Raw genomic sequence first — 84,051 nt, forward strand, 5'->3', positions numbered from 1 at the left:
TACGGCGTCCGGACTGCAGGCAGAAATAACTGGCCGGTTCTTTCTGCACGAGAGGAATAATACAAGGCCGGATAAGCGTAGCGCCATCCGGCAATTCAAAATCAGTTAGGGGTATATCCCATCACCACACCGTTCAGCCCGGACAGCTGCTTCAGTTCGCCAAGCGACCCTTTCATCTTGTCTTTTGATGCATCCGGCCCCACCAGAATACGGGTGATTTTTCCCTGCACTGGCGTAGATGGCACGGTAAAGACCCGATACCCGCCGCCGCGCAGTTTACCTACGATCTCATTGACCTTATCGGCGTTTTTCAGCGCTCCCAGTTGCACAACGTAGGCTTTGCCCGTTGGCGCTGGCTTCTCTTCCGCGACCGGCTTCTGTTGAGCAGGCGGAGGCGCTTGCGTCGCAGCCGCCAATTGCTGACTGGTGTTGTCACGCTGAGTTTTGGTTTGCGGCTGAACCTGCGGTTTTGGCGCGACAACTTTCGGCTTCGGCGGCTGTACCGGCTGGCCGTTATCATCAATATCATTTCCGCCGTTATTGGCCGCATAACGGGATGCATCAAGCGTTGGCGCCGCCGCATCACCCGCCCTCACCTCTTCTGCTGCGCCTTCAGGAGGCTGAGCAGGCAAAGCCTGGGTCACGGCTGGCAGCATATCGGGTTCATCGCGGTCGCCGGGTTTAGGGACCAGCGGGATCGCCGCAAACTCGTCCTGATAATGCTTTTTCTGACCGTCCAGCAGCCCCGGAAGCACAATCACCCCCAGCGCCACCAGCGCAATGGTTCCGACTAAACGATTTTGAAACTTACTCGCCACCGGTCTTCCTCGCGTCCATCTCTTCCATTACATGAGCCACCGTGTGGAATGAACCACACACCAGTACCGTATCTTCCGGGCGGGCCTCTGCCATCGCGGCATGCCACGCCTGCGCTACAGTGGCATAGACTGCACCCTCGCGCAAATGTTCCACCAATTGTTCCGCTGTTGCGCCGCGCGGGCCTTCCAGCGGGGCGCAGTACCAATTGTCTACGACCTCAGAGAGGCACGCCAGGGTACCGGCAATATCTTTATCATGTAGCATACCAATCACCGCGAGCGTGCGCCCACGAGCAGGCTGCATTTTCAGACGTTCCGCCAGATAGGCCGCTGCATGAGGGTTATGTGCCACGTCGAGGATCAGGCGCGGTGAGTCGCTCACAATCTGGAAGCGCCCCGGCAAAATGGCATTCTTAGTGCCCTCACGAATCGCCGTTTCACTGACGGCCAGGCCACTCGCACGCAACGCCGCCAGCGCTGTCGCGGCATTTGGTTGTGGAACTTGCGGTAACGGCAGGCCGTTCAGCTCACCGTCGGCATCTTTAAATGCCCAATCGGTATCATGAACGGTATAGTGCCAATTTACGTCGCGACGAAGCAACTGAGCGCCTTTCTCAGTCGCGACATCAGCAATACTTTGCGGCATATCGGGCTCACCCACTACGGCAGGTTTTCCACCACGGAACACGCCCGCTTTTTCGCGACCAATGCTTTCGCGATCTGGCCCCAGCCAGTCAGTATGATCAAGCGCAATACTGGTCACGACAGCCACATCGGCATCAACAATGTTCGTTGCATCCAGCCGCCCGCCTAGCCCCACTTCGAGGATAACCACATCCAGTTGCGCCTGTTTAAACAGCCACAGTGCAGAGAGCGTGCCGAATTCAAAATAGGTCAGGGAAATCTCACCGCGTGCCTTTTCAATTTCAGCGAAAGACGCGGTATGGGCAGATTCTGCAAGCTCGTTCCCCTCAACGCGCACACGTTCGGTGTAACGCACCAGATGCGGAGAACTGTAGACGCCGACCTTGTAACCCGCGGCGGTCAGTACAGATTCCAGCGTGCGGCAGGTGGTGCCCTTGCCGTTGGTTCCCGCCACCGTAAACACAAACGGCGCTGGTTTCAGCACACCCATGCGCGCGGCGACTTCGCTAACGCGCGCCAGACCCAGGTCGATGGTTTTGGTGTGCAGATGTTCCAGATAAGAAAGCCACGTGGCTAAAGGCGACGTGGCGATTGGCGTAGTTTCTTTTTCCATGATGCCCGCGACTGTTAACGGTTAACACAAGCAAAAAGGGCAGCGCCGTTTGGCCCTGCCCTTTTCATTTATCAGGCCTCAGGTTCCTGATCCGGTACCGGCGGTACCGCCACGGCTTCGCGCGGCTCTTCCGGGTTCGGTGCCGGGAGATTCATCAGCTTCGCCAGAATGCTGGCAAGCTTGAAACGCATCTCAGGACGGCGAACGATCATGTCGATTGCGCCTTTTTCAATCAGGAACTCACTGCGCTGGAAGCCCGGCGGCAGTTTTTCACGTACGGTCTGTTCGATAACGCGAGGACCGGCAAAACCGATCAGCGCTTTTGGCTCAGCAATGTTGAGATCGCCCAGCATTGCAAAGCTTGCCGATACGCCGCCCATGGTTGGGTCGGTCAGTACGGAGATGTACGGCAGACCACGTTCCTGCATTTTCGCAAGCGCTGCGGAGGTTTTTGCCATCTGCATCAGCGACATCAGCGCTTCCTGCATACGGGCACCACCGGAAGCGGAGAAACAAACCATTGGGCAGTTGTTTTCCAGCGCGTATTCAACGGCACGGACAAAACGCGCACCGACGACAGAGCCCATTGAGCCGCCCATAAAGGAGAACTCAAAAGCTGCTGCGACAATTGGCATGTCAAACAGCGTGCCTTTCATCACCACCAGCGCGTCTTTCTCGCCAGTTTCTTTCTGCGCAGACGCCAGGCGGTCTTTGTATTTTTTGGAGTCACGGAACTTAAGCAGATCTTTCGGCTCAAGCTCGCTACCCAGTTCCACCAGTGAGCCTTCATCCATCAGGCTATGCAGGCGATTACGCGCCGACATACGCATATGATGGTCACACTTAGGGCAAACCTCCAGGTTGCGTTCCAGCTCGGCACGGTACAAGACCTGGCCGCAGCTGTCACACTTGGTCCATACCCCTTCAGGAATGCTCGCCTTACGGGTGGGGGCTATGTTGCTTTTAATTCGTTCAATCCAGCTCATTGATAACCTTTCTGCCTGAACCTGGTCGATACCAGTTTTTGCTGTAAGCGGCGAATAATGCCATTTTTAGGGCTTACAGACCATGAAATGTTGCACATTAAAACATAAGAGACCTGAACATGGGATAAAAAAGTGGTCGAACCGGTGACACTTCTCCCCTGTTCAGGCCCTGTGGTTATTTAGCCTGTTTTGCCGCCGCACGCTTATGGCGGATGATTTCAATCACCCCAGGCAGAATCGACACCACAATAATGGCGACAATCAGCAGCTTCAGATTTTCTTGCACAATCGGCAAGTCACCGAACAGATAGCCCGCGTAAGTAAACAGCAACACCCACAGCAGCGCACCAATCACGTTGTAAGCCGCAAAATGACGATAGGACATGTGTCCCATTCCCGCGACAAACGGAGCAAAGGTTCGAACGATTGGCACAAAACGCGCCAGGATAATGGTCTTGCCGCCGTGCTTCTCGTAAAACTGGTGGGTTTTATCAAGATAGCTGCGACGGAAAATTTTGGAGTTCGGGTTGCTGAATAGCTTCTCACCGAACAGCCGACCGATAGTGTAGTTCACCGCATCGCCCACGATCGCGGCGATAATCATCAACACCACCATCATGTGAACGTTCAAATCGTTGGAAGGCAACGCCGCGAGCGCACCCGCAACAAACAGCAGGGAATCACCAGGCAGGAACGGTGTCACCACCAGCCCGGTTTCACAGAACAAGATCAAGAACAGAATAGCGTAAACCCAAACGCCGTACTGAGCGACCAGCTCGGCGAGGTGCACATCAATATGCAAAATAAAATCAATCAAAAAGCGAATGAGATCCATAGTGGCTTAACCTTATGTGACTGCAATCAGTCCGCTAAAAACAGCGGGCCCATAGGCGGCTTGGGAAGGTCGAACCGTTCCGGGTAATCCACCGACACGAGATACAACCCTTCCGCTTTTGCCGTTGCTGCCGCCAGCGTTCTGTCCTTCGCGGCCAACAGCTCTGCAATCCAGCTCTCTGGCTGGTTTCCGGCGCCCACTTCCATCAGGCTGCCCACAATATTCCGCACCATATGATGAACAAAAGCGTTAGCTTTGATATCCACCACCACATATGCACCGTAACGTTCAACGTTAATGTGCATCACGTTTCGCCATGGCGTGCGCGACTGACACTGCACGGCCCGAAACGAGGTAAAGTCATTCTCACCAAGCAAACTTTGCGCAGCGCGTTGCATACGCTCCGCATCCAGCGGCTGGTGATAATGCGTCACGCCCTGACTTAACACCGCCGGACGCAGACGATGATTGTAGATGACGTAGCGGTAACGGCGCGCGGTGGCACTGAAGCGTGCGTGAAAATCGTCGGGCACATGTTTCACCCAACGCACCGCGATGTCTCCAGGCAAATTCGCATTTACCCCGAGCGTCCACGCCACATCTTTACGGTCGGCCGTCGTTTCAAAATGCACGACCTGACCGGTGCCATGAACGCCTGCATCGGTACGCCCTGCGCAAAGCACGTTGATAGGCTCATTTGCCACTTTGGAGAGCGCTTTCTCAAGCTTCTCCTGCACGCTGCGCACTTCGTTTTGACGCTGCCAGCCGTAGTATTTGCTGCCGTCGTACTCGATACCGAGCGCGATTTTAAAGCGTGGCAGCGATTCCACTTCAGACATCAGTACATATACTCCTGAACCAGTTTTTCCGCGATTTTCACGGCCATCAGCGCGCCGCCAAAGCGAACGTTATCGGCGACAGACCAGAACTGAATCTGCTCTGGCATACCGTAATCGTTTCGGACACAGCCCACAGACAGATGCGCACTGCCGGAAGCATCGCCCACCTGAGTCGGGAACTCCTGCTCTTCAGACAGCGCGATGTCTTCAGCACGAGTGAACGCATCGCGAGCTTCTTCTGCCGCCAGCGGACGCATCGCTTCAAAGCTCACCATCTGCGCATGACCGTAGAACACCGGTGCGCGCACACAGTTTGCCGAAATCATCAGCCCTTCGTCCTGCAGGATTTTTCGAGTTTGTTCCACAATGCGACGCTCTTCTGGCACGCTGCCTTCGCGATCGGGCAGCATCGGCAATACGTTGAACGCCAGCTGTTGGCCGAAGAAATCGTCTTCATCAATAGGAATGCCGTTCAGCAATTTGGCGCTTTGGCCTGCCAGGGCATCCACCGCTTTCTTACCCTGCGCAGAAGCCGACATCAGGTTAGTGACGCTGATACGTGACAGGCCACCCACATCAATCAAGGGTTTCAGCGCCACCAGCATCTGGCTGGTCAGGCTGTCCGGTACGGCAACAATATTGCGGTTGCGGTATTCATCCAGCACAAACGGGTTCACTTCCGGCACCACCAACGGCACGTCAGGCTCAAGCGCGAAAAGCCCGCTCAAATCGATAACCAGACAGCCTGCGTTGGTGGCTTCATCAATATAGGTTGCCGACGCTTCAGCGCCTGCGGCAAAGAACGCTAACTGCACCTGGGTCCAGTCAAATTCAGCGACATCCTGCACGCGCACGGTTTTCCCTTCGAAACGCAGAGACTCGCCCGCGCTTTCACTACGCGCCAGACCATAAAGGTCACCCACCGGGAACTGACGCTCCGCCAGCGTTTCAAACAGGGCATGGCCTACAGCGCCCGTTGCGCCCAGTACGGCAATATTCCAGCCTTCAGACATGGTGGTTTACTCCAGAAATAATTAGCCGCCCTGTCGGAGTATCCAACAGGGCGTATTAAGAAGACATTAATGAGCGGCGTGATGCACAGCGTTAAAGCCCAGTTTTTTGAGGAGCGTCGCCGTCTGCGCATCGTCGCACAGGACGTTCAGCGAGGACCATTCACGGCGCTCAAGGTAGTTTTTACGCAGCTTGTCGAATTCACCAGGAACCCCGGCGACTTTCCGCAGCGGTGCATCATCGCGGCGCACATCATACACCAAATGGACCAGCCTTTTTAGCGTTGGCTGATCCAGCGCCCCATGCAGCGTAATGCGGCCAAATTCAGGCGCAGGCAGCAGCGTATCTAAGGATACCTGATGGGGCTTGCCGATGAACTTACTGTAAGCTTCAAACACCTGCGTGGTACCGCGAGCTTTGCCTTCCAGCGTATAACCGGCGATATGAGCAGTGCCGATATCCACCCGATTCAGCAGTTCAGTATTCAGTTCTGGCTCCGGCTCCCAGACGTCCAGCACCACGCTGAGTTTTTGCCCGGCTTTCAGGCATTTCAGCAGCGCGGCATTATCGACCACCGGACCACGGCAGGCATTAATCAGAATTGAGCCAGGTTTAAGGCGGGAGATCAGCGCTTCGTCGGCAAGATGCAACGACTGATAAGGGCCGTCTTTGAACAGCGGCGTATGGAAAGTCAGAATATCCGCTTCCTGCACCAGTTCATCCAGAGTGCGAAAATCCCCTTCGTCACCGCGATCGGCACGCGGTGGATCGCAAAGCAGCGTGCGGATGCCCAACGCTTCCAGACGTTTTTGCAGACGCCCGCCGACGTTACCCACGCCGACAATCCCCACGGTGCGATCTGCCAGCGCGAAACCATCACGCTCCGCCAGCATCAGCAGCGAAGAGAAAACATATTCAACCACCGCAATCGCATTGCAGCCCGGTGCAGCGGAAAAACCAATGCCCGCCTCAGCCAGCCACTTATCATCCACATGATCGGTCCCCGCCGTGGCGGTGCCGACAAATTTAATCCCCTTTCCGGCCAGCAGCGCTTCATTCACTTTCGTGACCGAACGCACCATCAGCGCGTCAGCGTCATCGAGTTCATGCTGTGGAATGGGACGGCCGGGAACCGCCTTAACTTCACCCAAACGGCTAAAAAGCTCGCGGGCGTAGGGCATATTTTCATCAACAAGGATTTTCACGGTACAGTACCTGTCTGAAGCGAGAGTTAACCGGGGAAGTGTGCCATAATCTTGCCGCCAGGAACACTGAGCCTTGAGAACACCGACGGACATTCAGGATTTATCATGACGCAACCCATTTCAGGTCTGCCCGCCCGCCCTCCGGGGGAAGGAACAGCAACAAACACTATCGGCGAACAGCCGCTCTCCACCCAGCAGCGCACCGTGCTTGAAAGGCTGATTACGCGTCTTGTCGCGTTGACCTCACAGCAAAGCGCAGGCGTGTGGGCGGCGATGAAGCACGATTTAGGCCTGAAAAATGATGCGCAGCTTCTGTCGAAGCACTTCCCTGCCGCAGAGCAAAACCTGAACCAGCGTCTGGAAAGCGCACAGCAAACGCGCACCGTACGCCAGGTGGTTGCCCAGTTAACCGAATTGCTGAGCCAGGGGAACAATCGCCAGGCGGTGAGCGATTACATTCGCCAGCAGTACGGTCAAACCGCGCTGAGCCAGCTCACGCCGGACCAACTGAAGAACGTCCTGCAACTTCTGCAAAGCAATCAGCTTGAAATTCCTCAGCCACAGCAGCGACCAGGCACCACGCGGCCTCTGCAACCGGCAGAGCACAACACGCTTAATCAGATGGTCAACAAAGTGGCTGCCGCGACGGGCGAATCCAGCAAGATAATCTGGCAGTCGATGCTGGAGCTGTCTGGCGTCAAAACTGGCGAGCTGATTCCGGCTAAACACTTCAACCAGTTGATGACATGGCTGCAGGCTCGCCAGACGTTAAGCGATCAAAAAGCGCCGACGCTGAATAGCCTTCAGGCCGCGCTGAAACAACCGATGGAACCGCAGGAGTTTTCCGCGCTGCGTGACTATGCCCAGCAAAACTGGCAGGCTACGCCGCAAACTATTCTCACACCAGCGCAGGTGCAGGATTTGCTGAATCAGGTGTTCCTCAAGCGCGTAGAGCGTTCGCAAGATACGCTCGATATCAGCCATATTCAGCCAATTTACAGCCCGTTCACGCCATTCATTGAGAACTTAAAAGCGATGTCAGCCCGTCCAGGCCTGATGCTCGTCATGCTGTTAGTCGTGATTTTCCTGCTGTGGATAGTTATCTGACACCCATAAAAAAACGCCAGCGCCGATGAGTCACCGTGCGCTGGCGTTCTACTGACAGGCTATTAAGCGTTCAGCAGCTGTTTCGCCGTCTGTTTAACGCTATCCAGCAGAACCTTAATATCTTCAAGGCAGACAGTCGGGTTCAGCAACGTCATCTTCAGGCAAGTCACGCCGTCCGCTTCCGTTACCCCAACATTCGCGCTGCCAGAGGCCAGCAGGACATCCCCGATACGCTGGTTTAACAGCGCCACAAACGCAGTATCTTTCTGCTCTGGACGGAAGCGGAACAATACACTTGCCAGTTGAGGCGTCATTACCAGCTCAAGTTCCGGCTGAGCCTGCACATATTCCGCAACCTGCTGTGCCAGCGTCACACCGTTATCGATGATCCCGGCGTACTGCTTTTTGCCCAGCGCTTCAAGACCCATCCACAGCTTCAGGGCATCAAAACGACGCGTAGTTTGCAGTGACTTCGACACCAGATTCGGCACCCCGTGCTCTTCGTCAAAATCAGAGTTCAGGTAAGCCGCCTGATAGCGCATCAGCTCATAATGACGCGCGTCTTTTAACAGGAAAGCGCCGCAGCTGATGGTCTGGAAGAATTGCTTATGGAAATCGAGCGTGACGGAATCAGCGCTTTCCAGGCCATCCAGATAATGACGATACTTCTCTGAAAGCAGGAGTGCCCCGCCCCAGGCCGCATCAACATGCACCCAGATATTTTCTTTCGCTGCCAGAGCAGTAATTTCTGGCAGCGGATCAATGGCACCGGCGTCGGTCGTCCCCGCGGTGGCCACAATCGCCATCACCTGCTCGCCATTGTCCTTCGCCTGCGCCAGTTTGGCTTTAAGGTCATTGATGTCCATCCGCGAGAATGCGTCGGTCTCGACCTGAACCACAGACTGATAGCCCAGCCCCATTAAAGCCATGTTCTTTTGCACCGAGAAGTGCGCTTCTTTAGAACAGAACACTTTAATTTTACTGAGATCGCCGGTCAGGCCATGCTGCTGTACCGAGTGACCCTTGCCAGCAAAAAAGGCATCGCGTGCCAGCATCAGGCCCATCAGGTTGCTTTGCGTGCCGCCGCTGGTGAACACACCCGCATCGCCCGCGCTGTAGCCAACCTGCTCACGCAGCCACTCAATGAGCTTGATCTCAATCAGAGTCGCCGACGGGCTTTGGTCCCAGGAGTCCATGCTCTGGTTGGTGGCGTTGATCAGGACTTCCGCAGCCTGGCTGATCACCAGGCTTGGGCAGTGCAGATGCGCCACGCACTGCGCGTGGTGCACCGACAGGCTGTCTTTAAGGAAATATTCTACTGCCCGCGCAATGGTGGCCTCGTTACCGAGGCCTTCCTGCGTAAAGGAGAGCTGAATGCGCTCGCGCAGTTGGTCAACGGTTTTGCCCTGATACATCTCAGGCTGCTTCAACCATTCCACGACAGCGCGCGTACTCTGCTCAATCGCCTGCTGGTAGGCCGCAATACTTTGCGCCGACCCGGACAGAATTGGATTTACGTCTGACATTTTGCTCTCGACTCCGATTAAACCGGCTTCACGCCAGCGTCCAGCAGGGCGTTCTCGAATTTATCGAGGAAGATTTCCAGCTCGCCCTGGGTGATCAGCAGTGAAGGCAGCAGACGCAGAACACAACCGTTGCGACCACCACGCTCCAGGATCAGACCAGATTCGAAGCATTTTTTCTGCAGCAATGCGGAAAGTTCGCCGTCTGCCGGGAAGCAGCCCATGTGATCCTGCGCTTCGTTTGGTTTGACGATTTCGATGCCAATCATCAGGCCCAGACCACGAACGTGACCGATAACAGGGTAACGTTTCTGCAGTTCTTTCAGTTTGCCTTTCAGCCACTCGCCTTTGGCGGCGACTTGACTGGCAATCCCTTCATCTTTCAGGATTTTCAGCGTGGTCAGGCCCGTTGCCATCGCCAGTTGGTTGCCACGGAACGTGCCGGTGTGGTGCCCTGGAGACCAGGCATCAAACTGCTTTTTAATGCCCAGCACTGCCAACGGCAGACCGCCGCCGACCGCTTTTGACATCACAATGATGTCGGGCTCAATGCCTGCGTGTTCGAAGGCGAAGAATTTGCCAGTACGGGCAAAACCAGCCTGAACTTCGTCGATAATCAGCAGAATGCCGTGTTCCTGAGTCACTTTGCGAATACGCTGCAGCCACTCAGCCGGAGCCGGATTCACGCCGCCTTCACCCTGCACCGCTTCGAGGATCACTGCGGCAGGTTTACGTACACCGCTCTCAACGTCGTTGATCAGGTTGTCGAAATAGTAAGTCAGCGCTTTCACACCCGCTTCACCGCCAATGCCCAGCGGGCAGCGGTATTCATGCGGATAAGGCAGGAATTGCACTTCCGGCATCATGTTGCTGACGGCTTCTTTCGGCGACAGGTTTCCGGTAACAGAAAGCGCGCCGTGAGTCATACCGTGATAGCCGCCGGAGAAGCTGATAACACCGGAGCGACCGGTGACTTTTTTCGCGAGCTTCAGTGCAGCTTCGACCGCATCCGCACCGGATGGTCCGGTGAACTGCAGGCAATATTCGCGGCCCTGGCCCGGCAAAAGGGAGAGCAGATAAGCGGAAAACTCATCTTTTAACGGGGTTGTAAGATCAAGGGTATGTAACGGTAAGCCACTTGTGATGACACGTTGAATGCTTTGCAGCACATCGGGATGGTTATGACCAAGCGCCAGAGTGCCGGCACCGGCAAGACAGTCAAGATATTGATTATTTTCCACATCGGTTATCCAGACGCCCTGCGCTTTGGCAATCGCCAATGGCAGTTTACGCGGATAGCTCCTGACGTTAGATTCAAACTCAGCTTGTCTTTTTAAATAGACATCATTGCTTTGCGGGAAGGAAGTAGCACTTAAAGTATCAATACGGACTTTATCCGTCATCATATCACTCCTACAACCGCGGCTGATTAATCGCCGGATTGAATAATGGTTTAAGGTTTACCTAAAAAAGGCGCGGCTAATATAAGGCGTTTTGTTTTCTGGCTCAATCTTTATTTTTTCGCATTTGAAAGCAAAAATTAACCTTTAAAATCAATAGCAAACACAAGCTATATTAAGGAAGGATTCTTCTCGTTTGATTTTTTTAGGTTATTTAACGCAGCGAGAACGTCCGACCACTTCTACAAAACCACACCAAGTTTACGGATCAATGAATATTTTACGAATATTTACTCTGCCCCGCTTCGTTTTGGCGCATCAGGGGGCTGTTTTCTAACAATTAATACGAATAACGAATAAATTTATCGCATCGAAACAAGAATTAACTTACTATCTCGCGGCTTTAATACGGCCCGTGTGGCTGTAATAAAAATTAATGCGCATACACCGGTAACGAGTAACGGCGAAACACGTTATCGACAACAGGAAAATTTTCCTGGGTTGTCACCAGAGAACTCCGCGGGCGGAGCTCTCGTAAGGCAAAACACATTGCCTTATGCCAGGAATGAAATTTTCTGCCATCGGTGATGGCGCCCTGATATGAGATTGTTATGACACGCATTTATCCACCTTTTGTCGTGGCCAAATTCGGCGGCACAAGCGTCGCTGATGCCGACGCGATGAACCGCAGTGCCGCGATTGTTCTCGCAGACAAGCAAGTCCGAGTGGTTGTTTTATCGGCCTCTTCCGGTGTGACCAACCTGCTGGTCGCCCTTTCTGAAGGCCTGGACGACCCACAACGCCAGGACAAAATCGAGACGCTTAGAGCCCTTCAGCACAAGATTCTTTCTTCCCTGAAACAGCCTGCCACTGTTCGTCAGAAAATTGACGCGCTGCTCGACAGGATCTCCACGCTGGCGCAAATCGCAGCCACCACGCCTTCTGCTGAGCTCAGTGATGAACTCGTCAGTCATGGCGAGTTGTTGTCCAGCCTGCTGTTTACGGAGATATTGCGTGAACGCGGTGCCAACGCTCAGTGGCTTGACGCCCGTGAGGTTATCCGTACGGATGCGCATTTTGGCTGTGCCGAACCCGACGTCAACGTTATCGCGCAACAGGCAAAAACTCAGGTTTTACCGCACATCGAGCACGCGGTTGTCGTCACTCAAGGGTTTATTGGCAGTGATGCCGAAGGCCGCACAACGACGCTCGGGCGCGGCGGCAGTGATTACACCGCCTCCTTGCTTGGGGAAGCTTTACAGGCCAGCCGAGTGGATATCTGGACCGATGTGGCCGGGATCTACACCACCGACCCGAGGATCGTTCCGCAGGCTCAGCGCATTGATACGATCTCGTTCTCCGAAGCCAGCGATATGGCGGCCTATGGCGCTAAAGTACTGCACCCCGCCACACTCCTGCCTGCCATGCGCAAGAATATTCCTGTCTTTGTTGGCTCCAGCAAAAATCCGTCTGCGGGTGGAACGCTGGTGTGTTGCGAAACAGAAGAGGTTCAGCGCTACCGGGCCATTGCCGTGCGTCGTAAGCAGACACTTGTCAAATGCCGCCGCCCGGATAGCCTGCCTGTTTCCGACTTCAACGCGAAAATGTTCAGCCTTTTAGCGCAGAGCCAAATTGCGACCGACCTGGTGACGACAGCCGAAACCGGCATGGCATTAGTGCTGGACGCTACCCACGCCACATCCGGTGATGACAACGAACTTATCGCCACGCTGCACGCGGCACTCTCTGCGCATTGCACTCTGGAAGTTGAAACCGGGCTGGCATTGATGACTCTGGTTGGCCATCAGCTTTCGCAGTCGGCGGGCGTCTGTCAGGACGTGTTCTCTGAATTGGATGAGTGTGCGGTTCGCATGATTTGTCAGGGCGCTTCTGAGAGTAACCTGAGCTTCCTGCTTCCAGGTGATGCGGCAGATAACGCGGTCAAAGCTTTACATCGCCAGCTTTTCGAGCGAGTAGCCTGATTCTTCGCAGACTGTAGACGTAAAAAAAGGAGCCGAATGGCTCCTTTTTCATTATCCGGCGTAGTGATTACGCTTTCAGTTTACGCATCACCAGCGTGGCGTTGGTGCCGCCGAAACCGAAGCTGTTAGACATCACGGTGTTTAGCGCCTGCTCGGTTGGCTTGGTCACGATGTTCAGGCCAACAGCCTGTTCGTCCATCTCTTCGATGTTGATGCTTGGTGCAACAAAACCGTGCTCCAGCATCAGCAGGGAGTAAATCGCTTCCTGCACGCCAGCGGCACCCAGAGAGTGACCTGTCATCGCTTTGGTTGCGGAGATAGCTGGAGTGTTGTCGCCAAAGACTTCACGGATAGCGCCCAGTTCTTTCACGTCGCCGACTGGCGTAGAAGTACCGTGGGAGTTCAGATAGTCGATTGGGGCATCCAGGCCTTCCATCGCCATCTTCATGCAGCGCACTGCGCCTTCACCGGATGGAGCAACCATGTCTGCGCCATCAGAGGTTGCGCCGTAGCCAACCACTTCAGCGTAGATGTGTGCGCCACGAGCCAGAGCGTGTTCCAGTTCTTCAACCACAACCATACCGCCGCCGCCTGCGATAACGAAGCCGTCACGGCTCGCATCATAAGTACGGGAAGCTTTTTCTGGGGTTTCGTTGTACTTGGTAGACAGCGCGCCCATCGCGTCGAATTCACAGGCCATTTCCCAGCACAGCTCTTCGCCGCCGCCAGCAAACACGATGTCCTGTTTGCCCAGCTGAATTTGCTCAACTGCGCTGCCGATGCAGTGTGCAGACGTCGCGCAAGCAGAGCTGATGGAGTAGTTTACGCCGTGAATTTTGAACGGGGTGGCGAGGCAAGCAGAAACCGCAGAGGCCATCGCTTTAGTGACCACATAAGGGCCGACTGCTTTCAAGCCGCGCGGGCTACGCATTGCGTCTGCACCGAACACCTGAGATTTTGAAGAACCGCCAGATCCGGCAATCAGGCCCACACGTGGGTTGTTCTGATAGACCTCTTCTTTCAGCCCGGCGTCTTCAACAGCCTGCTGCATAGAGAGGTAAGCGTAGATAGAGGCATCGTTCATGAAACGGACCACTTTACGGTCAATCAGACCGGTGGTGTCCAGTTTGACGTTACCCCACACGTGGCTACGCATTCCAGAATCTTTGAATTCTTGAGAGAAAGTGATCCCCGAGCGTCCTTCACGCAGAGATGCCAGGACTTCCTGCTGGTTGCTACCGATGCTGGAAACGATGCCCAGGCCAGTAATCACTGCACGTTTCATTCAATACCTCTGTAAGTCGCACTATTTTAAGTTTCGAGTCGCAAGATAGCGTACACTTGTACGCCGAACAAGTCCGATCAGCCAATTTATGTATAAATTTGCGCCTTCAGGCACACATCGCTAAGATCGCCGCACGCCTTGCATTGCGAGTAACTTACGTGAAACAAAACGCCATACAACCTGCCAACCTTGAATTTAACGCTGAGGGTACACCTGTTTCCCGAGATTTTGATGATGTCTATTTTTCCAACGATAACGGTCTGGAAGAGACCAGATACGTGTTTCTCGGAGGAAACCGGATACCCGAACGTTTTGCTGCTCACGACCGGGCCCATTTCGTGGTTGCCGAAAGCGGATTCGGTACAGGATTGAATTTCCTCACGCTCTGGCAGGCGTTTTCAGAATTTCGCCGCACATCCCCGCAGGCTACGCTGCAAAGATTACATTTCATCAGTTTTGAAAAATTCCCGCTGCGTGCCGATGACCTGAAACTCGCTCATCAGCACTGGCCTGAACTGGACAGTTTTGCAACGCAGCTTCAGGCGCAGTGGCCACTGCCGTTCTCTGGCTGCCACCGCCTGCTTTTGGAGGGCGGAAATGTCACGCTCGACCTGTGGTTTGGCGATATTAACGAGCTGGTAGATACGCTGGACGACTCGCTTAATCAGCAGGTCGATGCCTGGTTCCTGGATGGCTTTGCTCCCTCGAAAAACCCGGATATGTGGACGCCGACGTTGTTCAATGCCATGGCGAGGCTGGCACGTCCGGAGAGCACGGTGGCAACGTTTACCTCCGCAGGCTTTGTGCGTCGGGGTCTGAATGAGGCCGGTTTTAGCATGAAGAAAACCAAAGGCTTCGGGCGTAAACGAGAAATGCTGACCGGGCAGCGGAATATTTCTCAACCAGCCCAAAGCAAAACGCCGTGGTTTGCCCGCACGGGCAGCACAGCGAAAGAGACCGCCATCGTCGGCGGCGGCATTGCCAGCGCCCTGCTCTCTCTTGCACTTTTGCGACGTGGCTGGAAGGTGACGCTCTATTGTGAAGACGAGATGCCTGCGCAAGGGGCTTCCGGCAATCGTCAGGGCGCGCTTTATCCCTTGCTTAGCGCTCACGACGCCGCGCTGGAACAATTCTTCCCCGCCGCTTTTACCTTTGCTCGTCGGTATTACGATTCGCTGCCTCTCGACTTTGATCATGAGTGGTGTGGCGTCACTCAACTGGGCTGGGATGAGAAAAGCGCTAAGAAAATAACCAACATGCTGGCGCTGGGCCTGCCCGAAGAAATTGCTGTTGCGATTTCAGCAGAGCAAGCGAATGACATGACAGGCGTGGAAACAGGCTGTGGCGGCATTCATTATCCACTCGGCGGCTGGTTGTGCCCGGCTCAGTTAACGGCGAATGCGCTGGAACTTGCGCGTCAGCAAGGTCTGAACGTGCACTGGAATCACCGTTGTGCACAGCTTGTGGCTGACGACAAGGGCTGGAACCTGCATTTTGCTAACGGCGAAAACGTTCATCATGCCAGTGTGGTGCTGGCAAACGGACACAAGATCCATCAGTTTAGCCAGACCGAAGAGCTGCCCGTCTATGCTGTTGGCGGTCAAGTGAGCCATATTCCCACCACACCTGCTTTAGCAAAACTTCGCAATGTGCTTTGTTATGACGGCTATCTGACCCCGCAGGATCCTCACCATCAACAACACTGCATCGGCGCCAGCTACCATCGTGGCAAGGCAGAGATGCACTACAGTGATGAAGATCAACAGCAAAATCGCCAGCGTCTGCTCGATTGTTTCCCTGAAGCGGAATGGGCAAAAGAGGTGAATGTCAGCGCCGGTGACGCTCGCTGCGGCGTGAGATGTGCCACACGCGATCATCTGCCAATGCTTGGCAATGTGCCAGATTATTCGCGAACGCTGGACACTTACGTCAGCCTGGCTGAGAACAGTGAAAATGCGCCGCCTGCGCCTGTGCATGAAAATCTGTTCATGCTGGCTGCACTGGGTTCCCGTGGTTTGTGTACTGCGCCATTGACAGCCGAAGTGCTGGCGGCACAAATGAGCCATGAGCCGTTACCGCTCAATAGCATCACGCTTGCGGCACTCAATCCAAATCGCTTGTGGGTCAGGAAACTGCTGAAAGGCAAAGCCGTGCTCAAAGCAGGCTGATGCGCTGCCGTGCCTGCTTGCGGTACTGCAACGGCGTCTGGCGCATCATGCGTTTAAAACAGGTGATAAAGTAGGTTGTTTCCTGAAAACCTACTTTCACCGCGATCTCCTCCACGCTCATTTCGCTGGTGCGCAGCAAATCACAGCTGCGCTTTAACCTTCGCGTCAGCAAATATTCGTGAATACTGCCGCCCGTCTGCTGACGAAAAATGCGTGAGGTGTAGCTGCGGGACAAGCCGATGTCTCGCGCTAAGTCCTCCAGCGAAAACTTCTCTCCGTAGTGTTTTTCCAGCCACTGCATAATTTGCGCTGAAGCCGTTTGCTGCTGCGGCGTGCTGATCGTCGGTTGGGCCGGAAGCAAAGACAAAATTTGCATCACCAGAAACGCGACTTCATCCGCCGGATAATGTTCCCGTGACTCCAGCGCAGCAAACTGCGCCAGTACGGTTTCCATATACGCGGCATGTTCCCCTAAATCATAAGCCTGAGCGGGCGCGCTGGTCGCCGCCAGATGAGCAAACTGCGCCTGAAAACGAGGAAACTGTTGCAGGTTACTTTCGACGGCGGATTGCTCGATATGCATCGTCGAACGGTGGTAATGATTGTGCTCGTTCTCGTCGACATGCACTTTGTGCAACCGAAAGGGCGGGAAGATAAACAGACGACCGGGGCGCGCGGTGTAATGCTGATTATCGACCACCACGATGCCATAACCCTTAGAAATATAAAGAAACTCTACGCACTGATGCCAGTGATAGTAAAGCGCGCTCGACCCTCTCATCCGGTTGAATGAGATAGCCTGATGTTCAAGCGTTATCCGTTCCAGTAATTGCGCATCGCCCATCCGCTCACCATGACAACAGAATTAAATTTTTAGCCTACGGTTTGCAATTTATTGCCCTGTTTGGCGGGAAAATCCAGTGAAGTTGAAATGGCGGTTCATTTTTGTGAAGCGGCTCACTCAGCGCAGGAAAGAAAAGCGGCTAGGCTTGGTTTCGCCGCAGGTATGCTGGCGATAACAAATCCAATAACAATCACTTTTCCTTGATCTCGTGTCTGACGGGAGGGCCTCGTGCAACCTGAAAACATTACCTTTGATAATCCCTTAAAAGAACGTCGTGACCTGACAAAATGGGTGAACGAAATACTCAATGCCGTGACGCCATTCTTCAAAAATAATGCCAGCGGGATCGATCTCGCTAACTTCACCACCCATTACGGCCAACGCATTGCCAACATGGAAGCGTTCTCCCGTTTACTGTGGGGCGTGACACCACTGCTGGCAGGCGGTCAGGAACCGGAACAACTTTCACTTTATATTCAGGCCATTAAATACGGTGTCAATCCACAACATCCAGATTATTGGGGTGAAATCGGCCATAGTGATCAGCGTGTTGTCGAAATGGCGGCTTACGGGCTGCTGTTAGCGCTCGCCCACCAGCCGCTGCTGGCGCATTTTAATGAGCAGGAAAAGCAGCAACTCTGGCACTGGCTGAAGCAAAGTGAAACCGCCACCATTCCGGACAACAACTGGCACTTTTTCCCGATTCTGGTGCAGGTCGGTTTTCATCACGCAGGAATGCCGGTCAACCGCGAGGCTATCGAGCGTCATTTTGATGCCATGGAGCGCTACTGGCTGGGTGACGGCTGGTACAGCGACGGCCCAGAACGCCCGCGCGATTACTACATTTCCATGGGCTTTCACTTCTACGGCCTGATTTATTCCCGTCTGATGAAGGACGTTGACCCACAACGCTGCGCAGTGTTGCGTGAAAGGGCCGCCGTTTTCGCTCAGGATTTTATTCACTTCTTCGAGGAAAACGGCGCAGCCATACCTTTCGGCCGAAGCCTGACCTATCGGTTTGCCCAGGCCGCCTTCTGGAGCGCTGCTGCTTTTGCCGGGCTGGAAGTGTATTCACCTGGCATCATGAAAGGCATCGTTTTGCGCCACCTGCGTTGGTGGATGCAGCAACAGCCGTTTGACCGGGATGGCGTGCTTAGCGTCGGCTACAGCTATCCGAACCTGATTATGGCTGAAGATTACAACGCGCCGGGTTCACCGTACTGGGCACTGAAAACTGTGCTGGTACTGGCGCTCGGTGAAAACAGCGCCTTCTGGCAGGCAGAGGAAGAAGCTCTGCCAGCACGCCACTCACCTCACGCGATTCCTCGTGCAGACCAGGTGTTGGTCCATCAGCCACGTCATCTGTGGATGCTGACCTCCGGGCAGTGGGAGCGAAATAACTTCGTCAACACCGAAGCTAAATACTGCAAGTTTGCCTACTCCACACGCTATGCCTTTAACGTTGAACGCGGGCGTTTCGGCCTGCCGCATGCCTCTCCCGATTCAATGCTACTGCTCAGCGAAAAGGACAATTACTGGCGCGGTCGTCGTGACTGCATGCAGGTCACCACCCAGCAAAATTACCTCTACAGCCGTTGGCAGCCCTGGAATGATGTCACCGTCGACACCTGGTTGGTGGCGCAAGGAAACTGGCAAATTCGTGTTCATCATCTGAAAACAGCACGTGAGCTGGACACGGCGGAAGGCGGTTTTAGCCTTTGCTCTCGCCCTCAGCCAGAACAGCACACAGCCACCGGGATCAGCCAACTTTCCGGTGAGTCAGATCTCAGCGCAATCCACTGTCTGAGTCTGCGTCCGCGCCAGGGCGAGGTCGTTCTCACGCCACCAAACAGCAATCTTCTGTTTGCCGACAGGGCTGCCGTGCCGGTTTTACGCGGTGAGCTTTCAGTGGGCCAGCACTTACTGGTGTGCGCTGTCTGGGCCGGTGATCCGCAGGATTACGACGTAAACAGCCTACCGCAGATAAGCCATCACGACAAAGTGATCCAGCTGAAATCAGCGGCAATGGAAACGCATTTTACCCTGCCGGAACTGCCGTAAAGCGGAGGAAAAATCATGTCGACAAGTACCCCACGCAGTGCGCAATTCAAGATGAGCAGCTTCATCTTTCTCTACTTCTTTACCTGGTCTTCAAGCTTTGGGTTGTATGCTCTGTGGCTGAGTCAGAAAGTTGGGCTCGACAGCATCACCATCGGTAGCGTGTTCGCCATTAACGGCGTGTTTGCGGTGATCATGAAGCCGGTTTATGGCTACATCATGGACAAGATCGGGATGAGCAAATGGCTGCTCTATTTTGTCTGTGCCGTTTCCGCGCTGATGGCACCGTTCTTCGTCACCGTCTATCAGCCGTTGCTGTTGAGCCATACAACCGTCGGTATTTTTGTAGGGGCGTTCTATCTCAGCCTTGGCTGGTACGCAGGCGTTGCTGCCGCTGAATCCTACACTGACCGTTTTAGCCGCCTTTATGGGCTGGAGTTCGGGCGCATCCGCATGTGGGGATCGCTGGGCTGGGCGATGGCGGCCTCGGTCTCTGGTGTGCTGTTTAACTTCACGCCGTTAGCCAACTTCGTGGTCAGCAGCACGACCTCCGTTTTGATGCTACTGGTGCTTATCAGTCTGAAAATTGGCGATGCACAGTTGCGCAGCAACAACGTCATCTCTGAGAACAAAATCGTGTTCAGCGATGTGATTTTGCTGCTGAAGAACCGCAAATTCTGGATGTTCAGCCTGTATGTGGCGGGTGTGGCATGGATGATGTTTGTCGCCGAACAGCAGTTTCCGCGCTACTTCGTCTCCTTCTTCGACACCAAAGAGCAAGGAAACGCCTGGTACGGCTATCTGAGCACCGTCCAGTCCGGCACTGAGTTCGTGATGATGATGTTTATCCCGATGCTGGTGAACCATTACGGCGCCAAAAAAGGCCTGCTGCTGTGCGGTTGTGTGGTCGGCGCACGCCTGATTGCCTCAGGGTTGACCACCGATCCGCTGATGATCTCCATTATCAAGCCGCTGTACGGCATGGAGATTGCCCTGCTGTTGATTTCGGTCTTCAAGTACATCGCCGAGCACTTCAACAAAAAGGTTAACGCCACCATGTATCTGCTGGGCTATCAGGCAATGATCTATGTCGGCTCGGTGGTTGTCGCGCCGCCAGCCGGTTATCTGTACGCCAAAATCGGCTTCGAGCACACCTATCTGATGATGGGTTGTTGCGCCCTGTTCTTCACCCTGGTTTCCAGTTTCACCCTTTCGCGCTGCCGTTCCGCTCGCCACCCCGAGCCTGAAGAGCTGCACGTTCTGGACACTGTGTCCGTTGCCCCCGCTAAAAGTCATTAAGGAGATACCATGACCGCTTCCGTTGTTACCGAACCGCTGCGCCCTGTTGAGCTCTATGCGATTGACCGCCAGGCGTTGCGCCAAAGTCTGGATGCCGCGCTGGGTCGCGTCACAAGAAAACTGGACAAAAATATCACCGCCTTCGGCGACAGTTTCCCGGGCGAAGCCTGTGAAGGCGGCATCTGGCCACGTACGAAAAATGTTGAGTGGACCACCAGCTTCTGGACAGGCCAGCTCTGGCTGGCGTGGGAGATGACCGGAAAAGCGCATTATCGTGAGGCCGCCGAACGTACCCTGCCGTCTTTCTACGAGCGTATTGAGAAACGAATCGAAACCGCCACGCATGACCTCGGTTTTCTCTATTCATTGTCTTGCGTCAGCGCCTGGCGGTTGACCGGCAATGAAACCGCGCGCCAGTCGGCATTACAGGCTGCGAACGCGCTAATGGAGCGTTTCAACCCGACGGCAAAAATCATCCAGGCATGGGGCGACCTGAACGACCCAGAGCAGCAAGGCCGGATGATCATCGACTGCAATATGAACCTGCCGCTGCTGTACTGGGCCAGCGAACAAACTGGCGATGCACGTTACGCACAAGCCGCAACTGCGCATGCGGAGCAGGCTGCGCGCTACATTGTGCGCCCCGACGCTTCCACTTATCACACCTACTATATGGATGTGAAAACGGGTGAACCACGCTTCGGCAACACCCATCAGGGTTACAGCGACAGTTCCTGCTGGTCACGCGGTCAGGCGTGGGGGATTTATGGCTTCCTGCTGAGCTATCTTCATACCGGCGATAAAAGCATGGTCGAGTTATCACGCAGCCTGACGCACTACTTTATCAATCGCCTTCCGGAAGATTCCGTGTGCCATTGGGACCTGGCATTGCTGGGCACAGACGCCGTGCGCGACAGTTCAGCAGCAGCGATCACCGTGTGCGGGTTGCTGGAACTGGTCAAAGCACTGCCAACGCTTGATCCCCATCGGGCGCATTACGAAGAGATGGCGCTGCGGATCATGCAATCGCTGACGGACAATTATCTCGCCCACGACGATGAGCCTTGTGAAGGTTTGTTGAAGCATTCCGTGTATCACATGGCGAGCGGCAAAGGCGTGGATCAGTGCTGTAGCTGGGGGGATTATTTCTATCTTGAGGCGTTGATGCGTTTGCGCCAGATTTGGCCACTTTACTGGTAAACCATGATGCCGGGTGGCGGCTAACGCCTTACCCGGCCTACGAAATTTGTAGGCCCGGTAAGCGCAGCGCCACCGGGCAATTCAGCTGTCAGACTTTCGCCTTCTGGAACAACGTGTCCCACATTCCCAGCACCAGAGCCTGGTCGCGAGGATTGAGTTCACCCGCCTGAATCGCCTTTTCCAGGCTGTGAGACACTTCTCCGTAAACCGCTTCTGGGGAGTGATCGTCGCCCGCTTCCAGCTCGGCGACGGCCAGCGTCAAGTGACCGCGCAGATAACCGCTGGCAAACAGCTCGTCATCACTGGCGTGTTCCACCATCTCATCAATTAACGCCAGAATGCGCGATTCAAATTCTGCGATCATCTTCTTTCCTCAATTTAGATATCTTCCGGCCAGGGGAAGTGTTCCGCCTTTAACGTCGGCGTTAGATAAAACTCTTGTAATGCCTTGATGAAACGCGCCGGGCGAGCAGGAATGCCTTGTTCCAGATACTCCATCACCTGCGCGTGGACGCGGCGCTGAAAGACGATGCGATCTGGCTCGAAGTCACCTTCAAGGTTGTCGCAGCTCACGTTGAACGGGAAACCCGCCGCCACGCAAAACAGCCAGTCAAACGCCTGCGGTTTCACTTCCACATCTTCGAACTTGCTTTGTGTCATCGCATCGCGACCGTCCGGGCAATACCAGTAACCAAAATCAACCTGCTTACGGCGTTCCGCCCCGGCAATGCACCAGTGCGAAATTTCGTGCAGCCCGCTGGCATAGAAGCCATGCGCAAAGACGATGCGGTTGAACGGCGCCTCGTCATCAGCAGGAAGATAAACGGGTTCGTCGTCGCCTTTAATCAGACGGGTATTAAAATCATCGGCAAAGCAGCCGTCGAAGATGTCGATCAGCTGCTGATAATGGTGTTGTTGTTGCATCAGTGAAGTCCCAACCACTGGAGGATTTCAGCCCCATGGCTGTCATAGAGAAGTTTAGCGCTCATCACCGCCGAAACGATAACAATCATCGGTCGGATCAGCTTTTGTCCTTTGCTGAGCACCAGCCGCGATCCCATTCGCGCCCCTAAAAATTGCCCGGCCATCATCACGAAACCCGTCGCCCAAAGGACTTCGCCACCGATGATAAACAGCAGCAATCCGCCCACGTTAGAGGTGGCATTCAGCACTTTGGCATGAGCGGTGGATTTAGCCAGGTTAAACCCGGCGAGGGTGACGAAGGCCAGCGCATAAAACGAGCCTGCCCCAGGGCCAAAAAAACCGTCATAAAAGCCGACACAGCCGCCTGCAATCAAGGCAAACGGCAAGCCATGAAGGCGACGCTGACGATCCTCTTCCCCGAGCCTTGGCATCAACAGGAAATACAGCCCAATCCCTATCACCAGCAGCGGTAGAATCTGACGTAATACGTCGGACTTCACGTGCTGCACCAGCAGCGCACCGGTCATCGACCCGATAAAGGTCATCAGGATATTGAGCTTTTGCTCCTTTAAATTCACCACGCCGCGGCGAACAAAATAGAGCGAGGAAGAGAGCGACCCACCGCAAGCCTGCAGCTTGTTAGTGGCCAGCGCATTAGCCGGAGACATTCCCACCGCCAACAGCGCCGGTATGGTCAGCAGACCACCGCCTCCCGCCAGCGAATCGATAAACCCGGCCAGCAGAGCAACAAAGAAAAGTGCCACCAGCAACAGCGGTGACACCATAAAAATTTCAGTGAAATGTTCCATCACAGCACATGTTCATCCAGTAACGCCTGGCAGGAAGGCGGCAACGGTGGCGGCATCTTCTTCTCAGGTTTGGTTGATCCTGGTTTCGGTGGCTCAAACCAGCTTTGCAGTTCCGCCCCGCAACCGTCACCCGCAGGTGGCGCAGCCTGATCCTGACATTCCAGGCTTCCCGCCGGGCAACGCAGACGCACATGCATATGCGCACGATGCTGGAACCAGGGACGCACTTTGCGCAGCCAGTCGCGATCGGTGCCCGCATCCAGACAAAGCTGCTGCTTGATGGCCGGGTTGACGAAAATACGCGTCACGTCGTTATCTTCCGCCGCCAGCTTAATCAGGCTGCTGATTTGCGGCGTCCACAGTGACGAGCGAACGTGCTTGCCGTCGGCCGCGACCAAATCCAGCGCTTGTGGCTTCAGCAGTTGAGCCGACGTCCAGCGTGTTTGCGGAAGTTGCAGGAAAATGTCCACGTCCAGACCACTCTGGTGGCTGGCGTGGCCGCCGTTAAAACGCCCGCCCGCCGGCATCCCCATATCGCCAATCAGCAGCGTGCCCATTCCCAGGTTATGCACCTGAGTGCTGAGACGCTGAATGAACAAAATCAGATCGGGATGACCGAAGTAGCGACGCTGGTCGGTGCGCATCACCTGATAATTATCAGACTGCAGCGGCAACCCTTGCGCCCCAACGATACACCCGTTGGCAAACGCACCGATTGACTGTGCAGAGCCGGGGATCGGCTGTGTGATTTTCTGCCATGGCGTGGCGGCGAAACCCGCGCTACTGGCGAGCAGTGCCAGCAGCGCAATAACAGTTTTTTTCATTTTCCCGCGTCTTCCTTGCGTGATTACCAGCGAGGAAGGGAGGTGGTGACATCCGCATTCTGCGCACGCTGGCGCAGCAGATGATCCATCAGCACGATCGCCAGCATGGCTTCCGCGATCGGCACTGCGCGGATACCCACGCACGGATCGTGACGCCCTTTAGTGATCATCTCCACTTCTTCGCCGAAACGATTGATCGTACGGCCCGGCACGGTGATGCTGGACGTCGGTTTCAGCGCCATGTGGGCCACAATTTGCTGACCACTGCTGATCCCGCCCAGAATGCCGCCTGCATGGTTGCTCTGGAAACCTGCTTTGGTGATTTCATCGCGGTTTTCGCTGCCGCGCAGACTGACAACCTCAAAACCGTCGCCAATTTCCACGCCTTTCACCGCATTGATGCTCATCAGCGCATGTGCGATATCCGCATCCAGACGATCGAAAACCGGTTCGCCCAATCCTGGCGGCACGCCATCAGCCACCACGGTGATTTTCGCGCCAATCGAATCGCCTTCTTTTTTCAGGCCGCGCATCAGTTCATCGAGCGCTTCGATTTTGTCCGGATCCGGGCAGAAGAACGGGTTCTGCTCAACCTGGCTCCAGTCTTTGATTTCCAGCGGAATGTCGCCCATTTGGGTCATGCAGCCGCGGATAACAATACCGAATTTCTCGGCCAGATATTTTTTGGCAATCGCCCCTGCCGCCACACGCATGGCGGTTTCGCGAGCGGAAGAACGCCCGCCGCCGCGATAGTCACGCAGGCCATATTTTTGCTCGTAGGTGTAATCAGCGTGGCCCGGACGGAACACGTCCTTGATGGCGCTGTAATCCTGCGAGCGCTGATCGGTGTTTTCAATCAGCAGCCCAATACTGGTCCCGGTGGTCACACCTTCGAAAACACCGGAAAGGATTTTCACCTGATCGGGTTCACGGCGTTGGGTGGTATAGCGTGACGTGCCTGGGCGACGACGGTCGAGATCGTGCTGCAGGTCGGCTTCCGTCAACGGAATGCCCGGCGGCACGCCGTCAACGATGCAGCCAAGCGCGACACCGTGAGATTCGCCAAAGGTGGTTACGCGAAAGAGTTGTCCAATTGTGTTTCCTGCCATCACGGCTCCGATCGAGTTTTAATTAATCTTTATAGAGGCTGAAGTGTTCGCGGGCAGCGAGAAGCTGCGCTTTGGTGAGCATAAAGACGCCGTCACCGCCATTATCAAACTCAAGCCAGGTGAACGGAACGTCAGGATACTGCTCTATCAGATGTACCATGCTGTTACCGACTTCACAAATCAGAATGCCGTCGTCAGTCAGGTAGTCCGGTGCGTTGCCAAGAATGCGACGCGTCAGTTTCAGGCCATCGGAACCCGATGCCAGACCCAGTTCGGGTTCATGACGATATTCGTTTGGCAGGTCTGCCATATCTTCAGCGTCAACGTACGGCGGGTTGGTCACGATCAGGTCGTACTGTACTTTCGGCAGGTCGCGGAACAGGTCGGAACGGATTGGCGTGACGTGGTTAATCAGACCATGGTCTTCGATATTGTGCTCGGCAACCGCCAGCGCATCTGGGGAGATATCCACCCCATCGACTTCCGCTTCCGGGAAGGCGTAAGCGCACGCAATGGCGATACAGCCGCTGCCGGTACACATATCAAGAATGTGCTCTGGCTGATGGGAAATCAGGCCCGCAAAACGGTTGTTGATAAGCTCGCCAATCGGCGAACGCGGCACGAGTACGCGCTCATCAACATAGAATTCGTGGCCACAGAACCAGGCTTTGTTGGTCAGGTAAGAAACCGGAATGCGCTCGTTAACGCGGCGAATCACACGCTCAACGATACGGTGTTTCTCACTTGAAGTCAGACGTGCGGTGCGCATGTCTTCAGGGATATCCAGCGGCAAATAAAGAGACGGCAGCACCAGCTGTACGGCTTCATCCCACGGGTTGTCGGTACCGTGACCGTACCAGATGCCCGCTGCGCTGAAACGGCTGACCGCCCAACGCAACATGTCCTGAATGGTGTGCAGTTCACTGACTGCTTCATCGACAAAAATTTTATCCACTTTCCCCTCCAGGGCACGCTCGCTGAATTTCGGCGGCTAGTTTGCCATGAAGACGGCGATAAATCAGCACTCTTGCAGCTCAGGGGCGGGGAAAAAATGCGTTTTCCCTGCCCGCAAGCCAATGGAGTCGGGTAAACTGTCGAAAAGCGAAAACGGAAAGAGAAAATGAAGAAGAAAACCTCACTCAGCGAGGAGGATCAGGCGCTGTTTCGCCAGCTGATGACCGGCACGCGGAAAATCAAGCAGGACACCATTGTTCACCGCCCGGCACGCAAGAAAATCAGCGAAGTGCCGGTCAAACGGTTGATTCAGGAGCAGGCCGATAACAGCCACTATTTTTCAGACGAATTTCAGCCGTTATTGAACACCGAAGGCGCGATGAAATACGTGCGTCAGGACGTGAGTCATTTTGAGGCGAAAAAACTGCGTCGTGGTGATTACTCGCCCGAGCTGTTTCTGGATTTGCATGGGTTAACGCAGATGCAAGCTAAGCAGGAATTAGGCGCGCTGATTGCCGCCTGCCGCCGTGAACACGTCTTTTGCGCTTGTGTGATGCACGGGCACGGTAAACATATTCTGAAGCAGCAGACGCCCCTGTGGCTGGCACAGCATCCGCATGTGATGGCGTTTCATCAGGCACCCAAAGAGTACGGCGGAGATGCCGCATTGCTGGTGTTGATTGAGGTAGAAGAGTGGCAGCCGCCAGAATTGCCTTGAGTCGAACCGGGATAAGAGCCTGAACAGGCTTATAAAGCGGCGGGAAGCACACGGCTCACCCGCCTTTTGCTCAGATGGCTTTCGCCATCTTCAGATTGCACGGACTCATTTGCCAGTTGAAATGGCCTTGTCCGTCTGCCTCAAGGGTGACATTGGCAATCGCGGATGTGGAGAACATCGGCGGCGCTTCCCCCGGGCACAGCTCGGAGACCAGGTAACCGACCAGCGGCAGGTGAGAAACAACCAGCGCAGAGGCCACGCCTTCATTAGCCAGCGCCTGCAGATAGGCGCTCACCAGGCCCACATCGCCGCATGGCGTGAGCTCCGGCAGGACATCAATCTCTTTTGGCAGGTTCATGCATTCCCCCACCACATCCAGCGTCTGTTCTGCTCGTAAGAACGGGCTGACCAGTACGCGCTCAATATCCACTTTTTGACCTTTCAGCCAGGTTGCCATTTGACGGGATTCATCACACCCACAGGTAGTGAGAGGACGAACCGAGTCGCTGGCTGCATCCAGGGCAGCGTCGCCGTGACGCATAATAAAAACTTGCATATTGCACCGCTTTTGTTAACCAGAAGCATCGAAGTAAATCAAACGCGCTTACACGCTCTTTACTCGATGGCCGGGCATTGTGCCTGATCCATCCAATGAATGAAACGCTGTTTTTTACCTCAATGGCGTAAGTATAGTCAATCTTTGTTTACAAAATAGCCATTCAGCAGCGTTATAGATTGTCCGGATTACCCTTTCTTTGACCTCAACTCAACGTCTCAGTTTCATTTATCGGCCAAAAGGTCAGTCCCTGTTCTGCCATCCTTGTTAAAGCTTCGCACGGGGTGAACCGCGGCCCATATTGGGCAGTGAGGCGTTGCAGAATCGCCACCACTTCTCCCGCGCCGAGGGTATCCATATAGCGGAACGGGCCGCCCAAAAACGGCGGAAAACCAATGCCAAACACCGCGCCAATATCACCATCACGCGCGCTGCGCACAACCTGTTCGTCAAAACAACGCGCTGCTTCATTCAGCATCATCATCACACAGCGTTCAGCAATCTGCTGTTCAGAGAGCGCATTTTTCTGCCCGACCTGAATAAGCTTATAAATGGCAGGGTCAGGCTGTTTTTTGCTTTTACGCCCTTTCGCGGCGTAAAGATAGAAACCCCGACCATTTTTTCTGCCTTTGCGATCGTCGTTCAAAATTGCGCTAATGATATTTGCAGGCGCGCTAAAACGTTCTCCGTAGGCACTTTCCAGTACCGGAATAATTTTAGTCCCGGTATCAATCCCCACCTCATCCAAAAGTTGGATTGGCCCCACCGGGAAACCGAATTTCACCAGCGCATCATCAATATGATCAATGCTTTCGCCTTCCGTCAGCAGGCGCATCGCCTCGTTAATGTACGGCGCGAGAATGCGGTTAACGTAGAAACCAGCCTTATCAGCAACCACCACCGGTGTTTTACCAAGCTGTTTCGCCAGCTTCACAGTGGTGGCAATGGTCGTTTCCGATGTGCCTTCATGGGGAATGATTTCCACCAACGGCATTTTCTCGACCGGACTGAAAAAGTGCAGCCCAATCACCTGCTCCGGACGTTGCGCCGTTGCGGCAATGTCGCCAATCGGCAACGAGGAAGTGTTGGAGGCAAAGATGGTATGCGGCGCAAAATTCGCCTCCACATCAGCCACCATTTGCTGCTTCAGCGCCAAATCTTCGAAGACCGCTTCAATCACCACGTCGCGGTGTGAAAAGCCCTGATAATCGGTTGTGCCGGAAATCAGCGCCAGTTGACTGTCGCGCTCACTGGCTCTGATATGGCGGCGACGGACCTTTTTATCAAGCAATTCCCAACTGTACTTCAGCGCATGGTTGATGCCCTTGGCATTAATGTCTTTGATGCGCACTGGCAATCTGGCTTTACTCGCCGTCACGAAGGCGATTCCGCCGCCCATTAACCCGCCCCCCAGCACGGCAGCAGAGCGCAGCGTCTGAGGTTCGGCATTGGCACCCGGATCTTTTTTTACTTCGGTACTGGCGAAAAAGATGGAGCGTAAGGCTTTGGATTCCGGCGTCATGGCCAGTTCGCCAAAAGCCTGCGCTTCAGCTTCGTAACCGCTGGTACTGCCCTGCGCCAGGCCGGTTTCCAGCACCTTCAAAATACGGGTGGTTGCAGGATAATTTCCGTGGGTTTTCTGTTCGGTTTTCTTGCCGGCCATGCTGAAAACCAGATTGCGCGCCAACGGCCCGGCGAGCAGGCGTTCACGCACTGGCAAGCGGCGGCTGGCAGGACGTTCTTGTTTTGCCAGTTCAACGGCAGCCTGAAGCAGGATCGTGTGCGGCACCACCTCATCCACTAACCCGGCCTTCAGTGCCTGGCGTGCGCGAAGCTGCTTGCCCGTCAGGATCATCTCCAGCGCGGTGCTGATACCAATCAAACGTGGCAATCGCTGCGTTCCGCCCGAACCGGGCAACAGGCCAAGCTGTACTTCAGGCAGACCCAGCACGGTTTTAGGATCGTCACTGCAAATGCGACTGTGGCAGGCCAAAGCCAGTTCCAGCCCACCGCCCAGGCAAGCACCGTGAATGGCGGCGATGACCGGGATTGGTAAAGCATGGATCTCGGCCATAATCTGTTGCCCCTGGCGCGCCAGGGCTTCGGCTTCCTGCGCTGTTTTACAGTTGCCAATCATGTTGATGTCGGCTCCGGCGATAAAGTTATCCGGTTTTGCCGAGATAAAGACCACGCCGCGAAGCGCTTTGTTATCGCGGATTTGCTTGAGTATCGCGCGAACCTGAACGCCAAACTCTGCTTTCAGGGTATTCATCTTTTCGCCAGGGACATCAATGTTGATGACCGCGACGTTATCGAGGCGCTCAGTCAGGGTAAATGCGGATGTCATGTCCATTATTCGGCCTCCAGAACCATTGCCGCGCCAAGCCCACCGGCCGCACAAGCCGTCACCAATCCGAAACCGCCGCCGCGACGACGAAGCTCATTCAGTGTCTGAGTGATCATCCTCGCCCCTGTTGCAGCGAAAGGATGTCCGTAAGCAATTGAGCCACCAAGCACGTTAAATTTGCTGTCGTCGATCTCGCCGGTGGCATGGCTGCGCCCCAGCACGTCGCGGGCAAAGCGTTCGCTTGCCAGGAGCTGCACATTCGCCAGCGTTTGTGCGGCAAAAGCTTCGTGCATATCAAAGAGAGTCAGGTCAGCCATCGTCAGACCGGCACGTTCCAGCGCCAGCGGCGTTGACCAGGCGGGGCCGAGTAACATGTCCTGCCAGACATCAATCGCGGTAAACGCATAGCTGCGCAGGTAGCCCAGCGGCTTGAGGCCAAGTTCTTTTGCGCGAGATTCAGTCATCAGGATCACCGCAGCGGCACCATCTGTCAGCGGCGTGCTGTTCGCGGCGGTCACGGTCCCGTGTTTGCGATCAAACGCCGGGCGCAGCTTGGCGTAATCAGCAAGCGAAGAGTTGGTGCGGATATTGTTATCTTTTTCCAGCGGCTCGCGGAACGGCGGTGAATAAGCCGTCATGACTTCTTCCGCCAGCTTCCCCTCTTCCCACGCTTTTGCCGCATGTAAATGAGAGCGATGCGCCAGCGCATCCTGCTGTTCACGGGTGATGCCCCAGGTTTTCGCCATTTGCTCCGCGGTATCGCCCATGCGCAATCCGGTGGAATATTCAGCCACCGCAGGCGGAACAGGGGCTAAATCTTTGAGCTTCAGACGCGAGAACAGTTTGAGTTTTTGCCCCAAAGTACGGGCTTTGTTGGCATCCACCAGCGTTCGCGCCAGCGTTTTACTCACGCCAATCGGCAGAACCGAAGAAGAATCCGCCCCACCGGCAATGCCAGCACGAATGGTGCCTGCCATCAAACTTTCCGCCACGTTAGCTACCGCCTGGAAACTGGTGGCGCAGGCACGACTGACGCTGTAAGCATCGGTATGCACGCTCATTCCGGTACCGAGCACAATTTCGCGGGCAATATTGGGCGCTTCCGGCATCTGCACCACCTGGCCGAAAACCAGTTGTTCGATGACTTCAGGAGGAATTTCACTGCGAGCCAGCATTTCGCCCACGACCATTTTCCCCAGATCGATAGCCGGAATGCCGTGAAACGCCGTCGCCTGACGGGCAAACGGGGTTCGTAATCCGCTGACAATGGCAATGCGATCGCCCTGACGGGTGATAAGCGGTAATGCCTGACTCATAACCTTCCCCTGATAAATGTAAAAAAGTGGTCTGACCTGATAACAGTCTTAACTAATTTTTTACAGGCAGCCAATCAGGGAAACAAAAAAGTGAGAGCCAAAACACACTGAGGAGAAAAAGAAAACGCCCCTGCAATGCAGAGGCGTTTGGCAGACTTGAGTCGCGAAGGAATTAACGCAGACCGAGCTGGAAAATCAGGGTTTCCGCTTCGCAGGCGAAAACAAAATCAATATCAAGCTGTACGCCGCCTTCAACGTCTTTAAAGACCGGGGTAATTTCGCACGGCTCAGACTCCACGCCGCGAGCTTTCGCACTCAGTGCAGCCAGAGTTTCCTCTGCTTGCGCGCGGGTTTCGAAAACGCGGCTGTAAGAAGCGGTGCAATCGGTGTTGTCCATGATGGTGCCAACATCCATACAGCAGCAAACCGGGGTTTCATCAGCACTGCATTTACTCATCGTAGATTTCCTCTGTATTCGCACTCAGGGTGCCAGATAAACAATGCGTTTATTTTACGCCCCTGCCCGAAGGGTCTCCAGTCGATATTTTCGCTAAGGGGGAGAAGTGACCGAAATCACAATTAAAAATGATCTAAAACAATTTCCCCCTCGTAAGACACCCCGTGAAGGTCGCAATTTTGCCAAGCGGATCGCGTTTCTTAGATCACAACTGAAAAAACTTATAAACATACTTGCAACATTCTAGCTGGTCAGACCTATACTCTCGGCACTGGTCTGATTTCTCTGACGTAACACAGACCCTACACTTCGCGCTTCTGTTACGGCATGTAACAAATTTTGCATAAAAATAACTCAATTGAGGTTATGGTCATGAGCCAAAAAACCCGTTTTACAAAATCTGCTCTCGCAGTTGCAGTGGCACTTGTTTCTTCTCAAGCCTGGTCCGCCGGGTTCCAGTTAAATGAATTCTCAGCCTCTGGCCTGGGCCGTGCTTATTCCGGTGAAGGCGCTATTGCTGACGATCCGGGTAACGCCAGCCGTAACCCGGCGCTGATCATGATGTACGATCGCCCACAGATGTCTATCGGTGGCGTGTTCATCGACCCGGACGTCAATATCAGTGGGAAATCCCCAACCGGTAAGAGCACCGATGCCGATAACATCGCGCCAACCGCGTGGGTACCAAACTTACACTTCGTCATGCCTATTAACGATCAATTTGGTTTCGGCGCGTCCGTTACCTCTAACTATGGTCTGGCAACCGAATATAACAATGACTACGCAGCAGGCAGTGTAGGCGGTAAAACCGACCTGACCACGGCTAACCTGAACCTGAGTGCAGCCTATCGCCTGAACAGCGCGTGGAGCTTCGGCCTCGGTTTTGATGCGGTCTACGCAAAAGCGAAAATCGAGCGCTATGCGGGCGATCTGGGTCAGATTGTTGCCGGTTCTGGCGCACTGAACTCTAACCCACCGCTGGCAGGTGCCGTAGCGCAGATCCCTGCTGATACACAGATTGCGCGCCTGAAAGGCGACGATTGGGGCTTTGGCTGGAACGCCGGCATCCTTTATGAGCTGGATAAAAACAACCGTTACGGCTTCACCTACCGTTCTGAAGTGAAAGTTGACTTCGACAAAGGCGAATACAAGAGCGACCTGCCGTCCGCTTACAACCAGATCCTCGGCAACTTCGGCCTGCCGATGGGCACCGATGGCCACACCGTCGATGGCTCTCTGACGCTGAACCTGCCTGAAATGTGGGAACTGTCTGGTTATAACAAAGTGGCACCGCAGTGGGCTATCCACTATAGCGCGACCTATACCAGCTGGAGCCAGTTCCAGGAGCTGAAAGCTAACGGCTCTAATGGCCAAACGCTGTTCTATAAAGATGAGAGCTTCAAAGACGCATGGCGTCTGGCGCTGGGTACGACCTACTACTATGACGATAACTGGACCTTCCGTACCGGTATCGCCTTTGATGACAGCCCGGTTCCGGCCGACCACCGCTCTATCTCCATCCCGGATCAGGACCGTCTGTGGCTGAGTGCTGGTGCAACTTACGCGTTTAACCAGGATGCTTCAATCGATGTGGGCGCGTCCTACATGCACGGTCAGAACGTCACCATCGAAGAAGGCCCGTACAAATTCCGTTCTGACGGTAAAGCGTGGCTGTTCGGTTCTAACTTCAACTATCGCTTCTGATAGTCTGATTTCAGACACAAAAAAGGGTGAGCCTGGTGCTCACCCTTTTTCTTTTCCTCGCGTTACTGCGAGTCGATATCTTTCAGATCGCCTTCAATCGCTTTGGCGTTCGGGTTCTCTTCCGCGCTGAGTTTCCCGCCATTGGCGATAAAATCATGCTGCTGGAAGTAAGCTTCACGCACCAGGATGTAAGGGTCAGAAGATTGGCGCAGCAGACCATCAGAGTCCAGAAGCTGAGCTCGGGTTTCAATCCCTTCCACCGCCCATTTGCCGATAGACATCGGCCAGGTCAGCCAGGAAAGCACTGGGTACAGGCCATCCGCCATATCACCCACATCATCACGCACGGTGAAACTGCCATAGAACGGCAACTGCATATAAGGGCCATAGCCGACGCCATAATGCCCCATGGTGCTGCCAAAGCGGTGCGGTGCCACACGCTGCAGTTTCTGATTCGCCATTCCCGCGACATCAATCAAACCGCCCATCCCTAACAAGGTATTAAGGAAGAAACGCGTGAAGTGAACCATCCCCTGATAAGGATCGCCCTGCAGGAACATGTTCACCATGATCGCAGGTTCTTCAAGGTTACTGGTGAAGTTGCCGATCCCGTTTCGCGCAGGCTGTGGAACATAGTCTCTCCAGACGACGGCCACCGGGCGAAGGACATACGGGTCCAGCACATTGAAGTTGAAATCGTACATCGTACGGTTAAAACCTTCGAAGGGGTCCGAACGCCCTTGCGGCTGTTCACCCGTGCTGGCGCATCCCACCAACAATGTCGCGCTCAGCGCAAGCGCAGACAGGCGAAAATTCATAAATATCTCCCTGTAAAGATGGCAATCGCTGCTCTTATGATTTTATACATATATTGAAACAAGCGTATCGCGATTGATGGCATATCCCCAAAATAAGAGTATGCCCTGCACGGTTTCTGATGAAAACCCGCTACGCTTAATCAATCACCAACCAAGACAGGTCTTTCCGCATGGACAATGTAAAAGAAGAGAAAATCACTCGCCATACGGACGAACTGGAAGTCGAAAGTGATGAGAAACGTCAGGGTAAAAAAATAGAAGTGGATGAAGACAGGCTGCCTTCCCGGGCAATGGCGATTCACGAGCATATTCGACAGGACGGCGAGAAAGAACTGGAACGAGACGCGATGGCGCTGCTGTGGTCTGCCATCGCTGCCGGGCTGTCGATGGGCGCCTCACTGTTGGCAAAAGGCATTTTCCACGTTCAGCTTGAAGGCGTACCGGGCGGTTTTCTGCTGGAAAATCTCGGCTACACCTTTGGCTTCGTGATTGTCATCATGGCCCGCCAGCAACTCTTTACAGAAAACACCGTCACCGCCGTGTTGCCGGTGATGCAAAGCCCCACCGCAAGGAATTTTACCCTGTTGATGCGTTTATGGGGCGTTGTGCTGCTCGGCAATATTATTGGCACAGCCGTCGCTGCCTGGGCATTTGAATATATGCCGATTTTCGATGAGCCCACGCGGGATGCGTTTGTGAAAATCGGGATGGACGTGATGAAAAACACTCCCTCAGAAATGTTCGCCAATGCCATTATTTCCGGCTGGATAATCGCCACCATGGTCTGGATGTTCCCGGCTGCCGGTGCTGCGAAAATCGTGGTCATTATTTTGATGACCTGGCTGATTGCGCTGGGCGACACCACTCATATTGTGGTCGGCACTGTGGAGATCCTGTATCTGGTGTTCAGCGGCACCCTGCACTGGCAGGATTTCTTCTGGCCGTTTGCGCTGCCAACCCTTGCGGGCAATATTTGCGGCGGAACCTTTATCTTCGCCTTAATGAGCCATGCGCAAATCCGCAATGATATGAGTAACAAGCGCAAAGCAGAGGCTAAAGCGAAAGCTGAACAAGAGAGTCAAAACGAGGCAGAAAAATAGGGTCAGTGGCGACACTTTAAGCAGTCAGTTGGCTATGTGCTTAACGCACCAGTCAAAAAACGCTATACTCGTGCCGCTTCGTCCCCTTAGTTAAATGGATATAACGAGCCCCTCCTAAGGGCTAGTTGCAGGTTCGATTCCTGCAGGGGACACTTAACTCTTCGTTCCGTTGTGAGAATTCCCTTCTGTTTCGCATGCAACTCTAAGCTCAAAAGCATCCGCTTTATCGACGGTTCCTGACTGAAATTCAAAAACATTTCCCCTATTTTGCCTTTAGCCCACGTCAATAAGGGTGTCTTTTTAAAATCCAAATCTAAACTCAAATTTAAATCTAAACCTCAGGAGTGCCTCATTTCCCAGGGTAGTATCGCGGCCTTTCGCTTGTTTGTTTCACTTTCAGCCTCTGGAAAAATGATGAAAATAAAACCGCTTTCCCTGTTTATTCTCTGCCTGGGAATGGCTCCTGTACTGGCTTCAGCTCAGGCGGGTGTTGTTAAGACCAATAAAGAAAAGTCAGATGATGACCCGACTAAGGTCACCACCAAGGTCGGCGTGGCGTGGTCAGATAACTATGATATGAACGACAGCAACGTCACCTTTTCGGGGTCTTTAGCGCTGGATGAGGCCCGCAAAATCAATGTCAAAGTAAACAGTGATGCGACCGAATGGCGCGTGGGCGGCTCCTGGCTGTTTCCTGTGGGTATCGTGAACTTCAATTTTGGCAAAAACGATTATCCGAATGGGGCCTCACAAACCAACTACTCTGTCGGCACGTTTATCCCCCTGAGTTACTTCGGTATTGAACCAGCCGGTTTCCAGATCTTCCCAATGGCGGGTTATACCTATAACACGGGCGATCATATCGATTGCGACAAAGACGAGAACTCAGCCTGCTCCCAGCCTGGCTTTAATGGCTCCCCTTCCCCGGAAAATGGCTTCCACTCGATGGACACTTCCGGAAGCAGCGGCTATCTGGGGGCCTTTATTCTGAAACCGTTGACGGCAGATCTTCGCCTGTTGAGTTTTCTCGGTGCCTCCTACGGCTCGAAAAATGACGATGGCGATAACTACAAGGGCTACTTCGGCGGTATTGGCCTGGGGTATTCGTTCGATAAGCACAATTCGGTGAGTGGGTTTACCTATATCCAGGATAACAACACTTATCTGGATGAAGCTGAGAAGCGTTTCCAGCTCTCTTACAAATATCAGTTCTAATCCTTCCTGAAAGTCTCATTCAGCTCGCCGCTTCGGTGGGCTGATGATTCCCCTCGCACTAAAAACCCTATAGTTTCAACAGGGTACTACCTCGCTTTTTGAGACTTCCCCGAACGTCGCCAGGAACTGATTTATTCCCCTTTGAAATTATTGTGTCGCCGTTTCACGACAGTTGTAAGTAACTAAAAATTAATAAAAAAATCCTACTTGTCACCCCCATTTTTTAAGCGTACATTAGCGCCGTCTGGAGCACCTGAAGCACAGAATTTTGAGGTGATGCCGAAGAGTAATAAGGGATAAATCCCAATGTTTATTCGAGGCGGTGTCAGCTCTCTATACTCAGTCAGGATATTTTTCATTTGGGCGTGGCAAGGCTACGCGGAGTGATGAGACGTGAAATACTTTTTGATGGGCATCTCTTTTATGGTCATCGTATGGGCCGGTACTTTCGCCCTGATGATTTAGAGCAAGCTTGAGCGTTTGACGAAAAACAGGAGCCGATTTGGCTCCTGTTTGCGTTTCTGGATATAGCGTGTCGGGTGGCGGCTACGCCTGACCCGACCTACGTGATCTGGATTTTGTAGGCCTGTGCAAGCGTAGCGCCGCCAGGCAACAATGTTAATCCGCGCTTTCTGCTTCGGATTTATTACTCGCAGGCAACAGGCCATCTGCACGGAACATCGCTTTGATGCCTCGTACGGCCTGGCGAATGCGATCCCGGTTTTCAATCAGCGCAAAGCGCACGTGGGTATCGCCATAATCGCCAAAACCGATGCCAGGCGATACGCAGACTTTCGCGTCCTGCAGCAATTTCTTCGCAAATTCCAGCGAGCCCATCGCCGCATACTGCTCAGGAATTTTTGCCCAGACGTACATGGATGCTTTTGGCATCTCTACCATCCAGCCCGCTTCATGCAGCCCTTTGACCAGCACATCACGGCGGCGCTTGTATTGCTCGGCGATATCCCGCACGCACTGCTGATCGCCTTCCAGGGCAGCAATTGCCGCAACCTGCAACGGCGTGAACGTCCCGTAATCGTGATAACTTTTGATGCGCGCCAGCGCGTTGACCAACTGCGGATTCCCCACCATAAAGCCGATGCGCCAGCCCGCCATGTTGTAGCTCTTCGACAGGGTGAAAAACTCCACCGCCACGTCTTTAGCGCCGGGCACCTGCATGATTGAAGGCGCTTTCCAGCCGTCATACACGATATCGGCATACGCTAAATCATGCACCACCAGCACGTCATAACGCTTCGCCAGAGCAACAACTTTCTCGAAGAAATCGAGTTCTACGCACTGTGCGGTTGGGTTAGACGGGAAACCGAGGATCATCATTTTCGGTTTTGGATAACTTTCGCGAATCGCACGTTCCAGTTCATTGAAGAAATCAACACCCTCAACCAGCGGAACTGAACGAACCTGCGCCCCGGCGATCACCGCGCCGTAGATATGAATGGGGTAACTTGGGTTCGGCACCAACACGGTATCGCCATGATCGAGAGTCGCCAGCATCAGATGCGCCAGCCCCTCTTTCGAGCCGATCGACACGATCGCTTCTGTTTCAGGGTCGATCTCCACTTCGTACCGATCCTGATACCAACGAGAGATGGCACGACGTAAACGAGGAATACCGCGGGATGTTGAATAGCCGTGTGTATCTGGCCGCTGGGCCACTGTGCAAAGTTTTTCCACAATGTGCTGCGGGGTCGCACCATCCGGGTTACCCATACTGAAGTCGATGATATCTTCACCGCGCCGACGCGCAGCCATCTTCAGTTCAGCCGTGATATTGAAAACATAAGGGGGAAGTCTGTCGATACGGGTAAAACGGCGTTCAGGTTTGAACTCAGCCATAGATTCCTCGGATTACGTTAGCGCCCGGACCGTCCGAGCGACGCTGCCACTTGTGTGGCATGAACACTAAATAACCTGAAAGTTTTCCTGCTGTCGAGAGGCGAAATTAAAAATAACTGGCAAGCTAAAAGAGGAAATGATGACCGGAAGAGTGAAAACTCAGCTTCCCTGATTAGATTATTACGCTCAGACAAAACAACAAATTGATATCATTTACTTTACCAACATTTCCCTCTGAAATGCTTAACCTGCTTAGGATTCAGGAAATCGATAGCAATCCCCTTTTAAAATCGTGGTTTTTCCCTGTTATGCGGATGCAGGATAACTGGCACTCCGCCGTCAGGTTTTTTATCATAGGCCTTTCCCGCGCAATCCACGGCTCTCTCATGCACGAAATTTTCACTATGCTGCTGGCGGTCTTCGACAGAGCCGCCCTGATGCTGATCTGTTTATTCTTCCTCATCCGCATCCGCTTGTTCCGCGAACTGCTGCATAAATCTGCCCACACGCCTAAAGAGCTGCTGGCCGTCACCGCCATCTTCTCGCTGTTTGCCCTGTTCAGCACCTGGTCTGGCGTGCCCGTCGAAGGCTCACTGGTCAACGTGCGTATTATCGCCGTCATGTCCGGCGGGATCTTGTTTGGCCCTTGGGTCGGTGCCATCACCGGGCTCATCGCTGGCACGCACCGTTATCTTATCGATATCGGCGGTGTCACTGCGGTGCCCTGCTTCATTACCAGCATTATCGCCGGGCTGATGTCAGGCTGGATCAACCGCAAAATCCCCAAAGCGCAACACTGGCGAGCGGGTATTCTGGCGGGGATGGTCTGCGAAACGCTAACCATGATCCTCGTTGTCATTTGGGCGCCCACCATGGCGCTGGGCCTCGATATTGTCTCTAAAATTGGCGTGCCGATGATTCTGGGCAGCGTCAGCATTGGGTTTATCGTCCTGCTGGTGCAAAGCGTTGAAAAAGAAAAGGAAGATATGGCCGGACGGCAGGCCAGGCTGGCGCTGGATATTGCCAATAAAACATTGCCGCTGTTTCGCCACGTCAACAGTGAATCTCTGCGACAGGTCTGCGATATCATCCGCCGCGATATCCATGCGGATGCGGTCGCCATTACCGACAACGACAAAGTGCTGGCTTATGTCGGCGTGGGTGAGAAAAATTATAAAGAGAACGATCTGGGGATCAGCCCGCGCACGAAGCAGGCATTACGGGACGGTAAAATCATTATTCGTAATGACGACGAGGCTTATCGCACACCAGAGATCCACTCGCTTCTCATCATTCCGTTATGGGAAAAAGGCATTGTCACCGGCACGCTAAAAATCTATTACTGCCATGCGCACCAGATAACGTCTTCGCTGCAGGAAATGGCGGTAGGCTTATCGCAGATTATCTCGACTCAGCTTGAAGTCTCCCGGGCGGAACAGCTAAGAGAGATGGCAAATAAGGCAGAACTGCGCGCGCTGCAAAGCAAGATTAATCCCCATTTCTTATTCAATGCGCTAAATGCGATTTCTTCGTCGATTCGCCTTAATCCGGACACCGCGCGGCAGCTGATTTTCAACCTCTCACGCTACCTGCGCTATAACATTGAATTAAAGGACGATGAGCAGATTGATATCCGCAAGGAGCTGTACCAAATCAAGGACTATATCGCTATTGAGCAGGCTCGCTTTGGCGACAAGCTGACGGTGATTTACGATATCGATGATGAGGTGAACTGCGTGATCCCAAGCCTGCTGATCCAGCCGTTGGTGGAAAACGCGATCGTCCATGGCATCCAGCCCTGTAAAGGGAAAGGCGTGGTGACACTCAGTATTACCGAAAGTGGAAATCGGGTGCGGATAAGCGTTCGGGACACCGGCAACGGTATCGACCCGGCAGTGATCGCCCGTGTGGAAGCCAATGAAATGCCGGGCAATAAAATTGGCCTGCTTAATGTTCACCACCGGGTGACATTACTGTACGGCGAAGGCCTGCATATCCAGCGTCTGGAGCCTGGCACCGAGATTGCTTTTTACGTGCCAAACCAGCGAGCGCCCGTGACTGCGGCCGTGCCGTTCCAGCTATAAGGAAATCAGGATGAAAGTCATCATTGTTGAAGATGAAGTACTGGCTCAACAGGAACTGACCTGGCTGATTAAAGAGCACAGCCAGATGGAGATTGTGGGTACGTTTGATGACGGGCTGGACGTCCTCAAATTTCTGCAACATCACCGCGTCGATGCCATTTTTCTCGACATCAACATCCCGTCGCTGGATGGCGTGCTGCTGGCGCAGAACATCAGCCAGTTTGCGCATAAGCCGTTTATTGTGTTTATCACCGCGTGGAAAGAGCATGCGGTAGAAGCATTTGAACTGGAAGCTTTCGACTATATTTTGAAGCCGTATCAGGAATCACGCATCGTCAACATGCTGCAAAAGCTGGAAAATGCCTGGCAGTTGCAGTCCGGTGGCAGCAGTTCAGCCAGCCCGCAGCGTGAAAACGATACCATCAACCTGATTCGGGATGAGAAGATTTTCGTCACGTCGATTCACGATATCTATTACGCCGAAGCGCATGAGAAGATGACCTTCGTTTACACCCGAAAAGAGTCCTGGGTGATGCCGATGAACATTACCGAGTTTTGCAGCAAACTGCCCACGGCGCACTTCTTCCGCTGCCACCGTTCCTACTGCGTGAACCTCAGTAAGATCCGTGAAATTGAGCCCTGGTTCAATAACACCTATATCCTTCGCCTGCGCGATCTGGATTTTCAGGTGCCGGTCAGCCGCAGCAAGGTGAAGGAATTTCGCCAATTGATGCACTTGTAAGGGCTTTTGCCCGGTGGCGCTACGCTTAGCGTGCCTACAAAGGGCAGGACTGCGCGAACGAAGTGCCGCCAGGCAAACGAAACTTACAACGTCTGCCCTAACGTCTGGCGCAAATGCGCCCCGGAGCCAAGAAGACCCGGGTTGTCGTGCACAATCAGGAACACGGGAATGTCCTGTACATAAGATTTGAAGCGCCCTTTATCCTCAAAACCGCCACGGAAACCGGAAGATTTAAAGAACTCCAGGAAACGTGGCACGATGCCACCGGCGATATACACGCCACCAAAAGTGCCGAGCGTCAGCGCCAGGTTGCCACCGAAACGCCCAAGGATCACACAGAACAGTGACAGCGCGCGGCGACAGTCGATACAGGTATCTTCCAGCGCACGTTCGGTGACATCTTTTGGCTGCAGATTCTCCGGCAGACGCCCGTCAGATTTTACAATCGCGCGATAGAGATACACCAGCCCCGGCCCGGAAAGCACACGTTCAGCGGAAACGTGCCCCAGTTCAGCTCGCAGCTCTTGCAGGATAATTCCTTCTTCTTCACTGTTTGGCGCGTAATCAACATGACCGCCCTCACCCGGCAAGCTGACCCAGCGTTTATCGACGTGGACCAAATGCGCCACGCCAAGCCCTGTGCCCGCGCCGTAAACAGCGATAGGTTTTCCTTCAACCGGTTCAGTGCCCCCGAACTGGATAAGGTGCTCTTTTTTCAGCATCGGGATAGCCATCGACACGGCAGTAAAATCGTTGATGATTTCCAGGTGCGTGAAACCTAAGTTTTTTCGCATTTCCTCGATGGAAAATGCCCAGGTGTGGTTGGTCATCGCCACCCAGTCGCCGGTAATCGGGCAGGCAATGGCAATACAGCCCTGCTTAACGTCAACCTTTTTTTCGTCGAGATAGACGCGAACGACGGCCTCAAGGCTTGGGTAATCCAGCCCGGAGTAAGTCTTCGCTGCGGAAATTTCACCGGTGGCCAAATCGCACAGCGCCAGTCGTGCATTGGTCCCACCGACATCACCTGTTAATGCAAACTTTGTCATTCTGTAACGGCTCCACTAAAGTCAGAATAAGTCTTTGGCACACTGTAAATTCATGAAGGCCTAACAACAATGACCAACACCGCGACGCCCGTGAATTGTCGATCCCGGTCACATAATAACTTTACCGTTTCAGCATCAATTGCAATGAAGGCTTTGCGGTTAATCGGCAAAGTGTTGCGCGCTAAGAGTTAATAAGGAAATCACTATGCTCCACCCGCGAGCCAGAACCATGCTGATGTTATCGGTTCCCGCCCTGATTATTGGTATCGCCTCCAGTCTGATTTTGGTGGCGGTGATGAAATTTGCCGACCTGCTTCAGCAGATTTTGTGGACTACGCTGCCCACTCAGTTTGGCATTAGCCTGGATTCCAGCGGCTGGGTTATGTTTATGCTGACCGCGACCGGCATCGCGGTCGGTTTGGTGATTCGTTACAGCCCAGGTCACGCAGGCCCGGACCCGTCAACAGAACCGCTGATTGGCGCACCGATCCCACCTTCTGCGCTGCCAGGTTTAATTCTGGCACTGGTTCTGGGCCTGGCGGGCGGTGTGAGTCTCGGCCCTGAGCATCCCATCATGTCGGTGAATATTGCGCTCGCCGTTGCGTTGGGTTCCCGCATTCTGCCGCGTGTCAATAAGCTCGACTGGACGATTCTTGCCGCTTCCGGGACGATTGGGGCTCTGTTTGGCACGCCTGTCGCTGCCGCTCTGATTTTCTCCGGCAGGCTCAACAGCACTGAGGATACTCCGCTGTGGGACCGGCTGTTTGCCCCGCTGCTTGCCGCAGCCTCTGGGGCGCTCACCACCAGCCTGTTTTTCCATCCTCAGTTCTCTCTGCCTATTGCTCATTACGGCCAGATGCATCTGGTCGATATTTTCAGCGGCGCGGTAGTCGCAGCCATTGCAATCGCCGTCGGAATGGTCGCCGTTTGGTGTTTACCTCGGCTGCATGCTCTGTTGCACAAGCTCAAGCATCCGGTGTTGATTTTGGGCATGGGCGGTTTTCTGCTTGGTATCATCGGGGTAATTGGCGGGCACATTACGCTCTTTAAAGGGCTGACCGAAATGCAGCAAATGGCCTTTAGCCAGACGCTCACCGCCTCCGATTATCTGTTTATCGCCCTGATGAAACTGGCCGCCTTGGTGGTCGCCACTTCAGCCGGTTTCCGTGGAGGTCGCATTTTCCCGGCAGTCTTTGTCGCCGTCGCACTTGGGCTGATGCTTCATGCTCATGTCGATGCCGTCCCACTGGCGATTACCGTTTCCTGCGCCATCCTTGGCATGGTGTTGGTGGTGACTCGTGATGGCTGGCTGAGCCTGTTTATGGCCGCCGTCGTCGTGCCAGACACCACGCTGCTCCCGCTGTTATGCATCGTGATGCTGCCCGCCTGGCTGCTGCTGGCGGGCAGACCGGTGATGATGGCGAAGCCGCCTCATTGAGTGTTGTTGCGAGCTTCCAGTGCCTGAGTGACCGCTCTGAGTAGCTCAGGGATTTCCTGTTTCGGCAGCACGACCTCCACAAAGGCTAAGTGCTGCCGCTGAGAAGCCAGCTCCAGCACTTCACGAAGCTGTACTGTTTGCGTTACCCGCCAGCTTTGCGCCTGACATTCAAGACTCAGCGCCTGTGGAAGCTGCGTCCAGTTCCACAGCGCGATATCGTTGTAGCGCTGCTCCGGCCCATGTATCGCTCTTTCAACCGTGTACCCTTCGTTATTGAGCAATAAAATGAGCGGCCGCTGCCCATCCCGAAGCATCGACCCAAGCTCTTGCGCAGTCAACTGCGCTGCGCCGTCACCAATCACCAGCACCACTCGCCTGTCAGGCGCGGCGGTTTGTGCGCCAAAGGCCGCCGGGAAGGTATAGCCAATCGATCCCCATAACGGTTGTACGAGGAGTGAGGCATCAGACGGAAGCACCAGCGAAGCCGCCCCAAATGCCGCCGTTCCCTGATCGGCAAGCACTATATCACCGGGCTGTAGCGCCTCCTGAAGCGTCTGCCAGAAACTGCTTTGAGTCAGCGTACCGTTGGTTTTCACAGGCGTGACACGCGCACGGGATTCAGGCATCAACCAGTTGGCACTAAACTCTTCGCCCAGGCTTTTTAACACCTCAACCGTCTGCTGCATGGGCAACCCGCTAAACCAACGAGTGCCTACACGTGCGGAAAACGGCTGAAGTTCGATTGTTTTTTCCACCGCCAGGTGATGTGTGAAGCCTGCGGTGATGGTGTCAGTGAAACGCGTGCCGATGCATAACGTGACGTCGGCGTCTTCAATCGCGGCACGAGCGCTTTCATCACTGGCGGCCCCGCTGTAAGTGCCCACAAACCCCTGTTGATGTTCATCCAGCAGCCCTTTGCCCATCAGCAGCGTGGCGAAAGCGATGGGCTGCGAAGCGACCCACTCTCTGAGGCAAGACTGCAAACCATTACGTTGAGCCAGAAAATCAGCCAGCATCGCCACACGCTTAGCGGGTTGCAATACTGCTCGGGCTGCCTCAGAAAACGCCTTCAGTGCTCCCTCATCGACTGGCGCTGGCAAAAGTGTGAGAGCGTTTACAGGCTTGCTGGCCGGGCATTTCGCCACATCGGCAGGCAGCATCAGGTAGGCCGGACGGTGCTCCGTGAGCATTTCCCTCAGTACCCGGTCAATTTCCTGACAGGCATTGCTGGCGGTGAGCTTTGCCTGGGCCACGCTGATGGGGCGGCTCATCTCATAAAAATGATCGAACTCACCGTCGCCCAATGTGTGGTGCAACAATTCCCCACGCTGTTGGCTGCCGGTTCCTGGCGCTCCCACAATATGTAAAACAGGCACATATTCGGCGAAGCTCCCCGCTACGCCGTTAAGCGCGCTGAGCTCACCGACACCATAGGTCGTTAGCAATACGCCTGCCCCGTGGACTCTGGCATAACCGTCGGCGGCATAGGCGGCGTTCAGTTCATTTGCGCATCCGACCCAACACAAAGAAGGGTGACTGATAACATGATCGAGAAACTGTAAGTTGTAATCCCCCGGCACGCCAAACATGTGGTCAATACCGCATCCGGCAAGACGATCCACCAGATAATCAGCAATAGTGTATTGAGATTGCATAGCCAACTTCCTTTCGCCGCATAGATATTCTGAGTATTAGAGATGCGCGCTGGCTGTCCAGAAGCATAAGAATTTCATAGTGGAAAGCAGAATTTACAGCGTTGGGGAGTATACGTCGGCGAGTGCATAGATTAGTGTAAACGTATACACACTCACCCCTGTTGGAGGTTTTGATGGTTTATCAGGCAAACCCAGAGCGTTATAAAACAATGGAATACCGACGCTGTGGCCAGAGTGGACTGAAGCTCCCGGCCATTTCATTAGGCCTGTGGCATAACTTTGGCGACGCAACGTTGGTGGAAACCAGCCGCCAGTTGCTGCGCCACGCTTTTGATCTCGGGGTAACCCATTTCGACCTCGCGAATAACTATGGCCCACCGCCAGGTTCGGCTGAGAGCAATTTTGGGCGTATTTTGCGAGAGGACTTTCTGCCGTACCGCGATGAACTGATCATCTCCAGCAAAGCAGGCTACACCATGTGGGATGGCCCTTACGGCGATTGGGGTTCACGCAAATATCTCATTGCGAGCCTCGATCAAAGCCTGAAACGCATGGGGCTGGAGTATGTCGACATTTTCTATCACCACCGCCCGGACCCGGAAACGCCGCTGATTGAAACGATGCGTGCGTTAGACCATGTGGTGCGCCAGGGGAAAGCGCTGTACGTCGGGCTTTCCAATTACCCGGCCGACCGCGCGCGTGAAGCACTGGCGATTTTGCAGGATCTCGGCACGCCTTGCCTTATCCATCAACCAAAATACTCCATGTTCGAACGCTGGGTAGAAGACGGCCTGCTCACCCTACTGCAAGAACAAGGCGTGGGCTCGATTGCCTTTTCACCTCTGGCAGGCGGGCAGTTAACCGACCGCTATCTCAATGGCATTCCAGCAGATTCTCGTGCCGCCAGCGGCAGCCAGTTCCTGAAACCGGATCAACTGACCAACGCGAAAATCGCGAAAATTCGCCAGTTGAATGACATCGCGCTAAGCCGTGGGCAAAAGCTGTCACAGATGGCGCTGGCCTGGGTGTTACGTGACGACAAAGTGACGTCGGTGCTGATTGGTGCCAGTAAAACAGCGCAACTTGATGACGCCGTTGGCATGCTCAAACAGCGCCAGTTTACGCCGCAGGAGTGCGCCGCCATTGATGCTATCCTGAATAGCGCAAATTAAAACCACTTTTAGCAAAAAGTGCTGTGACCTGGCATTTAGGAGTTGCTCCAATCTTACAGGGTTGTAACGCCCCGTAAGATTACGTTAACAGGCCCACCGAGGCTTCGAACGTAGGAGAAAGAAATGTTCAGGTCACTGATTCTGGCTGCGATACTTCTGGCAAGCGCCCCACTAGTGGCGAATGCAGGCGAACTCACTCTGCTGCCGTCTGTGAAATTACAGATTGGCGATCAGGATAATTACGGTAACTACTGGGACGGCGGTCGCTGGCGTGACCACGATTACTGGCGTCGCAATTACGAATGGCGCGATGCTCGCTGGCATCGTCATGATAACGGCTGGCACCGCGGCTGGGATAAACGCAAGGCCTATGAGCGCGGCTATCGCGAAGGCTGGAACGACCGCGACGATCATCGCGGCGGCTGGGGTCGTGGCCCAGGCCGGGGCGATCATGGGCACGGACATCGTCATTAAGCTTCAATATGAATTCAAAAAGCAGCCGATTGGCTGCTTTTTTTATGCCTGTTTCAGGGAATTTTCCCTTACAGATTTAATTTCACTCAGCGTTGTGCCGTTCTGATTCAGAGAAACATTGTGGGTTCTGGTCAGGATTAGCGGCAATGAAAATAGACAACAACACAGCAGCAATACAGCACGGGTATACCGTTTGGTCCCCGGATAATAAAAACAGCAGAAAGCATCTCGGTTATGAACAATACAGTGGCACAGAGTGCCAACAAACCGGACAGTGGCAAGCCTCGTTATACGCCACTCAGGTCGTCGTCAGCGTGCAAAAAGGCACGGTAATGCCCTACCACAAAGCTCAGGCTGTCAGATGGAAACTCATTGATTACGGGGTCGATGAAAAATTACTGGAAAAGAGTCAGTCTTAACGAATCCCCCTTGCGCAGGCATCACACCTTTTCGCAAGGGGGTGTTTTACAATCCCAGTAACGTGCCCACCAGCAGCCAGCCATTCAGCGAGACCACCAGCACCACGATTATCCAACCCGCCCGTTTCACCCACAGCGTGTTCACCAGGTCGCCCATCAGCTTTTTATCACTGGTGAACCGCAACAACGGCACCAGCGCCAGCGCAATCCCGAAGCTCAGCAGCACCTGGCTCATCACCAGAATACGCGTGGGGTCGAGCCCCATCAGAATGACAATAAACGACGGCAGCATGGTGACTACCCGGCGGAACCACAGCGGAATGTGGAAGCGGATAAACCCTTGCATCACCACCTGCCCGGCAAGCGTTCCCACCACCGTTGAGGAAAGGCCGGCGGCAATCAGGCTCAGGCCGAAAATGGTCGCCGCCGCGTGATTCAGCAATGGTTCAAGCGTCAGATAGGCTTCATCAAGATCGGCCACACCGGTGTGACCGTTGAAATGGAAAGCAGCCGCGGCGGTTGCCATCATCGCCAGGTTCACAAAACCTGCGATAGTCATGGCAATCGCCACATCCCACCGGGTCGCGTTATAACGTTCCTGCCGCGTACCGTCGTGCAAATGCTGTGTCAGCGAAGAATGGAGGTAGATTACGTGCGGCATAATGGTAGCACCCAACACCCCGGCGGCCAGGAAAACAGCTTCGGAATTAGGCAGCGAAGGCAACACCATCCCTTTCGCAAGTGGTGCTAACGCGGGCTGGGAAAAGACAAGCTCGACAATATAGGCCGCAGCGACAAACAGCAGCAGCCCGCCAATCACTTTTTCCAGCGGCTTTTGCCCCCGGCGTTGCAGCATCAGGATCAGGAAGGTGGCAATCCCGGTCAGCACTGCGCCCTGAAGGAGCGAAATCCCCAGGATCAGTTTGAAACCAATCGCTGCGCCAATGAATTCCGCCAGATCGGTCGCCATCGCGATGATCTCGGCCTGGACCCAGTAAAACCAGACCAGAGGACGCGGATAGTGATCGCGGATTTGCTCTGCCAGGTTTTTGCCCGTGGCAATACCGAGTTTGGCGGAGAGCACCTGAATCAGCATCGCCATCAGGTTCGCCCAGACGACAACCCACAGCAGCTGATAGCCGAAACTGGCCCCGGCCTGAATGTTGGTGGCAAAGTTGCCCGGGTCGATATACCCGATGGCGGCAATAAACGCAGGCCCCATTAATGCAAACCGCATCTTGCGCGCTGCGCGACTGCTGCTACTCTCAACGCGACTGTTTGTCATTTTCTGCCTCTGAAATATAGCCTTTGCTATGTTTCATGCTATCAAAATGAGAATGATTATCAAGTTCATTTAGTGAGGTGATAATGATTTCTCTGATAGACAGAAACGATAGCCGTGTCCAGCCATGTTTGCGGGTAGGTGGAGCGCCGGGTTGCCCCTTAGTCAGACTAGTACAAAAAGGTAACTTTTAACACCTTTACATAACATAACAGAAATGTCTGATGGATCACCTTTTTTGAGATTGCTCACAGCTTCTGATTATAGTGCGGCATAGATCTCGTTTTCTTTTATCTTGTTGCATAGAATGTGCACGGAAATTTAACCTGCCTCATATTTGGAGCAAATATGGACCGCGTTCTACACTTTGTCCTCGCGCTTGCTGTGGTTGCGATTCTGGCATTGCTGGTCAGCCATGACCGTAAACAGATTCGCATTCGCTATGTTGTTCAACTACTTGTCATTGAAGTCCTGCTGGCCTGGTTCTTCCTGAACTCAGATATCGGCCTCGGATTTGTGAAAGGATTCTCCGAGATGTTCGAAAAACTTCTCGGTTTCGCCAATGAAGGGACAAATTTCGTCTTCGGTAAAATGAACGATGAAGGCCTGGCATTCTTCTTCCTGAAAGTGCTTTGCCCTATCGTGTTCATCTCTGCACTGATCGGTATTCTGCAGCATATCCGTATTCTGCCGATTGTTATCCGTGCTATCGGTACCGTGCTCTCCAAAGTCAACGGTATGGGTAAACTGGAGTCATTCAACGCGGTAAGCTCCCTGATCCTCGGTCAGTCTGAAAACTTCATCGCCTACAAAGATATTCTCGGCAAGATGTCCCGCAACCGCATGTACACCATGGCGGCCACAGCGATGTCTACCGTGTCGATGTCTATCGTTGGCGCTTACATGACGATGCTGGACCCGAAATATGTGGTTGCTGCGCTGGTTCTGAACATGTTCAGCACCTTTATCGTCCTGTCCATCATTAACCCGTATCGCGTTGAGCAGAGCGAAGAGAACCTGCAGATGTCTAATCTGCATGAAGGTCAGAGCTTCTTTGAAATGCTGGGTGAATACATCCTGGCAGGCTTTAAAGTGGCAATTATCGTCTCAGCGATGCTGATCGGCTTCATCGCACTGATTGCTGCTCTGAATGCCCTCTTCGCGACCGTAACTGGCTGGTTCGGCCACAGCATCTCCTTCCAGGGGATTCTGGGCTACATCTTCTGGCCAGTGGCCTGGGTGATGGGTGTTCCTGCTGCTGAAGCGCTGCAGGTCGGCAGTATCATGGCCACCAAAATGGTCTCCAACGAATTCGTTGCGATGATGGATCTGCAGAAAATCGCCAGCACGCTTTCTCCACGCGCAGAAGGCATCCTGTCCATCTTCCTGGTGTCCTTCGCCAACTTCTCTTCCATCGGTATCATCGCCGGTGCGATTAAAGGTCTGAACGAAGAACAAGGCAACGTGGTTTCTCGCTTCGGCCTGAAACTGGTCTACGGTTCTACGCTGGTGAGCGTGCTTTCAGCGTCTATCGCCGCACTGGTTCTGTAAGCCAGGCAGATGTGAAAAAGCCGGGAGTGGATAGCTCCCGGCTTTTTTATTTTGCCAGCTCACTGAGCGGGCGAGGTTTACCAATCAAATAGCCCTGTAGATAATCCACACCCAGTCGGTACAACAACTCGCGCTGCGCTTCCGTTTCAACGTACTCCGCGACCAACGTTAACTTCTTCACCTGAGCCAATTCGCAAATAGATTTGACGATCATCTCATCCACCACGTCCGTGGTGATGTTACGCACGAAACTGCCGTCGATTTTAACGATATCCGCCTCAAGACGCTTCAGCCGCTCGTAGTTCGCGTAACCCGTGCCAAAATCATCAATCGCTATCTGGCAACCAAATTCCCGCAGACGCTGAATGTTCAGCACGCTGTTTTCGGAACCGGCAAACGCCTGCTGCTCGGTTATCTCGATAGTCACATTTTGCGGCGAAATGGCGTATTGGGCGAAGAGGTCGATAATCTTGTTGGCACTCTCTTTTTGCATCAGCGTGAACGGCATCAGGTTCACGGAAAAATGCTCCCCCGGTAACTCTTGCATCGCTTTGAATAGCGTCTCAACCACCAGCAGGTCAAAGCGTTTGCTCAGGTTGAATTGCGCAATAATGGGGATGAATTTATCCGGGGTCACTAACTGCCCGTCAAAACGCATACGCGCCAGGATCTCGTGGTAGCGATCGCCCTGCTCGTTGACGATCGGCTGAGCAAAGAGCTCAATTTCCCCTTCTGCCAGCGCCTTTTTGACCCGGCTGAGCTGCATCACGCGTTCGGTGGTGTTGTCAGATACCGTCGCCAGACTGTTATTCAACGCCAACACGCGGCGAGCCGCACACGCTTGTTCCGACAACCAGCTGAGCTGACCCAGCGTGTGGTGTAAAGCTTCACCCTCACCTTCAATCACGCCCCAGGCCGCACCAAACTCCACATCCAGAGAATCGCCTTGCCAGCTGAATCTATGGTTGTTCAGGAAATCGACTATCGAAGAGAGTCTCGCCGCGGTTTCTGCGCCCTGCAGCACTAACAACAGTTCACTGCCCGGGAGCTGGAAGAGTTTCTCGCCCTGGCACAATAAAGGCTGCAGTTCGCGGGTCACGCTGCGCTTGCAATGCACTCGCATCATCATGCCGTAATGGCGGCTTAAAAATTCCAGATTATCCATTCTCAGGCAACAAACACTCACCTGTGGATGCGCAGCCAAATAGTGTTCAAAAGCGCGCAAATTCGGTAGGCCGGTCAGCGGGTCCTGATTGGCCTGAGTGTGCAGCTTTTGTTTTATCGCATCACTTCGGCCATAGATTTGCGCGATGTAGAGCATGCAAACGGTGAAGGAAATAAGCACCGAAAGCACAAAGGAGAACGCATATTCGGTGCTCACGCCCTGCAGGAAATTGCGGTTATACACCACGAGGAAAAACGCACTGATGCCCCACAAGAGGCTGATCAGCGGATAGCTGAAGCGATTAATGGCGACGAAGAACAGAATGAAGATCAGCGGGACGAGATAACCGGCGATGTATCGCGATTCAAACGGCGCACACAGTATCAACAGGAAAGCTATCAGCCCAAGCAGCCAGGAAAGCGTGAATAACCACTTCCGGTGACGAAACGCCGGGGCGATATTCCGCCGCCAAAACTTTTTGGCATAGCGCGGGTTGAGGATCATTCGTAGCGGATAGTAAAACAGCATAGTGAAGATCAGCGCCGAACAGATCAGGCTCTGAATATCGACAATGCTGTAAATAACTGAAGAAGAACTAAAGAATCCTGCCACTGACAGCGGGAAATCAAAGAAACGCCCGGCAAGATACATCGTGCCTTTCAGCGCAAAGGGAGCAAAAAAACAGCCCCAAAAAATACGCGCGCCCATGTTCTTATTCGGCAAGCCAAACCGCCAGCGCTTGCCCAACAGCCAGCGCAGAATGCCGCAGGACACAAACACCGCAAACAGCTGACAAAATAGCAGCACGCCGCCCTGCAGCCACGGCAACGGGAGCAGCCAGGCATTGGTCAGCGCGAAGCCGACGATCAGCGCAAGAATGGCATGGCGTCCAAACAACAGGAGCATCGACAGCATGACGCTTATCGGCAGCCAGGCGAGATAAATCGCGTGACCGTCGATTTGCGTAACGGGAGAAAGGAAGCGTGCAATAGGAATAGCAAACAGGCTAAGGCTCAGCGCCAGCACAAATTTTTTCACTGCGGGAGGGAGTGTTAACGTCATTTTATCAGAGCAATATTCCGGCTGGCACAATACTTTTACCCGCGAAATAGTATGTTTTTTAATCGCGCGAAGCAAGTAAAGGCGGAGCGAAAAATCCTAAACTTACTGGGGTTTTTCACAGCCTAATATTGACTGACAAAATTCGCGATATTCTGACGAAACGGGAAGGCTAAAAAGCAAAAACCCCCGCCGAGGCGAGGGTTTGAATGTTGGTGGAGCTAAGCGGGATCGAACCGCTGACCTCTTGCATGCCATGCAAGCGCTCTCCCAGCTGAGCTATAGCCCCACAATGTTGTTTACGTTCCAAACTCTGATGGGTGCAGAATTTGGTGGAGCTAAGCGGGATCGAACCGCTGACCTCTTGCATGCCATGCAAGCGCTCTCCCAGCTGAGCTATAGCCCCGTAACGTAAAGCGTGTCGTGTTGACGGGCGGCATAATATGAATTCCCTTGCCAGGTGTCAACGGCAAAATAGTCTCCCCTCTTTCAATCGATGAAAAAGCATGCAACTAAATGACATTGCGAGGCTTCTCGCATTCATGAGTTAAACCCGTCACGTTTTCAACTAAAAGGATGCTATAAGATGAACCACTAAGTCCACACAGGCACTCAGGAAATAGCATGATCAAGGAACGAATGACGCCGGAGGAACTCGCCCATCTGACCGGTTATAGCCGCCAAACTATCAACAAATGGGTGCGTAAAGAGGGATGGATAACATCACCTCGTCCCGGTGTACAGGGGGGCAAAGCCCGTCTGGTACATGTCAACGAACAGGTCCGCGAGTTTATTCATAGCGCACAGCGCGCGGCAGATGCCCCAAGCCCGGCAGAAGACAGCTTCGATGCTTTGCTGCTGTCGCTGGCAAAAGAGATGTCACACAGCGAACAAAAGCAGCTCACCAGCCTGCTGCTTCGTGAAGGGATCACTGGTTTGCTGCTTCGTTTGGGCATCCGTACGCAAGAGTCGCAATGAACATACTCCATAGCAAAATGACCACGCAGGAACTCGCGCGTTGCGTTGGCATGGCCAACCAAACGATCAATCGTTGGATACGCGAGCAAAACTGGATAACCGAACCGGTGCCAGGTGTAAAAGGTGGAAGGGCAAGATTGATTCATATCACGCCAGATGTCAGAGAATTTCTGGCATCAACCCCTAAACTCCGGCATCTCTCGCTTTCATTACGCGTAGCAGAATCCCCTCATCTTTATCACGAGCAGGATAAAGACCCTGTCTGGCAGCAGATTTTTGGCATTATGGTGATGATGTCGCCGACGGAGAAAGAACGTCTGCATAAGGTGTTAGTGCGGGAAGGATTGAGTGAATTCCTGGAACGTTTGCAGATAGCTGACGAGAGCGAATAAAAAAACGGCAGGTAAAAAACCTGCCGTTTCTCATTGCAGCTTAATTACTGCTGATTTTCACGTTCAGCAATAAACGCCAGCGCTTTGTTGATACGCGCTACGCTGCGGCTTTTACCAATCGCGTGTACGGTAACATCCAGGCCAGGAGACTGACCGGCACCGGTCACGGCTACGCGCAGTGGCATGCCCACTTTGCCCATACCGACTTCCAGCTCATCAGCCGTAGCCTGAATCGCGTGATGGACGTTTTCTGCCGTCCAGTCAGTGATGGCATTCAGCTTGTCACGCACCACTTCCAGCGGTTGACGAGCCACCGGACGCAGGTGTTTTTTCGCTGCGTCGGCATCAAACTCGTCAAACTCTTCATAGAAATAACGGCAGCTTGCCGCCATTTCTTTCAGTGTTTTGCAACGCTCGCCCAGCAGTTTCACCAGTTCAGCCAGCTCAGGACCATTGCGGGTGTCGATGTTTTCCTGCTCGATATGCCATTGCAGATGAGTAGCCACATACTCCGGTGCCATGGAGTTAATGTAGTGGTGGTTCAGCCACTGCAATTTCTCGGTATTGAAAGCACTGGCAGATTTGCTTACCGCCCCCAGCGAGAACAGTTTGATCATCTCTTCACGGGAGAAGATCTCCTGGTCACCGCTGGACCAGCCCAGACGCACCAGGTAGTTCAGCAGCGCTTCCGGCAGATAGCCATCATCACGATACTGCATGACGCTCACCGCGCCGTGGCGTTTGGAGAGTTTTTTGCCATCGTCGCCGTTGATCATAGAAACGTGAGCATAAACCGGCACTGGCGCGTTCAGCGCTTTCAGAATGTTAATCTGGCGCGGGGTGTTGTTGATATGGTCTTCCCCACGGATAACGTGAGTGATTTCCATATCCCAGTCATCCACGACAACACAGAAGTTATAGGTTGGGGAACCATCAGTACGGCGAATGATCAGATCGTCGAGTTCCTGGTTGCTGAACTCGATCGGGCCACGAATCTGGTCGTCGAAAATCACGGAACCGTCTTGCGGGTTAGCAAAACGCACCACGCAAGGTTCATCAGCAGCGTGCTCGCTGTGATCGTGGCGGCAGCGGCCGTCATAACGTGGCTTTTCATTGTTCGCCATCTGCTCTTCGCGCAGCGCATCCAGGCGCTCTTTGGAGCAATAGCATTTATACGCCGTCCCCGCGACCAGCATGTCGTCGATAACAGCGTTATAGCGATCAAAACGTTTGGTCTGGAAATAAGGGCCTTCATCCCACTCCAGGCTCAGCCAGTTCATCCCGTCCATAATGGCTTCGATAGCTTCCGGCGTAGAACGTTCAAGATCGGTGTCTTCAATACGCAGCACAAACTCACCGTTTTGGTGACGTGCAAAAAGCCAGGAGTAGAGAGCTGTACGAGCACCGCCGACGTGCAGATAGCCTGTCGGGCTTGGCGCGAAGCGAGTTTTGATTTTCATGAAATGGCCTTACGTTTGGAAAGATGCCGACCACCGGCAAATCCTGGGAAAAAACAGTGGGCAATATTCTATCACTCCCATCTGAATCCTCAATGTTGTTCCCTGCGAAACGCTGCGCTTAGCCGATTTTGTTTATAAATCATGCGCCATGGTTTGATTTGCGATCGTTTTGTCTAATTTTACGACGAACAAACAAAATCTTTAGAAAAGCCGTTGACTCATTTTCAACTCTCCCTATAATGCGACTCCACACAGCGGGGGTGATTAGCTCAGCTGGGAGAGCACCTCCCTTACAAGGAGGGGGTCGGCGGTTCGAACCCGTCATCACCCACCACTACTTAGGTAGTCTCCGCCGTGTAAAGTAAGAAATTGAGAAGTGGGTGATTAGCTCAGCTGGGAGAGCACCTCCCTTACAAGGAGGGGGTCGGCGGTTCGATCCCGTCATCACCCACCACTTTCTCGCCAGCTGGATTTCTTACTGTAAGTAATATGTGAAGTACCGAAGTGGGTGATTAGCTCAGCTGGGAGAGCACCTCCCTTACAAGGAGGGGGTCGGCGGTTCGATCCCGTCATCACCCACCACTTCGGGTCGTTAGCTCAGTTGGTAGAGCAGTTGACTTTTAATCAATTGGTCGCAGGTTCGAATCCTGCACGACCCACCAATGTAGAAAGGCGCCCTAAAGGCGCCTTTTTGCTATGTCCGATTCGTGCCGGATGAGAACCTGCTGCAGGTTCGACAAAATTGTCGGGAACAATTTTGCATCACCGCTTGCGGTGACCCGCAGGGCGAGTCTCAGGATGAGACGAGTAAATCCTGCCCGACCCACCAAATTCAGACAAAAGCGCCTATCGGCGCTTCAGGTTGCTGACAAAAAAGGAAAAAACGTGGTTTTTCCTTCTTTGTGGTTAGCAGCCAAAAATCAATGAATTGATTTTTCTTATTTATTGTTCGACGGCCTATGACGAACTTTCACTTGCAGGAGGTTTGTCATCACTCTCAAGCGCCTATCGGCGCTTTTGTTGTTTCTGGGCTCCGAGCAGATTGTGCAGGATAACGTTGCTTTAGCAACGGCCCGAAGGGCGAGCAAAGCGAGTCATCCTGCACGACCCACCAATGTGGAAAGGCGCCCTAAAGGCGCCTTTTTGCTATGTCCGATTCGTGCTGGATGAGAACCTGCTGCAGGTCGACAAAATTGTCGGGAACAATTTTGCATCACCGCTTGCGGTGACCCGAAGGGCGAGTCTCAGGATGAGACGAGTAAATCCTGCACGACTTATCACATCGACCAACTGTTCCTCTCCTAACTTTCCCTCAAGCCTTTACCGCTTATTGCCGATAACTCCATTTTCCCCGTTAAAAGGAGTTAATGATGGCCGTAATCTCAATGTCCTCTTCGTCTGCTCCCGGAATTCAAACGACAACCGTCAATGCCTCACCGCAGGGTAACGACACCTCTTCGCAGATAACTCGTATCACTCAGCAGATAACCAAACTGACCCAGCAGTTGAAAACCATTGCCGACAGCGCCGGTGATGCGGATGAAAAACAAAAACAGGCCGAGCTGATTCAGGAACAAATCACCATGCTCGAAGCGCAACTGGCACAGCTTCAGCGCCAGCAAGCGGAGAAAGAGATGGCACAACAACAACCAGCCACACAGGTAACTGGCGTGAACAATCCCTCTGACGATCACCAAATAGATATTTACGTCTGATACAGCGGATCGTGCATTCGGGCAGCCGTCAGCGCTTTGGCTTGCTGTCCGACCACGTCCCAAAGCGCCTGCGCTGCGGTCGAAAGCGATCTGTTTTTCCGTCGGGCCAGCATCAGTTGGCGCTCCACCACCGGTGTCAGCCGCTTGACCATCAACTGGCTTCCCTGGGGTAACGGTAACGCCAGGGCTGGCAATATGCTGATGCCGATCCCTGATTCCACCATCGGAAATAGCGTCGCCGGATGGCCAATTTCCTGAACAATTTTTGCCTCTATTCCGTGATGCAGCAGTGCAGCATCAATCAGTGGGCGGCTTCCGGAGGCATAATCCTGCAAGACAAGCCTCGCCTCCTGCAACGCCTGCCAGGAAACGGAAGGTAAAGAGGCAAAAGCATGATCCCGTCGACACAGGACAAAAAAGGGTTCAGAAAGAATCGCTTCACACTGCAAATCGCTTACCGCGCCCGGATCAATCACAATACCGAAATCAACTTCCCCCTGACGAATGCTCTCAAGCACCCATTGCTGGGGCCTGTCATGCAGAACAAAATCTATTTCGGGATAGCGCTGATTACTGGCCGCGATGCACTGCGGAATGAGATGAGCCGATATCGTCTGGCTGGCCGCGACACGCACCGTGCCGCTTAGCTGCTGCCCCACTCGCCCGGCATCGCGCAATGTGCTGTTCAGTTCATCCAGCAAACGCTCAAGCCGGGCGGCAAGCTGCTGTCCGGCTTCGGTCAGCACAACTTCTCGTGTTGTCCTGTCCAGCAAACGTACGCCCGTTTGATGTTCAAGCTCTTTCACACTGTGGCTGACTGCTGACTGACTCAGGCCAATCATCTCCCCTGCCCGGCTAAAGCTTCTGGCCTGAGCTACGGTAATAAAGACCTTCAGTTGACGCAGAGAGTAATTCATCTGTTTTATTCATCAATGGATGCAATAAATCAATTTTATTTCTCAAAGTGAAAAAAGCACAATAGCGTCATTCACTTTCAGGAGCGTTTATGAAACTTTTTCGTATTCTTGACCCTTTTACGTTGACGCTGATCTGCACCGTTTTGCTGGCTTCCCTCTTTCCCGCTCGCGGGGGATTCGTGCCATTTTTCGAAGGGTTAACCACCGCCGCCATTGCACTGCTGTTCTTTATGCATGGCGCAAAGCTCTCGCGTGAAGCCATCATCGCGGGCGGTAGTCACTGGCGTTTGCACCTGTGGGTGATGTGCAGCACCTTCGTGCTGTTCCCGGTTTTAGGCGTACTCTTCGCGCGTTGGGCACCAGTAGATGTCGATCCGGCGCTGTATAACGGTTTCCTGTATCTCTGCATCCTGCCAGCAACCGTTCAGTCCGCTATCGCCTTTACGTCAATGGCGGGCGGAAACGTCGCGGCCGCAGTGTGTTCAGCTTCCGCTTCAAGCCTGCTTGGGATATTTGTTTCTCCCTTACTGGTTGGCCTGCTGATGAACCTTCACGGTGCGGAAGGCAGTCTGGAGCAGGTCGGCAAGATTATGCTGCAACTGCTACTGCCGTTCGTGCTGGGTCATCTCTCTCGCCCCTGGACTGGTGCCTGGGTCGCTCGCAACAAGAAATGGATTTCCAAAACCGATCAGACGTCGATTCTGCTAGTGGTGTACTCCGCCTTCAGTGAAGCGGTGGTCAACGGCATCTGGCATAAAGTCGGCGTGGGTTCGCTGCTGTTTATTGTGGTGGTGAGTATTGTGCTGCTGGCGATTGTTATCGTGGTGAATACCGTGGTGGCGCGCAAATGCGGCTTCAACAAGGCAGATGAAATTACGATTGTGTTCTGCGGGTCGAAAAAGAGTCTGGCCAACGGCATTCCGATGGCCAATATTCTCTTCCCTACCGCCATGATTGGCATGATGGTGTTGCCGCTAATGATTTTCCATCAGATTCAGTTGATGGTCTGCGCCGTGCTGGCTCGTCGCTATAAACGTCAGGCAGACGAGCTACAGGCTAAAAATGCCGCCAATGAAGCGAATGCCTAACGCGGGCGTTTGAGGGGCTGAACCAGATGTGTCAGCCCTTCGGTTTTAATCAGCAACGCAATCGCCATCAGTTCGCCCAGTCGCCCGGCAGGAAATTCATCCTTACGGGCGAACCACAGTAGATACTCTTCCGGCAAATCAATCAGCATTCTGCCTTTGTATTTGCCGAAGGGCATTTCAGTGTTAGCTATGTCAATCAGTTGCTCTTTTTCCACATCAGGCTCCCAGCAGACGTAACATCTCAGCTTCGTCGATGACCGCAATGCCCAGTTCTTGTGCTTTCGCAAGCTTCGAACCCGCAGCTTCGCCGGCAATCACCAAATCCGTTTTCTTCGATACGCTGCCCGCTACCTTCGCGCCCAACTCCACCAGGCGCGCTTTCGCATCATCACGAGACATTTGACTCAGGCTGCCAGTGAGCACAACCGTTTTCCCGGCAAACGGGCTGTCAATCTCTTCGGCATTGATAACCACCGGCGCAGGCCAGTGCACGCCTTCTTGCAGCAGTTGCTGAATAACCTCACGGTTGCTCTCTTCAGCAAAGAAGTTGAAGACGTGAGTCGCGACCACGATGCCCACATCCTGCACTTTTTGCAGATCTTCAATGGAGGCAGCAAGCAGAGCGTCCAGCGTTCCATAATGCGCGGCAAGCCCGGCCGCTGTCGCTTCCCCGACTTCGCGTATGCCCAACGCATACAGGAACCGCGCAAAGGTTGTCTCTTTGGACTTTTCGAGCGCGCTCACCACATTTTGCGCGGATTTCGGCCCCATTCGATCCAGACCAGTGAGTTTGCCAGCCGTCAGGCGGAACAGATCAGCCGGGGTATGAACGTATTCTTTCTCGACCAGTTGGTCGATGATTTTATCACCCATGCCGTCGACATCCATCGCGCGACGCGAAACGAAGTGCTTCAGCGCTTCTTTACGCTGTGCGCCGCAAATCAGACCGCCAGTACAGCGTGCCACAGCTTCACCTTCAACGCGTTCAACATCAGAGCCGCAAACCGGGCAATGCGTCGGAAACTCAACGGCACGTGTCTCATCAGGACGCTCAGACAGCACCACATTGACCACTTGTGGAATAACATCGCCTGCACGACGAATCACAACTTTATCGCCGATACGCAGGCCGAGGCGTTCGATTTCATCCGCATTATGCAGCGTGGCATTACTGACCAACACACCTGCGACCTGAACAGGCTCCAGACGTGCTACTGGTGTAACCGCCCCGGTGCGGCCGACCTGGAACTCAACATCACGAACAAACGTCATCTGTTCCTGAGCAGGGAATTTGAAGGCAACGGCCCAGCGTGGTGCGCGCGCGACAAAACCGAGCTGTTCTTGTAAGGCCAGGGAGTCGACCTTGATGACCACGCCGTCGATATCAAACCCAAGATGTGGGCGGTCCTCTTCAACTTTGTGATAGTAAGCGAGCACTTCCTCCGGCGAGTTACAGAGCTTCACCCGATTACTGACCGGCAGCCCCCACTCTTTGAACTGTTGCAGGCGGCCCAGATGGCTGGCTGGCAATTCCCCACCTTCCAGAATACCCACCCCATAGCAGAAGAAAGTAAGCGGTCGCTTCGCGGTAATTCTTGGGTCAAGCTGGCGCAGAGAACCCGCCGCTGCGTTACGTGGGTTAGCGAAAAGCTTTCCACCCGTGCGGCGCGCATCTTCATTGATTTTCTCAAAGCCAGCCTGTGGCAGGAACACTTCACCGCGAACTTCCAGACGAGCAGGAATATTCTCCCCACGTAGCTTCAGCGGAATGGCGCGAATGGTACGCACGTTAGCGGTGATATCTTCTCCTGTGGTGCCATCGCCACGGGTTGCCGCCTGTATCAGAATTCCGTTTTCATACAGAATGCTGACGGCCAGCCCATCCAGCTTCAGCTCGCAGCAATAAGTCAGCGCATCAGTGCTTTTCAGTCTGTCCTGAACACGCTTGTTGAACGCAACAAAGCTCTCTTCGTCAAAGACGTTATCCAGCGAAAGCATCGGGACTTCATGGCGAATTTGGCTGAAGGAAGTGAGCGGTGCGGCCCCTACACGCTGAGTTGGGGAATCCGGCGTAATGAGCTCGGGATGTTTCTCTTCCAGCTCGCGCAGTTCGCGCATCAGCCGATCGTACTCTGCATCCGGTACTTCTGGCGCATCCATAACGTGGTACAGGTATTCGTGATGGCGAAGCGTGGTTCGCAGTGCTGTCAGTTGTTGTTCGATTGGTTCCATATCCCACCATCAATGATAAAAAACCCCCGACAGGCGGGGGTTCAGTAAGGGTGCGGTACGCCTGGCTTATCAGGCGTTGGCTTCTTTCACTTCGCGAATGCGATCCTGATAATCGCGCACTTTCTGTGGCGTTATCATCCGACGCTGATCGTCGAGCACCACACCGCCGACTTCGTCCGCAATGTACTGGGCAGACTGAAGCATCAGTTTGAAGTTTTGCAGTTCGTCACCATAGGACGGCACTTGCATAAAGATAGTGACCCCTGGGGTCTGCATGTCGGCCATGTTTTCCGGGTCGAACGTGCCAGGTTTCACCATGTTAGCAAGGCTGAACAAGGCCGGACCGCCGCCGCCAGGATTGAGATGGCGGTGATAAATATTCATATCGCCGAACACAAATCCTGTCTGCTCAATGCTGTTGCGCAGCAGTTCACCGTTGATGTGCGAACCTTGATGAGCGGCCACGCTGAGCACAATAACCGTCTCTTTGCGTTCCTGCTTCACTGGCTGTGGTTCTTCTACCGCTGCCGGTTGTGGTTCAGGCGCTGATGGCTGTGCGACTGGCTGCGGAGCAACGGGCTGAGGCTCAGCGACAGCAGGTTGTACCGGCTGTGATGGCGCAACATGGGGTTGCTGCACAGGCTGCTGATACTGCGGAGCAGGCTGCTGTGGTGTGACCTGCGGCTGAACCGGTGGACGCTGTTCCACGGGCTGCTGCACAAGTGCCTGATGAACCGGTTGCTGACGCACGGGCTGCTGAGGCGGCACTGGCTGACGAGCGGGTTCCTCATGGCGTACCGGCGGCTGCACCTGGCGCTCATAAGGCGGCTGGTACTGGTGTTGCGGCGCCTGGTGGGCAGCATCATGCTCCCCGGCGTGCATATCCTGGGCAGGGTTCACCCGATGAACACGAACTTCACCTACGCCATCGTCATCAAAGTCGTCATCATCCGACGCTTCGTCGCCACGCGATTTCATGCGTTTCATTGGGCGATCGCGGAACATCGAAGAACGTTCTTTGCGGCTGGTCCAGAAACCGTGAACCAGCAGTGCAATTATGGCGATCGCGCCAACGATGATTAATATCAGACGCAAATCCTGCATCATTATATTCTCTGTTGTTCTAACACCTTGCCACCACGGCAAACATTTACTCACTAAGAGTATTTGCCCATCACGTCAAGTGCAAGTGTGTACCAGGAATTCGGACAATAAAGATGAACCAAATCGTGCTTTTTGCTGTTTTTTCGAACATTTCCTAACTGGTTATCGTCCGCCAAGCCGATAAAATAGCTCTGCAACTGCCAGGACATTTTATAAAAGGAGTATCGCCTGACCATGGTTTCCTCATCTGCACCCCGTAGCGGGGTCTACTATTTTTCTCAGGGCTGGAAACTGATCCGCCTACCCGGCATTCGTCGTTACGTTTTTCTGCCGCTGCTGGTGAACATCATTTTGATGGGCGGTGCCTTCTGGTGGCTGTTTAGCGAATTGGGTAACTGGATACCGTCGTTGATGAGCCGCGTGCCAGACTGGTTACAGTGGCTGAGCTATCTGCTGTGGCCGATTGTGGTTCTTTCAGCGCTCCTGGTGTTCGGTTATTTCTTCTCTACGATCACCAACTGGATAGCCGCCCCGTTTAGCGGATTGCTGGCAGAACAGCTCGAAGCGCGACTCACCGGAGCCACACCACCGGACACCGGCGTGTTAGGTGTGATGAAAGATGTCCCGCGAATTATGAAGCGCGAATGGCAAAAGCTGGCGTGGTATCTGCCGCGCGCACTGGTTCTGCTGATTTTGTACTTCATTCCGGGGGTTGGCCAAACCGTCGCCCCCGTGTTGTGGTTCTTGTTCAGCGCCTGGATGATGGCCATTCAGTACTGCGACTACCCGTTTGATAACCACAAAGTACCTTTCAAAACGATGCGCGAAGCCCTGCGCTCACGCAAAGTGACCAACATGCAGTTTGGCGCGCTCACCAGCCTTTTCACCATGATCCCGATATTGAACCTGGTCATTCTGCCCGTCGCCATTTGTGGTGCCACCGCCATGTGGGTTGACTGTTATCGCGATAAGCACGCGCTCTGGAAGTGATCTTCTTCTGTATATAAAGGTAAAGTTGGGGCGACGAATGTCGCCCCTTATTCCATACTGATAACCTTTATTTCACATCAGCATATCGTTATACGAAAACTTTCCTTCCCCATCACGCCCAACTGCGTATGCTGGAGTCGTTCCCAAATTTCAAACAGTTAAGGACTGGCTATGAGCAAGATTTTTGAAGATAACTCGCTGACAATCGGTCATACGCCGCTGGTTCGACTGAACCGAATCGGTAATGGACGCATCCTCGCGAAAGTGGAATCCCGCAACCCGAGCTTCAGCGTCAAATGCCGCATCGGTGCCAATATGATTTGGGATGCCGAAAAACGTGGCGTACTGAAACCGGGCGTCGAACTGGTTGAGCCGACCAGCGGCAACACCGGCATCGCGCTGGCTTATGTAGCCGCAGCCCGTGGCTACAAGCTGACACTGACCATGCCGGAAACCATGAGCGTGGAGCGCCGCAAGCTGCTGAAAGCGCTGGGTGCCAATCTGGTGCTGACCGAAGGCGCGAAAGGCATGAAAGGTGCCATTCAGAAGGCAGAAGAGATTGTGGCCGGTGACCCGGAAAAATTCCTGCTGCTGCAGCAATTCAGCAATCCGGCGAACCCGGAAATCCACGAAAAGACCACTGGCCCGGAAATCTGGGAAGATACAGACGGTCAGGTTGACGTGTTTATCGCAGGCGTGGGCACCGGCGGTACGCTGACGGGTGTCACTCGCTATATTAAAGGCACAAAAGGCAAAACCGACCTGATTAGCGTCGCCGTTGAGCCAACAGATTCCCCGGTCATTACCCAGGCACTGGCTGGCGAAGAGATCAAACCAGGCCCACACAAAATTCAGGGCATTGGCGCGGGCTTCATTCCGGGTAACCTGGATCTGAAGATTATCGACAAAGTCATCACTATCACCAATGATGAAGCGATTTCGACCGCACGTCGTTTGATGGAAGAAGAAGGCATTCTGGCGGGGATCTCTTCGGGTGCAGCCGTCGCTGCTGCGCTGAAACTGCAAGAAGATGAAATCTTTACCAATAAGAATATAGTGGTTATTCTACCTTCTTCGGGAGAACGTTATCTTAGCACCGCATTGTTTGCCGATCTTTTCACTGAGAAAGAATTGCAACAGTAATGCCAAATGTAAAAAGATGACGAAAAAAGCACCCAAAAGGGTGCTTTTTTGTGGCGCTCGTCATACTTTTGGCCCACCTGGCATTGCTTCCCCCCGCCGGGTCTGGTATTTAACCATCACATTTATTTTGAAGCGCGAAATTATTCAAATGTCGATTTCAGCGTGCTGAATCGATTTTATGATTTGGTTCAAATCTTGCTTTCGCGGCATAATGTTTAATGACGAGCTAAACGTCACCGGCCAGAAGTGCCTGCCAGGATTGCGTTAGACCTTCTGTGTCGTTTTCGTGTCCGCCGGCGCTAAATCTATACAGGCTAAAGTGTAGCCGCCAGGCTAGACTTTAGTTCCACAACACTAAACCTATAAGTTGGGGAAATATAATGTTCCAGCAAGAAGTTACCATTACCGCTCCGAACGGTCTGCACACCCGCCCTGCTGCTCAGTTTGTTAAAGAAGCGAAAGGCTTCACTTCTGAGATCACTGTGACCTCCAACGGCAAAAGCGCCAGCGCAAAAAGCCTGTTCAAACTGCAGACTCTGGGTCTGACTCAGGGCACCGTTGTGACCATCTCTGCAGAAGGCGAAGACGAGCAGAAAGCAGTTGAGCATCTGGTTAAGCTGATGGCTGAACTCGAGTAAGTTCACGAGTTCTTTTAAAAATCAGTCACAAGTAAGGTAGGGTTATGATTTCAGGCATTTTAGCATCCCCGGGTATCGCTTTCGGCAAAGCACTGTTGCTGATTGAAGATGAGATTGTCATCGACCGGAAGAAAATTTCTGCCGACAGCGTCGACCAGGAAGTCCAACGCTTTCTGAGTGGCCGCACCAAGGCGTCCGCGCAGCTGGAAGCTATCAAGACAAAAGCTGGCGAAACGTTCGGCGAAGAGAAAGAAGCCATCTTCGAAGGCCACATTATGTTGCTGGAAGATGAGGAGCTGGAGCAGGAAATCATAGCCCTGATTAAAGATAAGCACATGACTGCTGATGCAGCAGCCAATGAGGTTATCGAAGGTCAGGCAACTGCCCTGGAAGAGTTGGACGATGAATACCTGAAAGAGCGTGCGGCCGACGTACGTGACATCGGTAAGCGTCTGCTGCGTAACATCCTCGGTCTGGCCATTATTGATCTGAGCGCGATTCAGGACGAAGTTATCCTGGTAGCAAAAGATTTGACCCCGTCAGAAACCGCACAGCTGAACCTGAACAAGGTGCTCGGTTTCATCACTGACATCGGCGGCCGTACCTCCCACACCTCCATCATGGCGCGTTCCCTGGAACTGCCAGCGATTGTGGGCACCGGTAGCGTCACCAATGAAGTGAAAAACGGCGACTATCTGATCCTCGATGCGGTTAACAACCAGGTTTACGTTAATCCGACTAACGACGAGATCGAAGCGCTGCGCAAAATTCAGACTCAGGTTGCTGAAGAGAAAGCTGAACTGGCAAAACTGAAAGACCTGCCAGCTATCACGCTTGACGGCCACCAGGTCGAAGTGTGTGCCAACATCGGTACCGTTCGTGATATCGACGGTGCAGAGCGCAATGGCGCTGAAGGTGTGGGTCTGTACCGTACAGAATTCCTGTTCATGGACCGTGACGCGCTGCCAACTGAAGAAGAACAGTTTGCTGCGTACAAAGCCGTGGCTGAAGCGTGTGGCTCTCAGGCGGTTATCGTCCGTACCATGGACATCGGTGGCGACAAAGAGCTGCCGTACATGAACTTCCCGAAAGAAGAGAACCCGTTCCTGGGCTGGCGCGCCGTGCGTATCGCCATGGATCGCAAAGAGATCCTGCGTGATCAGGTTCGCGCTATTCTGCGTGCCTCTGCTTTCGGCAAACTGCGCATTATGTTCCCAATGATCATCTCTGTTGAAGAAGTGCGTGCACTGAAAAAAGAGATCGAAATCTACAAACAGGAACTGCGTGACGAAGGTAAAGCCTTTGACGAAACGATTGAGATTGGCGTGATGGTGGAAACACCAGCGGCGGCAACCATCGCTCGTCATCTGGCGAAAGAAGTAGACTTCTTTAGTATCGGAACCAATGATTTAACGCAGTATACTCTGGCAGTTGACCGTGGTAATGATATGATTTCGCATCTTTACCAGCCAATGTCACCTTCTGTTCTGACGCTGATCAAGCAAGTTATTGATGCTTCTCATGCTGAAGGCAAGTGGACTGGCATGTGTGGTGAGCTTGCAGGCGACGAACGTGCTACACTTCTGTTGCTGGGTATGGGTCTGGACGAGTTCTCTATGAGCGCCATTTCCATCCCGCGCATTAAGAAGATTATCCGTAACACGAACTTCGAAGATGCGAAGGTTTTAGCAGAGCAGGCTCTTGCTCAACCGACAACGGACGAGTTAATGACGCTGGTTAACAAGTTCATTGAAGAAAAAACAATCTGCTAATCCACGAGATGCGACCCAAATTACTGCTTAGGAGAAGATCATGGGTTTGTTCGATAAACTGAAATCTCTGGTTTCTGATGATAAGAAAGACACCGGAACTATTGAGATTGTTGCGCCACTCTCTGGCGAGATCGTCAACATCGAAGACGTGCCGGATGTTGTTTTTGCTGAGAAAATCGTGGGCGATGGCATTGCTATCAAACCGACCGGCAACAAAATGGTTGCGCCGGTTGATGGGACTATCGGTAAAATCTTTGAAACCAACCATGCGTTCTCTATTGAGTCCGACAGTGGTATTGAGCTGTTCGTTCACTTCGGTATCGACACCGTTGAACTGAAAGGCGAAGGTTTCAAACGTATCGCGGAAGAAGGCCAGCGTGTCAAAGTTGGCGATCCGGTTATCGAGTTCGATCTGCCTCTGCTGGAAGAGAAAGCCAAGTCTACCCTGACCCCGGTTGTTATCTCCAACATGGATGAGATCAAAGAGCTGATCAAACTGTCTGGTAGCGTGACTGTGGGCGAGACCCCGGTTATCCGCATCAAGAAGTAATTCTTGCCGCACAGAAAAATGGCGCCTTCGGGCGCCATTTTTATTTCCAGAAAGGAAGACGTTAACGAGGCGGCAGAATCAGTTCGTCATAGCCTTTCTGTAACGTATATCCCATCACATCAACCACGCGGTTTCCTGCGGCACGCACCGCATCCTGCAACGATTTCCCCTTCACGACATGGCTAATGAGCTCAGAGCAGAACAGATCGCCGGTTCCCTTTAAGTCTGTGGCTACGCGTGGGTAAGCGCTAACATCGACGCTCTCCGCAGTGACCAGCACCACGTGAATATCGTTATCGCCAGGAACGGGGGCGCTGGTAATGGCGACCCATTTGAGCGTATCGGAGAGCAAACTTTTTGCCGCTTCAATCGCGTTTTCCAGCGTATCGCAAGGTTTACCGCTCAGCACGCCAAGTTCGAAGACGTTCGGCGTAATCCCCTGAGCCAAGGGCAACAAATGGTCGCAATAGGCCTGCGGAATTTCTGGTTTCACATACACGCCGCTGTCGGTATCGCCAATCACCGGATCGACCAGAATCATCATCTGTGGATGTTTTTCCCGCATAGACTTCAGCCACTTTGCCAACAGCGCAATCTGGCTCGCGCTTCCCATATATCCTGTGGTGACGGCTTTCAGCTCACGCAGCGCATCACGCTCTTCCAGCGCCTGCAAATACCCGCTAAACCACTCATCAGGGATCACACCACCATAAAAGGTGTCGTAATGCGGCGTGTTGCTAAACAGAACCGTTGGCACCGCCAGCACATTCAAATGATGCTGTTTGATGTTAGGCACCGCCACGCTGTTGCCTACGCTGCCGTACACCACCTGAGATTGCACAGCCACAATGTCGGCCTGCTGCGCTCGGGTCTTGTCCCGAAATAGAATCATTTCCATGGCTGTTAAATCCCCGCCCCTTGACTGTAACTCTCTTCACCAAACACGCCGGTCGACAGATAACGGTCTCCGCGATCGCAAATGATCGCCACTACCACTGCGCCCGGGTTCGCCTGCGCCACGCGTAGCGCCCCGGCTACCGCACCGCCCGAGCTCACGCCACAGAAGATACCTTCACGCACCGCCAGTTCACGCATGGTATTTTCCGCGTCACGCTGATGAATATCCATGACTTCATCCACCAGCGCGGCATTAAAGATCCCCGGCATATATTCCGCTGGCCAGCGGCGGATGCCTGGAATGCTGCTGCCCTCTTCCGGCTGCAAGCCCACAATAGTGACTTTTTTGCTTTGTTCGCGCAGGAAACGAGACACGCCGGTGATGGTGCCGGTGGTGCCCATACTGGACACAAAATGGGTGAGGCGTTCCGCCGTCTGTTGCCAGATTTCTGGGCCAGTTGTGGTGTAATGCGCGTAGGGGTTATCAGGATTGTTAAACTGATCGAGAAGTTTGCCTTCACCGCGTTCCGCCATCGCCAGCGCTAAATCACGCGCCCCTTCCATGCCCTGCTCTTTGCTGACCAGAATCAGCTCTGCACCATACGCACGCATGGCAGCCCGGCGTTCCTGGCTCATGTTGTCCGGCATCAACAGCTTCATGCGATAGCCTTTCAGCGCCGCAATCATCGCCAACGCGATGCCAGTATTGCCGCTGGTCGCTTCGATTAACACGTCGCCCGGCGAGATTTCACCGCGTTTTTCAGCCTGGACAATCATCGAAAGCGCGGCCCTGTCTTTGACTGAACCGGCAGGATTATTCCCTTCGAGTTTGACCCACACTTCACTGCCGTTGTCGGGAGCCATACGCTGGAGTTTCACTAACGGGGTGTTGCCGATGGTGTTTTCTAATGTCGTCACTTCTGCATTCCAATAAAAAAGCCCGGTCGCGATTGCCCGGCGGTGCTAGCACTTGCCGGGCCTACAAGTCGGGCCTACAAAATAATGTTCTTATTTGTAGGCCGGGTCAGCGAAGCGCCACCCGGCAACATCAGGATGCAATAAAACTATCAGTCTGAGTAAGTCAGGTCTACTGAATCATCGGGCAAATAGTCGATACGGTATTCCCCCGACCCCGCGGTTGCCGACCAGCCCAATTCAGAATGGCTAAATTCCAGCCCTTCGGACTGACCCATCTCTTTAACAGCCTGCAATTTCACCGTTGCTGTGGTGTTCGCCGGAATGCGGAAAGACAGGACAACCTTGCCCTCAATGGCTTGCCACTTCACGGCAATCTCGCCATACATTGACTCGTAGCTTGCATCAACCCAATTCAGCCTGCCGCCGGGCAGCGGCGAAATGATCGCATGCTTAAAGCCTGGCGCTGATTCATCGGCCTCGATTCCCGCGACAGTTCGATACAACCATTCCCCCACCGCGCCATAAGCGTAATGGTTAAACGAGTTCATGTCCGGGCTCCACATGGAACCGTCTGGCTTGATGCCATCCCAGTGCTCCCACACCGTCGTTGCTCCAGCTTTTACCTGATACAGCCAGGACGGAAAATCGTCTTTCAGCAACAATGCCCAGGCCTCTTTCGCCTTCCCGTTCTGGCTAAGCGCGTGGCAAAAATAAGGTGTGCCGAGAAAACCTGTCACCAGATGCCCGTCATGCTCATGGAGCAGCGCCACCAACCGATCCGCTGTACGTTGCCGGAAGGCAACAGGCGTTAGATCGAAACAGAGCGCAACAATGTGTGCAGTTTGGGTCTGAGCCGTCAAATCGCCTTTTGCAGTGAAGAAACGTTCCTGGAAGCGCTCCACGATTATGGTCTGCAACGCACTGTAATACTGATGGTCTTCTTCGTTGCCCAACACTTTTGCCGTTTTAGCCAGCAGCGACGTTGATAAGGCGTAATAGGCCGTGCAGAGCAAATCCTCCGGCGTAGCACCGAAGTAGCTTCCTTCCTGAGCGTCCAGCGCCACCCAGTCGCCAAACTGTAGCTTGTAGCGCCAGATATCGTTGTCCGCATGAGCCCGCATAAAATCGACCCAGCCTTTCATGCTGACATACTGGTTTTGCAGGATGCGCTTGTCGCCATACATCAGGTACATCGTCCACGGATTGATCACCGCTGCGTCCGCCCAGCCCGTGGCTGAGTGCGTTCCGCCTTCCGCGAGGAATTTATCGTGATCGCAATGCCCGGTCAGAATATCGGGGATCACATGCGGCACGCCGCCCTCTGGCGTCTGGTCATGCTTGAGGTCCGTCAGCCATTTGGCAAAAAAGGTGCGGGTTTGCATCAGGTAGCTGGCGGTTCGGCAGAAGATTTGCGCATCGCCCGTCCAGCCCAAACGTTCATCTCGCTGCGGGCAATCAGTCGGGACATCGACAAAATTGCCTTTCAGTCCCCAAAGAATGTTGTGGTGCAGCTGATTCAAATCCGGATTTGAGCAGGCAAACTGCCCGGTAGCCTCCATCGCAGAATGGATGACAATCGCCGTAAAATGATTCGGATTGAGTTCACCCGGGAAACGCTCAACTTTCACATAACGAAAGCCCTGCCAGCTAAAACGAGGATGCCAGACTTCCTCCCCCTCACCTTTCAGCGTGTATTCCACGAGCTGCTTCGCACTGCGCAGATTGTCGAGATAGACATTGCCGCTGGCATCCAGCGCTTCAAAATGGCGTAACACCACTTTATCGCCAGGTTTCCCTCTCACCCGAAACTCCACCCAGCCGCTCATGTTCTGGCCGAAATCCAGCACCTTGTCACCCTGCGGCGTCACAATCAGGGCCGCAACAGGGAGACGCTCAATCTGTTTGACAGTGCCAGCGCCCTGTGCAACCAGTGTTTTTTTATCCCAATGAATCTGGGAAACATGACGCCAGTCCGAATCATTAAAACCCGACCGTTGCCAGCCCGGCTGCGCCAAAGTGGCGTCATAGCGTTCACCATCGTAGATTTCGGCAAACTGGCGTGCGGAGTCGCTGCTACGCCATGAAAGGTCGCTAACCACACATTGCTCGCTGCCGTCTTCGTACTGAATCACCAGTTGGCACAGCAGCGCGGTTTGCTCTCCGTAGTAATTGCGATGACGGCTGAATCCCATATCTCCTTTGAACCAGCCCGCCCCCAGTTCAGCCCCCACAACGTTATCGCCGCTGTTCAGCAACGCCGTCACATCGTAAGTCTGGTACAAAAGATGGTGCTGATAGCTGGTCCAGCCCGGCGTCAGTTCATCCGTGCCTACCCGCTCCCCATTCAGGAAGAGCTGATAAATGCCTAATGCTGTGGCATGCACAAAAGCAGAAGCCACCTTCTTTTCCGCTGCCACTGAAAACGCTTTTCGCAGCAAAGTCCCTTTCGAATTCGCCTTATCCTGCGGCGTTTCTGCTGAGATAAATTCGCCTTTCCAGGCACAATTCATCACCCCGGTGACGAACGGTGCTTCCGGGCTCCACCCGCTGCTTTCACCGTGGTTGTCGGTGATGCGCACCCGCAGAAAATAACGGGTGGAAGGCTGAAGGAGGAATTCGCTCAACTCAATGTTATTGGATTCCTCACTGTTGACGACGCCACTATCAAAAACCAGCGCTGAGAAATCGGCGCGAGTACTGCACTGCAACTGCCACGATTGCTGCAACACATTGCGGCGAGTGCTCTCTATTTTCCAGCCGATGAGCGGCAGCCTTTCCACGCCGGTTAACGCCGGTTCACCATTCAGAGTGAGTTGACTGACTGACAGCATGATTCAATTCTCCTTGCGGGTACATTAATGGGGTGAAGAGGGCTGAGCCGATACCGGCATGATGTCTGCGGTGGCTTCCTCAACCGTCTGCGATTCGCTCAAAAATTCGTTACGTGACTTGCCATGGAAACAGAGCCAGCCAATCAACATGCCGAAGGCCACAATGGCTGAAAGAAGGGTGTAGAGAATGACTGGGCCTGCATCGAGCAGTACCGGAGTGACAAAGGCCAGAATGCCGCAGGTCAGGCGTGCCAGACCGACAATGGCACCCTGAGCGGTGGCACGCAGCATGGTAGGGAAGGATTCCTGCGACCAGACCTTCATGATGCCTTCAAATGCCATCCCGCTGCCTATCGCGGTAAAGAGCAAAAAGCAGAACCACGACACCGGCGAAAAGTGCAGCAGCACAGGCATAAAGAAACCCCCGGAGAAAAAGCAGGCGCCGATAATAAACACCAGCATTCTTTTTTCGGTGTCGACCATTTTCATAAACAGCAGCCCGGACAGCACACCCACGGGCATCAGCAGTAAATTCCACAGCGCGTTCTTTTCAACGCTAATGCCGACCACATTCACCGCCACATAAGCGCCAAATTGGCCTCCTGTGTTAGCGGCAAGATTGGTAAACATATAAAACAAACAGAGAGCCACCAGCGGCCACAGGTACTTTCCGCGAATTAAATCCGCATAGGAATTCTTTTGCGCGCGCACCGTCGCTTTCCCGCTTAGGCGTTCCTGGCGGGCGATTAACCAGACAGAAGATTCCGGCAGCGACCAGCGCAGCACCAACAAAATGGCGGCCACAACGCCGACATGCAGATACAGAATTTGTGCGCCCGTTTTCCCCCAACCGCCCACTAACGCGGATATCGCCATGGTTGAACAAATACCGGCAAACCAAAGTAAGTTCGACAAGCCCAGGATTTTGCCGCGATTTTTCTCCGTTGCGGCTTCAGAGATGGTCGCCAGTGACACAGGGAGATCGGCCCCAGTAGCGAGCCCTACCAGAAGGGTGCCGACCAGCAATAAAGAGAATGAGGCGCTAAACGCTAATAACAAAGAGCCCGCGAGGACCATTGCCATGGTGATAATAAAAACGTTTCGTCGCCCATAATAATCGCCCAGGCGGCCGCCTAAAAACGCGCCCAGCGCAATGCAAAGTGTCAGCACTCCGGAAAGAATACCAATTTCAGCCGATGTCGTTCCCAGCGCTTTTTGATAAATAACCAGAGCCGTCCCGTTCGAAACAATTGCCGCCGAGTCAATATAAGAAGCCATCCCGGAAACCACGCCAATATACCAGGGGTTAGGCTGTTTTATCTCAGGCATAATCATTACTCCATTTATGTTATGTAATAAATAAACAGACTCCTGAATGAAAAAACTGAACATCACTCTCGATACAAAAGACAACATTAAGCCAACTCAAAGCCTGAAAAGCTTTAAGGGGTTTAAAGCTAAAATGTGTTAACCCATCATGTATCAGGCTGCACGGATAAACTCAGCTGTCGTTCCTGTGAGGGGGTACGCTGGAAATGGCGGCGATAAGCTTCGGTCAATCGTGGAGGATTAGAAAATCCACACGACGTCGCAATACGGCTCACCGGGATATCCGTGGTTCGCAATAACTCTTGTGCTTTCAACAAGCGATACACCTGCTGAAATTTCTCGGGCGTCTGCCCGGTCATTTCATGGAAAAAACGGTACAGCGTGCGAATGGCAAATCCACCTTCTTCGCAGACACTTTTCCAGTTGATCTCCTGGGCATAATTCTGCCGCACCTGATCCAGCAGATAGACTTTGCCTTTCGGCTCAACCTGAGACGGTTTTGGCGCCGTTATGCTTTGGCTCAGGATCGTGAGTATTTGTAAGAATGAAGACTCGGTGCTGGAGAAATACAGCGCATCAAACGCGTCATCCCGACGCTGACTGATATTTTCTGCAAGACTAACTATCGCATTTAACGGCACGTCAGCCAGAGGCTGATAGCTATCAGAAAAGGGATGCGTATGATTACTGATGCTCTCAATCATTCCATCGATATTTTTGATATATTTAAAATCACGCTGGCGATGAATCAATATATTGATAAGCGAGAGTTCACTGGTCGATTCATAATAATGAACGTCATTTGCGGTGACAAAGAAGAAATCACCACGGCGGATCATTTCAGCATGATCGTTAACAATATGAAACCCGCTACCGCTGCGCACAATAACCAGTTCATCAAATTCATGGCCATGTAAATCGGCCATGGCTTGATTGTTGAGCATAAACACACAAAAAGCATGGTCTTCAGAGGGAAAGAAATCTTCGCATTGTTTGATGTCGACCATTATTCCCTCCGCAAGTTGTGGTTTATATCCTTACCCTTAACACCTATTTTTCCTTTGTGGCATTGTTTTATTAGACAGGAATAGTTATGCCAAGTCATTACGCGACAATGGCATTACGGCGTAATTCCTTGTGACGTTACCATCATTTTTCTTCATTACTCGCAAGCTTCATCACAATAAGTCCCCATAAAAAAACCCACGCTATACGTGGGTTTAAATGCAGAGTCAGAAAAAGAATCAGGCTGTTTCTGCCAGAGCCAGACTGTCTATCCCTTCAAGACCTTCGATTCTTTCTTTGCCGTTATACAAACGTGCATGCTGCAAGCCCACAAACAGGCGTTCGCCGCGCTGCGGGGCATCGTCACGCATGACGACGGTTAGCGGTTCGTCATACCAGCCCAGCGGCTGGACAACCAGTTGGGTGTAGTGGCCTTTCGGGCTGGCTTCCAGCACCTGTACCGGCAACGGGGAGTCCAGGCTGGTGCGGCGGCTGACATCCACTTCCCAGGGGCGCAGGAAAAGATCCACCGGGCCTTGATGGGCAGGCGTATAGCCCAACGGCCAGCGATGCGCACCAACATGGAACTGACCACCGCGAATCGTGCCTTTCAGACGGTTCACTTCGCCCATAAACTCAAGCACAAAGCGGGTCGCGGGTTCACGCCAGACTTGCTCTGGCGCATCCACCTGTTCGATGTTGCCCTGGCTCATCACCACCACGCGGTCGGCGACTTCCATCGCTTCTTCCTGATCGTGGGTAACGAAGACGCTGGTGAACTTCAGCTCTTCATGCAGTTGACGCAGCCAGCGGCGAAGCTCTTTACGCACCTGAGCATCGAGCGCGCCAAACGGCTCATCGAGCAGCAGAATTTGCGGTTCAACGGCCAACGCACGCGCCAGTGCGACACGCTGTTTCTGCCCGCCAGAAAGCTGCGCCGGGTAACGGTCAGCCAAATGCGCCAGCTGCACCATCTCCAGCAGTTTGGTGACTTTCGCTTTGATTTCTGCGGCATTCGGGCGTTCACGACGCGGCAGCACTGTCAGACCAAAGGCGATGTTGTCGAAGACCGTCATATGGCGGAACAACGCGTAGTGCTGGAACACGAAACCGACTTTACGATCGCGTGCATGCAGGCGGCTAACGTCAGTACCGTGAAAACGAATCTGCCCGCTGGTCTGGTGTTCCAGCCCGGCAATAATGCGCAGCAGCGTGGTTTTGCCCGAACCCGATGGGCCAAGCAGCGCCACCATCTGACCCGACGGAATATCCAGAGAGATTTCATTCAGCACCTGGGTGCGCCCGAACGACTTCTTAATACTGGCAATCTCAATGCTCATGATGCTTCTCCTGCTGCGCGCGTTTTTCCTGATTCTCCAGGCGCCACTGCAGCATACTCTTTAAAAACAGGGTCAAAATAGCCAATAACGTCAGCAGGGCCGCGGCGGTAAACGAACCGACGGTGTTGTAATCCTGCTCAAGTAATTCAATCTGCAATGGCAGCGACAGCGTCTCACCTCGAATCGAACCGGACACCACTGACACCGCGCCGAATTCACCGATGGCGCGCGCGTTAGTCAGGACCACGCCGTACAGCAGCGCCCAACGAATGTTCGGCAGCGTCACACGGCGGAACATCTGCCAGCCGGATGCGCCCAGCAAAATGGCCGCTTCGTCTTCGTGGCTGCCCTGGCTGAGCATCACTGGCACCAACTCGCGAACCACAAACGGACAGGTGACGAAGATAGTCGCCAGTACCATGCCCGGCCAGGCAAACATGATTTGCAGGTTATGCTCATCAAGCCAGCCGCCCAGGGGGCCGTTGGAGCCGTAGAACAGCAAGTAAACCAGGCCCGCCACCACTGGCGAAACCGCGAAAGGAATATCCAGCAGCGTTAACAGTAACTGGCGACCCGGGAAGTTAAAGCGCGTCACCAGCCATGCCAGCAACGTGCCGAAAACCAGGTTCACCGGAACGGTTATCAGGGCGATCATCAGTGTCAGCCAAATGGCGTGCAGCATGTCGGGATCGGCCAGATTGTGCAGGACGGGCATGATCCCTTTGCTGAACGCCTGCACAAAGATATAAATCATCGGCACCAGCAGAATGAAGGCTGATACCAGCATTCCAGCGCCGATCAGAAACCATTTGCCCCAGTTGATGCGGGGCGCGTCATAGCGTTTCAATTGCGTAACTTCCGCCATCAGTGACCTACCACACGTCGACCAAAGCGACTCTGCAAGGTGTTAATTGAGAACAGCAGCAGCAGCGAAGCACCCAGAATCACTGAGGCAATCGCGCTCGCCGCAGGATAATCAAACTCCTGCAAACGCACGAAAATCATCAGCGAGGTCACTTCTGTTTTCCACGCGATGTTCCCGGCGATAAAAATCACGGCCCCAAACTCGCCCAGACTGCGGGTGAAGGAGAGTGCTACGCCCGCCAGCAGCGCCGGGGAAAGTTCCGGCAACACCACTTTGCAGAAGCTCTGAATACGCGTCGCGCCGAGCGTTTCCGCAGCTTCTTCGTATTCCGGCCCTAATTCTTCCAGCACTGGCTGAACGGTACGCACCACAAACGGAATGCTGGTAAACGCCATTGCTACGGCGATACCCAGCCAGGTATAGGTGACTTTGATATCAAATTTCGCCAGCCATTCGCCGTAAAAGCCGTTCACGGAAAAGAGCGATGCAAGCGTCAGGCCCGCAACTGCCGTTGGCAGCGCAAAAGGTAAATCCATCAGCGCATCCAGCAGCGTACGCCCCGGGAAGCGATAGCGCGTCAGTATCCACGCCATCAACAGGCCAAACACACCATTAAAAATCGAAGCGACAAACGCAGACAGCAGCGTCACTTTATAGGCCGCCACCACCTGAGGATTGGTGATAACGTCCCAATATTGCGCCCAGCTCATCTGCGCCAGTTGCATCACCAGCGCGCTGAGTGGCAGCAGTAAAATCAGGCATACGAACAGCAGACTGGTGCCGAGGCTTAAGGTGAAGCCCGGCAGCACGCGTCTGGAAGAGACAGCAAACATTACTTACGCCCCGCCGCTAACAGCTTGTCCAGCTCGCCACCGCTGGCGAAATGGGTTTTCATCACCTCCGGCCAGGAGCCGAACTGGTCTTCCACACGGAACAGGTCCGTTTGCGGGAATTTATCTTTCAGTTTGTCCATCACCTGCGGGTTGTTCACGCGGTAGTAATAGTCGGTGATGATGGTCTGTGCCTGTGGGCTATAGAGCCAGGTCAGATACGCTTTTGCTGCTTTTTCGGTGCCGTTGGCTTTGACGTTTTTGTCGACCCACGTCACCGGGAACTCGGCCAGGATGTTGGTTTTCGGCACGATGACTTCGAAGCCCTGATCTTCATACTGCTTACGAATGTTGTTCACTTCAGATTCAAAGGTGATCAACACATCGCCCAGACCACGCTCGACGAAGGTGGTGGTCGCCCCGCGCCCGCCGGTATCGAACACTTCAACGTTTTTCAGGAACTGGGTCATGAACTGTTCGGTTTTGGCTTGATCGTTGCCGTCAGCTTTTGCCGCCGCGCCCCACGCAGCCAGATAGGTGTAACGTGCGTTACCCGAAGTTTTTGGATTCGGGAAAATGAGCTTAACGTCTGAACGAACCAGATCGTTCCAGTCATGAATATTCTTCGGGTTGCCCTTGCGCACCAGGAACGCCATGGTCGAATAGAATGGCGAGCTGTTGTTCGGCAAACGGCTTTGCCAGTCAGCCGGGATCAACTTGCCTCGGTCATGCAGAATTTGTACGTCGGTCACCTGGTTATAGGTCACCACGTCGGCTTTCAGCCCCTGTAAAATCGCCAGCGCCTGCTTGGATGAACCAGCATGAGACTGCTTGATGGTCAGCTTATCGCCACCATTATCCTTCGCCCACTGCTGCTCAAACGGGGGATTAAGGGCCGCAAACAGCTCACGGGACACGTCATAGGAGCTGTTAAGCAGTTCGGTCGCCTGCGCTTGTGCCGCCAGCAGCAACACGCCCAGCGCCAGTGTTCCTTTCTTCAGTGATGTAACGGCCATTGCGAACCCTTATAAATGTGATGACTATCTTATGGTCATAATATTTATAACGAGGATGAAAGCTGTAACGGTTTTATATACCGTTTGGTGATTTGGAAGTTGAAAAGAGAATAAGGCATCGGCGGAGTTCTTTCCGCGACCGATTTGTTACAGTAAGCAAAACCCTAATGAGGAACGTTAAAATGCGCCAAAGGACGATTGTCTGCCCCATCATTCAGAACAACGGCGAGTACCTGCTGTGCAAAATGGCTGACGATCGGGGAGTCTTCCCCGGTCAATGGGCGCTTTCCGGGGGAGGCATGGAGCCCGGCGAAACCATGGAACAGGCGCTGCTGCGCGAAATCGGCGAAGAGCTCGGTGACAAGCTGGAAATAACCCGCATTACCCCCTGGCATTTCCGCGATGACACCCGCATCAAAACCTATGCCGACGGCAGCCAGGAAGAAATCTACATGATCTACCTGATGTTCGACTGCATCAGCGCGAACCGCGAGGTGACGTTTAACGAAGAGTTTCAGGCAGTGGCGTGGGTCAGCCCGGAGAAACTGGGCGAATACGATCTGAACGTGGCGACACGCCAGACGTTTGTGGATAAAGGGTTGTTGTAATCAGGCATTGCCCGGTGGCGGCGTTGCCTTACCGGGCCTACGGTTTTGCAGGCCAGTGCAAGCGCAGCGCCGCCCGGCACCACAAGGTTTAAAGCGCCATTAACTTATCAAGTGAAGGCGCGAAGTAGTAACCACCGGTCACCGGTTTGGTAAAGCGCAGCATCGCGTCACGTTTACCGTCAGTATCACCAAACATGCTCAGCAGTTGCTGCTCAATGTTGTACAAACGTGCGCAATAAGCGCAGAAGTACAGGCCATGAGTGCCGCTTGCGGTGCCGTACGGCAGGCTCTGACGCACAATCTTCAGCCCTTTGCCGTTCTCTTTCAGGTCAACACGGGTCAGATGCGAAGTTTCAGGCCGGTCATCGCCGTCAATCTCTTCGTTGGCTTCTTTGGTGCGGCCAATCATCATTTCCTGATCGTGCACGCTCATACGGTTGAGCTGCTTCAGATTGTGTTCCCAACGCTGCACGAACACGTAGCTGCCGCCCGCATCCACGCCATCAGCAATCACCGCAACATCACGACGCGTTTCTTCACCTGCCGGGTTTTCAGTACCATCAACAAAGCCACTGAGGTCACGCTCTTCGACCCAACGGAAACCGTGAGTTTCCTCTTTCACTTCAATGGCATCACCAAATGCAGCCACCGCAGCCTGAGCGACAGAGAAGTTCACATCGTGGCGAAGGGAAAGAATGTGGATCAGCACATCATACTGAGTCGCAGGTGCGAGGCCTTTGCCATAAGGGACAAAATCCTTCAGCTCTTCAGCCCCAACGCCGCCGCTCAGGCTACGCCAGGTATCATGACCAAAAGCCACCACTGCGCCCAAATGCGCGTCGGGGAATTTTGCTTCGAAAGAAGCCAGTTTGTCCGCGAAAATTTTGCTGCACTCGCGCAGGGCATTCACATCCCCTTTGACATTGGCTTCAATCCAAATCGCCGCACGGCAATGTTCCGGCAAAATGCCGCTCTGAACCTGAGACATCGCTCCTCCTGGAAATAAAGATGCCACGACGTCGTGGCATTGATGGCGGCTATTGTACCCGCTTTTTCATTACAGCGGCTTGCTCAGACGCAAATTAACGGCGCCAGATTATCTTGCTGACTTTCCAGTTTTTCAGGGAATCATCAGGCGGCATTAAGTCCTGCGGGCCACTCCAGCTTCCGCTGAATAAGTAGCTGATATGCTGACTGTCTTTGGCCTTACACTCCACGCCAGCCGCATCATCACCGCTGCCTTTCTGGCAATTTTCATACGCTTTGCTGTACAGGTCGCTGAACGGAGTGCCGACTTTCGCGCCACCCGAAACCGCGATGTCGCTGTCCATCACATCGACACGGCTGATTGTGCCCGCATCGCCATTCACAATCAGCGCCACTTTGTCGTCTTTCAGCGCTTCAAAATACTTCACGATGCTGCCGTTGTCGGTTTTCATCCCGCTACGCAGGCGATAGTCGCCATTCAGCGCATCATTGATGGCTTCTTCATCCAGCGGCGTGCTGGCAGTGAGCTTGCCCACGCCCTGCTCAGTCACTTCCGTTGAGGAGCCAAACCAGTTCCACGGATAGGCGGCAGACCAGTGTACAAAACTGAGCGTAGAACAACCGGTCAACGCCAGAGGAAGCGCACAGAGCAATAAACGCATTGATTTCATTCCAGGTCCTTTCTATGTCAAAGCAACGCCTGTTGGAGTGCAGAATGGCAGAAAAGTGCCATTAATCCTCATGCGGGGAAAAACAAGCGCGTAAACGGCGGTTGGCAAGCAGCCACCAGAGGGCAAAACCATCAAGAATAACCAACGCCAGACCCGTTCCGGAGAGAGGCTCACCCTGAAGCCACAAAACAGGCTGCCAGAACAGCAGTGCCGTTTGAGCAAGTATCAACGCCCAGCGCATCAGCGCCCAGAAACGAGGAAGCTGGAATCGGCGGCCGCTGACTAAAAAAGCCACCACCGCAGGGACGCCCGGCAGCAAACCCAGCCAGAAGTTATCGTGATCGGGATAAAACAAATTGAGCAGCGTATCGCCCTGTTGACGCGAGGCGGCGGCCATCACGAACAGCACCCAGGTTCGCGCCTGTAGCAGCAGGATGCACCAGAACAGAAACGGAAGCTTCAGCCGGCCGTGGGCATCATAGGCCGACAGAGGAAAATCAATATTCTTCATCTTCAATCAGGCGTTTGCCGAGCACCACCACATCAGCATGCTCGTAGCCCAGGCGTTCGTACATGCCTTGCACCATGTCGTTATCTTCGCGCACCATAATTTGCAGTTTCGGGCAACCGCGGGCAATCAGCTTCTTTTCGAGCCGATTGAGCAGCGCGTTAGCAATGCCGCGACCGCGGTATTCAGGATGCACGCCGAGGTAATAAGCAGAGCCGCGATGGCCGTCATAACCGCCCATTACCGAGCCGACCACTTCGCCGTTGACTTCTGCCACCAAAAACAGGCTGATGTCATGGTTAAGTTTTCGCTCAATATCCATTTCAGGATCGTTCCACGGGCGTAGCAGGTCACAACGCTCCCAGAGCGTAATAACCTCTTCGAAATCGGACTGGCGAAAAACGCGTATCTCCATGGTATTGCCCATCTTTTTGAACGAGTAAACAGTGATTATGGCGTGATCATCTGAATTATCCAAGATCTGACCAATCGAGGTCAAAAAAATGGCATAATACGCGTTTGTCACGTATTGAAATGAAAAGTAAAACAATTCTCAACACGGGCTGTCGTAACGGAAAAGACGATACGATATAACACATGGACTCATAATTTTTTACCACTCAGGCCGCATGAGCACTTTTAAACCCCTAAAAACACTTGCTTCACGCCGTCAGGTGTTGAAAGCCGGGCTGGCCGCACTGACCTTGTCAGGAATGTCCAAAGCCATCGCTAAAGAAGAAACGCTGAAAACCAGCAACGGTCACAGCAAACCTGCTGCCAAAAAAGCCGGAGCAAAGCGTATCGTAATGCTCGATCCAGGCCACGGCGGTATTGATACCGGCGCGATTGGTCACAACGGATCAAAAGAGAAACACGTGGTGCTGGCGATTGCCAAAAACGTGCGTTCCATTTTGCGCGGGCACGGCATTGATGCCCGTCTGACCCGCAGCGGCGACACGTTCATCCCGCTTTACGATCGCGTTGAAATCGCCCACAAGCACGGCGCAGACCTGTTTATGTCCATCCACGCGGATGGCTTCACCAACCCAAGTGCCGCCGGGGCTTCTGTCTTTGCTTTATCGAACCGCGGCGCCAGTAGCGCCATGGCGAAATATCTTTCCGATAAAGAGAACGCCGCCGATGAACTGGCCGGGAAAAAAGCCCTGGATAAAGACCATCTGCTGCAGCAGGTTTTGTTCGATCTGGTACAAACCGACACCATCAAAAACAGCCTGACGCTGGGATCGCATATCCTTAAGCAGATTAAGCCGGTGCATAAACTGCACAGCCGCAGCACAGAACAGGCCGCTTTCGTGGTGCTGAAGTCCCCTTCCATTCCTTCGGTGTTGGTGGAAACCTCGTTTATCACTAACCCTGGTGAAGAAAAACTGTTGGGTACGGCGGCCTTCCGTCAGAAGATTGCTAACGCGATTGCTTCCGGCATCGTGAGCTATTTCAACTGGTTCGATAATCAGAAAGCGCATGTGAAGAGACGTTAATGAAACCCGATGTCGAGCAGGTAAAAGCCTTTTTACTTTCCCTTCAGGACGCGATTTGCCAGCAGCTTGAAGCCGTAGACGGTCACAGCTTTGTCGAAGATAACTGGCAGCGTGAAGCCGGCGGCGGCGGGCGTAGCCGTGTGTTACGCGAGGGCAGCGTGTTCGAACAAGCTGGCGTTAACTTTTCCCATGTGCATGGTGACGCCATGCCAGCCTCCGCAACAGCGCATCGCCCCGAGCTGGCAGGCCGCAGCTTTGAAGCGATGGGCGTTTCGCTGGTTGTGCACCCACGCAATCCTTACGTTCCCACCAGCCACGCCAACGTGCGTTTCTTCATCGCGGAGAAACCCGGTGCCGATCCGGTGTGGTGGTTTGGCGGCGGCTTTGACCTCACGCCGTATTACGGCTTTGAGGAAGACGCCGTGCACTGGCATACCGTGGCGCGAGATCTCTGCCAGCCGTTTGGTGAAGACGTCTATCCGCGCTACAAAAAATGGTGCGATGACTACTTCTTCCTGAAACATCGCAACGAACAACGCGGCATCGGCGGCCTGTTCTTTGACGACCTGAATACGCCAGATTTCGACCACTGCTTCGCCTTTATGCAGGCCGTGGGTCAGGGCTACACAGAAGCTTATCTGCCGATTGTTGAGCGCCGTAAAGAGCTGCCGTATGGCGAGCGCGAGAGAGATTTCCAGCTCTATCGCCGTGGACGCTATGTGGAATTCAATCTGGTGTGGGATCGCGGCACGCTGTTTGGCCTGCAAACCGGCGGACGCACGGAGTCGATTTTAATGTCGATGCCGCCGCTGGTGCGCTGGGAATACAACTACCAGCCAGAAGAAGGCAGCCCGGAGGCTGCCTTGAGTGAGTTTATTCAAGTCCGGGAATGGGTGTAAAGTCCCTCCGGCCACGGAGCTGTGTTTATTGCCGGGCGGCACTGCGTTTGCCCGGCCTGCAAGACCCGTAAGCCGGGTAAGCGTAAGCGCCACCCGACAACACAGACACCGCCCCGTAGGTCGGGTAAGCATAAGCGCCACCCGACAACACAGACATCGCCCCGTAGGTCGGGTAAGCGTAAGCGCCACCCGACAACACAGACACCGCCCCGTAGGTCGGGTAAGCGTAAGCGCCACCCGACAACACAGACAC

At 53.7% G+C, this 84,051-nt stretch carries 76 protein-coding genes, 7 tRNA genes and 1 other RNA gene; 36 read left to right on the forward strand and 48 right to left on the reverse strand.

Translation table 11 applies throughout. The annotated features are described in order from the left end of the window. Positions 1-101: 101 nt before the first annotated feature. The 7 genes from dedD to pdxB form a co-directional block, all read right to left on the reverse strand. Positions 102-818 (reverse strand): cell division protein DedD, encoded by a 717-nt coding sequence (gene dedD / locus ACI2I2_RS11790; RefSeq protein WP_404658075.1) that lies wholly within the window; start codon positions 816-818, stop codon positions 102-104. Continuing rightward, entirely contained in the window at positions 808-2,076 is a 1,269-nt protein-coding gene (folC, locus tag ACI2I2_RS11795) for a bifunctional tetrahydrofolate synthase/dihydrofolate synthase (protein ID WP_404658076.1), read from the reverse strand. The genes dedD and folC overlap by 11 nt, the downstream gene beginning before the upstream one ends. A gap of 71 nt (positions 2,077-2,147) precedes the next feature. Further along, the gene (gene accD / locus ACI2I2_RS11800; protein WP_330984606.1) at positions 2,148-3,062 is read right to left on the reverse strand and encodes an acetyl-CoA carboxylase, carboxyltransferase subunit beta; all 915 of its coding nucleotides are present in this window, start codon (positions 3,060-3,062) and stop codon (positions 2,148-2,150) included. A gap of 175 nt (positions 3,063-3,237) precedes the next feature. Continuing rightward, positions 3,238-3,897 carry a DedA family protein gene (locus ACI2I2_RS11805; protein ID WP_404658077.1) on the reverse strand — a complete coding sequence of 220 codons (660 nt, stop codon included), beginning with the start codon at positions 3,895-3,897 and terminating at the stop codon, positions 3,238-3,240. Positions 3,898-3,923: 26 nt separating this feature from the next. Further along, positions 3,924-4,736 (reverse strand): tRNA pseudouridine(38-40) synthase TruA, encoded by an 813-nt coding sequence (gene truA, locus ACI2I2_RS11810; protein ID WP_404658078.1) that lies wholly within the window; start codon positions 4,734-4,736, stop codon positions 3,924-3,926. Next, positions 4,736-5,749, reverse strand: coding sequence for an aspartate-semialdehyde dehydrogenase (locus ACI2I2_RS11815; protein WP_404658079.1), 1,014 nt, complete (start codon positions 5,747-5,749; stop codon positions 4,736-4,738). The genes truA and ACI2I2_RS11815 overlap by 1 nt, the downstream gene beginning before the upstream one ends. A 66-nt stretch (positions 5,750-5,815) precedes the next feature. Next, a complete protein-coding gene (pdxB, locus tag ACI2I2_RS11820; protein WP_404658080.1) occupies positions 5,816-6,952 on the reverse strand; it encodes a 4-phosphoerythronate dehydrogenase PdxB in 1,137 nt (378 codons plus the stop codon). 105 nt (positions 6,953-7,057) lie between these two features. On the opposite strand from pdxB, the gene flk reads away from it, so the two are divergent. Then, entirely contained in the window at positions 7,058-8,059 is a 1,002-nt protein-coding gene (gene flk / locus ACI2I2_RS11825) for a flagella biosynthesis regulator Flk (RefSeq protein ID WP_404658081.1), read from the forward strand. 62 nt (positions 8,060-8,121) lie between these two features. On the opposite strand, the gene ACI2I2_RS11830 is transcribed toward flk, so the two are convergent. Both ACI2I2_RS11830 and ACI2I2_RS11835 read right to left on the reverse strand, forming a co-directional pair. Continuing rightward, positions 8,122-9,585, reverse strand: a complete 1,464-nt coding sequence (locus tag ACI2I2_RS11830) for a pyridoxal phosphate-dependent decarboxylase family protein (protein ID WP_404658082.1) — start codon at positions 9,583-9,585, stop codon at positions 8,122-8,124. Between the two features lie 17 nt (positions 9,586-9,602). Beyond that, a complete protein-coding gene (locus ACI2I2_RS11835) occupies positions 9,603-10,985 on the reverse strand; it encodes a diaminobutyrate--2-oxoglutarate transaminase (protein WP_404658189.1) in 1,383 nt (460 codons plus the stop codon). 608 nt (positions 10,986-11,593) lie between these two features. Between ACI2I2_RS11835 and lysC the strand changes: the two genes are divergently transcribed. Further along, positions 11,594-12,964: a lysine-sensitive aspartokinase 3 gene (lysC, locus tag ACI2I2_RS11840; protein WP_404658083.1), complete on the forward strand. Its 1,371-nt coding sequence runs from the start codon at positions 11,594-11,596 to the stop codon at positions 12,962-12,964. A gap of 67 nt (positions 12,965-13,031) precedes the next feature. On the opposite strand, the gene fabB is transcribed toward lysC, so the two are convergent. Continuing rightward, entirely contained in the window at positions 13,032-14,249 is a 1,218-nt protein-coding gene (gene fabB / locus ACI2I2_RS11845; protein ID WP_330984615.1) for a beta-ketoacyl-ACP synthase I, read from the reverse strand. A gap of 158 nt (positions 14,250-14,407) precedes the next feature. Here fabB and mnmC point away from each other — a divergent pair, with 158 nt between their 5' ends. After that, positions 14,408-16,417 (forward strand): bifunctional tRNA (5-methylaminomethyl-2-thiouridine)(34)-methyltransferase MnmD/FAD-dependent 5-carboxymethylaminomethyl-2-thiouridine(34) oxidoreductase MnmC, encoded by a 2,010-nt coding sequence (gene mnmC / locus ACI2I2_RS11850; protein ID WP_404658084.1) that lies wholly within the window; start codon positions 14,408-14,410, stop codon positions 16,415-16,417. Here mnmC and ACI2I2_RS11855 read toward each other — a convergent pair. Further along, complete coding sequence (locus ACI2I2_RS11855) at positions 16,404-17,261, reverse strand: helix-turn-helix domain-containing protein (protein WP_404658085.1); 858 nt, start codon at positions 17,259-17,261, stop codon at positions 16,404-16,406. The genes mnmC and ACI2I2_RS11855 overlap by 14 nt on opposite strands. A 228-nt stretch (positions 17,262-17,489) precedes the next feature. Between ACI2I2_RS11855 and ACI2I2_RS11860 the strand changes: the two genes are divergently transcribed. The 3 genes from ACI2I2_RS11860 to ACI2I2_RS11870 are packed head-to-tail and all read left to right on the forward strand — an operon-like array spanning position 17,490 to position 21,818. Further along, positions 17,490-19,322 carry a DUF2264 domain-containing protein gene (locus ACI2I2_RS11860; RefSeq protein WP_404658086.1) on the forward strand — a complete coding sequence of 611 codons (1,833 nt, stop codon included), beginning with the start codon at positions 17,490-17,492 and terminating at the stop codon, positions 19,320-19,322. Positions 19,323-19,337: 15 nt separating this feature from the next. After that, positions 19,338-20,618, forward strand: a complete 1,281-nt coding sequence (locus ACI2I2_RS11865) for an oligosaccharide MFS transporter (RefSeq protein ID WP_404658087.1) — start codon at positions 19,338-19,340, stop codon at positions 20,616-20,618. A gap of 9 nt (positions 20,619-20,627) precedes the next feature. Continuing rightward, on the forward strand, positions 20,628-21,818 hold the full coding sequence (locus tag ACI2I2_RS11870; RefSeq protein ID WP_404658088.1) for a glycoside hydrolase family 88 protein: 1,191 nt from the start codon (positions 20,628-20,630) through the stop codon (positions 21,816-21,818). Positions 21,819-21,906: 88 nt separating this feature from the next. On the opposite strand, the gene ACI2I2_RS11875 is transcribed toward ACI2I2_RS11870, so the two are convergent. Genes ACI2I2_RS11875 through prmB form a run of 6 tightly spaced genes read right to left on the reverse strand, consistent with a single transcriptional unit; the run spans position 21,907 to position 26,439 of the window. Further along, positions 21,907-22,182 carry a YfcL family protein gene (locus ACI2I2_RS11875; RefSeq protein WP_330984621.1) on the reverse strand — a complete coding sequence of 92 codons (276 nt, stop codon included), beginning with the start codon at positions 22,180-22,182 and terminating at the stop codon, positions 21,907-21,909. Between the two features lie 14 nt (positions 22,183-22,196). Next, positions 22,197-22,742, reverse strand: coding sequence for an elongation factor P hydroxylase (locus ACI2I2_RS11880; protein ID WP_404658089.1), 546 nt, complete (start codon positions 22,740-22,742; stop codon positions 22,197-22,199). Then, positions 22,742-23,551 (reverse strand): sulfite exporter TauE/SafE family protein, encoded by an 810-nt coding sequence (locus tag ACI2I2_RS11885; protein WP_404658090.1) that lies wholly within the window; start codon positions 23,549-23,551, stop codon positions 22,742-22,744. Before ACI2I2_RS11885 ends, ACI2I2_RS11880 begins: the two co-directional genes overlap by 1 nt. Then, positions 23,551-24,375, reverse strand: coding sequence for a penicillin-insensitive murein endopeptidase (mepA, locus tag ACI2I2_RS11890; RefSeq protein ID WP_404658091.1), 825 nt, complete (start codon positions 24,373-24,375; stop codon positions 23,551-23,553). Before mepA ends, ACI2I2_RS11885 begins: the two co-directional genes overlap by 1 nt. A gap of 23 nt (positions 24,376-24,398) precedes the next feature. Continuing rightward, positions 24,399-25,484: a chorismate synthase gene (aroC, locus tag ACI2I2_RS11895; RefSeq protein WP_404658092.1), complete on the reverse strand. Its 1,086-nt coding sequence runs from the start codon at positions 25,482-25,484 to the stop codon at positions 24,399-24,401. 22 nt (positions 25,485-25,506) lie between these two features. Next, the gene (gene prmB, locus ACI2I2_RS11900) at positions 25,507-26,439 is read right to left on the reverse strand and encodes a 50S ribosomal protein L3 N(5)-glutamine methyltransferase (protein ID WP_330984626.1); all 933 of its coding nucleotides are present in this window, start codon (positions 26,437-26,439) and stop codon (positions 25,507-25,509) included. Between the two features lie 165 nt (positions 26,440-26,604). Between prmB and smrB the strand changes: the two genes are divergently transcribed. Next, positions 26,605-27,156 (forward strand): endonuclease SmrB, encoded by a 552-nt coding sequence (smrB, locus tag ACI2I2_RS11905; protein ID WP_330984627.1) that lies wholly within the window; start codon positions 26,605-26,607, stop codon positions 27,154-27,156. Between the two features lie 70 nt (positions 27,157-27,226). On the opposite strand, the gene sixA is transcribed toward smrB, so the two are convergent. The 4 genes from sixA to ACI2I2_RS11925 form a co-directional block, all read right to left on the reverse strand. Beyond that, positions 27,227-27,712, reverse strand: coding sequence for a phosphohistidine phosphatase SixA (sixA, locus tag ACI2I2_RS11910; protein ID WP_404658094.1), 486 nt, complete (start codon positions 27,710-27,712; stop codon positions 27,227-27,229). A gap of 205 nt (positions 27,713-27,917) precedes the next feature. Further along, on the reverse strand, positions 27,918-30,065 hold the full coding sequence (fadJ, locus tag ACI2I2_RS11915) for a fatty acid oxidation complex subunit alpha FadJ (protein ID WP_404658095.1): 2,148 nt from the start codon (positions 30,063-30,065) through the stop codon (positions 27,918-27,920). After that, positions 30,065-31,375: an acetyl-CoA C-acyltransferase FadI gene (gene fadI / locus ACI2I2_RS11920; protein WP_404658096.1), complete on the reverse strand. Its 1,311-nt coding sequence runs from the start codon at positions 31,373-31,375 to the stop codon at positions 30,065-30,067. Before fadI ends, fadJ begins: the two co-directional genes overlap by 1 nt. A gap of 172 nt (positions 31,376-31,547) precedes the next feature. Then, on the reverse strand, positions 31,548-31,832 hold the full coding sequence (locus ACI2I2_RS11925) for a YfcZ/YiiS family protein (protein ID WP_404658097.1): 285 nt from the start codon (positions 31,830-31,832) through the stop codon (positions 31,548-31,550). Positions 31,833-32,204: 372 nt separating this feature from the next. On the opposite strand from ACI2I2_RS11925, the gene fadL reads away from it, so the two are divergent. Continuing rightward, the gene (gene fadL, locus ACI2I2_RS11930) at positions 32,205-33,536 is read left to right on the forward strand and encodes a long-chain fatty acid transporter FadL (RefSeq protein ID WP_404658098.1); all 1,332 of its coding nucleotides are present in this window, start codon (positions 32,205-32,207) and stop codon (positions 33,534-33,536) included. A gap of 62 nt (positions 33,537-33,598) precedes the next feature. On the opposite strand, the gene mlaA is transcribed toward fadL, so the two are convergent. Further along, positions 33,599-34,354 carry a phospholipid-binding lipoprotein MlaA gene (gene mlaA / locus ACI2I2_RS11935; RefSeq protein WP_404658099.1) on the reverse strand — a complete coding sequence of 252 codons (756 nt, stop codon included), beginning with the start codon at positions 34,352-34,354 and terminating at the stop codon, positions 33,599-33,601. Positions 34,355-34,524: 170 nt separating this feature from the next. Between mlaA and ACI2I2_RS11940 the strand changes: the two genes are divergently transcribed. From ACI2I2_RS11940 to ypdK, 4 genes are all read left to right on the forward strand, one after another. Continuing rightward, positions 34,525-35,454: a formate/nitrite transporter family protein gene (locus ACI2I2_RS11940; protein ID WP_404658100.1), complete on the forward strand. Its 930-nt coding sequence runs from the start codon at positions 34,525-34,527 to the stop codon at positions 35,452-35,454. Between the two features lie 80 nt (positions 35,455-35,534). Beyond that, a tRNA-Arg gene (locus ACI2I2_RS11945) sits at positions 35,535-35,606 on the forward strand. A 259-nt stretch (positions 35,607-35,865) separates the two neighbouring features. Continuing rightward, complete coding sequence (locus ACI2I2_RS11950; RefSeq protein WP_404658101.1) at positions 35,866-36,669, forward strand: hypothetical protein; 804 nt, start codon at positions 35,866-35,868, stop codon at positions 36,667-36,669. A 393-nt stretch (positions 36,670-37,062) separates the two neighbouring features. Then, a complete protein-coding gene (gene ypdK / locus ACI2I2_RS11955) occupies positions 37,063-37,134 on the forward strand; it encodes a membrane protein YpdK (protein ID WP_077777854.1) in 72 nt (23 codons plus the stop codon). A 153-nt stretch (positions 37,135-37,287) separates the two neighbouring features. Here ypdK and alaC read toward each other — a convergent pair whose 3' ends face one another. After that, a complete protein-coding gene (gene alaC, locus ACI2I2_RS11960) occupies positions 37,288-38,526 on the reverse strand; it encodes an alanine transaminase (RefSeq protein WP_404658102.1) in 1,239 nt (412 codons plus the stop codon). A gap of 386 nt (positions 38,527-38,912) precedes the next feature. Here alaC and ACI2I2_RS11965 point away from each other — a divergent pair, with 386 nt between their 5' ends. Both ACI2I2_RS11965 and ACI2I2_RS11970 read left to right on the forward strand, forming a co-directional pair. Next, positions 38,913-40,610 (forward strand): LytS/YhcK type 5TM receptor domain-containing protein, encoded by a 1,698-nt coding sequence (locus ACI2I2_RS11965; protein ID WP_404658103.1) that lies wholly within the window; start codon positions 38,913-38,915, stop codon positions 40,608-40,610. 10 nt (positions 40,611-40,620) lie between these two features. Further along, on the forward strand, positions 40,621-41,352 hold the full coding sequence (locus ACI2I2_RS11970; protein ID WP_404658104.1) for a LytR/AlgR family response regulator transcription factor: 732 nt from the start codon (positions 40,621-40,623) through the stop codon (positions 41,350-41,352). Between the two features lie 83 nt (positions 41,353-41,435). Here the strand turns inward: ACI2I2_RS11970 and glk are convergent, their stop codons facing one another. Next, positions 41,436-42,401, reverse strand: a complete 966-nt coding sequence (glk, locus tag ACI2I2_RS11975) for a glucokinase (protein WP_404658105.1) — start codon at positions 42,399-42,401, stop codon at positions 41,436-41,438. A 205-nt stretch (positions 42,402-42,606) separates the two neighbouring features. On the opposite strand from glk, the gene ACI2I2_RS11980 reads away from it, so the two are divergent. Further along, positions 42,607-43,839, forward strand: a complete 1,233-nt coding sequence (locus tag ACI2I2_RS11980) for an ion channel protein (protein ID WP_404658107.1) — start codon at positions 42,607-42,609, stop codon at positions 43,837-43,839. Here ACI2I2_RS11980 and ACI2I2_RS11985 read toward each other — a convergent pair. Continuing rightward, positions 43,833-45,494, reverse strand: a complete 1,662-nt coding sequence (locus tag ACI2I2_RS11985) for an alpha-keto acid decarboxylase family protein (RefSeq protein ID WP_404658108.1) — start codon at positions 45,492-45,494, stop codon at positions 43,833-43,835. The genes ACI2I2_RS11980 and ACI2I2_RS11985 overlap by 7 nt on opposite strands. A 173-nt stretch (positions 45,495-45,667) precedes the next feature. Between ACI2I2_RS11985 and mgrA the strand changes: the two genes are divergently transcribed. The 3 genes from mgrA (at position 45,668) to ACI2I2_RS12000 (ending at position 47,559) form a co-directional block, all read left to right on the forward strand. Further along, positions 45,668-46,666 carry an L-glyceraldehyde 3-phosphate reductase gene (mgrA, locus tag ACI2I2_RS11990; protein ID WP_404658109.1) on the forward strand — a complete coding sequence of 333 codons (999 nt, stop codon included), beginning with the start codon at positions 45,668-45,670 and terminating at the stop codon, positions 46,664-46,666. A 123-nt stretch (positions 46,667-46,789) separates the two neighbouring features. Beyond that, positions 46,790-47,140 (forward strand): DUF2502 domain-containing protein, encoded by a 351-nt coding sequence (locus ACI2I2_RS11995; protein WP_404658110.1) that lies wholly within the window; start codon positions 46,790-46,792, stop codon positions 47,138-47,140. A gap of 146 nt (positions 47,141-47,286) precedes the next feature. Next, positions 47,287-47,559, forward strand: coding sequence for a hypothetical protein (locus ACI2I2_RS12000; protein WP_404658111.1), 273 nt, complete (start codon positions 47,287-47,289; stop codon positions 47,557-47,559). A gap of 46 nt (positions 47,560-47,605) precedes the next feature. On the opposite strand, the gene ACI2I2_RS12005 is transcribed toward ACI2I2_RS12000, so the two are convergent. Next, positions 47,606-48,844 (reverse strand): Mn(2+) uptake NRAMP transporter MntH, encoded by a 1,239-nt coding sequence (locus ACI2I2_RS12005; protein ID WP_404658112.1) that lies wholly within the window; start codon positions 48,842-48,844, stop codon positions 47,606-47,608. A 345-nt stretch (positions 48,845-49,189) separates the two neighbouring features. Here ACI2I2_RS12005 and ACI2I2_RS12010 point away from each other — a divergent pair, with 345 nt between their 5' ends. Then, positions 49,190-50,392, forward strand: coding sequence for a NupC/NupG family nucleoside CNT transporter (locus tag ACI2I2_RS12010; RefSeq protein WP_404658113.1), 1,203 nt, complete (start codon positions 49,190-49,192; stop codon positions 50,390-50,392). 46 nt (positions 50,393-50,438) lie between these two features. On the opposite strand, the gene ACI2I2_RS12015 is transcribed toward ACI2I2_RS12010, so the two are convergent. The 3 genes from ACI2I2_RS12015 to ACI2I2_RS12025 all read right to left on the reverse strand — a co-directional run bounded on the left by ACI2I2_RS12015 (position 50,439) and on the right by ACI2I2_RS12025 (position 53,022). Then, the gene (locus ACI2I2_RS12015; RefSeq protein ID WP_404658114.1) at positions 50,439-52,619 is read right to left on the reverse strand and encodes an EAL domain-containing protein; all 2,181 of its coding nucleotides are present in this window, start codon (positions 52,617-52,619) and stop codon (positions 50,439-50,441) included. A 210-nt stretch (positions 52,620-52,829) separates the two neighbouring features. Beyond that, positions 52,830-52,905: transfer RNA gene (locus ACI2I2_RS12020), tRNA-Ala, on the reverse strand. A 41-nt stretch (positions 52,906-52,946) separates the two neighbouring features. Then, positions 52,947-53,022, reverse strand: a tRNA-Ala gene (locus tag ACI2I2_RS12025). A gap of 218 nt (positions 53,023-53,240) precedes the next feature. Here ACI2I2_RS12025 and ACI2I2_RS12030 point away from each other — a divergent pair. Together ACI2I2_RS12030 and ACI2I2_RS12035 are read left to right on the forward strand one after the other, a co-directional pair. Beyond that, positions 53,241-53,594 carry a YfeC-like transcriptional regulator gene (locus ACI2I2_RS12030; protein ID WP_404658115.1) on the forward strand — a complete coding sequence of 118 codons (354 nt, stop codon included), beginning with the start codon at positions 53,241-53,243 and terminating at the stop codon, positions 53,592-53,594. Then, the gene (locus ACI2I2_RS12035; protein WP_404658116.1) at positions 53,591-53,986 is read left to right on the forward strand and encodes a YfeC-like transcriptional regulator; all 396 of its coding nucleotides are present in this window, start codon (positions 53,591-53,593) and stop codon (positions 53,984-53,986) included. The genes ACI2I2_RS12030 and ACI2I2_RS12035 overlap by 4 nt, the downstream gene beginning before the upstream one ends. A 44-nt stretch (positions 53,987-54,030) precedes the next feature. On the opposite strand, the gene gltX is transcribed toward ACI2I2_RS12035, so the two are convergent. Next, positions 54,031-55,446, reverse strand: coding sequence for a glutamate--tRNA ligase (gltX, locus tag ACI2I2_RS12040; protein WP_404658117.1), 1,416 nt, complete (start codon positions 55,444-55,446; stop codon positions 54,031-54,033). Between the two features lie 258 nt (positions 55,447-55,704). Between gltX and ACI2I2_RS12045 the strand changes: the two genes are divergently transcribed. From ACI2I2_RS12045 to ACI2I2_RS12070, 6 genes are all read left to right on the forward strand, one after another. After that, positions 55,705-55,780 (forward strand) — tRNA-Val (locus tag ACI2I2_RS12045). A gap of 44 nt (positions 55,781-55,824) precedes the next feature. Further along, positions 55,825-55,900 (forward strand) — tRNA-Val (locus ACI2I2_RS12050). Positions 55,901-55,952: 52 nt separating this feature from the next. Then, positions 55,953-56,028: transfer RNA gene (locus ACI2I2_RS12055), tRNA-Val, on the forward strand. Positions 56,029-56,032: 4 nt separating this feature from the next. After that, positions 56,033-56,108: transfer RNA gene (locus ACI2I2_RS12060), tRNA-Lys, on the forward strand. Positions 56,109-56,139: 31 nt separating this feature from the next. After that, a non-coding RNA gene (locus tag ACI2I2_RS12065) (RtT sRNA) lies at positions 56,140-56,275 on the forward strand. 541 nt (positions 56,276-56,816) lie between these two features. After that, positions 56,817-57,161 (forward strand): FlxA-like family protein, encoded by a 345-nt coding sequence (locus ACI2I2_RS12070; RefSeq protein ID WP_404658118.1) that lies wholly within the window; start codon positions 56,817-56,819, stop codon positions 57,159-57,161. Here ACI2I2_RS12070 and ACI2I2_RS12075 read toward each other — a convergent pair. After that, positions 57,152-58,078, reverse strand: coding sequence for a LysR substrate-binding domain-containing protein (locus ACI2I2_RS12075; RefSeq protein ID WP_404658119.1), 927 nt, complete (start codon positions 58,076-58,078; stop codon positions 57,152-57,154). The genes ACI2I2_RS12070 and ACI2I2_RS12075 overlap by 10 nt on opposite strands. A gap of 89 nt (positions 58,079-58,167) precedes the next feature. Between ACI2I2_RS12075 and ACI2I2_RS12080 the strand changes: the two genes are divergently transcribed. Next, positions 58,168-59,166: a bile acid:sodium symporter family protein gene (locus ACI2I2_RS12080; protein WP_404658120.1), complete on the forward strand. Its 999-nt coding sequence runs from the start codon at positions 58,168-58,170 to the stop codon at positions 59,164-59,166. Here ACI2I2_RS12080 and ACI2I2_RS12085 read toward each other — a convergent pair. From ACI2I2_RS12085 to zipA, 3 genes are all read right to left on the reverse strand, one after another. Then, the gene (locus ACI2I2_RS12085) at positions 59,163-59,381 is read right to left on the reverse strand and encodes a DUF3820 family protein (RefSeq protein WP_404658121.1); all 219 of its coding nucleotides are present in this window, start codon (positions 59,379-59,381) and stop codon (positions 59,163-59,165) included. The two genes, ACI2I2_RS12080 and ACI2I2_RS12085, sit on opposite strands and share 4 nt — an antisense overlap. Before the next feature lies 1 nt (position 59,382). Further along, positions 59,383-61,398, reverse strand: a complete 2,016-nt coding sequence (gene ligA / locus ACI2I2_RS12090) for an NAD-dependent DNA ligase LigA (protein WP_404658122.1) — start codon at positions 61,396-61,398, stop codon at positions 59,383-59,385. A 69-nt stretch (positions 61,399-61,467) separates the two neighbouring features. Then, positions 61,468-62,505 carry a cell division protein ZipA gene (zipA, locus tag ACI2I2_RS12095; protein WP_404658123.1) on the reverse strand — a complete coding sequence of 346 codons (1,038 nt, stop codon included), beginning with the start codon at positions 62,503-62,505 and terminating at the stop codon, positions 61,468-61,470. Positions 62,506-62,736: 231 nt separating this feature from the next. On the opposite strand from zipA, the gene cysZ reads away from it, so the two are divergent. The 5 genes from cysZ (at position 62,737) to crr (ending at position 67,595) form a co-directional block, all read left to right on the forward strand. Beyond that, on the forward strand, positions 62,737-63,492 hold the full coding sequence (cysZ, locus tag ACI2I2_RS12100) for a sulfate transporter CysZ (protein ID WP_404658124.1): 756 nt from the start codon (positions 62,737-62,739) through the stop codon (positions 63,490-63,492). 171 nt (positions 63,493-63,663) lie between these two features. Further along, entirely contained in the window at positions 63,664-64,635 is a 972-nt protein-coding gene (cysK, locus tag ACI2I2_RS12105) for a cysteine synthase A (protein ID WP_404658125.1), read from the forward strand. A 380-nt stretch (positions 64,636-65,015) separates the two neighbouring features. Then, positions 65,016-65,273 (forward strand): phosphocarrier protein Hpr, encoded by a 258-nt coding sequence (gene ptsH / locus ACI2I2_RS12110; RefSeq protein WP_000487600.1) that lies wholly within the window; start codon positions 65,016-65,018, stop codon positions 65,271-65,273. A gap of 44 nt (positions 65,274-65,317) precedes the next feature. Continuing rightward, positions 65,318-67,045, forward strand: coding sequence for a phosphoenolpyruvate-protein phosphotransferase PtsI (gene ptsI / locus ACI2I2_RS12115; RefSeq protein WP_404658126.1), 1,728 nt, complete (start codon positions 65,318-65,320; stop codon positions 67,043-67,045). A 40-nt stretch (positions 67,046-67,085) separates the two neighbouring features. Beyond that, a complete protein-coding gene (gene crr, locus ACI2I2_RS12120) occupies positions 67,086-67,595 on the forward strand; it encodes a PTS glucose transporter subunit IIA (protein WP_000522253.1) in 510 nt (169 codons plus the stop codon). A gap of 61 nt (positions 67,596-67,656) precedes the next feature. On the opposite strand, the gene pdxK is transcribed toward crr, so the two are convergent. The 9 genes from pdxK to ACI2I2_RS12165 all read right to left on the reverse strand — a co-directional run bounded on the left by pdxK (position 67,657) and on the right by ACI2I2_RS12165 (position 78,626). Beyond that, positions 67,657-68,493, reverse strand: coding sequence for a pyridoxine/pyridoxal/pyridoxamine kinase (gene pdxK / locus ACI2I2_RS12125; RefSeq protein ID WP_404658128.1), 837 nt, complete (start codon positions 68,491-68,493; stop codon positions 67,657-67,659). A gap of 5 nt (positions 68,494-68,498) precedes the next feature. Beyond that, on the reverse strand, positions 68,499-69,410 hold the full coding sequence (cysM, locus tag ACI2I2_RS12130) for a cysteine synthase CysM (RefSeq protein ID WP_330982938.1): 912 nt from the start codon (positions 69,408-69,410) through the stop codon (positions 68,499-68,501). 149 nt (positions 69,411-69,559) lie between these two features. Next, positions 69,560-72,241, reverse strand: coding sequence for a glycoside hydrolase family 78 protein (locus ACI2I2_RS12135; RefSeq protein WP_404658129.1), 2,682 nt, complete (start codon positions 72,239-72,241; stop codon positions 69,560-69,562). Between the two features lie 24 nt (positions 72,242-72,265). Then, the gene (locus ACI2I2_RS12140) at positions 72,266-73,570 is read right to left on the reverse strand and encodes an MFS transporter (RefSeq protein ID WP_404658130.1); all 1,305 of its coding nucleotides are present in this window, start codon (positions 73,568-73,570) and stop codon (positions 72,266-72,268) included. A 146-nt stretch (positions 73,571-73,716) separates the two neighbouring features. Further along, on the reverse strand, positions 73,717-74,577 hold the full coding sequence (locus ACI2I2_RS12145) for a helix-turn-helix domain-containing protein (RefSeq protein ID WP_404658131.1): 861 nt from the start codon (positions 74,575-74,577) through the stop codon (positions 73,717-73,719). 237 nt (positions 74,578-74,814) lie between these two features. Then, a complete protein-coding gene (gene cysA, locus ACI2I2_RS12150) occupies positions 74,815-75,915 on the reverse strand; it encodes a sulfate/thiosulfate ABC transporter ATP-binding protein CysA (RefSeq protein ID WP_404658133.1) in 1,101 nt (366 codons plus the stop codon). Then, a complete protein-coding gene (gene cysW / locus ACI2I2_RS12155) occupies positions 75,905-76,780 on the reverse strand; it encodes a sulfate/thiosulfate ABC transporter permease CysW (RefSeq protein WP_404658134.1) in 876 nt (291 codons plus the stop codon). Before cysW ends, cysA begins: the two co-directional genes overlap by 11 nt. Then, entirely contained in the window at positions 76,780-77,613 is an 834-nt protein-coding gene (gene cysT, locus ACI2I2_RS12160; RefSeq protein WP_330982943.1) for a sulfate/thiosulfate ABC transporter permease CysT, read from the reverse strand. The genes cysW and cysT overlap by 1 nt, the downstream gene beginning before the upstream one ends. Next, positions 77,613-78,626, reverse strand: a complete 1,014-nt coding sequence (locus tag ACI2I2_RS12165) for a sulfate ABC transporter substrate-binding protein (RefSeq protein ID WP_330982944.1) — start codon at positions 78,624-78,626, stop codon at positions 77,613-77,615. The genes cysT and ACI2I2_RS12165 overlap by 1 nt, the downstream gene beginning before the upstream one ends. 182 nt (positions 78,627-78,808) lie before the next feature. Between ACI2I2_RS12165 and nudI the strand changes: the two genes are divergently transcribed. Continuing rightward, entirely contained in the window at positions 78,809-79,234 is a 426-nt protein-coding gene (gene nudI, locus ACI2I2_RS12170) for a nucleoside triphosphatase NudI (protein ID WP_404658135.1), read from the forward strand. Between the two features lie 88 nt (positions 79,235-79,322). On the opposite strand, the gene ACI2I2_RS12175 is transcribed toward nudI, so the two are convergent. The 4 genes from ACI2I2_RS12175 to ACI2I2_RS12190 form a co-directional block, all read right to left on the reverse strand. Next, positions 79,323-80,222, reverse strand: coding sequence for a Dyp-type peroxidase (locus ACI2I2_RS12175; RefSeq protein WP_404658136.1), 900 nt, complete (start codon positions 80,220-80,222; stop codon positions 79,323-79,325). Positions 80,223-80,316: 94 nt separating this feature from the next. After that, the gene (locus ACI2I2_RS12180; protein WP_404658137.1) at positions 80,317-80,892 is read right to left on the reverse strand and encodes an RpoE-regulated lipoprotein; all 576 of its coding nucleotides are present in this window, start codon (positions 80,890-80,892) and stop codon (positions 80,317-80,319) included. 61 nt (positions 80,893-80,953) lie between these two features. Next, the gene (locus ACI2I2_RS12185; RefSeq protein WP_404658138.1) at positions 80,954-81,403 is read right to left on the reverse strand and encodes a DUF2919 domain-containing protein; all 450 of its coding nucleotides are present in this window, start codon (positions 81,401-81,403) and stop codon (positions 80,954-80,956) included. Next, entirely contained in the window at positions 81,390-81,815 is a 426-nt protein-coding gene (locus tag ACI2I2_RS12190) for a GNAT family acetyltransferase (protein ID WP_404658139.1), read from the reverse strand. Before ACI2I2_RS12190 ends, ACI2I2_RS12185 begins: the two co-directional genes overlap by 14 nt. A gap of 214 nt (positions 81,816-82,029) precedes the next feature. Here ACI2I2_RS12190 and amiA point away from each other — a divergent pair, with 214 nt between their 5' ends. After that, on the forward strand, positions 82,030-82,899 hold the full coding sequence (gene amiA, locus ACI2I2_RS12195) for an N-acetylmuramoyl-L-alanine amidase AmiA (RefSeq protein ID WP_404658140.1): 870 nt from the start codon (positions 82,030-82,032) through the stop codon (positions 82,897-82,899). Next, positions 82,899-83,798 carry an oxygen-dependent coproporphyrinogen oxidase gene (gene hemF / locus ACI2I2_RS12200; RefSeq protein ID WP_404658141.1) on the forward strand — a complete coding sequence of 300 codons (900 nt, stop codon included), beginning with the start codon at positions 82,899-82,901 and terminating at the stop codon, positions 83,796-83,798. Before amiA ends, hemF begins: the two co-directional genes overlap by 1 nt. Before the next feature lie 25 nt (positions 83,799-83,823). On the opposite strand, the gene ACI2I2_RS12205 is transcribed toward hemF, so the two are convergent. Next, on the reverse strand, positions 83,824-84,051 hold a 228-nt coding region (locus tag ACI2I2_RS12205), incomplete at its 5' end, for a hypothetical protein (protein ID WP_404658142.1).

The sequence above is a fragment of the Scandinavium sp. NPDC088450 genome (genome assembly GCF_044900545.1).
In the GTDB taxonomy this organism is placed as follows: domain Bacteria; phylum Pseudomonadota; class Gammaproteobacteria; order Enterobacterales; family Enterobacteriaceae; genus Scandinavium.

What these genes read in the sequence shown, in the direction of transcription:
- folC (WP_404658076.1), bottom strand. Translation starts at nt 2,076, where the DNA reads ATGGAAAAAGAAACTACGCCAATCGCCACGTCGCCTTTAGCCACGTGG.
- accD (WP_330984606.1), bottom strand. Translation starts at nt 3,062, where the DNA reads ATGAGCTGGATTGAACGAATTAAAAGCAACATAGCCCCCACCCGTAAG.
- ACI2I2_RS11805 (WP_404658077.1), bottom strand. Translation starts at nt 3,897, where the DNA reads ATGGATCTCATTCGCTTTTTGATTGATTTTATTTTGCATATTGATGTG.
- truA (WP_404658078.1), bottom strand. Translation starts at nt 4,736, where the DNA reads ATGTCTGAAGTGGAATCGCTGCCACGCTTTAAAATCGCGCTCGGTATC.
- ACI2I2_RS11815 (WP_404658079.1), bottom strand. Translation starts at nt 5,749, where the DNA reads ATGTCTGAAGGCTGGAATATTGCCGTACTGGGCGCAACGGGCGCTGTA.
- flk (WP_404658081.1), top strand. Translation starts at nt 7,058, where the DNA reads ATGACGCAACCCATTTCAGGTCTGCCCGCCCGCCCTCCGGGGGAAGGA.
- ACI2I2_RS11830 (WP_404658082.1), bottom strand. Translation starts at nt 9,585, where the DNA reads ATGTCAGACGTAAATCCAATTCTGTCCGGGTCGGCGCAAAGTATTGCG.
- ACI2I2_RS11835 (WP_404658189.1), bottom strand. Translation starts at nt 10,985, where the DNA reads ATGACGGATAAAGTCCGTATTGATACTTTAAGTGCTACTTCCTTCCCG.
- lysC (WP_404658083.1), top strand. Translation starts at nt 11,594, where the DNA reads ATGACACGCATTTATCCACCTTTTGTCGTGGCCAAATTCGGCGGCACA.
- fabB (WP_330984615.1), bottom strand. Translation starts at nt 14,249, where the DNA reads ATGAAACGTGCAGTGATTACTGGCCTGGGCATCGTTTCCAGCATCGGT.
- ACI2I2_RS11855 (WP_404658085.1), bottom strand. Translation starts at nt 17,261, where the DNA reads ATGGGCGATGCGCAATTACTGGAACGGATAACGCTTGAACATCAGGCT.
- ACI2I2_RS11865 (WP_404658087.1), top strand. Translation starts at nt 19,338, where the DNA reads ATGTCGACAAGTACCCCACGCAGTGCGCAATTCAAGATGAGCAGCTTC.
- ACI2I2_RS11870 (WP_404658088.1), top strand. Translation starts at nt 20,628, where the DNA reads ATGACCGCTTCCGTTGTTACCGAACCGCTGCGCCCTGTTGAGCTCTAT.
- ACI2I2_RS11875 (WP_330984621.1), bottom strand. Translation starts at nt 22,182, where the DNA reads ATGATCGCAGAATTTGAATCGCGCATTCTGGCGTTAATTGATGAGATG.
- ACI2I2_RS11880 (WP_404658089.1), bottom strand. Translation starts at nt 22,742, where the DNA reads ATGCAACAACAACACCATTATCAGCAGCTGATCGACATCTTCGACGGC.
- ACI2I2_RS11885 (WP_404658090.1), bottom strand. Translation starts at nt 23,551, where the DNA reads ATGGAACATTTCACTGAAATTTTTATGGTGTCACCGCTGTTGCTGGTG.
- mepA (WP_404658091.1), bottom strand. Translation starts at nt 24,375, where the DNA reads ATGAAAAAAACTGTTATTGCGCTGCTGGCACTGCTCGCCAGTAGCGCG.
- aroC (WP_404658092.1), bottom strand. Translation starts at nt 25,484, where the DNA reads ATGGCAGGAAACACAATTGGACAACTCTTTCGCGTAACCACCTTTGGC.
- smrB (WP_330984627.1), top strand. Translation starts at nt 26,605, where the DNA reads ATGAAGAAGAAAACCTCACTCAGCGAGGAGGATCAGGCGCTGTTTCGC.
- sixA (WP_404658094.1), bottom strand. Translation starts at nt 27,712, where the DNA reads ATGCAAGTTTTTATTATGCGTCACGGCGACGCTGCCCTGGATGCAGCC.
- fadJ (WP_404658095.1), bottom strand. Translation starts at nt 30,065, where the DNA reads ATGGACATGACATCCGCATTTACCCTGACTGAGCGCCTCGATAACGTC.
- fadI (WP_404658096.1), bottom strand. Translation starts at nt 31,375, where the DNA reads ATGAGTCAGGCATTACCGCTTATCACCCGTCAGGGCGATCGCATTGCC.
- ACI2I2_RS11925 (WP_404658097.1), bottom strand. Translation starts at nt 31,832, where the DNA reads ATGAGTAAATGCAGTGCTGATGAAACCCCGGTTTGCTGCTGTATGGAT.
- fadL (WP_404658098.1), top strand. Translation starts at nt 32,205, where the DNA reads ATGAGCCAAAAAACCCGTTTTACAAAATCTGCTCTCGCAGTTGCAGTG.
- mlaA (WP_404658099.1), bottom strand. Translation starts at nt 34,354, where the DNA reads ATGAATTTTCGCCTGTCTGCGCTTGCGCTGAGCGCGACATTGTTGGTG.
- ACI2I2_RS11940 (WP_404658100.1), top strand. Translation starts at nt 34,525, where the DNA reads ATGGACAATGTAAAAGAAGAGAAAATCACTCGCCATACGGACGAACTG.
- ACI2I2_RS11950 (WP_404658101.1), top strand. Translation starts at nt 35,866, where the DNA reads ATGATGAAAATAAAACCGCTTTCCCTGTTTATTCTCTGCCTGGGAATG.
- alaC (WP_404658102.1), bottom strand. Translation starts at nt 38,526, where the DNA reads ATGGCTGAGTTCAAACCTGAACGCCGTTTTACCCGTATCGACAGACTT.
- ACI2I2_RS11965 (WP_404658103.1), top strand. Translation starts at nt 38,913, where the DNA reads ATGCACGAAATTTTCACTATGCTGCTGGCGGTCTTCGACAGAGCCGCC.
- ACI2I2_RS11970 (WP_404658104.1), top strand. Translation starts at nt 40,621, where the DNA reads ATGAAAGTCATCATTGTTGAAGATGAAGTACTGGCTCAACAGGAACTG.
- glk (WP_404658105.1), bottom strand. Translation starts at nt 42,401, where the DNA reads ATGACAAAGTTTGCATTAACAGGTGATGTCGGTGGGACCAATGCACGA.
- ACI2I2_RS11980 (WP_404658107.1), top strand. Translation starts at nt 42,607, where the DNA reads ATGCTCCACCCGCGAGCCAGAACCATGCTGATGTTATCGGTTCCCGCC.
- ACI2I2_RS11985 (WP_404658108.1), bottom strand. Translation starts at nt 45,494, where the DNA reads ATGCAATCTCAATACACTATTGCTGATTATCTGGTGGATCGTCTTGCC.
- mgrA (WP_404658109.1), top strand. Translation starts at nt 45,668, where the DNA reads ATGGTTTATCAGGCAAACCCAGAGCGTTATAAAACAATGGAATACCGA.
- ACI2I2_RS11995 (WP_404658110.1), top strand. Translation starts at nt 46,790, where the DNA reads ATGTTCAGGTCACTGATTCTGGCTGCGATACTTCTGGCAAGCGCCCCA.
- ACI2I2_RS12000 (WP_404658111.1), top strand. Translation starts at nt 47,287, where the DNA reads ATGAAAATAGACAACAACACAGCAGCAATACAGCACGGGTATACCGTT.
- ACI2I2_RS12005 (WP_404658112.1), bottom strand. Translation starts at nt 48,844, where the DNA reads ATGACAAACAGTCGCGTTGAGAGTAGCAGCAGTCGCGCAGCGCGCAAG.
- ACI2I2_RS12010 (WP_404658113.1), top strand. Translation starts at nt 49,190, where the DNA reads ATGGACCGCGTTCTACACTTTGTCCTCGCGCTTGCTGTGGTTGCGATT.
- ACI2I2_RS12015 (WP_404658114.1), bottom strand. Translation starts at nt 52,619, where the DNA reads ATGACGTTAACACTCCCTCCCGCAGTGAAAAAATTTGTGCTGGCGCTG.
- ACI2I2_RS12030 (WP_404658115.1), top strand. Translation starts at nt 53,241, where the DNA reads ATGATCAAGGAACGAATGACGCCGGAGGAACTCGCCCATCTGACCGGT.
- ACI2I2_RS12035 (WP_404658116.1), top strand. Translation starts at nt 53,591, where the DNA reads ATGAACATACTCCATAGCAAAATGACCACGCAGGAACTCGCGCGTTGC.
- gltX (WP_404658117.1), bottom strand. Translation starts at nt 55,446, where the DNA reads ATGAAAATCAAAACTCGCTTCGCGCCAAGCCCGACAGGCTATCTGCAC.
- ACI2I2_RS12070 (WP_404658118.1), top strand. Translation starts at nt 56,817, where the DNA reads ATGGCCGTAATCTCAATGTCCTCTTCGTCTGCTCCCGGAATTCAAACG.
- ACI2I2_RS12075 (WP_404658119.1), bottom strand. Translation starts at nt 58,078, where the DNA reads ATGAATTACTCTCTGCGTCAACTGAAGGTCTTTATTACCGTAGCTCAG.
- ACI2I2_RS12080 (WP_404658120.1), top strand. Translation starts at nt 58,168, where the DNA reads ATGAAACTTTTTCGTATTCTTGACCCTTTTACGTTGACGCTGATCTGC.
- ligA (WP_404658122.1), bottom strand. Translation starts at nt 61,398, where the DNA reads ATGGAACCAATCGAACAACAACTGACAGCACTGCGAACCACGCTTCGC.
- zipA (WP_404658123.1), bottom strand. Translation starts at nt 62,505, where the DNA reads ATGATGCAGGATTTGCGTCTGATATTAATCATCGTTGGCGCGATCGCC.
- cysZ (WP_404658124.1), top strand. Translation starts at nt 62,737, where the DNA reads ATGGTTTCCTCATCTGCACCCCGTAGCGGGGTCTACTATTTTTCTCAG.
- cysK (WP_404658125.1), top strand. Translation starts at nt 63,664, where the DNA reads ATGAGCAAGATTTTTGAAGATAACTCGCTGACAATCGGTCATACGCCG.
- ptsH (WP_000487600.1), top strand. Translation starts at nt 65,016, where the DNA reads ATGTTCCAGCAAGAAGTTACCATTACCGCTCCGAACGGTCTGCACACC.
- ptsI (WP_404658126.1), top strand. Translation starts at nt 65,318, where the DNA reads ATGATTTCAGGCATTTTAGCATCCCCGGGTATCGCTTTCGGCAAAGCA.
- crr (WP_000522253.1), top strand. Translation starts at nt 67,086, where the DNA reads ATGGGTTTGTTCGATAAACTGAAATCTCTGGTTTCTGATGATAAGAAA.
- pdxK (WP_404658128.1), bottom strand. Translation starts at nt 68,493, where the DNA reads ATGGAAATGATTCTATTTCGGGACAAGACCCGAGCGCAGCAGGCCGAC.
- ACI2I2_RS12135 (WP_404658129.1), bottom strand. Translation starts at nt 72,241, where the DNA reads ATGCTGTCAGTCAGTCAACTCACTCTGAATGGTGAACCGGCGTTAACC.
- ACI2I2_RS12140 (WP_404658130.1), bottom strand. Translation starts at nt 73,570, where the DNA reads ATGCCTGAGATAAAACAGCCTAACCCCTGGTATATTGGCGTGGTTTCC.
- ACI2I2_RS12145 (WP_404658131.1), bottom strand. Translation starts at nt 74,577, where the DNA reads ATGGTCGACATCAAACAATGCGAAGATTTCTTTCCCTCTGAAGACCAT.
- cysA (WP_404658133.1), bottom strand. Translation starts at nt 75,915, where the DNA reads ATGAGCATTGAGATTGCCAGTATTAAGAAGTCGTTCGGGCGCACCCAG.
- cysW (WP_404658134.1), bottom strand. Translation starts at nt 76,780, where the DNA reads ATGGCGGAAGTTACGCAATTGAAACGCTATGACGCGCCCCGCATCAAC.
- cysT (WP_330982943.1), bottom strand. Translation starts at nt 77,613, where the DNA reads ATGTTTGCTGTCTCTTCCAGACGCGTGCTGCCGGGCTTCACCTTAAGC.
- ACI2I2_RS12165 (WP_330982944.1), bottom strand. Translation starts at nt 78,626, where the DNA reads ATGGCCGTTACATCACTGAAGAAAGGAACACTGGCGCTGGGCGTGTTG.
- nudI (WP_404658135.1), top strand. Translation starts at nt 78,809, where the DNA reads ATGCGCCAAAGGACGATTGTCTGCCCCATCATTCAGAACAACGGCGAG.
- ACI2I2_RS12175 (WP_404658136.1), bottom strand. Translation starts at nt 80,222, where the DNA reads ATGTCTCAGGTTCAGAGCGGCATTTTGCCGGAACATTGCCGTGCGGCG.
- ACI2I2_RS12180 (WP_404658137.1), bottom strand. Translation starts at nt 80,892, where the DNA reads ATGAAATCAATGCGTTTATTGCTCTGTGCGCTTCCTCTGGCGTTGACC.
- ACI2I2_RS12185 (WP_404658138.1), bottom strand. Translation starts at nt 81,403, where the DNA reads ATGAAGAATATTGATTTTCCTCTGTCGGCCTATGATGCCCACGGCCGG.
- ACI2I2_RS12190 (WP_404658139.1), bottom strand. Translation starts at nt 81,815, where the DNA reads ATGGAGATACGCGTTTTTCGCCAGTCCGATTTCGAAGAGGTTATTACG.
- amiA (WP_404658140.1), top strand. Translation starts at nt 82,030, where the DNA reads ATGAGCACTTTTAAACCCCTAAAAACACTTGCTTCACGCCGTCAGGTG.
- hemF (WP_404658141.1), top strand. Translation starts at nt 82,899, where the DNA reads ATGAAACCCGATGTCGAGCAGGTAAAAGCCTTTTTACTTTCCCTTCAG.